Genomic DNA, 108280 nt, shown 5'->3' with positions numbered 1-108280 from the left:
AGCCAGTTGGCGTCCGGGCCGCTGCCTGAGGGTGGGTGCGAGATGGTTCAGGAGGCGGTGCGCACCTCGGGGCTCGCGGTGACCGGGGTGACCTCGACCAGACCGGTCTCGCCGAAGGTCAGCTTGCAGGTGTCCGCGCGGTAGGTGGAGACGGCGAGCGCCACCAGGCGGCCGGCCGAGGCGTACTGGGTGGTCATGACCAGCACCGGGGTGCCCGGGGGGCGCTCCAGCAGGACGGCCTCGTCGGCCTCGGCGACACCGAGCTCGACGGCGCGGGACTCGCCGTCCACCTCCAGGCGCTCCAGCTGGCGCAGCACCGAGCGGGCGCGGTCGCTCTCGGCCCGGAAGCCGGGCAGGTGCGGCAGGGCGGACGCGGGGACGTGCAGCGACTCGGTGGCCATCGCGCGACCCTCGACCAGGCGGACCCGGCGGACGGTGTGCACGGTGGCCCCCTCGGCGATGCCGAGGTCCTTGGCCAGCTGCGCGGAGGCCGGGGCGGTGGTGCAGTCCACCGTGCGCCAGGCCTGGCTGCGGCCGGCGCCGGGCCAGCCCTCCTCCTGCCGGTTGACCGGGACGCCGACCCGCGGGGCGGCGATCAGCGTGCCGATCCCCCGGCGGCGGACCAGCCGGCCCTCCAGCTCCAACTGGTCCAGGGCCTGCCGCAGCGTCGCCCGGGCGACCCCGAAGCGGGCGGAGAGCTCACGCTCGTTGGGCAGGATCTCACCGGTGGAGAACTCCGAGTCGATGGCCCGCAGCAGCACCGTGCGCAGGTGCCAGTACTTCGGTTCCGGCACCGCCGAAAGCTGTCCTGTCGTCCCGACCGTGCCCACCGTGTCCTCCACCTGGTCCTGTCCGCCCTACGACAAGGAGGGCGGATCCCGGGCCCGCTGCCCGCTGTTGCGGCAGGTGGGAGAGCGAGCCTTTATCCGTCCTTCTTTATTAAAGGTCCTTGCAGTAAGCGACCCTAGGTGCTGCGTCCGGAGATGGTCAAGACCAATGGCACGGCTTGACGCGACCGTCGCGAAGATTCATGCCGCGTTCACGACGGCCCGCGCCGGCGCCCTGCCACGGCCCCTGCCGCGCGTCACGGTGCGGGGCGGACACGGCCAATGGGTAGGCTGCCCGGGTGATCGTGGTGACGAGTGTGAACGTGAACGGAATCCGGGCCGCCGCCAAGAAGGGCTTCGTCGAGTGGCTGGCCGGAACGGAGGCGGACGTGATCTGCCTCCAGGAGGTGCGTTCCGAGCCCGGGCAGCTGCCCGTCGAACTGCGCGACCTGGACGGCTGGCACGCGGTCTGGGCCCCGTCCGCCGCCAAGGGCCGGGCCGGCGTCGCGATTCTCTCCCGCGGGGAACCGCAGCGCACCGCGATCGGATTCGGATCGGAGGAATTCGACGGTTCCGGCCGCTACGTCGAAATCGACCTCCCGGGCCTGACCGTCGCCAGCCTGTACCTGCCCTCCGGCGAGGTCGGAACCGAGCGCCAGGACGAGAAGGAACGCTTCATGGCGGAATTCCTCGTCCACCTCACCGCCCTGCGCGCCCGCGCCGCCGCCGACGGCCGCGAGGTCGTGGTCTGCGGCGACTGGAACATCGCCCACCGCCCCGAGGACCTCAAGAACTGGAAGGCCAACCAGAAGTCCGCCGGCTTCCTCCCCGAGGAACGCGCCTGGCTCTCCCGCGTCTACGACGAGGCCGGCTACGTCGACGTCGTCCGGGCCCTCCACCCCGACCGCACCGGCCCCTACTCCTGGTGGTCCTACCGCGGCCGCGCCTTCGACAACGACTCCGGCTGGCGGATCGACCTCATCGTGACGACTCCGGGCATTGCGGACAGGTGCATTGCGGCCTACGTCGAGCGAGCTGCTTCCCACACCGAGCGCTGGAGCGACCACGCGCCCGTCACGGCCGAGTTCGACTTCGGCGACAACTGACCTACGGTCGGTCACCGGGACGTCCGGCCCTTCAGCGGCACCGCCCGACCCGAGCGCCACGCCGACGTGCTCGTCGTGATCGGGCCCAACGGCTTCACCCGGGACGCCGAGAACCCTTCACCGCCCGCCACGTCCTCATCCTGGCCAGCCGGCAGATCCTCCTGAGCCGGGCCCACGGCTTCCACCTCCACGACGCGATCGACGAAGAAGAGGAGCGCGTAGCCGCCTGCCCGACCTCCTCCCCGAGAACCTGCCCGGTCCACCACTCACCCGCCCAGGCGCGCGCCCGTCAGCACATCGTCGAAGACGGCTTTGTTGCGCGCCCGGTCGGAGCTCGACATCGAGAGACAGGTCAGGTACCCGGCGCAGGGACCTCCGACGGCCATCGCGGAGGCGTGGTACTCGCGAGCCCTGTGTCCGAGGGCGAAGTCCCGGGCGGCCGCCGGCGTCTCCTGCCAGGTCGTGCTCTGTATCCGGACGGTGCCGGAACGGCGCCGTCCGGGATCGCCCGCGGCGGGCCGCGCAGCCTCAACCCGGGAGTGGGGGCCGAGGGCGGCGGCGATCTCCCGGGCGACTTCTGCCATCGCGCCATCCGGGACAAGTCCACTCACTCGGACATGCCACAGCTACGCAGTGACCCTTGCTTTCCGGCACTGAAGGCGTATGGTCACTCGTCATCAGGCGTAAACAGACATGAAACGGACTTGATCCCACATGCATGCTCCCGAGCGACAGCAAGAGATCCTGCGCCTCACCCAGTTCCACGGGCGGGTGGACGTGCCCTCGCTCGCCGAGGAGTTCGGTGTCACGCAGGAGACCATCCGACGGGACCTGTCCGCCCTCGACCGGGCCGGGCTCGTGCGCCGGGTGCACGGCGGCGCGCTGCCGGCCGGAGCCCTGCACCTCGAACCGGCCATCGCGGAGCGGGACTCCGCAGCCGCCCACGAGAAGGACCGGATCGCCCGCGCCGCCCTGGCACTGCTCCCTACCGAGGGCACCGTGCTCCTGGACGCCGGGACCACCGTCTCACGGCTCGCCGCCCTGCTGCCGCTGGACAGCACCCTCGCGATCGTCACCAACGCGCTGCCGATCGCCGCCCGGCTGGCCGACCACCCGGGCCTCGGCCTCCACCTGGTCGGTGGCCGCCTGCGGCACCGGACCCAGGCGGCCGTGGACGCCTGGGCGCTGCGCGACCTCGCCGACGTCCACGCCGATGTCGCGGTCATCGCGACCAACGGCTTCTCCCGCGAGGTCGGGCTCTCCACGCCCGACCTCGCGGAAGCGGCCGTGAAGCGCGCCATGGTGGCCGGTGCCCGCCGGGTGATGCTGGTCGCCGACTCCTCCAAGTACTGCGCCAGACACTTCGCCCGCTTCGGCGTGCTCGACGACGTCGACATCCTGGTCACCGACACCGGGCTGACCGACCGGCAGGCAGCCGAGATCGAGACCCACGGCCCGGAGGTCCTCCGCGTCTGACCACCGGCACCGGAGATCCGGCGACTCCCGCCGGGCTCGCGACGGGAGTCGCCGGACACTCCCTACCCCCGCCAGGAAGACCTCAGGTGGCGGACCGCCAGCGACTCGGCCCGTGCGGCGCCCCCGTCGGCGTAGAAGGCGACGCCGGTGTCGGACGGGTCGGGGAAGACCTGGTCGGTGAGCACGAGCGTGCCGTCGCCCGCGTAGACCTCGACCGAGGAGGCGTCGACCAGGACGCGCAGGGTGAGCCGCCCGTTCGGGTCCAGGTGCAGCTTCGCCCGGTGCACGGCCGCGAAGGACTCGTGGAAGGCGGTGGTCCCGGACGCGGTGCGGTCGACGTACAGCTCACCGGCCGCGGTGTCGTAGCCGATCCTGGTCCGGTGCCCGCCTCCGGCGTGCACCGCGAGGCCGAACTCCCGGGCGGTGCCGGCCCGCAGCCGAGCGTTGATCTCCAGGGCGGCGCCGCTCACCGGGAGCGGAAGGCGGGTGTCGCGCACCGGCAGGTCGGAGCCGCGCCAGGGCCGCCCCTCACGCAGCTCCTCCAGCTCCCCGACGGGGCGCTGGACGAGCACGGTACGGCCGTCGACGGTGGAGAGCGCGAGCTCGCGCGGGAAGGTGTCGGCGCCGCGCCAGGGCGAGGTGGGGATCCTGTCGGCGTAGGCCCAGTTGTTCATCCAGCCGATCACCACTCGACGGCCGTGCGGCTCGTCGTTGACACTGGTGGCGGCGTAGAAGTCGGCGCCGTGGTCGAGCCAGTGCGCGCGCTGCGCCATGCCGGGGGCCGGGGCGTCGGCGAGCGTGAACTGGTCGGCGAGCACGTGGCCCCAGCCACCGGTGGCGTGGTCGGCGACCCGCACTTGGACCTGCCGGCCGATCAGGTCGCCGAGGTCCCAGGAGGTCCAGTCCGGGGTTTCGCTGTCGCTGCCGGTGGCGCTGCGGACGACCTGGCCGTCAAGCAGCAGGTTGACGGCGGTCTGCCGGTCCTTGGGTCGGGCCTGTCGGTCGGACAGCCGGAGGTCGCCGACCATCAGGTGCCCCCAGCCGCCGGTGGCGTTGTCGACGATCCGGACGGTCGCCCGGCGGCCGGCGAACTCGCCGATGTCCCAGCTGCTCCAGTCGAGTTCGCCGCTGTCACGGCCGGTGGCGGTGCGGACCACCCGGCCGTCCACCACGAGGTTGACGATGGTCTCGCCGCCGGTGCCGGCCGGGTGGTTGCCACCGCCGATCAGGAGGTTGAGGTAGCGGTGGTCGATGGTGAACTCGGGTGAGGTCACCGTGCCGGTGGCCGCGTCCCCGGCGCCGGGGGTGAAGGTGTCGAGCACGCTGTCGCCGAGGCTGCCGTCCAGGTGCTCCTTCGTGGGCGTGATCCCGGCGAGGTCGCCGGTGGCGGTCCAGCCGGGAGGGAGGGCTGCGCCCTGGAAGTCGGCGAGGGCGGCGCCCGGAGGTGCCGAGCCGTCGCCGGAGCCCGGGACGTACGGGTGGTTTCCGCCGCCCACCTGGAAGTCGAGATAGCGGCGGGTGACGGTGAAGGGCGGTGAGAGGAGGTCGCCGGTAGCGGCGTCGCCGCCGAGGAAGGTGTTGACCAGGCCGGGGCCGGTGAACCCGGAGACGGGCTGCTGGCCGGGCAGGATGCCGGTCGCGGGCGCGGTGCCGAAGGCCGTGCCGGTGGCCGTCCAGCTGCCGTAGGTGCCGTCGTCGAAGCCGTTCACCAGGGTGCCGGCGGGCGGGGTGTAGCTGCCGGCCGGGTCGTCGGCGACGAAGCTGGTGCCGTCGAAGTCGCCGATGAAGTACTGGACGGCGGTGGAGTGCTGGGGGCCGCCGTTGGTGGAGACGGTCAGCACCCACTTGGTGCGCGCCGGGTCGCCGTCCACGGCGAGGGGGAAGAGGTCCGGGCACTCCCAGACCCCGCTGGTGGCTCCGGCCGGGCCGAACTCGCTCAGTCCGGTCCAGGACTTGAGGTCGTGGGAGGAGTAGAAGCGGATCTGGTGCCGGTCGGAGAGGGCGACGGCCATCAGCCAGCTGCCGGTCCGGTCGTTCCAGAACACCTTGGGGTCGCGGAAGTCCGAGGATCCGATGTCCAGGACGGGGTTGCCCCGGTACTTGGTCCAGCTGGTGCCGCCGTCGAGGGAGTAGGCGAGCGACTGCGTCTGGCGGCCGTCGGGGGTCCTGGCCGCGCTGGTGTAGACCGCGACCAGCGGTGGGTTGTCGGTGGTGCCCAGGCCACTGGAGTCGGTGCGGTCGTCGACCACCGCGCCGGAGAAGATCATCGCACTGTCGTCCTGCGGGATGGCGAGCGGCTGTTCGGTCCAGTGCACCAGGTCGGGGCTGGTGGCGTGGCCCCAGGACATGTTGCCCCAGGTGGTGCCGGCCGGGTTGTACTGGAAGAACAGGTGGTAGGCGCCGTGGTGGTAGATCGGGCCGTTGGGGTCGTTCATCCAATTCCGGGCCGGCGAGAAGTGGAACTGCGGGCGGTAGGGCTCCTGGTAGGCGGCCCCATGGTGGGTGGCGGCCGAGGCCGGGGTCAGCGGCAGAGCGGTGAGGGCGGCGGCGAGCGCGGCGAGCAGCCGGCGGGCACGGGGAACGGGCACAGGGGGAACAGGCATGGCGGGGTGCTCCTCCGAAACTGTGTCATCGTTGACTCATGTCATCGATGACAGCGGCTGCGGAGGATGATGGGCGTGCGCCGACGCTCCGTCAAGAGCCCTGGCGCTGACGGGGTATGCCGAGCTGCTCCGCCCACGGCGGATTGGGGCCGGCGACCGAGCAGGTCAGGGCCGCGACCTCGGCGGCGAACCGGCAAGCAGCGGCGGCCTCGGCGAGGCTCAACCCAGCCAGCCGCCCGCCAAGCCGGCCGAGCCGCGCGAGGCGGTGCAGCAGCCCGGCGGTGAACGAGTCGCCCGCACCGACGGTGTCCACCACCGCGACCTCGGGCGCCGGCACCCGGACCCGCTCGCCGTCCAGCGAGAGCAGCGCCCCCGCGCCGCCAAGGGTGATCACCACCAGCCGGGCACCGGCGGCGTGCCAGCCGTCGCAGGCCCGTTCGGGCGAGACGCCGGGCAGCAGCAGCTCCAGGTCGTCCGAGCTGAGCCGCAGGATGTCCGCCAGCGCGCACCACCGGTCGAGCCGGGCCCGGTAGACCTCCGGATCCACCAACTGCGGGCGGACGTTGGGATCGATCGACACGGTGAGTCCGGCCCGGGTCCGGTCCAGGAGCCGCTCGACCAGCACGCCGCCGGGCTCGCGGACCAGCGCGAGCGAGCCGGTGTGCAGGCAGACCGCGTCGGCGAGCGGCACGGCGCCCAACTCGGCCGCGCTCCACTGCCAGTCGGCGGCCCGATCGGCGTGGAACGCGTAGCGTGCCTGACCGAGGCCGTCCACGGTGGCGATGGCGAGCGTGCTCGGCTCGGGGGCCGCCACCACCGCGCCGATATCGACCCCGGCGGAGCCGAGGTGAGCGCGGAACAGGCCGCCGAAGACATCGGTGGAGATCCGGCCGAGGAAGCGCGTGGGCGTGCCGAGCCGGGCCAGCGCGACGGCGGTGTTGGCCGGCCCGCCGCCGGGCAGCACACGCAGGGCCAGCTCTCCCGGACGGGCGCCGGCCGGGTCGGCGAAAGTGTCGGCGACGCACTCGCCGAGGACCGCGACGCATTGCTGTGACACGAAGGACCGCCTCTCAGGGATCGGTGAGGGAACGCCGCCGCGGCGGTCCGTCAACTTTGGCTTTCAGCAGCGAATTTCGACCGCGTTACTCACTCGTTACGCCCGGGGGGCTTGCCCGCCGCGCGGGGCCGACTTCATCATCCTCGGCAAGCGATGTCAACGTTGACATGGTCGCCAGGCCTGACTCCGCCTCGGACCTCGCACACGCAGATCAGGGAGCCCACGCATGCCCCGTACCACCGCCCTCGCCCGCCTCGCCGCCTGCGCCACTGTCGCAGCACTCGCCCTCACCGCCTGCGGCTCCGGCTCCAAGGGCTCCTCCGGCTCGTCCGGTTCCGGCGCCGGCTCCGCGGGCGGCACCGTCAAGGTCGGCCTGATCACCAAGACCGACACCAACCCGTTCTTCGTCAAGATGAAGCAGGGCGCCGAGAAGTCCGCCAAGGAGAACGGCGCCACCCTGGTCACCGCGGCCGGCAAGTTCGACGGCGACAACGCCGGCCAGATCGCCGCCCTGGAGAACATGGTCGCCACCGGCGTCAAGGGCGTCCTGATCACCCCCAGCGACTCCAAGGCGATCCTGCCCGCGATCAAGAAGGCCCGGGACAAGGGCGTCCTGGTGATCGCCCTGGACAGCCCGACCGATCCGCAGGACGGCACCGACGCCTTGTTCGCCACCGACAACAAGCAGGCCGGCGTGCTGATCGGCCAGTACGCCAAGGCCGCCATGGCGGGCAAGACCGCGAAGATCGCCACCCTGGACCTCGCCCCCGGCGTCGCCGTCGGCCAGCTGCGCCACGACGGCTTCCTGCAGGGCTTCGGCGTCTCCGCCGGCGACCCGTCGATCGCCTGTTCCCAGGACACCGGCGGCGACCAGGCCAAGGCCCAGACCGCGATGGAGAACTGCCTGCAGAAGGCGCCCGACCTCAACCTCGTCTACACCATCAACGAGCCCGCTGCGCTGGGCGCGTACACCGCGCTCAAGGCCAAGGGCCGCGAGAAGGAGGTGCTCATCGTCTCGGTCGACGGCGGCTGCACCGGCACCCAGGCCGTCAAGGACGGGAAGATCGCCGCCACTTCGCAGCAGTACCCGCTGGTCATGGCCGCCAAGGGCGTCAAGGCGGTGGCCGACTACGCCAAGGGCGGCGCCAAGCCCACCGGCTACACCGACACCGGCGTCACCCTGATCACTGACCAGCCGCAGACCGGTGTGGACGCCAAGGACACCGGTTACGGCCTCGAGAACTGCTGGGGCTGACCGGCTTCCACACCACCACCGCCCCACTCCCCCAAGGACCGTCCGATGACCACGACCACCGCCCCGTACGCGGAACTCCAGGCGCCGCCACTCGCACGCCGACTGCTCACCGCTCCGACCGCCGGACCGCTGGCCGCGCTGCTGCTGGCCTGCGCGTTCTTCACCTTCACCACCGACACCTTCCTCTCCGGCGGCAACTTCTCGCTGATCATCCAGCAGGTGATGGTGGTCGGCGCGCTGGCGGTCGGGCAGACCCTGATCATCCTGACCGCCGGCATCGACCTCTCCTGCGGCGCGGTGATGGCCTTCGGCTCGATCACCATGGCCCGGCTCGCCGCCGAGGGTACCGTGCCGCCGCTGGCCGCCATCGCCCTCGGCCTGGCGGTCTGCGCGGCCTTCGGCCTGGTCAACGGCCTGCTGGTGCAGCTGATCCCGCTGCCGCCGTTCATCGTCACCCTGGGCATGCTGAACGTCGCCTTCGCGCTCACCCACATCTACTCCGACGAGCAGACCGTCACCGACCTACCCGGCCCGCTGACCTTCCTGGGCGGCACCTTCCCGCTCGGCGACACCGACGTGACGTACGGTTCGGTGCTCGCGCTGGCGCTGTTCGCGCTCTTCGCCTACCTGCTCTCCCGCACCGCCTGGGGCCGCCACGTCTACGCCCTCGGCAACGGCCGGGACGCCGCCCGCCTCAACGGCATCCGCACCGGCCGCCTCACCGTCGGCCTCTACGCCCTGGCCGGCCTGGTCTACGGCATCGCCGCCCTGCTACTGGTCTCCCGCACCGGAGTCGGCGACCCCCAAGCCGGACAGACCGACAACCTGGACTCCATCACCGCCGTGGTGCTCGGCGGCACCAGCCTCTTCGGCGGCCGGGGCAGCGTGTTCGGCTCGCTGATCGGCGCGCTGATCGTCGGCGTCTTCCGCAACGGCCTCCAGCTGATGGGCGTCGCCTCGATCTACCAGACCCTGATTACCGGCGTCCTGGTGATCCTCGCCGTGACCGTCGACCAGATCTCCCGGAAGCGAGCCAGCCGATGACCACCACACCCGTCCTCCAGGCCCGCGGCCTGGTCAAGCGGTACGGCCACGTCACCGCGATCGACGGCGCCGACTTCGACCTGATGCCCGGCGAGGTGCTGGCCGTCATCGGCGACAACGGCGCCGGCAAGTCCAGCCTGATCAAGGCACTCACCGGCGCCATCGCCCCGGACGAGGGCGAGATCCGGCTGAACGGCGAGCCGGTCCGCTTCGCCGGCCCGCAGGACGCCCGGGCGGCCGGCATCGAGACCGTCTACCAGGACCTCGCCGTCGCCCCCTCCATGGACATCGCCGCCAACATGTTCCTCGGTCGCGAGCTGCGCCGCCCGGGCGTCCTCGGCACGGTGTTCCGCTCGCTCGACCGCAAGCGGATGCGCGACGAGGCCGCGGCCCACATGGCCGAGCTGAAGATCGGTCTGCGCTCGCTCACCCAGCCCGTGGAGACCCTCTCCGGCGGCCAGCGGCAGGCCGTCGCGGTGGCCCGCGCGGTGGCCTGGGCGCGCAGCGTGGTGGTGATGGACGAGCCGACCGCGGCGCTCGGGGTGAAGGAGTCCGGTCAGGTGCTCGACCTCATCCGCCGGGTCCGCGACCGCGGCCTGCCGGTCGTGCTGATCAGCCACAACATGCCGCACGTCTTCGAGATCGCCGACCGGATCCACGTCCACCGGCTCGGGCGGCGGGCCGCGCTGATCAAGCCGGGCGACCACTCGATGTCCGAGGTGGTGGCCATCATGACCGGTGCGCTCACCGTCGCCGAGGACGGCAGCGGTACTGTCGTGGCGGACGCCGGCGCCGCCAGGGCCGCCGGGGTCCGTACGAGCTGAGCAGTCCTGGGCGGCCCGGGCCGGGGGGCCGGGCCGCCGCCCGACAGAAACGGTGGTCCATGGCCGCGACCCGTCGTCCGACGCTGCACGACGTCGCCCAGGAGGTCGGCGTGAGCGCCAAGACGGTCTCCCGGGTGCTCAACAACGACGGGCCGACCTCCGCCGCGACCCGGGAGAAGGTGCTCGCCGCCGTCGAACGGCTCGGTTTCCAGCCCAACCTGATGGCCCGCAACATCCGGACCGGCGGCCCGGACACCACCATCGGCCTGGTCGTCCCGGACATGGGCAACCCCTTCTTCGGCACGGTGGCCGGCGGGATCGAGTCCGCCGTCCGCGAACGCGGACTGACCCTGCTGCTCGGCTCCTCCGGCGACGACCCGGCTCGCGAGCGCGACCTGATCGCCGCCTTCCTCGCCCGGCGGGTCAGCGCGCTCATGGTCGTCCCGGCCGACGGGTCGGACCACGCCCATCTCAGGTCCGCCCGGATCACCGGGCTGCCGGTCGTCTTCCTGGACCGCCCCGGCAGCGGCCTGGCCGCCGACTGCGTGGTCTCCTCCAACCGGGACGGCGCCCGCACCGGCGTCGCCCACCTCGTCGCCCACGGCCACCGCCGGATAGGCTTCATCGGCGACCTTCCGGCCACCCTCTACACCCGCCGCGAACGCCTGGCCGGCTACAAGGACGCCCTGGCCGCCGCCGGCCTCCCGTACGACCGAACGCTGGTGGTCGGCGCCCACGGCCAGCCGGACGCGGCCGCCGCCACCGACCGGCTGCTCTCCCTCCCGGAACCGCCGACCGCACTGTTCGCCGCCAACAACTTCGCCGCCATGGGGACGGTCTCCGCCCTCGCCCACGCGCGGCGCCGCGAGGTCGCCCTGGTCGCCTTCGACGACATCCCCCTGGCCGACATCCTGGAGCCGGCCCTCACTGTCGTCGCCCAGGACCCCGCCGCGCTCGGCGCCGCCGCCGCCCGCACCGCCCTGGCCCGCCTCGACGGCGACCGCGGCCGGGCCCGTACCACAGTGGTCGATACCCGCCTCATCGCCCGCGGCTCGGGCGAACAGCGCCCGCCCCACCGCTGACCGGCCTCATTCCGCCGGTTGACCTGCGTCATCCGGCCTTCGGCACGCCACACCCTCAGACGGTGAGGACGAGCTTGCCCTGGAGGTGGCCGCCGTCAAGCATCCGGTGCGCGTCGGCGACGCGCTCGAACGGGAACGTCTCCTGCACGTGGACCCGGAGCCTGCCCTGGTCGACGAGTTCGACGAGACCGCGCAGGGCGACCGGATCGGGGTCGACCGCAATGCCGCTGAAGCGCATGCCGGCCGCCTCGTACCTGGCGATGAGCTCCGATTCCTCCTCAGCGACCGCCGTCACCAGGTGACCGCCCGGGCGGAGCACTTCGAGCGACCGCTCGACGGTGTCGCCGCCGATCGTGTCGAGCACGACGTCGATGTCGCGGACGGCCTCGGTGAAGTCGACCGCCGTGTAGTCGATCACCTCGTCGGCGCCGAACCCCTCGACGAACTTCCGCTTCCTCCCGCTGGCAGTCGTGATCACGTGCGCGCCGAACGCTTTCGCGATCTGGATCGCGACGTGGCCGACCCCGCCACCACCGCCGTGGACCAGGACGCGGTCGCCCTCGGTCACGCCGCCGAGGTCGACGAGGCCCTGCCACGCCGTCAGCCCGACGAGCGGCAGCGCCGCCGCCTCGACGTGCGAGAGCGACGCCGGCTTGCGCACCAGGTGCACCGCCGGCGCCGACACCATCTCGGCGTACGCGCCGGCCGCCCGCGGGAACAGCGGCATCCCGAACACCTCGTCGCCAGGCCTCAACCGCCACGTCTGCGGCCCCTCCTCGACCACGCCGCTGATGTCCCAGCCGAGGACGAACGGCGGCCGGCCGATCAGCGGGAACTCGCCGGCACGCAGACGCGCCTCCAGCGGGTTCAGCCCGATCGCCTTGACGCGGACGAGAACCTCGGTCGGGAGGGGCAAGGGCTCGGGCACATCCACGATGGTGAGCACCTCGGGACCGCCGAGCCTCTCCTGGGTAATGACTCGCATGACTCTCCTGGCTTCGTTCGGAGGGGAGCAGAGAACCCAGGCTATGAATTCGACAGGAACCAGCAGGTACCGTAGGCGCCATGAGCGGTTTCGGTCCCGGTGATCCCTTTCTCGCCGACTGTCCGGCGCGTCTGGCGGTCGAGCTCATCGCCGACAAGTGGACGGTGGTCGTGCTCTACGGCCTCAGCAGGGGCCCGGTGCGCCATGGCGAACTGGTCGAGCTGATCGGCGGCATCTCCCGCAAGATGCTCACCCAGACGCTCCGACGGCTCGAGGCACACGGACTCGTCCGCCGCCACGCCTACGCCGAGGTGCCGCCCCGCGTCGAGTACGAGCTCACCCCGCTCGGGCAGACGCTGATCGATCCGATCCACGTGCTGACCGAGTGGGCGAGGGCGAACGGCGGCGCGGTGCTCGATGCCCTCGACGCCGGTCCCGAGCCGGTCACCCCTGGCGGCTGAGGCGCCCGCCGGGGCAGCGGGTATCCCCCCGGCCGCCGCCAGCTCGCCCGACCGGGTGGGCGGACGCCTCGCGCGCGGTGAGGCCCGGGCCTCCACAGCAATCGATCCCGCCGCCGCTGACCGGGCGTGTCCTTCCGCTTCGCCTCACGGCACCGGCAGTTCCCGTCGGGTGCGCAGGGGGCCGCTGAGGAGGAGCAGGGCGCAGAGCGCGTTGCCGGTGTACAGGAGCCACAGGGCGCCCCGGTCGCCGAGGACGGTGCCCAGGGTTCCGCCGAGGAGGCTGCCGATCGGAATCGTCCCGTACATCACGAAGCGGATGCTGGAGCTGACCCTGCCGAGCATGTCCGGGGGGCAGTAGGCCTGGCGGAAGCTCACGATGATCACGTTTCCGGCGACGACCCCGGTCATCAGGCAGAAGTCTCCGACCAGGAAGGCCAGCAGGCCCGTGCCGTCCGTGGTGAGCGGGATCAGCAGTCCGAACGGGCCGCTGCAGAAGGCGCAGAGGATGACCGCCCGGGCGGTGCCGAACCGGCGGGCCAGGCGGGGCGAGATCACTGCGCCCAGGACGCCGCCGAGGCCGGTCAGGGCGATCAGGACGCCGATGACGCCGCCGCCGGCGCCGACCGTTCGGCTGAGGAAGACGATCGCCAGGCACTGGGCACCGGCCAGGAACAGGTTCATCGCCGCGTCGCACGCCAGGATCGTCCGCAGGAACGGGTCCCGGGCGAGGAACACGATGCCCTCGCGGATCTCGGCGGCCAGGGACCGGTCGGCTCCCGCCCGCTCCTCGCCGCCGGGCGGGTTCTCGCGGGCGCGGATCCGGGCGAGGAGCACGGCCGACATCAGGAAGCTCAGGCCGTCGGCGAGGAAGCCCAGGGCCGCGTTCGCCGTCTGGGCGAGCACGCCGCCCGCTCCCGGGGCCGCGACCTCGGCGGCGGACTCACTGGTCTGGAGCCTGGCGTTGCCGTCCGCCAGTTCCTCCTGCGGCAGGAGGGCGGGGACGTACGCGCTGTAGGCCGCGCGGAAGAACACGTCGGCGGTGCCGGACAGGAGGGCGACGAGGAGGAGTTGACCGGTCGTGAGGAGGCCCAGCCAGTCCGCCGCCGTCAGGGAGAACATCAGCACCGCCGACACCGTGTTGCACACGATCATCACCGGTCGGCGTCTCATCCGGTCGGTCCAGGCTCCCACGGGCAGGCCGAGCAGAAGCCACGGCACCCAGGCCGCGGCGCCCAGCAGGCCCATGGTGAAGGAGTCGGCGTCCAGTGCGTTCACCGCGATCAGCGGGAGGAGCACGCGGGTGGTCGCACTGCCGAACTGGCTGACGGACTCGCCGGCCCACAGGAGGCGGAAGTCGCGGCGGCGCAGGGCGCGGGGTGTCGTGCTCGTCGGCGTGCTCGTCGTCGTGCTCATCGGCGGACCGCGCCTTCGCACAGGAGCGCGGCGATCTGCGAGGCCGGCTTCGCGGCCATCATCTCGCCGTGCGTGCACGGTGCCTCGTGGTGGTCGATGCGGCCCGAAGCGTAGGGCTGCCAGGTCCCGGGGCCCGGCGCGTCGGCCTCGTGCGCGGCGCCGACGAGCGTGAGGTCGCCCCGGAAGACGCCCGGACGGTGGGCCGCGGCCAACGTGTCGTGATGGACGTACGCCTCCCCCAGCGCGGCGATGGCCCCCTCGTCGAAGGCCGCCAGCGGGCCGTCCGCCGTCCGGGCCGCGCGGACGAGGTCGGCGAGGGACATCGGGGCGAACCCCGTTGCGCGGGACGGCTCCTGTGCCGGGTAGCCGAGCGAGTCCAGCAGGTCCCGCAGCGGGTCCGCTGCGGCCGTCCCGGTCCGTGGCTGCTTCTCGGTGGCCGGGTAGCCGTCCAGGAGCACGAGGTGCGCCACGTCCGCGCCGTCCGCCTGGAGCCGCACCGCCACGGCGTGGGCGACCAGCGCGCCGAACGACCAGCCCAGGAGGTGGTAGGGGCCGCTCGGCTGGACCGTGCGGATAAGGGCGGCGTAGTCGTCGGCCATCTCCGCGACGCTCGCGGGCCGCGCCCCCGGCTCGCCGAGACCACGGGCCTGCAGCGCGTGGACCGGCCGGGCCGGGTCGAGGTGCTCGAGGAGGGCCCGGTACACCCAGCCGGTGCCGGCGCCCGGGTGGACACAGAACAGGGCGGGCTCGCCGGCGGCGCCGGACCGCAGGGTGACCAGGGGGGCGAGCGCGTCGTCCGTACCGCCGGGCTCCGTGGTGCCACGCTCCGGTACGCGGGCGGCGAGGCCCGCGACGGTGGGGGCCGCGAAGAGGTCCTGGACACCCAGGTCCTCGCCGAGGGCCTCCCGGACACGGGACATCAGCCGGGCGGCCAGCAGGGAGTGTCCGCCGAGGTCGAAGAAGCCGTCGTCGGCGCCGACGGAGTCGTGGGGCAGGCCCAGCGCTTCGGCGAACAGGCCCGCGAGGACCTCCTCCCGACAGGTCAGGGGTGCCCGTCGCGCAGCTCCCGCCGTGTGGGCCGGATCCGGTGCGGGCAGCGCCGTCCGGTCGAGCTTGTCGTTGGGCGTGCGCGGGAACGCGTCGAGCACGACGACCGCGGACGGGACCATGTGGGCCGGCAGGGCCTCGGCCACGTGGGCGCGCAGCGCGGAGGGCTCCACCGCGGCGCCGTCCTGGGCCGGGACCACGTACCCGACCAGCCGCTTGCCGCCGCCCGGACCGTCGGACCGTAGGGTCACGGCGGCCTGGGCGATGCCCGGGGCGGCTGCGAGCACCGCTTCGACCTCACCGAGTTCGACGCGGAAGCCACGGATCTTCACCTGGTCGTCGGTGCGGCCGAGGTACTCCAGCCGCCCTTCGCGGTCCCAGCGCACCAGGTCGCCCGTACGGTACATCCGGGCGCCCTCCTCGAACGGGCACGCCACGAACCGCTGGGCCGTCAGCCCCGGCCTGCGGTGGTAGCCCCGCGCCAGTCCGGCGCCCGCGAGGTACAGCTCGCCCCGCACGCCCGGCGCCACCGGGCGCAGCGCCGCGTCGAGGACGTACGCGCGGGTGTTGGCGACGGGGCCGCCCACCAGGGGGCGTTCGCTGCGGGCGGTGTCCCACCACAGGGCGTCGACCGTGCACTCGGTGGGGCCGTAGAGGTTGTGGCAGAGCATTCCCGGCGTGGCGCGCAGGCGGCTCCAGAGCTGTTCGTCGGCTGCTTCGCCGCCGATGAGCAGCATGCGTGGCGGGGCGTCGAGCAGGCCTTCCGCCACGAGTTGGGCGGCGTGGGTGGGGGTCACGTCGACGACGTCGAGGGCTGCGTCGCCGATGTGCCGGACGAAGGCTGCGGCGTCGCGTCGGAGGTCGTCGCCGATGAGGTGCAGTTCGTGCCCGGCGACCATCCACATCAGGGCGTCCCAGGAGGCGTCGAACGACAGGGAGGCGGTGAGTGCCACACGCAACCTCCTCGTGGCGTCGGCTCGTTCGGCGGCGGGGATGGTGTGGGCGCGGTGGAAGGCGTGGAGGTTGCGCAGGGCCGCGTGGTCGACGACGACGCCCTTGGGGCGGCCGGTCGAGCCGGAGGTGTACACCAGGTACGCGGCGTCGGCGGGACGGGGCGCGCGGGCCGGGCTCTCGCAGGGCTCGGCCGCGGTCGCGTTCCGGTCGTCGGTGAGGAGGAGGGGGATGTGCGGGGCCGCGGCCGGCGGGAGCCGGTGGGCGGTCTCTCGGTCGGTGACGAGGAGCGCCGGGGCGCAGTCCGTCAGGATGTGGGCGATCCGCTCGGCGGGGTGGTCCGTGTCGACGAACACGAACGCGGCGCCCGCCTTGAGGACGGCCAGCATGGCGCACACGGCTGCGGGCGAGCGGGGCAGGGCGAGCGCGACCACCTGCTCGGGGCCCGCACCGGCCCGGGCGAAGCGGTGGGCCAGGCGGTTCGACCGGGCGTCGAGGTCGGCGAAGGTGATCTCCGTGGCGCCGTGCACGAGGGCGACGGCCTGCGGGGTGCGGGCGCACTGGGCCTCGAACAGTTCGGGGAGGGTGGCGGGCGGCACCGGCAGCGCGGTGTGGTTCCACTCCGTCAGCAGGCGCTGCCGGTCGGCCCGCGTCAGGGGGTCGGCAGCGCCGACGGGCCGGTCCGGGTGCGTCGTGAGCAGGCGGAGCACCCGTTCCAGGGCGGCGGCGATGTCCTGGGCCGTGGTGTGGTCGAACAGTTCGGCCGCGTACTCCAGGAAGCCGGCGATCCCGGCGGGGGTGCCGTCGGCGGCGCGGCGCTCCTGGACGTCGACGGTCAGGTCGAACTGCGCGACGTCGAAGCGGAAGGGTTCACTGCGGACGTCGAGTCCGGCGAGTTCGAGCGTGGCGTCGGCGCCGTCCTGCACCTGGAGCAGGACCTGGAAGAGGGGGTGGCGGGCGAGGGAGCGTTCGGGGTTGAGCGCCTCGACGACCCGCTCGAAGGGGACGTCCTGGTTCTCGTAGGCGGCGAGGTCGGCCTCGCGCACGCGGTCGAGGAGTTCGCCGAACGCGGGATCGCCGGAGACGTCGGTGCGCAGGACCAGGGTGTTGACGAAGAAGCCGACCAGGTCGTCCAGTGCCTCGTCCGGGCGGCCGGCGACGGGGGTGCCGATCGGGATGTCGGTGCCCGCACCGAGCCGGGACAGGAGGACGGCCAGACCCGCCTGGAGCACCATGAACAGCGTGCAGCCGTGCTCCCGGGCCAGGCCCAGCAGGCGGGCGTGGAGGTCGGCGTCCAGTTCCACCGGCACCGAGCCGCCCGCGAAGGTCGCCGTCGCCGGGCGGGGCCGGTCGCGGGGCAGGGCGAGTTCCGCCGGTGATGCGGCCAGCTCCTCGCGCCAGTAGGCGAGCTGACGCGAGGCCAGGCTCTCGGGGTCGCCCTCCTCCCCCAGGACCTGCCGCTGCCACAGGGTGTAGTCCGCGTACTGCACCGGGAGCGGCGGCCAGTCGGGGCCGTGCCCCTCGGTCCGGGCCCGGTAGGCGTCGGCCACGTCACGGAAGAGGGGCCCCCAGGACCAGCCGTCGAGTGCGATGTGGTGGACCACCAGCACCAGCACCCACTCGTCCGCGCCGACGGCCAGGAGCGCCGCGCGCACGGGCGGGCGCCCGGCCAGGTCGAAGGGACGGGCCACCAGGGCGTCGAGGGCCTCGGCAACGCCTTCGGGGCCGCACGGCACGACGTCGAGGGGCACCGCGACGTCGGCCGCCAGCACCTGCTGGTAGGGCTCGCCGTCCTGTTCCGGGAACACCGTCCGCAGTCCTTCGTGGCGGGCGACGACGTCGGCGAGGGCTCGGGACAGCGCGTCGGTGTCCAGCCGGCCGCGCAGCCGCAGGGCGAACGGGCAGTGGTAGCCGGTGCCCTGGCCCGCACGGTTCAGGAACCACAGGCGGCGCTGGGCGGGCGACAGGGGCAGGATGTCCGGGCGGTCCGGGGCCGGGGTCAGGGCCGGGCGGGCGTGGCCCGGGCCGTCGAAATCGCCGAGGCGGGCGGCGAGCCCGGCCACGGTGGGGTGCTGGAAGAGGTCCCGGATGCCGAGGTCGCCGCCGAGGGTCGCGCGGATGCGGGAGAGCAGGCGGGTGGCCAGCAGGGAGTGTCCGCCGAGGTCGAAGAAGCCGTCGTCGGCGCCGACGGCGGACAGGCCGAGCACCTGCGCGAAGAGTTCCGCCAGGATCTCCTCGCGGGGGCCGCGCGGCGCCCGCGAGGAGGTCTGCGCGGTGAAGTCCGGTGCGGGCAGCGCGGCGCGGTCCAGCTTCCCGTTGCGGTTCATCGGAAGCGTCTCCAGGGCCACGATGGCCGAGGGGACCAGGTGGCCGGGCAGGCCGGCGGCGAGCCGCTCGCGCAGCGCGCCGGCCTCCACGGTACGGCCCGCGGCCGCCGTCACGTACGCCACCAGGCGCTTGCCGCCGGGGCCGGTGTCCCGGGCGATCACCGCGGCCTGGGCCACCTCGGGGCAGCCGCGCAGCGCGGCCTCCACCTCACCGGGTTCGATCCGGAAGCCCCGGATCTTGACCTGGTCGTCCGCGCGTCCCAGGTATTCGAGGCGGCCCTCGCGGTCCCAGCGGACCAGGTCACCCGTGCGGTACATGCGGCCGCCGGCCTCGAAGGGACAGGCGACGAAGCGTTGCGCAGTGAGCGAGGGGCGGTTGAGGTAGCCGCGGGCCAGGCTCGGGCCGGCCAGGTACAGCTCGCCGGGGACGCCGGGGGCGACGGGGCGCAGCCGGTCGTCGAGCACATAGGCGCGGGTGTTGGCGATCGGGCGCCCCACCAGCGGCTGCTCGCTGTGGGCCGCGTCCCACCAGAGGGTGTCGACGCTGCACTCGGTGGGGCCGTAGAGGTTGTGGCACAGCATCCCGTCGGCCTCGCGGACCCGGGTCCACAGGGCTGCGCCCGCCGCTTCACCACCGAGCAGCAGCACCCGGGGGCGGTGCGCGGGGTCGTCCAGCAGTCCCTCCTCGACCAGTTGCTCGGCGTAGGTCGGGGTGACGTCGAGGGCGTCGATGCCTGCGCGGGCGATGTGCCGGACCAGGGCGGCGGCGTCGCGGCGGGTGTCGTCGTCGATCAGGTGGAGTTCGTGGCCCGCGACCATCCAGAGCAGGCCCTCCCAGGAGGTGTCGAAGGAGAGCGCGGCGGTGAGTGCCATGCGCATCCTGCGGCCGTTGCCGATCTCCTGTGCGCGGGAGATGACGCCGGCCCGGTGGAAGGCGTACAGGTTGCGCAGTCCGGCGTGGTCGATCACCACGCCCTTGGGTTCGCCGGTGGATCCGGAGGTGTGGATGACGTAGGCGGCGCTGCGGGGGTGGATCTCGCGGCCGAGGGGGGTGTCCGGGAAGTGGCCGGGGGCGTCGGCGAGGACGCGGGTGGCGCCGGTGTCGGGGAGGGTCGCCGTGGTGGCGAGGTCCGTGACGACGGTGGTCGTGGTGCGCAGCAGGCGGGCGATGCGCTCGGGCGGGTAGTCGGTGTCGACCGGGACGAACGCGGCGCCGGCCTTGAGCACGGCGAGGAGTGCGATCACCGAGGCGGCGGAGCGGGGCAGGGCCAGGGCGACGAGGTGCTCGGGGCCGACCCCGTGGTCGGCGAGGCGGTGCGCCAGGGTGTTGGCGCGTGCGTCGAGTTCGGCGAAGCTCAGGGCCGCGTCCCGGAAGACCAGGGCGGTTGCGTCGGGGGTGCGGGCGGCCTGCGCCTCGAACAGCTCCGGGAGGGTCTGCGGCGGGACGGGGGCCGCGGTGTCGTTCCAGTGGGTCAGGAGCTGCTCGCGCTGTTCGGCGGAGAGGGGGTCGACGTGGGAGAGCGGCACGCCGGGGTCGGCGGCCAGGCGCTCCAGGACGCGGGCGATGCCGGCCGCCAGGTCCGTGGCCGTCTCGCGGTCGAAGAGGTCCGTCGCGTACTCCAGTGCCCCGGTGACCCCGGCCGGGGTGCCGTCGCTGCCCGTCTGCTCGTGGAAGTCCACCGTCAGGTCGAACTTGGCGATGTCCCAGCCGACCGGTTGCTCGGCGCAGCGCGTGCCGGGCAGGGTGAACGCCGGGCCGTGTCCGCTCTCCAGCGTCATCATCACCTGGAAGAGGGGATGGCGGGCGAGGGAGCGTTCGGGGTTGACGGCACCGACGACCCGCTCGAAGGGGACGTCCTGGTTCTCGTAGACGGCGAGGTCGGCCTCGCGTACGCGGTGGAGGAGTTCGGTGAAGGTGGGGTCGCCGGACATGTCGGTGCGCAGGACCAGGGTGTTGACGAAGAAGCCGACCAGGTCGTCCAGCGCCTCGTCCGAGCGGCCCGCGACGACCGTGCCGACGGGGATGTCGGTGCCCGCGCCGAGGCGGGACAGGAGGACGGCCAGGCCCGCCTGGAGCACCATGAACAGGGTGCAGCCGTGTTCCCGGGCCAGGCCCAGCAGCCGGGCGTGCAGGTCGGCGTGCAGGGTGACGGGGACCGAGCCTCCGGTGAAGCTCGGCGCGGCCGGCCGGGGCCGGTCGTGGGGCAGGGCCAGCTCGGCCGGGGCGTCGGCCAGTTCCTTCCTCCAGAAGTCCAGTTGGCGACGGATCAGGCTGTCCGGGTCGTCCTCCTCCCCCAGGACCTGACGCTGCCAGAGGGTGTAGTCGGTGTACTGCACCGGCAGCGGCTCGAAGTCGGGCTCCCGGCTCTCGCGCCGGGCCGCGTAGGCGGCCGTCAGGTCGCCGAGCAGCGGCCCCCACGACCAGCCGTCCGTCGCGATGTGGTGCACCACCAGCAGCAGCACCCACTGGTCGCCACCCAGGTCGAACAGCCTTGCTCGAAGGGGGAGTTCGACGGTGAGGTCGAAGACGTGCCCGGCCTCTTCGGCGAGGGCGGCCGCGAGGCCGGCCTCCGCCGTCGGGGTGACCCGGAGCTGCGGGAGGCGGTCCGACACCTGCTGCACGGGCTCTCCGTCGGCCTCGGGGAACACGGTTCGCAGCACGTGGTGGCGGGCGGCGAGGTCGCCGAGCGCCGCGCCGAGGGCGGCCACGTCGAGCGGGCCGTGCAGCCGGGTGGCCAGCGGGCAGTTGTAGGCCGAGCCGGTCTCGCCCATCTGGTTGAGGAACCACAGCCGCCGCTGGGCGAACGAAACGGGAAACACAGGACCTCCTGGGACGTGCGGGGGTGCGACGGGCGGGTTCAGGACTTCGTGGGGCGCAGTGCGGGGCGCGCCAGGGGTGCGGTGTCCAGTCGGGCGGCGGTGGTGGCCGGCGTGGGGTTCTGGAACAGGTCGCGGATCTTCAGCTCGCGGCCCAGCTCCGCCCGGATCCGGCTGATGAGGCGGGTCACCAGCAGCGAGTGGCCGCCGAGGGCGAAGAAGTTGTCGTCGGGGCCGACCGACTCCTTGCCGAGCACCTGCGCGTACAGCTCGCGGACCCGCTGTTCGGTCCCGCCGCCGGTGTCCGGTGCGGCCGCGTTCTCGGAGGGGCGGTCCTGGGCGGGGTACGGCGGTCGCGCGAGCGTGCCCACCGGCTGCCCGGGGTCGGCCGCGAGGTGCCGCAGCACGGCGGCCAGGTCCTGCGCCATCCGATCGGCGGTCCGGTGGTCGAACAGTTCCGTGGCGTAGGTGAGTTCGCCCACGAGGCCGAGCGGGCTGCCGTCCGCCGCGCGCTGTTCGCCGAGGTCGACGCCCAGGTCGAACTTCGACACCTGCCACTCGACGGGGTGTGCCTGTGCGTCGAGGCCTGCCAGGCGGGGCAGGGCCGGGGGTTCGTTCTGCACCTGGAGCAGCACCTGGAAGAGGGGGTGGCGGGCCAGGGAGCGTTCGGGGTTGAGGTCGACCACGACCCGTTCGAAGGGCACGTCCTGGTGCTCGTACGCGGCGAGGTCGGTCTCCCGGACCCGGTGCAGGAGGTCGGTGAAGGTGGGATCTCCGGAGACGTCGGTGCGCAGCACGAGGGTGTTGACGAAGAAGCCGACGAGGTCGTCGAGTGCTTCGTCCGAGCGGCCCGCGACCACGGTGCCGATGGGGATGTCGGTGCCCGCGCCCAGGCGCGACAGCAGCACCGCGAGGCCGGCCTGGAGCACCATGAACAGGGTGCAGCCGTGCTGCCGGGCCAGGTCCAGCAGGCGGGCGTGGAGGTCCGCGTCGAGCTCCACCGGGACGGAGCCGCCCGCGAGGCTCGCCACGGCCGGCCGGGGCCGGTCGTGGGGCAGGGCCAGCTCGGCCGGGGCGTCGGCCAGTTCCTTCCTCCAGAAGTCCAGTTGGCGACGGATCAGGCTGCTCGGGTCGTGCTCGTCCCCGAGCAGCTCGCGCTGCCACAGGGTGTAGTCGGTGTACTGCGCCGGGAGCGGCTCGAAGTCGGGCGCGCGGCCTTCCCGCCGGGCCGCGTAGGCGGCCGCCAGGTCGCCCAGCAGGGGCGCCCAGGACCAGCCGTCGGTGGCGATGTGGTGCACCACCAGCACCAGTACCCATGAGTCGCCGCCCAGGTCGAACAGCCGGGCGTGCAGGGGCAGGTCCTGTGCGAGGTCGAAGTGGTGGCCCGCCGCCTCGCGTACGGCTCCGGGCAGGTCCGCCTCGGTGAGGCGCTCGCACCGCAGCGTCACCGGTGCCTGTGCCGCGGTGCGCAGCCGGATCCGGGGTTCCCCGTCGATCTCGTCGAACAGGGTCCGCAGCACCTCGTGGCGGGCGGTGAGATCGCCGAGTGCCGCGTTCAGGGCGGCCACGTCCAGCGGGCCGTGCAACCGGTAGGCGAAGGGGACGTTGTGGTCCGCGGACTGCTCCTGCGCCTGCTGGGCGAACCACAGCCGGTGCTGGGCGAAGGACAGCGGGGGCTCCTGCGCGCACGGTGTCCGGCGCAGTGGCGGCCTGGCCTGCCCGGCGCGGCCCGCCAGCTCGGCCAGCGCGGCGACGGTCTGCGCCCGGAAGACGTCCCGCAGTGACAGTTCGACGCCCAGGGCCGTGCGGACGCGGCTGACCAGCCTGGTCGCGAGCAGGGAGTGGCCGCCCAGGTCGAAGAAGCCTGCGTCGGCGGCGACGGTGTCGAGGTCCAGGAGCTCGGCGAAGAGACCCGCCAGGATCTCCTCCCGGGGGGTGCGCGGCGGGCGGCCGGCTGCGGTGGACGGCGCGGGTTCGGGCAGGGCGCGGTAGTCCACCTTGCCGTTGGCGGTCAGCGGCAGGTCGTCCAGGACGACGATGTGCGCGGGGATCATGTAGTCCGGCAGCAGGCCGGCGAGCCGGGCGCGCACGTCGGACCGGGAGAGCGCGCCGACCGCGTAGCCGACCAGCCGCTTCTCGCCGTCCCCGGCCGCCCTGGCGGTGACCACGGCCTGGCGTACGCCCGGGCAGGCGGCGAGCGCGGCCTCGACCTCGCCCGGCTCGACCCGGAAGCCGCGGACCTTCACCTGCTCGTCGGCCCGGCCGAGGAACTCCAGCAGGCCGTCCGTCCGCAGGCGGGCCAGGTCTCCGGTGCGGTACATGCGGGTCCCGGGTGCGCCGAAGGGGTCGGCGACGAAGCGCTGTGCGGTCGTCGCCGGCCGTCGGTGGTAGCCGCGCGCCACTCCGGCACCGGCGACGTACAGCTCGCCGGGGGTGCCGGGCGGCACCGGGCGCAGCCGGGCGTCGAGCACGTAGACGCGGGTGTCGTCCAGCGGCCGGCCGATCGGCACCGGGCCGTCGGCGTGGCCGGTGACGAGGTGGGAGGTCGCGCAGAGGGTCACCTCGGTCGGGCCGTACAGGTGGCGGACGGCCGTGGCCGGGCAGGCGGCCTGCACCGCCCGTACCGCGGCGGGGCTGACCACGTCGCCGCCGGTCAGCACCTCGCGCACGGTGGCCAGGATGCCGGGCTGCTCCTCGGCGACCACCCGGAACAGTCCGGCGGTGAGGTGGACGGCCGTGATCCGCTCGTCGCGGATGAGTGCACCGAGTGCGGCGACGGTGAGTTCGCCCTCGGGGGCGACGACCACCTGCCAGCCGGACAGGAGGGCCACCCACAGCTCGTAGTCGGCGATGTCGAAGGCGTGCGGGGCGTGGAACAGCACGCGCTGGCGTCCGCCGGTGTGCCAGCCGCGGTCCGCCACCAGGTCCAGGACGCCCCGGTGGGTGACGGCGACGCCCTTGGGTTCGCCGGTGGAGCCCGAGGTGTGCATGAGGTAGGCCAGCTGGTCGGGTCGGCACCGCGCCGGCGGGGCGGCGGGGTCGCTGTCGCCGGTTCCGGCCGGGCCGTCGGCTTCGGCGCCGCTCACGAGGACGGTCTGCCCGCAGTCGAGTCCCAGTCGGTGGAACCGCTCGTCCACCAGCAGGACCGGGCAGCCGGCGTCGTCGAGGATCCGCTGGATGCGCGCGGTGGGGTGACCGGTGTGCAGAGGTACGTAGGCGCCGCCGGCCTTGAGGACGGCCAGCATCGCCACGACCACGTCGGGGGAACGCCCCATCAGCACGGCGACCGGGGTCTCGGTGCCGACACCGATCCGGGTCAGCCGGTGTGCGAGCCGCGTCGCGCGCTCGTCGAGCTCGCGGTACGTCAGCTCGACCGGTCCGGCCTTGAGCGCGACGTCGTCAGGGGTGCGGGCCGCCTGGCGGGTGAACGCCAGGTGGACTCCCCCGGGGGTGTCCGGGCGCGACGGCGTGGCGGCCGGCCGCTCCCCGACCAGCCGGGTGTGCTCCCCGGGCAGCAGCAGCTCCAGCTCCGACACCCGTGCACGCGGCCGGGAGACCACCGACTCCAGGACCGTGCGCAGCCGTGCGCCGAGTGTGCGGACGGTGTCGCGGTCGAAGAGCTCGGTGCGGTACTTGGCCACGGCGCGCAGCCCGCCCGCCGGGCCGCTCTCCTCGGTGAACTGGAACGCGAGGTCGAACTCGGCCTCGGTGACGTCGACTTCCGCGGTGTCGGCGGTGAGCCCGGCCAGCTCCACGGCGGGCGTGGACGCCGCGCGCCGCAGGGTCAGCGCCACCTGGAAGAGGGGGTGGCGGGCCAGCGAACGGCGCGGGTTGACCGCCTCGACGACCTGTTCGAAGGGCACGTCCTGGTGGGCGAACGCGGCCAGGTCGGTCTCCCGCACCCGGCGCAGCAGCTCGCCGAAGACGGGGTCGCCCGAGACGTCGGTGCGCAGGACCAGGGTGTTGACGAAGAAGCCGACCAGGGCGTCCAGCGCCTCGTCCGAGCGGCCCGCGGCCACCGTTCCCACCGGGATGTCCGTGCCCGCGCCGAGGCGGGACAGCAGCACCGCGAGCGCCGCCTGGAGCACCATGAACAGGGTGCAGCCGTGTTCCCGTGCCAGCGCTTCGAGCTCGCCGGTGAGTGCGGCGTCCAGGTCGAAGGCGACCGCGTCGCCCGCCGGGCCGGCCACCGCCGGGCGGGGGCGGTCGGTGGGCAGTGCCAGCTCCTCGGGCAGCCCGGAGAGCGCCTCGCGCCAGTGGGCGAGCTGCTCCTCCCCCACGCCCTCCAGCAGGTCCCGCTGCCAGAGCGTGTAGTCGGCGTACTGCGCCGGCAGCGGTGCGCGGTCCGGCTCCCGGCCCTCCCGCCGGGCCGCGTACGCCGCCGCGAGGTCGCCGAGCAGCGGCCCCCAGGACTCGCCGTCGGTGGCGATGTGGTGGAGCGCCAGGACCAGGGTGTGCTCGTCGGGCCCGGCCGTCAGCAGGGCGGCGCGGACCGGGGCGGCCGCGGCCAGGTCGAAGGCGCGGCCCGCGACCTCGGCGACGTCGGCCCGGGCGGCGTCGAGGACCTCCAGCTCCAGCGGGGCCGCGGGCAGCACGTGCTGGCAGGGCTCGCCGCCCACCTCCGGGTAGACGGTGCGCAGGATCTCGTGCCGTTCGGCGAGGTCGGCCAGCGCCGCGCGCAGCGCGGACACGTCGACCGGGCCGCGGAGCCGGGCGGCCACCGCGCTGTGGTAGGCGGGGTTCGGCCCGTCGAGGCGGTCGAGGAACCACAGCCTCCGCTGGGCGGCGGACAGCGGCACCCGGGCGGGGCGCTGCGCGGGCCGCAGCGCCGGGCGGGCTCCGCCCGCGCCGTCGAGGCGGGCGGCGAGGGTCGCGACCGTGGGGGTGTTGAAGACCTCGCGGACCCCCAGTTCCACGCCGAGGGCGGCGCGCACCTGGGTCACCAGGCGCATGGCCAGCAGGGAGTGGCCGCCCAGGTCGAAGAAGTCGTCGTCCACGCCGACTTCGGGCAGGCCCAGCACCGCGGCGAACAGGCCTGCCAGGACCTCCTCGTGGGCGGTGCGCCCGGTACGGCCGCCCGTACGGTGGCCGGGTGCGGGCAGGGCCCGCCGGTCGAGCTTGCCGTTCGGCGTCACCGGCAGGGCGTCGAGGACGACCACCGCCGGCACCATGTGCTCCGGCAGCACGGCGGCCAGGGCGCGGCGCAGCGCGGCGGGCGTCGGGCCGGCGCCCGTGGCGGGCACCGCGTAGGCGACCAGCCGCGGATCGCCCGGCCGGTCCTCGCGGACGACGACGGCCGCGTGGGCGACACCGTCGCAGCCCGCGGCGGCGTTCTGCACCTCGCCGAGCTCGATCCGGAAGCCGCGGATCTTCACCTGGTCGTCGGTGCGTCCCAGGTATTCCAGGACGCCGTCCGGGCGCCAGCGCACCAGGTCACCGGTGCGGTACATGCGCTCGCCCGGCGCGAAGGGGCAGGCCACGAACCGCTCGGCGGTCAGGCCGGGCCGGCCGAGGTAGCCGCGTGCCAGCTGCACGCCGGCCAGGTAGAGCTCCCCGGCCGTACCGGGCGCGGCCGGTTCGAGCCTGCCGTCGAGCACGTACGCGCGGGTGTTGGCGGCGGGGCGTCCGATCGGGACGGGGCCGGGGCCGGGCCGGCAGGCCCAGAGGGTGACGTCGACGGCGGCCTCGGTCGGGCCGTAGAGGTTGTGGAGCTCGGTGTCCGGGAGGGTGCGGAAGAACGTCTCCTGGGTGCGGGGGGAGAGCGCTTCGCCGCTGCTGATCACCCGGCGCAGCGAGCGGGCCCGCGACGCGTCCGGCCCGCTCAGGAACGCGTCCAGCATGGACGGCACGAAGTGCGCGGTGGTGACGGACTCGCGTTCGATCAGCTCGGCCAGGTAGGAAGGGTCCTGGTGACCGTCGGGCCGGGCCACCACCAGGGTGGCGCCGGTCAGCAGCGGCCAGAAGAACTCCCACACCGACACGTCGAAGCCGCACGGCGTCTTCTGCAGCACGCGGTCGTCGGGACCGAGCCGGTAGGTGCGCTGCATCCACTCCAGCCGGTTGACGATGGCCTCGTGGGAGACGAGGGCCCCCTTGGGGCGGCCGGTGGAGCCCGAGGTGAAGATGGCGTAGGCGGGGTGGCGGGGGTCGAGGGCGGGCCGGGGAGCGGGCTCGGCCTCGGGGAGCGGGGCGTCCAGGCGCAGGGTCGGTGTCCCCGGCGCCTGCCAGCCGGAACTCAGCAGCAGGGCCGGAGCGGCGTCCGCCATGATGCCGAGGTTGCGGGCCGCGGGCTGGCCGAGGTCGACGGGCAGGTACGCGGCGCCGGCCTTGAGCACGGCGCACAGGGCGACGATCAGGTCCGGGGAGCGCGGCAGCGCGACCGCGACCAGGCTCTCGGGCCCGATGCCGCGGGCGGTCAGCACGGACGCCAGGCGGCCGGCGCGCTCGTCCAGCGCGCGGTAGCTCAGGTGCTGCCCCTCGAAGACGACGGCGGTGGCCTCGGGGGTGCGGGCGACCTGGGCCTCGATCAGTTCGGGCAGGGCTTGGGCGGGGAAGTCGGCGGCGGTGTCGTTCCAGTCCACGAGGACGCGGTCCCGCTCCTGGTCGGTGAGGGCGTCGAGGGCACTGACCGGGGCTTCGGGGTCGGCCGCCCACCGCTCCAGCAGCCGCACCAGCCGGGCGCCGAGCTCCGCCGCCCGCTCCCGGTCGAGCAGTTCGGGGTGGTGGCTGAGCCTGAGCCCGAGTGAGGCGCCCGGCTCGACCACCAGGGTGAGCGGGAAGTGCGTCGTGTCCCGGAACCGGATCCGCGCGTCCAGGTCGACGCCCGGCAGGTCGAGCGCGTAGTCGCTCATCGGGAAGTTCTCGAAGACCAGGTTCGTGTCGAAGAGGGCGACCGGGGAGCCCGCCAGGCGCTGGAGCTCGGTCAGTCCGAGGTGGTCGTGGTCGGCCAGGTCGGCGCGCTGGTGCTGCAGCGCCCGGCACGTCTCGCGCAGCGGGGCGGATCCGTCGATCCGGGCGCGGACCGGCACGGTGTTGATGAGCATGCCGATCATCCGGTCGGAGCCGGCCAGTTCCGCGGGCCGGCCGCTGACCGTGCAGCCGAACACGACGTCGTCGTGGCCGGTGCTGCGCGCGAGCAGCACGGCCCAGGCGCCCTGGATCACGCTGGTGAGCAGTAGGCCGCACTCCCGGGCCCGGGCGGTCAGGGCCGCCGTCCGCTGCTCGTCCAGGTGCAGGACCACGTCCTCGGGGGTGGCCCCGGGCGACACCTGGCCGCCCGGAGCGAGCCGGGTGGGCTGGTCGAGACCGGCCAGTACGGTGCGCCAGGCCTGCTCGGCCGCCGGTCGGTCGCGCTGCGCCAGGTGGGTCAGGTAGGTGCGGTACGGCCGGACGGGCGGCAGTTCGCCGTTCCCGTAGAGGGTGAACAGCTCGCGGAAGAGCAGGCCGAACGACCAGCCGTCCAGGAGCAGGTGGTGGGCGGTCACCAGGAGCCGGTGCCGGGTGGCGCCGAGCCTGACGAGGGTGAAGCGCAGCAGCGGCGGGCGGCGGCTGTCCACGCCCAGGGCCCAGTCCTGGTCGGTCAGTTCGGCGGCGCGGGCCTCGGCGGCCGGCGCGTCGAGGCCGCCGAGGTCGTACTCCTGCCAGGCCAGCGGCATGTCGCGGCGGACCACCTGGACGGGGTCGCCGTTCCTGCGGTGCGTGAAGGCGACCCGGAGGTTGGCGTGACGGCGCAGCAGGACGTCGGCGGCCTCCTTGAGCCGGTCCGGGTCGAGCGCGCCGTCCAGGTCGACCGTGAACTGCGCGATGTAGAGGTGCTTCGACTCCGGGTCGTATCCGGAGTGGAAGAGCATGCCCTCCTGCAGCGGGGAGAGCGGCAGGACGTCCTCGATCGCCGGCTGGCTGGTGTTCATGGGCTGGGTTCGCTTTCTGGAGTGCGTCAGAGGACGTCGAGGGCGGCTGCGAGATCGTCCAGCTCGTCCTGGTCGATCGTGGAGAGCGTGAGATCGGCGGCGACCGCGGCGCCGGCGTCCGGACGGGCGGCGTACGCGACGAGGGCGGTGAGCATCCGGAACCAGGACTCGGCGAGTGCGCGTACCTGTGTCTCGTCGAGCACGCCCGGCGCCCAGGCCCAGTCGGCGTGCAGGACGGGCCCGTCCGCCGAGTCGAGGACGAACGCGTTGACCTCGACGGGGTGCGCCATGGGCATGCCGGGGCCGGGGGCGTCCAGCCGGGCACCGTACTCGGGCAGCAGCTGCCAGTCGGCGTCGCCCGCCCCGCCGAAACGGCCGAGGTAGTTGAAGCCGAGCTGCGCCGGGTCCGTGGCGGCCAGCACCCGGCGGGCGTGCGGGTCGAGGTGGCGCAGCAGGCCGTAGCCGAGCCCCTTGCGGGGGATCGCGCGCAGCTGTTCCTTCACCCGCCGCAGGGCGAGGGCGACGGTGGGGCCGCCGTGCTCGGCGTCGGGTGCGTCCAGTCCGTCCAGCGCGAAGCGGGTGGGGAAGAGGGTGGTGAACCAGCCGACCGTGCGGGAGAGATCGGCCTCGGCGGGGATCTCCTCGCGGCCGTGTCCCTCCAGGTCCACCAGGAGGCTCGGCCCGCAGACGGGCCACCGGGCGAGGGCGAGGGCGAGGCCGGTCAGCAGCAGCTCGTTGGTGTCCGCGCCCAGTCGCTCGGGCACCGACGTCAGCAGCGGTCCGACCGTGGCGGCGGGGAGGCTCAGGACGAGGTGTGCGGCCAGATCCTCGTGGTCGCGGGCCGGGTCGAGGGGGCGGCGGCCCATGGTGCCGGCTCCCGGGCGCAGCACGTCGTTCCAGTACGGGAGTTCGGCGGCGCTCCGGTCGTCGGCGGCTTCCGCCGCGAGCAGTTCGGACCAGCGGCGGAAGGAGGTGGGCACGGGGTCGAGGCGTGGCGCGCGGCCGGCCGTGACCGCCGCCCATGCCTGCGCCAGGTCGCCGGTCAGCACCCGCCAGGAGATTCCGTCGACGACCAGGTGGTTGACGACGAGGGCGAGGCGGCCGGGCCGGGCCGGGCCCGCGTCGAACCAGACGGCCCGGACGAGCACGCCGTCCTCGGTCGACAGGCGGTCCCGTGCCGCGTGCACCTCCCGTTCGACGTCGCGGGCGGTTTCCGCGCCGTCGGTTCGGATCCGGACGAGACAGTCCTCGGCCCTGACGGTCCCGACCGCCCGGGTGTGCGGCACTCCGTCGACCGTGTGCAGCCGGAGCATGTCGTGGCGGTCGAGGACGGCCTGCAGCACCGAGTGCGCGGCCACCTCGGTCAGTTCCGCCGGGGTGCGCACCACCAGGAACTGGTAGTAGCTGTCGGCCGGTCCGCCGCGCTCACGCAGCCAGTGCATGATCGGCGTCGGCCGGATAGCCCCGATGCCGTCGTCCTCGCCGGCCCGGCGGGCGGGCGCCAGCGGTCGGGCGGTGGCGGCCAGGGCCGCCACGTCCGGCTGGGTCAGCACGTCGCGGACGGTGACGGCCAGTCCGGCCCGGCGGGCGGCGCCGACGACCTGGACGGCGATGATGCTGTCGCCGCCCAGCCGGACGAAGCCGTCCCGCGGCCCGACCTGCCGTATCGCGAACAGGTCCGCCAGTACGCCGCAGAGGATCTGCTCCGGCGTCGTCACGTCGTTCTCCATCGTTGTCTGCCCTGTTCTCGCTCGTTCTCGTTCTGTCGCGGGCTTCTCAGGCGGTGCGGACCGTGCCGAACAGCGTGCGCAGCCGTGCCCGGTCGACCTTTCCGTTCGCGGTCACCGGCAGTTCCTCCAGCGCGTGGAAGTGCCTGGGCACCATGTACGCGGGCAGGTGCGCGGCGCAGTGCGCGGCGAGCAGTTCGGCCTGCGTGCCGTCGGTTGCCGTCGGGGTGTAGGCGGCGGCGAGCCGGCGGGAGCCGGCGACCTCCACGGCCACCACCACGGCCCGGCGCACGCCCGGCAGCGCGTTGAGGACCGCTTCGACCTCGCCGGGCTCGACGCGGTAGCCGTTCACCTTGAGCTGGTCGTCGGCCCGTGCCACGAAGTGGAAGTCGGTGCCGTCGAAGCGGACCAGGTCGCCGGTGGCGTAGCAGCGGCGCGCCGTGCCGTCGTCGTGCGGCAGGGTGCGGAACCTGGCGTCGGTGAGCTGCTGGTCGCCGAGGTAGCCGAGGCCGACGCTGTCGCCGGCGACCATCAGTTCGGCCTCCTCGCCCGGGGCGAAGGGCCGCAGCACGCCGTCCGCGTGGCGGAGCAGTTCCGCTCCGGCGACCGCGCGTCCGATCGGCGGGTGGTCCGGCCAGTCGGCGGCCTGGTGGGGCGTCAGCCGGTGCTGGGTGACGACGTGGGTCTCGCTGGGCCCGTACTCGTTGACCAGGGTGATGCCGCCCGACGCGCAGAAGCTGCGCACCTCGGCGTTGACGACCAGGCGCTCGCCCGCCACGGCGATCTCCCGCAGGTCGGGCATCGCGTCCGGTTCGAACGCGGCGGCCGTGGCCAGCGCGTGCAGGCCGACCACCGGCAGGAAGAGCCGGGCCACCCGGTGCTCGCGGATCACGTCCATCAGCGTGAAGGGGTCCTGGCGCTGGTGGTCGTCCACGACGACCAGCCGGGCTCCGGCGAGCCAGGTGGCGACGAGTTCCTCGTAGCCCACGTCGAAGCCGATGGACGCCGCCTGCAGGGTGTGCGGCGGGCGGTCGTAGGACCAGTGCCGGACGTGCCAGTCGCCGAGGGCGGCCAGGACTCCCGGCGGCACGGCCACCGACTTGGGCTCGCCGGTGGATCCCGAGGTGGGGATGACGTAGCCGACCGGTCCTTCGCGGGGTGCCTCCAGCGGGGTGCCGCGCACCTCGTCGACGGTGTGCCCGCCGCTGTCCGGGCCGGCCGGACCGGCGTCGTCGGCGCGCAGCACGAGGTCGCTGAACCGGGTGATCTTCGCGGCCCGGGGCGCGGGCATGCCGGGGTCGACGCACACCACGCCGGCTCCGGCCCGCCAGGCGCCGAGCACGGCGGCGCAGCGTGTCCAGGACCGGTGGCCGTGGACGGCGACGACGTTGCCCGGTCCCAGGCCTCGGGCGGCGAGGCCGCCGGCGATCTCGGCGGACAGCTGGTCGAGTTCGGCGTAGGTGTGCCGGACACCGCGGTCGACGACTGCCACCGAGGCGTGGTGGCGGCGGACGGCGGCGAGCAGGGGGTGGATGAGCGACCGCCGTGAACCGCTCGCTTCGGTGTACATGGAAGTCCCTTCTCGGGTCGTGTCCGTCGCGGGGTCAGGCACCCGGCGTCGAGGTGCGCTCGGCGATCAGGGCGGCCAGCCGGTCCAGCCCCGCCTCGATCTGGTCAGGGGTCAGGGAGCTGCAGGAAAGCCGCAGTTGGCGGAGGGTCCGGTCGTTGTCGCTGAAGTGGCGCATCGGGGTGAAGAGCACGCCGTGCCGTACGGCGGCGTGTTCGAGCAGTTCGTCGGTGACGGGGAACGGCACGGTGAGCACCACGAAGAAGCCGCCCGCGGGGGTGTTCCAGCGCACCCCGGGCAGTTCGGCGAAGCGCCGGTGCAGGCCCTGGAGGAGACAGCGGAGGTTGCGCCGGTAGACGCCGATCTGGCGCCGGTTGGCGTGCAGCAGACTGCCGCCGTTTTCCAGCAGCATGCCTCCCACCAGGGCCTGGCTCACCGGTGAGGTGTTGACGGTGACCATGCTCTTGGCCCGCGACAGCTCGTCGGCGAGCAGGGTCTCCTCCGGACCCGCCACGCGCTGGTCCGCCACGGCGAATCCCACCCGGGCGCCGGGGAAGCAGGTCTTCGCCAGCGACCCGAGGTAGACCACGCGCTGCCCGGTGTCGAGCGCCTTCAGCGTCGGGGGCCTGCCGCTCTCGGCTGCCTGGAAGTAGCCGTAGGGGTTGTCCTCCAGGAGGAGGATGTCCTCCTGGGCGGCGATCTCCAGCAGCCGGCGACGGGTGGGCACGTCCATGGAGTGGCCGCTGGGGTTGGAGAAGTCGGGCACCAGGTAGAGCGCCCGGGGCCGCTCCCCCGCCGCGCGGACCTCCCGGATCCGGTCCAGCACGTCCTCGGGGCGAACACCCCGGGGGCCTTCGTGGACCGGCCGCACGGGCAGGTCCACCAGCCGGGCGGCGCCGGTCAGACCGACGTAGGTGGGGTCCACCGCGAGCACGACGTCACGTTCGCTCGCCCGCAGGGCTCGCAGCACCAGCCACAGTGCCTCCTGGGCGCCCACGGTGACCACGATGGCCGCCGGGTCCACGGTGATGCCCTCGTCCTGTTCGAGCTGCCGGGCGATGAGTTCGTGGACGATTCCCTTGGTGCGGCCGTACTGGAACAGCTCCCGCCGTACCCGGGCCTCGTCGTAGCCCTTGTGCTCGGTCAGGTGGCGGCGGTAGGTGTCGAGGTAGCGGTGCAGATCGGCAGGGTCGAAGAGGTCCTCGGTGGGCCGGCCGGGGGCGAAGGAGACCGCCTCGGGGAAGCGCCCGGCCACCTCGTTGAGGAAGTTCATCGACAGCAGGGCGGGGTCGGCGAGCGAGGCGTGCAGATCCGCGCGGTCCAGTACCGCGGGTGCGGTCATCGGGCCGCCCCCCGGACCGAGAGCCACGGTGCGTCGGCCGGGCCGGTGCAGCCGGACAGCTCCAGGGCGGAGCGCAGCTCGGTGCGCAGCAGGCGCAGGACCCGGCTCACCCCCTGCTCGCCGTCGGCGGCCAGGCCCCACAGGACGGGTCGGCCCAGCAGGACGCCGCTCGCGCCGAGTGCCAGGGTCTTGAGGACGTCGGTGCCGCTGCGGATCCCGCTGTCCAGCAGCACCTGGCAGCGGGTGGGGACGGCTTCGCGTACGGCGGGCAGCATGTCCGCGCTGGCCACCGCGCCGTCCAGTTGGCGGCCGCCGTGGTTGGAGACGACGATGGCGTCGGCGCCGACGGAGGCGGCGGTGGCGGCGTCGCCCGGATCGAGGATCCCCTTGACGATCAGGGGCAGCCGCGTCTCGCCGCGGAGCCGGGCGAGGTCGTCCCAGCCCAGGGAGCGGGCGAAGGTCTCGGCCGTGTGCTGCGCCACCGCCGAGACACCGGGCTGCCGGGCCCGGGCCCGGCGGGTACCGGCCGGGTCGAAGTGGACGGCCGCCACGTCGGCGGGCAGCGCGAAGCCGTTGCGCAGGTCGCGCAGCCGGCGGCCCATCGAGGGCACGTCCACCGTGACCATCAGCGCCGCGCAGCCGGCTTCCTCGGCGCGCCGGACCAGTTCCGTCGTGGCCGCCCGGTCCTGCTGGCAGTAGAGCTGGAACCAGGTGGTGCCGCCCAGCGCGGCGACGGCCTCGACCGGTTGGCTGCTCAGCGTGCTCACGGTGAACGGCACGCCCGCGGCCGCGGCCGCGCGGGCGGTGGCGAGTTCGCCCTCGGGGTGGACCAGCCGCTGGTAGGCCATCGGTGCGACGGCGACCGGAAGGGCCGCGCGGGCGCCGAGGAGTTCGGTTGCGGTGCCGCACTCCGTCCCGCCGACGAGGACCCGGGGTACGATCCCGATCCGGTCCAGTGCGGCGCGGTTGGCGGCCAGGGTCAGTTCCTCGCCGCTGCCGCCCTCGATGAAGTCCCAGACCTCCCGGGGAAGTGTCCGGCAGGCGAGTTCGGCGAACTCCTCCAGCCGTACGGGGTCGCGGCCCGTGCCGTGAGCGCTCACCGCGGCACCGCCCCGGCGCTCAGGCGCTCCGCCTCGACGGCTTCGTACAGCGCCTTGATGTTGCCGTTGCCGAAGGTGCGGGCGCCGAAGCGCTCGATCACCTCGTGGAACAGCGTGCGCCTCGGATGGGTGGAGCGGGTGAAGATCTGGAACAGCTGGCCGTCGTGGTCCTCGTCGACCAGGACGCTGATCCCGTGCAGCTCGGCGGTGCTGTGCCGGGTCAGTTCGAGGCGGTCGGCGAGCATCGTGTAGTAGGCGTCGGGAACGCTCAGGAACTCGACGCCGCGCTCGCGCAGCGTGCCGACGGCCCGGACGATGTCGCGGGAGGCGAAGGCCACGTGCTGGACGCCGGCGCCGCCGTGTTCGGCCAGGAAGCGGTCGATCTGGCCGGGCTCGGCGCTCGTGTCGGGCTCTATCAGGGTCAGGGTGACCTCGCCGGAGGCGCTCTGCACCACCTTGGAGTCCATGGCCTGGGCACCGACCCTGATCAGCTCCTGGAAGACCATGCGGAAGCCGAGCACCCGCGTGTAGAAGTCCACCGTGCGCTCCAGTTCCCCGGACGGCAGGCAGACGGCGAAGTGGTCGATCTCCTCCAGGAGTTCGTCGCCGCGGTCCTGCGCGGCGTCCGGCAGCGCGGTGAAGCCCGGCGGGAGTGCGGTGGGCCCGGGATCGACGAGCGTGTGCACCACGTCGCCGAAGCCGGCCAGCACCGCCGTGGTCCGGCCGTCGGGGTGGCGGCGCGGCACGGCGAGCGGCACCGCCCCGCGGGAGACCGCCTCGTCGAAGACGGCGGGTACGTCGGCCACGGTCAGCGCGATGTCGGCCACGCCGTCGCCGTGGGCCAGGACGTAGCCGGCGCCCGGGTGGTGCGGCGAGCGGGCCTCGGTGAGGACGAGGACGATGCGGCCCTGGCGCAGTGCGAGGGACTGCGCGTGCGCGGAGGAGGCGCGGGCCACCGGGCGGAAGCCGTAGCGGTCGGTCAGCTCGGCCGCGGCCGAGTCGACGTCGGCGACGTGGAACTCGACATGGCTGATGCCGAATGCGGGAGAGAAGGTCATGGTTGGCCGTTCGTCAGAGGGCGGCGGTGGCGGGAGGCGTGAGCGAGGCGATCCGGGTCGGGAGGTCGCGCCAGGTCTCGGGCGTGTAGAAGTGGCCTCCCGGGAGGACGTCGTGGCGGAACGCTCCGCTGGTCAGACCCGCCCAGCGGGAGGCGACGTCGTCCCCGATCACCGGGTCCCGGTCGCCGGAGAACACCTGGAGCGGCACGTCGATCCGGGCCCCCGGGGTGTAGCGGAAGGTGTCCCGCGCGCACAGGTCGGCACGCATCAACTCCACGGCCATCTCGGTGAGTTCGGGTTCTTCGAGGACGTGATCGGGCAGCAGGCCGTGGGTGCGCATCCAGTCCAGCAGTTCGTCGTCGCGCTGCCCCTGGGCCAGGAAGCGGTCCCGGTCGGTCACCCCCCGGTCCGGGGCGTTGCATGCGGAGACGACCAGCGCCTGCGGCGCGGGGACGCCCGCCGCCGCGAGCCGGGCGGTGACGTCGAAGGCCATCCAGCCGCCCATGCTGTGGCCGAACAGGACGTACGGTCCCTGCTCCGCGACCGAGGCGACGCCCCGCGCGGCGTCCGCGGCGAGCTCGGTCCAGGTCTGCGCGTACTCCTCGGCGAAGCGCCCTTCACGCCCCGGGTAGCAGATCGCCACCAGGTCGACGTCGTGCGGCAGCGCCGGGATCCAGGAGTGGTAGGTCGCGGTGCCGCCGCCGCAGAAGCCGAGGCACACCAGGGTGCGGGCCGGGTCACGGCTGTGCTTCAGGCGCACCACGGTGGTGTCCGGGGCGCTCACGAGGCCGCTCCCGCACGGACCGACTCCGCGTGGCGGGCCAGGTCCCTCAGCCGGGGGAACCGGTAGACGTCCTTGGTCCGCAGCACGATCCCGGCGTCCCGCTTGAGGCGGGAGACCACCCGCAGCGCCACCAGCGAGTGGCCGCCGAGGGCGAAGAAGTTCTCGTCCGCGTGGACGGTTTCGCGGCCCAGCACATCGGCCCAGACGTCGGCGATCAGCCGTTCGAGTTCGGTCCGGAGGGGCTGTGCGGCGGTGGTCGGCACCGACGTGACGGCGGGCAGCGCGGCGGTGTCCACCTTGCCGTTGGGAGTCAGGGGCAGCGCGTCCATCTGCACGAGGGCGGACGGTACGAGGTGCCCGGGCAGCGTGGCGGCACAGTGCGCACGCAGTTCGTCGCCGCTCACCGTCCCTCCCGGTGCCGGGACGTAGTAGGCCGCGAGGAAGGTGTCCCCGTCCGGGCCCGAGCGCGGCACGGCGACGGCGGCGGTGACATGGGGGTGTGCGCGCAGCCGGTCCTCCAACTCGCCGGGCTCCACGCGGAACCCGCGAATCTTGGTCTGGCGGTCGGTGCGGCCGAGGAACTCCAGTGCGCCGTCCGGCCGGCGCCGGACCTCGTCCCCGGTGCGGTACATCCGGGTGCCGTCGGCGGCGAACGGATCCGCGACGAACCGCTCGGCGGTCAGTCCCGGCCGCCCGACGTACCCGACGGCCACGGCCGGACCGGCCAGGTACAGCTCTCCCCTGGTGGCGGGCCTGAGCGTGCCGTCGAGTACATGGGCGCGCACGTGGGCCAGGCCGTCGCCGAGGCGTGGGGCGTCCCCGGTGATGCGGGTCGCGGTGGCATCGACGGTGCATTCGGTCGGACCGTAGAGGTTCCACGCCTCCAGCGACTCCGCCCGGGCCAGCGACCGCCACAGCTGCTCGGGCACCGGCTCGCCGCCGAGCAGCAGCCGCAGGGCCCGGCCGGGCCGCAGCCGCGGACCGATCAGCTGCCAGTGGGACGGGGTGGAGTCGAGGTCCGTCACGGCGTGCTCGTCGAGCAGCGCGTCCAGCCGGCCGGGGTCGGTGCGGTCCTCGTCGGTCAGGACGACCAGGGTGTCGCCCCGGCAGACCCTGACCCACTGCTGCACGGACGCGTCGAAGGACAGGCTGGCGTTCCATCCGACCACCCGGTGCCCGGCCGGGTAGACGCCGCGCTCCTCCAGGGCCGCCACCAGTGCGGCGACGCTGGCGTGCGCGACCTCCACCCCCTTGGGACGTCCGGTCGACCCTGAGGTGTAGATGACGTACGCCGGGGCGGGCGAGCCGCCCACGACGTCGGCCGGTTCCTCGTCGGGCCCGGCCGGCTGGTGGGGGCTCAGCACCGGCAGGCCGTCAGCCCACGAGGGCCGGCCGGTGTCCGAGATCACCGCGCGCAGTCCGGCGTCGGCGGCCACGAAGGCGAGCCGGTCGTCGGGGTACGCCGGATCGAGCGGCACGTAGGCGGCGCCCGCCCGCCATACGGCCAGGGGTGCCACGACCCAGTCCGTTCCCCTGGGCACGCTCACCCCCACCCGGTCGCCGCGGCCGATGCCGAGCGCGCGCAGCGCCCCGGCCAGCCGGGCCGTGCGCTCGCCCAGTTCGGCGAAGGTGAGGGTCCCGTCGGCGCCGTGCACCGCGGCCCGGTCCGGGAACGACCGGGTGCTCTGCACGAACCGGCGCACCAGGGCCTGCGGGTCAGCCATGGGACACCGCCGTGGCGGCGGTCGCGCTCGGGGCGACGGTCGGTTCGCAGTCGTACACCGAGACCGGCTCGCCCATGGCGACCACGACCCGGCGCTCGCCCCGGAAGGGGTCGCGGGCGTGCGCGGTCAGGACGTTGTCGACCAGCAGGAGGTCGCCCGGCTGCCAGGCGCGGCGCACGGTGGCGTTGTCGTACGCGGTGTTGATGATCTCCAGGTCCGCCGCCGTCAGCGGGATGCCGTCGCCGAGACCGGTGTTGAACGGGAGGCCGTTCGGCCCGAGTTCGTCCAGCATGACGTCGCGGATCTCGTCGTCCAGGGAGAACTGGCTCCAGAACGCCAGGTGGTTGAACCACACCTCCTCTCGGGTGTGCGGGTGCCGGACGATCCCGGGCCGCACCTGGCTGGTGCGCAGACGCCCGTCCGCGTCCCAGGCGCAGGAGATGTGGTTCTCGGCACAGTACGTCTCGACCTGCTCGGGGGACTCCGTCCCGAACGCGGACTGCCAGGCGACCGAGAGGCTTTCCGAGTAGGTGCGGGTCAGGATCCAGCCGGATGCGCGCATCCGCCCGACCAGCTCGGCCGGGAGGGCGCGCAGCACCTCGCGGCAGTCGGCGACCGGGGTGGCGCCGCCCTCCTCGGGCGCGGTCAGGCAGCCGAAGAGCAGCAGCCCCGGGAAGGTCAGGGTGTAGCTGTTCTCGTTGTGCGGCCTGATCGCCTGCCCGGCGGGCAGGTCCGTGGAGGAGAAGACCCCGCCGCCGAAGTCGCTGCGCGGAGTGGCCTTCTCCCGGTACGGGGTCGCCCGGGGGATCAGCTCGTCGCGGACCAGGGCGAAGTCCTCCACGCTGCGGACCGGCAGCCCGCGCAGGTACACCGCCCCGTAACGGTGCAGTCCGGCCCGCAGGGCGTCGTGGTGGTCCGCGAGCCAGGCGCGGGCTTCGGCCGCGTCGGCCAGTTCGGGTGCCTGGACGGTGGCGGGGGCACCCGGTTCCGTGCGCCAGTCGAGGGCGCTGCTCACCGGTGAGCTGTCCGTCGGTGCGCCGGTCACTGCACACCGCCCGGGGCCGGTGCGGCGTGGCGCAGCTCCAGGGTGCAGCACTTGACGCTGCCGCCGCCCTTGAACAGCTCGGAGAGGTCGACGCCGATCGGCTCGAACCCGCGCTCGGCCAGCCGGTCCATGAGGTCGCGCGCGGTCTGGGACAGCAGCACGTGGCGCCCGTCGGAGATCGCGTTCAGCCCGAAGGCCTCGGCGTCGGCCTCGGTGGCGAGGAGCGCGTCGGGGTACAGCTCGCGCAGGATCTCGCGGGACTCCGGCGAGAAGGCGCCCGGGAAGTACATGATCTCGTCGTCGTCGAGCACGGCGAGCGCGGTGTCCAGGTGGTAGAAGCGCGGGTCCACCAGGGTCAGGCTCACCACCGGGAGGCCCAGCACCTGCTCGGCCTCGGCGTGCGCGTCCGGGTCGGTGCGGAAGCCGGTGCCGGCCAGGATCCGGTCGCCGGCGACCAGGTAGTCGCCCTCGCCCTCGTTGACGTGGCGGGCGGTGTGCACCTCGGTGTAGCCGTGCCGCTCGAACCACGCCTGGTAGGCGGGCGCCTCGGCGGCGCGTTCGGCGTGCCGGAACCTGGCCACCAGCACACGGCCGTCCAGGACCGTGGCGCCGTTGGCGGAGTAGACCATGTCGGGCAGGCCGGGTACGGGCTCCACCAGTTCGACGGTGTGACCGAGCTCCTGGTAGAGGGCGTACAGCCGTTCCCACTGCAGGACGGCCAGCGCCGTGTCGGTCGGCTTGGCCGGATCCATCCACGGGTTGATGCGGTAGTCGACGGTGAAGTGGGAGGGGCGGCACATCAGGTAGTGCCGGGGGCGGGCGGTGCGCTGGATCGGCATCGGGTCACGCCTCCTTGAGGGCGGCGATCAGGCTCGCCGGGCGCAGGTCGGTCCACGTGTTCTCGATGTGGTCCAGGCAGTCCTGGCGTCCGGCCGGGCCGTGGGTGGCCGTCCAGCCCGGGGGGACCGCGAGGGAGGCGGGCCACAGGGAGTGCTGGTTCTCCTCGTTGACCAGGACGAGGTAGGTGGCGTCCTCGTCCTCGAAGGGATTGGTCACGGATGCTCCTGTTGCGTCTTGTGACGGATGGCGTCTTGTCGAAGGGACGGTTCGCCGGCGATGTGCCAGCCGCTGAGCGGAGGTGAGCTCGCGAGCGCGCGGCGGCAGATGGCCAGCGCGGCGGCGCCGGCAGTCTGTCCGGGCGTCGCCACGGTGAACAGCCCCAGGCGGATGCCGTGCGGGCGGACCTGCACGCTGACGTGCTCCAGGCGTTCCCCGGGGGCTGCCGCGGCCCAGAGCAGGTCGATGATGCGGCGGCGGTCCGGCGGGCGGACCGCGACCGGGCCGGCAGGGGTGAGGGCGATGAGGGTCAGCTCCACGCCGGGCTGCGTCAGTCCCAGATGAGGCCGTCGGCGGCCGCGGCCGGTCCTGCCGTGTGGAGCGCCCCCGCGGCACGCGCCTGCGGGTGCCCCTGCCCACCGGACTGCCCACCGGACTGCCCGGCGGCGGCGGTCGCCAGGACGATGGCAGCGGCGCAGGCCGCACGGACGACGTGGATGCGAGAAGTCATGGCGGTGCCCTCATCGGAAGTGGGAGAGAGGTGGCCGGGTGAGCCCCCGGCGGGCGCCCGGCACCGGCCGGAGCGACGTGTCCATCCTCGCCGCCCGGATTCCTCCGGGGGAACGGGTTCAGGACCGGCAAAACCGTCCAGGCCGCTTTGTGACACCCGCTCATCCGCGTAGACCCGGGCGTGTATCGCTCGTAGATGCCCGGCGTGCAGGCTGGACGCCGATCCACCGGGTGACCACAGGAGGGAAGGCGGTGTCCGTGACGCTCTGCCTGGAGACGCTGGACCGGACGGTGTACGAAGAGATGCTCAGCCACACGGCGCTGGGCGTGGACGAGCTCGCGGCCAAGCTGGACGTCGGGCCCGACCGCATCCGCGACTGCCTCGACCGGCTGTTCGCGCTGCAGTTGGTCCAGGCGTCCTTCGACGGTCCCAGCAGGTTCACCGTCGTGGACCCGGTCCTCGGAATGAAGCGGCTGCTGGAGCAGCAGCACGAGGAACTGGTCCGGAGCCACCGCCAGGCGGCGGGCAGCCAGCAGGCCCTGATCAGGATCCTGGCCGGCGCGGGCGGCGGCGCCCAGCAGGCGGACGGTGTCGAGCGGCTGGCCGGACTCGACGCGGTGCAGCGGCGGCTGGAGCGTCTGGCCCTGGAGGCCGGGAACGAGATCCTGACCTTCATGCCCGGCGGGCCCCAGTCCCCCGCCGCGCTGGAGGCCGCCCTGCGCAACGACGCCCTCGTCCTGCAGCGCGGCGTGGCGATCCGCACCATCGGCCTGGACGCCGTCCGCGGCGACGCCGCGACCCTGCGCTACACCCGCGCGCTGGTCCGGCGGGGCGGTGAGTTCCGTACGGCCGCCGCGCTGCCGACCCGCATGGTGGTGGTCGACCGGACGTACGCCCTGGTGCCGATCGATCCCGGGGACAGCCGCAAGGGCGCGCTCTTCCTCTCCGCACCGGGCATGATCGCCCCGCTGCTCGCCCTGTTCGAGCGGGAGTGGGGAGCGGCCGTACCACTCGGCAGCGACGCCTCCGACGCCTCCTACGTGCCGAACGAGCAGGAACGTTGTCTGCTGGCCCTGCTCGCCCAGGGCCACACCGACGAGTCCGCCGCGGGCCAACTGCACATCTCGGCCCGCACCGCCCGGCGGATCATGGCGTCGATCATCGAGCGGCTCGGCGCCCGCAGCCGCTTCGAGGCCGGCCTGCGCGCGGCCCGGCTCGGCTGGGTCTGACCGTTCCCGGCCGTGAGCAGGACCCGCCCGACGGGTGACGTGCCAATGTCATGATCTCGACCCTTAGGATGACGCCCGTACACCGGCGCGCACCCAGGACTGGAGACCAGCCGCCGGTGAGAGCTGTGCGGCCTCTCGGGGGGACTGTGGAATTCTTCGTGCTCGGACCTGTGGGCATACGCGTCAGCGGGCCCGTCGTGTCCGGTGGCCCGCCCCAGCAGCAGGCGACCCTGGCCGCGCTGGCTCTCCGTTCGGGCAACGTCGTTCCCCTCCACGAACTGATCACCGCCGTGTGGGGCGAGGCGGCACCGGAATCCGCGGTGATGATCCTGCGGACGTACGTGTGGCGGCTGCGCAAGCTCCTGGAGGGCGGTGGCGGCGATCCGCAGGTGCTGGCGTCCGCGAACGACGGCTATCGGCTCGCGGTGCCGCCGGCGTCGGTCGACGCCTTCCGGGTCGAACAGCTGGCCGCCGACGCGGCGCGGGCTCGCGAGGCGGGCCGCTACGACGCGTCCGCCGAGTCGCTGGCCGAGGCCGTCTCGCTGTGGCGGGGAGAGCCGCTGGCGGGGGTTCCGGGGCCGTTCGCGCAGAACCAGCGCTCCCGCTTGTCCGAGCTGCGCCTCCACCTGCTGGAGGAGCGCTTCGACCTCGACGTCCTGCTGGGGCGGCACGCCCAGGCGGTCCCTGAACTGACCGGCTTCATCCACGAGGAGCCGCTGCGCGAGCGGCCGTACGGGCTCCTGATGCGCGCGCTGTACGCTGCCGGGCGTCAGGGCGACGCCCTGGCCGTGTTCGCCAGGGCGCGCGAGGTGCTGGCGGACCAGCTCGGGCTGGACCCGGGCCCCGAACTCCGCGCGCTGCACGGCCGGATCCTGGCCTGCGACCCCGAACTGGCCGCCCCGGTACCGGCGCCCGTCGGCACCGGGGCGGCGCCGGCGCCGGCGGAGGCCGGCGACGCCGGGGAGCCGGGTCCGGCCCCCTTCGTCCGCCCTGCCCAACTCCCTGCCGGAATCGCCGACTTCACCGGCAGGACCGCCGAACTCGCCGCCCTGTCGGACGCCCTCGCCGACCGGGACCGCACCGCCCTGGCCGTCGCCACCATCAGCGGGATGGGCGGCATCGGCAAGAGCGCGCTGGCCCTGCGGGCGGCGCATCAGGTCAAGGAGGAGTTCCCCGACGGCCAGCTCTACGCCGACCTGCGCGGCACCGGCACGGACCCGGCCGATCCGGGAACGGTCCTGGCCAGTCTCCTGTCCGCCCTGGGGGTGCCTCGGCGGGAGATACCCGGCTCGTTGGAGGACCGGGCCCGGCTGTTCCGGACGGTCCTCGACGGACGCCGGGTGCTCCTCCTGCTCGACGACGCGCGCGACGCCGCCCAGGTCAAACCCCTGCTCCCGGGGTCCGCCCGGTGCGCGGTGATGGTGACCAGCCGGGCCCGCCTCGCCGGCCTGCTGTCGGGCAGCCACGTCCAGCTGACGGAGTTCAGCCCGGCGGAAGCCCTGGGCCTGCTGAGGCAGATCGTGGGCCCGGAGCGGGTCGACCGGGAAGGGGCCGCCGCGGCCGCGCTCGTCGGCGCGTGCGCCCAGCTGCCGCTGGCGGTGCGCATCGTGGCCGCACGGCTGGCGGCCCGGCCGGGCTGGACGGTGGCACACCTCGTGGTCCGGCTGGCCGACCAACGGCGGCGACTGGCCGAGCTGCGGGCCGACGACCTGGCAGTCGCCGCCGTCTTCGAACTCGGCTACCGCCAGCTGACGGACCGGCAGGCGGCGGTGTTCCGCCGACTGGCCCCCGTGGCCCGGCCGAGCATCGGCCTGGCCGCCGCGGCCGCGGCGCTGGACCTGGCGGAGGCGGACGCCGAGACGCTGCTGGAAGCGCTGGTCGACGCCGCGCTGCTGGAATCGCCGGAACCCGGCCGGTACCGGCACCACGAACTCGGCCGGGACTTCGCGCTGAACCTGACCGGACCGCACACCGATCCCCCGGCGGAGGACGACGGCGCGGTGCGGCGTCGTCTGCTCCACCACCTGATGGGAATGGCCGCCGAGGCTTTCCAGCGGATCGTGCCCGGGGACCCGGTGCACAGCACGATCACCGCCACGACCGCGGAGCCGGGCGCCGAACGGCTCGGGGACCTGGCCGAGGCCCGCGCCTGGGTCGTCGCGGAGTTCGACTTCGCGCTCCATGCCGTACAGCTCGTGCTCCGACGGCAGGACGGCGCCGAAGCGGAGCTGCTGACGGTGGCCGCCGACCTCCTGGTGGCCCTCAGCTCGTTCGGCCAGGACATCCCGTACGCACGCATAGCCGTCACCGCCGAGGCGCTCGCCCGGGCCGCGGAGCTGAGCGGGAACCACCGCGCGGCCGGACGCGCCCGTTTCATCTGCGGCAACGCGGCCCTCCAGGCCACCCGGTTGACCCACGCGCGCGCCAACTCCCACCTGGCGGTGGAGGCGTGCCTCCAGGCCGGCGACCGCGCCATCCTCCAGCAGGCGTACAACGACCTGGGCGTCATCGCCCAGTTCGAGCAGCGCTACGACGACGCGGCCGAGTGCTTCGACCGGGCGTTCGCCCTGGCCCGGGAGCAGGGGCACCGCTCGGGCGCGCTGACCATCACGCTCAACGCCGCGCTGGCCAGGATCCGCGGCGGTCGCGCAGCCGAGGCGCTGCCCGCCTGCGAGGAGGCACTGGACGCGCTGCGCGCGCTGGCGGACCACCACGGTGTCGCACACGCGCTGTGCGTCCGCGGCCAGGCCCTGCACGAACTGGGCCGCCTGCACGAGGCGCTGGCCAGTTACGAGGAGTGCCTCGACCTCTGCGAAACCGTACGGATACCGGGCCAGCAGGCCCAGGCACGCTACCGGTACGCGGACACCCTGAACGGTCTCGGCCGCACCGGGCCCGCGCTGGACGCGGCGGCCAGAGCGGTGGCCCACTTTCGCACCGTGCCCGACCGCTACCGGGACCAGGGCTACGCCCTGCTGATCCACGCCCGCATCTCGCTCGACGCCGGCCACCGTGACGACGCGCTGGCACATTCCCGCGAGGCGCTGGAGATCTTCACCCGGGCCGGACTGCCCGAGGCCGCGCAGGCGCGCCTGATCGTGGACACCACCGCTGCCCCGCTTCCGGCGGCCTGAGCCGGAGATCGCAGCGGGCGGCCCTTCGGGATCGCGTCGGCGCTCGTCGGCGGTCTCGTGGAACGGCGACCGGGTCGTCGTCCCGGTCGGCGAGCGGGCCACCGACGGGGGACGACCCGATCCCACCGCCCGCCCGTGCCCGGACGCCGTCAGGCCTTGGTGTTGAACTCCGTCGTCCCCTTGTCGGACCGGTCGGCCCACGAAGCCGGTCGCGTGTCACCGGAGTGGCCCGCGTCGGCCACGGTTCCCAGGACGGCCAGGACGGCGGCCAGGGCGGCGGGAACGAGGAAGACCAGACGGTGCGTGACGGACTTCTGGATGCGCTGCACGGGAGACCCCTGTCTGTTCGTCCAGGAGCCCGTGGGTGACACCTGGCCTGCGAGTTGTTCTGCGACCGACTATCGCAGGGCTCCATCTACATCTCATATACGCCGAGCGCGGGGCCGTCGCACGGCCGGGAGCGACCCGGTTTGACGCAGGATCGCCAGCCCCGCCCCACGCTGGTGGGATTCCAGTGGTTCGACGGCGGCGTCCTGCGCGTGCTCGCGTACGACTCGCCCTGGTTCCTGTCCGCGCGGGTCTCCGGGCCCCGGGCGTCAGCCGTCCGCGACGGCCTTCGGCCAGCCCAGGGCGACCGTCTCCCTCGCCTTCTCCACCTGCGCATCCGTCGGGAACTCGGGCGTTCCCTCAACCGTCGGCAATTTGGCGGCGGCGGCCTCGTCGAGGGTGCCGTCCTTCTTCATGACGTCGAGCAGCACAGGGCGGGCATAGCCTTTGAGCCGGAGGTTCTGGCCCTCGACGCCGAAGAGGTACTCCTGCCACAGGCGGGCGGCCGCCGGGTGCGGGGCGTGCTTGTTGATCGCCAGCGCGTAGTACTGCGCGAAGCTGCCGTCGAAGGGGATCGAGACCTGCCAGTTGACGCCCTTGCTGCGGAGCTGATCGGTGTAGTTGAGATTGACGAAGTCCCAGTTGATGCTGATGGGCGTCTGGCCGCTCGCGACCGTGTCCGAGGTGGCACCGACCGGATTGAGGTTGCCCGCCTGCTTGAGCTTGGCGAAGAAGTCGAGGCCGGGCTGGATGTTGTCGAACGATCCGCCGTTCGCCAGGGCCGCCGCGTACACGCTGGCGAATCCGGTCTCGGAGCGGGTGGGGTCGCCCTCAAGCGCGACCTTGCCGTGGTAAGCGGGTTTCAGCAGATCGGCGAAGGTCTGGGGACAGACCTCGACGCGGTTCGCGTCGCAGCCGATGGAGATGTAGCCCCCGTAGTTGTTGGACCAACGGGCGTGCGGGTCCTTCTGGTTGCTCGGGATCGAGTCGTACGCGGCGACCTTGTACGGCGCGAGCAGGTTCTGCGGGCCCGCTGCCCGGGCGAACGTGTCCCCCACGTCGATGACGTCGGGGGCGCTCTGCTGTGTCCCGCTCTTCTTGATGGCGTCGATCTCGTCCTGGCTGTGCCCCAGGGGATCGTCGACCGTGACCGTGATCCCGTACTTCTTCTCGAAGCCGTCGATCAGGCCGCCGTAGTCGGCCCAGTCGCGGGGGATCGCGATGGCTCTGAGCGTGCCCTCCTTCTGCGCCGCGGCGGTCAGTGCGTCCATGCCGCCCACGTCCTTCGCGGAGGTGGCCACCGACGGGTCCTTGGGTGCGGCGGGCGGTGTGCGGCCGCACGCGCCCAGGCCCACGGCCAGGAGGACCAGGCAGCCGGAGACGGTCGCCACTCGGGCACGGGATGCGGTCACGATGACTCCAGACGTCCTTCGGTGGTCACGAGCGTGGTCTCGCCGGGACCTTCCACTGCCGGGGTGGCGCTCTCATGGAGGTGCTGTTCGGCCCAGATGACTTTGCCGTTGGGGGTGTAGCGGGTGCCCCAGCGCTCGGAGAGCTGGGCGACCAGGAACAACCCCCGCCCGCCCTCGTCGGTGCTGGCCGCATACCGCAGGTGCGGGGAGGTGCTGCTGCCGTCGGAGACCTCGCAGATGAGTGCGCGGTCACGGAGCAGCCGGAGCTGGATGGGACCGACGGCGTACCGGATGGCGTTGGTGACCAGCTCGCTGACGATCAGCTCGGTGGCGAAGGCCATCTCGTCCAGCCCCCACTCGGTGAGCCTTTCCGCGACGCCGGCCCGGACCCGAGCGACGGCGGCCGGGTCGGCCGGGACGTGCCAGGTGGCGACCCGGTCGGCCGGCAGCGCCCTGGTCCGGGCGACCAACAGGGCGATGTCGTCGGTCGGGTTGGCCGGCAGCAGGGCGTTCAGCACCGCCTCGCAGGTGTCGTCGGGGCTGCGGTCGCCCTGGCCGAGGGTGGTGCGCAGCAGTTCGAGGCCGACGTCGATGTCCCGGGAGCGGTCCTCGACCAGCCCGTCGGTGTAGAGGACCAGCCGGGTGCCCTCCCGCAGCTGTAGTTCGGCGTTCTCGAACGGCAGGTCGACCAGACCGAGCGGCGGCCCGGCGGGCAGCTCGGGGAACTCCACCGAGCCGTCCGGGTGGACCAGGGCCGGCAGCAGGTGCCCGGCCCGGGCCATGGCACAGCGCAGGGTGACCGGGTCGTAGATGGCGTACAGGCAGGTCGCGCCGGTGATGGCGTCGCTGTCCTTGGCCGCCCGGTCCTGGTCGATCTGGTTGACCAGGTCGTCCAGGTGGCCGAGCAGCTCGTCCGGGGGAAGGTCGAGGGAGGAGAAGTTGTGCACGGCGGTGCGCAGCTGGCCCATGGTGGCGGCAGCGTGCAGGCCGTGGCCGACCACGTCGCCCACCACCAGGGCGACCCGGGCTCCGGGCAGCGGAATCACGTCGAACCAGTCGCCGCCCACGCCGGCCTCGGCGGGCAGGTAGCGGTAGGCGACGTCCAGGGCGCTCTGCTCGGGCAGTCCGCCGGGTAGCAGGCTGTGCTGGAGGGTGACGGCCATCCGGTGCTCGCGGGTGTAGCGGCGGGCGTTGTCGATGCAGACGGCGGCCCGGGCGACCAGTTCCTCGGCCAGCGAGAGGTCGTCCTGGTCGAACGGCGCCGGCGAGGCCGCGCGCCAGAAGGCGGCCACGCCGAGGACCCGGCCTCGGGCGAGCAGCGGCACGCTCAGCACCGAGTGGATGCCGTGGTCGACCGTGCGCTGGGCCCGGTCCGGGGCGTCGTCCGGCCGGACGACGGCGCTGGCCGGATCGGCCTCGATCACGGACCGGCCGTGGTGAAGGCTGCGGCCGAGCGGGGCGGTGGGATCGATCGGAATGGCCGCACCGACGGGATGGAACGGCGTGTCCGGGTGGACGCCGCTCAGCCCGGCGCGCCGCAGTCGGAGGATCCGGGTGCCAGTGGGCTCGTCGCCCTGCAGGACGGACTCCGCGAGGTCGACGGTGGCGTGGTCGGCGAAGTTCGGGACGGCCGCCTCGGCGAGTTCCTGGGCGGTGCGCACCACGTCGAGCGTGGTGCCGATCGTGCTGCTGGCTTCGTACAGCACCTTGAGGCGCTCGTGGGCCGCCTCGGCCTTGTCGGACAGGGCTCGCAGCTCGGTGGAGTCGCGCAGGGTCGCGACGCGCCCGGGCGGTCCCCCGTTGCGGTCGGTGGCCCGGACGTTCACCGAGAGCAGGCGGTCGCCGGAGCCGACCACGCCGTCGGTGACCACTCGCCCCGAGGCCAGCAGCTCGGCGACCGGGTCGCCCAGGCCCAGCTCGGTGATCGGACGGCCCTCGCAGTCGACGGGCAGGCCGAGCATCCGGGAGGCCTCGTCGTTGGCCAGCAGCAGGCGGCCGTCCTCGCCGAGGATCAGCACGCCCTCCCGGACGGCGTGCAACACGGCGTCGTGGTGCTCGTACATCCTGGTCATCTCGGCTGGGCCCAGGCCGTGGGTCTGCCGCTGCAGCCGGCGGCTCACCAGGCTCGTCCCGCCCGCACCGATGGCAAGAGCCACCGCGGCACCGCCGAACAGGACCGGCAGCTGCCGGTTCACCCTCTGCTGCACCTTCTCGACCGTGACCGGGGAGGAGACGATGGCGACGACGGAGCCGTCGGCGGCCTTGACGGGTACCGCCGAGATCACGGAGAGGCCCAGCGATCCGTGGAAGGTGCTGGTGAAGGGCTTGCCGGTCGCCGCCTGCGCGTAGGGACCGATGACGTGCTTCCCGATCTGGTTCGGGTCACTGTGGGTGAGCGTGATCCCGTCCAACCGGTAGACGATGATGGCGTCCACGCCGGCGGCCTTCCGGGCCGCCTCGGCGTACGGCTGCAGGGCCGCGGTCGGGTCGGGGCCACTCAGTGCCGTCAGGATCCCCGGAGAGTTCGCGAACGCCTGCGCCGCGGCGAGCGTCCGGCTCTGGGCGTCCGCCGTGGCGTCGCGCCGAGCCCCGACCACGAGAGCCCCCAGCGCGGCGAGGACGATCAGCAGCATCACCGCCAGCTGCAGGAGGAACACCGGGCCGGCGAGGCTGTGCGGGCTCAGCAGGCCCTTGAGCCACCGCCTGAGCCTTCCCGCGTGCGGCCGACCGTGTTCTTGGCGCCCTTGCCCGCTGCGCCTCGGACGAGCAGACCGCCCGGGCACATCAGGATTTCGCTGCAAGTCGACCAAGCCAGGCCCAGCCTTGTTCCAGGACAGTGGGGACAAATCCCATTGTCGACGCCAAACGCACCGAGCTCGACCGTCGGCCCGCGTTCCGAACGGATCAGCGGCGGAACGCACGGGCGCCGGGTGACCGAACGGGGGTTGTCCTGGTCGTCGTGTGCCGACTCCGGCCGTCAGGCGACGCCCGAACCGGATGGACCAGGACCTTCGTGCTCCGGGTGTTCGCGCAGACGTACGGCGAGGACCGCGATGTCGTCGTCGAGTCCTCCGTTGCTGTGGTCGAGGAGGTCCCGGTGAAGCCTGTCGAGGAGCTCGCGGGGCACGGCCGGGCTCTGCCGCCGCAGCCAGTCCGGCAGCGGGAAGAACTCTCCGGTGCGATTGCGGGTCTCGATCACACCGTCCGTGTAGAGAAGCAGCAGGTCGCCGGGGGTGAAGCGGACGGATTCGACGCTGTACTCCCCGCCGATCAGCTCCGCGAGGTTGAGAAGCGGCGAGGGAGCCGTGGGCTGCAGGATGCCCAGCTGCCCGGCGTGCAGGAGCAGCGGCGGGGGATGCCCGCAGTTGAGAAGTCCGATGCGGCTGTCGTTGTCCGGGATCTCGGCGAGAATGGCGGTGGCGAAGCTCTCCGACGGGTCCTGAGTGGCGAACGCAACGCTGTGCCGGGTACTGCTGGTCTCCAGGCGCCGGGCGACGTCGCGCAGGTCCGGCTCGTCGTAGGCGGCCTCCCTGAATGAGTTGACCACCGCCGCAGCCGCCCCCACCGCCGCCAGGCCCTTGCCCCGCACATCGCCGATGAGCAGTCGAACCCCGTACGGTGTGTCGACGGCTTCGTAGAAGTCGCCGCCGATGCGGGCCTGCGCCGCCGCCGCGAGATACAGCGACTCGATCTCGACGCGCCCGACGAAGCGCGGCAAAGGGCGCATGACCACTTCCTGCGCCGCGTCGGCGACGAGTCTGACGTGGCCGAGGGTCTTCTCCCGCTGGAGCCGGATATGGCTCGCGTACGCGGCCGCCACGGTGACGGCGAAGATCGCCGCCACCGTGTACCACGTCCCCAGGTCCGGATAGATGAGACTGAGGCCGATCATGATCAGAAGGCAGAGCAGCCCCAGCAGGACGGTGGGAAGCACGGGCCACATGGACGCGGCCAGGGCCGGCGCGGCGGTCAGGATACGGCTGAAGGCGACCTTCCTGGGCGTGGCGAACGCCAGGCCCGCGACGACGACGGTCAGGATCAGCGGCGCCAGGAGAGCCGGCTCCCATCGGCCGTTGAGAGGACGGCGGCGCCGCAGCCGATCACTGATGATCACAATCCATATTTTATCGACCTCAATCACCACAACCAGTCGCCGACACCGCTGGAACAGGCCTCCGGTCTTCGGGTCCGCCGGCAGCCGGCCGTGATCGGATCGCCGGCGAGGAGGGCGCCGCCGTCGGTGAGACCGGAGACGGATCCTGCGGTGTGGCCGGGGTGGGCATGATGCGCGCCGCGAGGCCGGAGGACGCGCGGAGGGGCGTGGGCCCGTCGCCCCCGGTGCGGGAAGTCCGGGGCGACGCGTCCGGTCCTGTCGTCAACCCCGAGCGATCCGCGTGGCCCGGGCCTCTCGCGGGTCACCCCGGAATCTCCGGTTCCACCGGCCCACCGTTGTCCGGTGGTGCCCAGGCGCAGGCCAGCGAGCCGCCGATGAGCCCGGGCAGCAGGCCCAGGAAGAAGCCGCCGAAGTTGGCGACCGGTACGGAGAGCAGTGCGAGCAGGATCGCGGCGACCCCGGCGAAGATCCGCACCTGCTGCTGGAGCCAGAGCGTGACACCCAGCGTGATCAGCAGGCACCCGATGAGGAGTGAGCCCGCACCCGCGGTGGTGGAGAGCGCCAGGCCGAGACCGCCCAGGCTGAGGTGGGCGTAGGGGAAGGGGAAGTAGAGGATCGGCAGGCCGCCGCTGAACGTCAGCAGACCGGCCCAGAAGGGCCGGGTACCGCGCCAGACGCGGAACTCCCGTCGGGCCGTGGCGATCGCCTCGCGCGGCTGGGACCACGAGGCCGTGGTTCGGTTCCACACGTGGCAACTCCCTGTGCGGTCGGTGGGATTGAGACGGGCTATCGGGACTCCGGGTCGGCGGGTCAGAAGCACTCGTCCCGGCCGTGCACCAGCGAAACGCCCAAACCGGGAACATCGAAGCTGCCTGCCGCTACCGCCACCGCGGCCACCCGCACGTCGGTCAGGTTGATCGAACTTGCCTGCTGAGCCGGGCTGTTGGGGTTGAAGAAGCGCGAGTCCCGATCGCCCGGGCTGATTTCGCCCTTGGTGAGCGCTCCGGCGGCGACACCGATGTCGAGGTGACGGGCGCTCGACTGGTCGGCCGCCAAGTGCTTCGCGTCGATGAAGAACCCCTTCACGGTGGCCGCTCGTTTGTCACCGGTGAGCCGCAGCGTGAACGTGCCGAGCACCGGGATCGGGAAGACGGCCGACTGGCAGAGCCCGTGGATCGTGGCGGACTCGAACCCCGTCACCATGACCGGCACCGGGTCGTGCTCGCGGGTGAAGTCCACCGTGCCGTACAGGCTGAAGCCTTCGCCGTGGAGCTCCTCGGCGGAGAGCTTGAACTCCTCGCCGGAGATGAGGAAGGACGCGGCGAGCGCGTTCTGGGCCGCCCCGGCCACGAGGGCCGCGGCGGCCGCGAGAGACGGCAGAAGGATGACGGCGAAACGCCTCCAGCGAGTCCTGCCGAAGCGTTGCGACATGCCGTCCCTCTCTGACCTGGATCGTGACTTCCGTGCGCCCGGCCGGAAGCGGGTGCACGGGAGACCGCACCGACCGCCCGAGATCGAGAAGACCGAACACGGCCGATCATGCGGTGCAGGAAATGGCTCCGCAAACTCTTCACGACCACATTGACGACCATGTCGCCGCACATCACTCCAGCGGCCCATCGGCCACGGTGCCGGGGCTCGCCGATCAGTGGGGTGACCGGCACCGGGCGGCCAGCGGCGGGAAGATTCGATGCGGATCCTTAGCCGGAAAAGCGTCCATCCGCCGGCGCCCCCCGCGACCGGGCCTGGCGCCCACTCCGTCCGCCGCGCCGGCGGCGCCGGGGTCACAACAGCATCGCCTCGAACTGGTCCTCGGGTGCGGTCAGTGGCTGCTCCGCCCAGATGACCTTGCCACGTGCCGTGTACCTGGTACCCCATCGTTCGGCCAGCTGGGCCACCAGGAACAGGCCCCGGCCACCCTCGTCCGTGGTGGCCGCGTAGCGCAGGTGGGGGGCTGTGCTGCTGGCGTCGGAGACCTCGCAGACCAGGCTGGTGTCGCGCAGCATGCGGACGCGGACGGGCTCGGAGCCGTAGCGGAGGGCGTTGGTGATCAGTTCGCTGAGGATCAGCTCGGTGGTGAAGCTCAGTTCCTCCAGGCCCCAGGCGGTGAGCTGGTCGTTGCACGCGTTGCGGATGCGGGAGACGGCGGCGAAGTCGTCGGGTACGTCCCAGATGGCCACCTGGTCGGGCGCGAGCATTTGCGTCCGTGCGACGAGGAGTGCGATGTCGTCGCTCGGACGCGGTGGGGCCAGCGCGTCGAACACGCCCCGGCAGATCTCCTCCGAGGAGGCTCCCGCACGGACGTTCACCAGGGAGCCGTGCAGCGCGGCGAGTCCGTTCTCCAGGTCGCGGTCGCGGCTGGTGACGAGTCCGTCGGTGTAGAGGACCAGGACGGCGCCGGGTTCCAGCCGGAGTTCGGTGGCTTCGAAGGGCAGGCCGCCCACGCCGAGTGGTGGCCCGGCGGGCAGGTCGACGAACTCCACGCTGCCGTCGACACGGACCAGTGAGGGCGGTGGGTGACCCGCCCGTGCCATGGTGCACTGTCCGGAGACCGGGTCGTAGATCGCGTACAGGCAGGTGGCACCCGTGACCCGCTCGTCCTCGTCCTCGTCCTGGCCCGAGCCGTCGCCTTCTCCCGCCCTCGCCTCGTCCTGGTCGAGCCGGGCGACCAGTTCGTCGAGACGGGCGAGCAGCTCGTCCGGGGGCAGGTCGAGGGCGGCGAAGTTGAGGACGGCTGTGCGCAGTCGGCCCATGGTGGCGGAGGCGTGCAGGCCGTGACCGACGACGTCACCGACGACCAGTGCCACCCGGAAACCGGGCAGCGGGATGACGTCGAACCAGTCCCCGCCGACCCTGTGCAGTGCCGGCAAGTAGCGGTAGGCCGCCTCCAGGGCGCTCTGCTCGGGCAGTCCCCGGGGCAGCAGGCTGCGCTGCAGTGCCTCGGCCATCCGGCGCTCGCGGGTGTAGCGGCGGGCGTTGTCGACGCAGATCACCGCGCGGGCGATCAGCTCCTCGGCGAAGGCGACGTCCTCCGGGCCGAACGGCTCCGACTGCCCCGCGCGCCAGAAACTGACCGTGCCCAGGGCCCGGCCGCGCGCTTTCAGCGGCGTGGAGATCAGCGAGTGGACCCCGTACGCCAGGACCCGGTCGACGGTCTGCGGGTCGCGTGCCCGCCAGGCGTGCGCCTGATGCAGGTCGGCCACCAGCGTGACACGCCCGCTCCCCAGGGCAAGGGCCTCCGGCGTGCCGGGCAGCGGGCTGATCTGCGAGCCCACCGGGTAGAACGGCCGGTCCTCGCGGATGCCGCCGGCCGCCACCCGGCGGATCCGCGGGCCTCCCGCGTCGCCCGTACCGGGGAGCGGCTCGTCACCGCGCAGCACCGCCTCGGCCAGCTCGACGGTGGCGAAGTCCGCGAACCGGGGAACCGCCACATCCGCCAGCTCCTGGGCGGTCCGCACGATGTCCAGGGTGGTGCCGACCCGCAGCCCGGCGTCGTAGAGCAGCTGCAGCCGACCCCGGGCCGCCTCGGCCTGCCCGGCCAGTGCCCGCAGTTCAGTGGTGTCCCGGATCGTCGCGACGCTGCCGGGCCCGCCGCCGAACGGCGCCGTCGGACGGTTGTTGACGGCGAGCAGCCGGTCCTCGGCCGGATGCACCTCGTCGGTGACGGCCTGCCCGGACGCCAGCAGCTCGGCCAGCCCCGGATCGAGCCCGAGCTCGGCGACCGGCTGCCCCTCCACCTCGGGCGGCAGCTTCAGCAGCCGTCGGGCCTCGTCGTTCACCAGCGACACGCGCCCGTCCCCGCCGACGATCAGCACGCCCTCGCGCACCGCGTGCAGCACCGCGTCGTGGTGGTCGTACATCCGCGTCATCTCCGTCGGGCCCAGGCCGTGCGTCTGGCGCCGCAGCCGCCGACGCACCAGCACCGCCCCTCCGGCGCCCACGGCGAGCGCGGCCGCCGCACCGCCGAACAGGACCGGCAACTGCCGGCTCACCGCGCTGCTCGCGTGCGCGACGGTGTAGCCGACCTGGACCAGGCCCGCGGCCGAGCCGTCCGGCCTGGTGACCGGCGCGCTGCTTTCCACGGCCCGCCCGATGGGCACGGTGAAGCTGATGGTGATCGGCCCCTTGAGGGCCTGCTGGTACGGGCCGATGAGGTGCTTCCCGATCAGCTCGGGCTGGGCGGTCTGCGCGTAGCGCGTCCCGTCGGGGCCGGCGATCACGACGTAGTCGAAGCCGCCCTTCTCCGCGACGTCCAGGGCCAGCGGCTGCAGCACCGCGGTCGGGTCGGCGCTGTTCAGGGCGTCCCCCACCGTGGGGACCTGCGCCAAGGTGACGGCCGCGGCGCGCGTGCGGTGCGCGGCATCCTGCGTGGCGTAGCTGCGGGCCTGCAGGATGAGCGCCGTCAGCCCGGCACCGACCAGCAGCACCACGACGACCAGCAGCCACAGGAACACCTGCCCGGCGACACTGCGGACCCGCAGCCCGGCGCGCGGCCGCCCCCTGGCGTACCGGTACTCCCCTGGTCCGCCAGGTTCCGGGCCCCCAGTGGCGTTGCTGTCCACTCTGTGCATGCAGGCCGTCCCCGCATTTCCGGGTCTCTCCTCCAGTGTGGGTCAGCCTGCCGTCGCAGTGGGCTCCAGGACTGCCTCGACATCGACCGTGACGTCGACCATGTCGCCTACGACGACACCGCCCCGGTCGACCACGTCATTCCAACTCACGCCGAAGTCATGCCGGTTGATGCGTGACCTGGCGACGAATCCGGCCCGGCGCCGTGGACCGAGATCCCGGCCGTCCTCCCACCAGGGGGTGTCCCACTGCCCCAGGTACGTCACATCGAATGTCACGGAGCGTGTCACTCCGCGAATGGTGAGTTCGCCCGTCACCTCGAAGTCGTTCGCGCTCACCTGCCGGATGCGGGACCCGGTGAACGTCCACGTCGGAAAGCGCTCGACATCGAAGAAGTCGGCGCTGCGCAGGTGGGTGTCGCGCTCGGGCTGCCCGGTGTACACCTGCGTCGCGTCGATCGTCGCCTCCACCTGGGCCTTCTCCGGGTCGTCCGGGTCGATCACCAGGAAGCCGTGCACGTTCTTGAACTGTCCGCGCACGTAGGTGACCATCATGTGTCTGGCGCTGAACTCCGCCGCAGTGTGACCTGGCTCGAAGAACCATCTCGCCGTAGCCATGGCAGCTCCTCGGCATGCGTGCCCCTCCGAACACGATAGGACGGCGCCGCACCACAGGCGCGCCCGGTACCGCCGGGCAGCGCCGGCCGTCGTCCGCGCCGAGCTCACCGCGGCGCTCGTCGAGGGGCGTGTGACGCGGGTCTCGTTCCAGGGCGATCGTCGGCACACAGAGCATGGGTGACAACTCGCTCAGCAACGGATAAATCGCTCAAAACACGACATAAACAGTGAGCCCGCTCACACTCGAACAGGTCGACGACCGGCGATAGTGGCCGATCCCGGCTCCGCCCGCGGCCTCCGACCGGCGGCATTTTCCCAGCTCAACGCATGTGCGACGGTGTGCTCCGCCTCGCGAACCCAGGCCGGCCCACCCCGTGGAATACGACGGCGTGTCGTAACAAAGGGGTCTTGTCGACAACCGATCCCATCTGGCAACAATTGCCGCACCCAGCCACACCGGCTCCTGTCCCGCCGGTGAACGGCTCACTGCCAAGTCGCGCCACGCGACCGTCACGGCCCCTGTCCGGCCACGGTCCAGCGCGGGGCGTGACTCGGCCCAACCCGATTGAGGTCTTGCCCTACATGCCCAGTTTCAAGCTCCGCATGCGCACCTCTGCCGCGATCCTGGCCGGCGCCGCCGGTCTGACCGCCCTGGGTGCCGCCGTGGTCCCCGCCACCGCGAACGCCGCCACCGCCTCCCCGCAGGCCATCGCCGCCCAGATCGTCCCGGCGAACCAGCTGGCCTCGTTCAGCCAGATCATCTCCCACGAGTCCGGCTGGAACGTGACCGCGACCAACCCCAGCTCCGGCTCCTACGGCCTCGGCCAGGCCCTGCCGGCCTCCAAGATGGCCTCCGCCGGCGCGGACTGGAAGACCAACCCCGCCACCCAGATCAAGTGGGCGCTGGACTACATGAACACCCGCTACGGCAGCCCCAACGCCGCCTGGGCCTTCTGGCAGAACCACCACTGGTACTGAGCCGGCCATCCGGCCCGGCAGCACACCCACGGTCCTGACCGCCATCCCCCTCACCCGGGGGGCCGGACAGGGACCACTGGGACGACCCGAGAGGGCCCGCGCCCGCGCGAACCGCGTGGCCGGGCCCTCTCGCGGTTGGCCGTGGTTCCGGCCCACACGCGGCAACTCCCTCACCGGTCACCAGGATCGCGGCGGGCCACCAGGTGTCGGGCCGGGCGGCGACCTCGGAAGCCGTGCCGAAGCGATCGGCTAGAAGAACACTCCGCACCGCAGCAGCACGTTCGCGTACGGCCGGGCTTCCCCGGTCCGCACCACCAGGCGCGCCCCCGCACTCAGCTCCTTGAGCCTTTCGTGCGGTACGTACGCCAGTTCCGCGAAGGAACCGGCCAGCAACCCGTCCGCGGCGGGGTTCGCCTCGCGCACCTCCCGCGCCGCGAGCGCCCCCTCGATCACCAACTCGTCGAGGAGCCCGGCCAGGACCTCCTCGAACGACGGAACCCCCGCCCGGAAGGCGAGGTCGACCAGCCGGGGCCCGTCCGGAACCGGCATTCCCGCGTCACACACGAGCACCCGGTCACCGTGCCCCAACTCGGCGATGGCCCCGGCGAGATGGCGATTCAGAATCCCGCCCTTCCTCACAGCGCCTCGACCTCCCCGGCGGTGGGGAACGACTCCTGGGCCCCCCGCCGCGTCACGGCCACGGCGCCCACCCGAGCGGCGTACGCGGCGGCCTCCACGAGCGAGGCCCCCGCACCCGCCTTCCAGGCCAGTGCGGCCGTGAAGGAATCACCGGCACCCGTCGTGTCGACGGCGTCGACCTTCACCGACGCGACCCGCACGACCCCCTCCTCGGCGGACGCGACCAACGCACCCTCCGAACCGAGCGTCACCACGACCGACTTGGGCCCGCTCGCGAGCAACTCCCGCACCCATTCGGCGGGATCGTCGCCGATGGTCCCGCCGCCCAGGATCACCCGGGCCTCGTGCTCGTTGACGATCAGCGGATCGCAGGCCGCCAGGACCTCGACCGGCAGCGCCTGCGGCGGAGAGGGGTTCAACACGAACCTGGTGCCGGAGGGCAGTTGCCGCACGACCTCGACGACCGACTCCAACGGGATCTCCAACTGCGCCGAGACCACCCGCGACGCGTGGAACAGCGGCCCGGCGGCCCGGACGTCCTCCGGCGTGAGCCGCCCGTTCGCGCCGGGCGACACCACGATGCTGTTGTCCCCCGACGGGTCGACCGTGATCAGCGCGACGCCGGTCGGGGCCCCGCCCACCAGGACGCCCCCCGTGTCGACCCCCGCGTTCTGCTGCGACTCCAGCAGCAGCCGCCCGTTCGCGTCGTCGCCGACCCTGGCGAGCAGCGCGGTGCGCGCCCCGAGCCGCGCGGCGGCGACCGCCTGGTTGGCCCCCTTGCCACCGGGATGGACGGCGAGGTCCGACCCGAGCACCGTCTCCCCGGCCCCGGGCCTGCGCTCGACCCCGATCACGAGATCGACGTTGGCCGACCCGACGACCAGCACGTCGTAGTCGTACATGAAACTCCCCAATCAGGAAATCCGGAACGGGGCGGCCGGAGCCCCGCTTCCGCGGGCACCCCGGCCACCCCCTTCCCGTCTCAGCCGCTGAACCCGGCCACGGTCTCCTTCGTGACCACCTTCACCGGCACCTTGATGGTCTCCTCGACCTTCTCCCCCTTGATCGCCTTGACCGCGTTGTCCACGGCGATCTTCCCGAGCTGCGACGGCTGCTGGGCCACGGACGCGTACAGCGTCCCCTGCTCGACGGCCTTCAGCCCGTCGGGGGTTCCGTCGAAGCCGACGACCTGCACGGATTCACCGGCCTTGGACCCGAGGGCCTTCACCGCACCGAGCGCCATCTCGTCGTTCGCAGCGATGACACCCTGTACGTCCGGGTGCGCCTGGAGCAGGTTCGACATGACGTCGAGCCCCTTGGTCCGGTCGAAGTCCGCCGGCTGCTGCGCGACGACCTCGATCCCCGGGTACGCCTCAAGCCCCTTGGCGAAGCCCTCGGCCCGCTCGCGCGCGGCGGAGGTGCCGGCCTGCCCCTGAAGGATCACGATCTTCCCGCTGCCACCGAGCTTCTCGGCGATGGTCTTCGCCGCCTGCTCACCGCCGGCGACGTTGTCGGAGGCGACCAGTGCGTTCACCCCGGCCTTGTTGACGCCGCGGTCGACGGCGATGACCGGGATCCTCGCCTTGGCCGCGGCGTCCACGGAGTTGCTCGCCGCGTCGGAGTCCACCGGATTGACGACGATCGCCCCGAGCCTCGAACTGGTGAAGTTCTGCAGCTGGTTGGCCTGCTGCGAGGCGTCGTTCTGCGCGTCGGTGACCGTCAGGTCCACCCCCAGCCTCTTCGCCTCGTCCTGCGCACCCGAGCGGATCTGCACGAAGAACGGGTTGTTGAGCGTGGAGAGCGAGAGGCCGACCTTCTGGGTGCCGGACTTCGGACCGTCGTGCAGGAACGACGTCGCACCCACGGTCGCCACCGTCACGACAGCCGCGAGCCCGTACGTGGCGACCTGCTTCCCCCTTCCGCCACCGGGCGCGCCGATCGCCGTCGGAGTGGCCCCGGCCTTGCGCCGCACCGTGTCGAGCAGCACCGCCAGTGCGATGACGACACCGATGACGACCTGCTGCCAGAACGCGGAGACGTCCAGCAGGTTCAGCCCGTTGCGCAGCACCGCGAGGATGAGCGCGCCGATCAGCGTCCCCGACGCCCTGCCCGTACCCCCCGCGAGGGAGGCGCCGCCGATGACGACGGAGGCGATGGCGTCCAGCTCGTACCCGTCGGCGGCCTGCGGCTGCGCGGAGGAGAGCCGGGAGGCCAGGACGACACCGGCGACCGCGGCGAACACACCGGAGAGCGCATAGATCGCGAGCTTCTGCTTCGGCACCCGCAGACCCGAGAGCCGGGCCGCTTCCTCGTTGCCGCCGATGGCGTACATCGAGCGGCCGATGTACGTACGGCCGAGGACGAACGCCGCGACGAGCCCCATGGCGACCATGACGAGCACCGGCACCGGCAGCCACCCGCCGAGCGTGTCACCCAGGTGGGAGATCGAACCCGGGAACGCGATCGGCGATCCGTCCGAGATCACCAGTGCCAGACCGCGCCCCACCGACAGCATCGCGAGCGTCGCGATGAACGGCGGCAGCTTGCCGTACGAGATCAGAAAGCCGTTCACCAGGCCGGCGGCCACACCCGTCGCCAGCGCCAGCAGCACCGCGACGGGCACCGGCACTCCGTGCGACGTGGCGCTCCACGCCAGTACGGTCGCCGACAGCGCGGCCACCGAACCGACCGACAGATCGATGCCCGCCGAGACGATCACGAAGGTGACGCCGAAGGCGAGGACGGCGGTCACGGCCGCCTGGACGCCGACGTTGAGCAGGTTGTCGGTGGTGAGGAAGTCCCCCGACAGCGCCGACATGGCGATGACGAGGAAGATCAGCGCGGTCAGCGCGCCGTTGTCGAGCAGCAGACGGCGCAACGCCGCGGCGCCACCGGCGCCCGTACCGCCCTTGAGCGTTTCAGCGGCCACGGGAGGCCTCCAGTTCGGTAGTGGGATTGCTCACGGCCAGCGACATGATCGCGTCCTGCGTGGCCTCGTCGGCGGACAACTCGCCCGCGATCCGGCCCTGGGCCATCACCAGCACCCGGTCGCTCATCCCGAGCACCTCGGGCAGATCGCTGGAGACCATGAGTACGGCGGCCCCCGTCGCCGTCAGTTCGTTGATGAGTCGGTAGATCTCGACCTTGGCGCCGACGTCGATGCCGCGCGTGGGCTCGTCGAGGATCAGCACCTTGGTGTCGGCCAGGAGCCACTTGCCGATGACGACCTTCTGCTGGTTGCCGCCGGACAGCGTGCGCACCCGCTGACCGAGCCCGGCCATCCGCACGCCGAGTTGCCCGGCGATCCGCGCGGCGGCGTCGCGCCGGCCCTTGAGGTCGACGATTCCGGCTCTGCTGGCGGACTTGAGAGTGACGAGTCCGAGGTTCTCCTCGACCGACTGGTCGAGCACCAGCCCCTGGCCCTTGCGGTCCTCGGGCACCAGCCCGATCCCCGCGGTCATGGCGGCGCCGATGTCGTACCGCTTCAGGGAGGCCCCGGAGACGCGGACCGTACCGCGGTCGTACGGGTCGGCCCCGAAGACGGCCCGGACCACCTCGGTACGACCCGCCCCGACCAGCCCCGCGACGCCGACGACCTCGCCGGCCCGGACCTCGAAGCTGACGTCGTGGAAGGCACCGTCCCGGGACAGTCCCTCCACGGACAGCAGCGCGGTGCCCGTGACCGCCCGCTCGCGCGGGTACTGCTGCTCGATGGACCGGCCCACCATCAGCCGTACGAGCTCCTCCTCCGGCGTGGACGCGGGCACCCGTCCGACCGACTTGCCGTCCCGGATGACCGTGACCCGGTCCCCGAGGGCGGCGATCTCCTCCAGGTGGTGCGTGATGAAGACGATCCCGACGCCGTCCTCGCGCAGCTTGCGCGCGATCACGAACAGCTTCTCGACCTCCTCGGAGGTCAGCACGGCCGTCGGCTCGTCCATGATCAGCACCCGCGCGTCCAGGCTCAGCGCCTTCGCGATCTCGACCATCTGCAGGCGCGCGATGCCGAGTTCACGCACCCGCGCGCGGGGCGACACGCCGAGGCCGACGCGCTCCAGGAGCTCCGAGGCGTCCGCCTCCATCCTCTTCCGGTCGATCACCCCGAACCGGCGCGGCTGGCGCCCCAGGAAGATGTTCTCGGCGACCGTCAGATCGGGGACGAGGTTGAACTCCTGGTAGATGGTCGCGATCCCGAGTCGCTCGGAGTCCTGCGCACCGCGGATGCGGACCTCCTCGCCACCGACCAGGACGCGGCCCTCGTCGGGTGTGTGGGCACCGGAGAGCACCTTGATCAGGGTGCTCTTGCCCGCGCCGTTCTCACCGAGCAGCACATGGACCTCGCCCCGCCTCAGGTCGAAGTCGACGCCGTCCAGCGCGACCACCCCGGGGAAGGTCTTCCGTATGCCCTCGATGCGCAGCAACTCGTCCGCGTTGCTCACGACTGGCTCCTGTTCGTTACGGGGTTCTCGCCGCACGAGCGGCGAACGACGAGGCGGGCGGGGAGCGTCACGGATCGCGGCGCCCGCCCCTCGATGCGGTCCACGAGCGCGCGCACGGCGGCCCGGCCCAGCTCGCCCGTGGGCTGGGCGATCGCGGTGATCGGCGGGTCCGTGTGCACGAACCAGCGGATGTCGTCGAACGCGGCGAGCGCGATGTCGTCCGGCACCCGCAGACCACGGGCGCGTACGGCGTCCAGGGCGCCCAGCGCCATCAGGTTGTCCGCCGCGAACACGACCTGCGGGGGCTCGGCGAGGTCGAGGAACCGCTCGGTCGCCCGCCGGCCGCTGGCGGCCTGGAAGTCACCTTGGCCGATGTACCGGTCCGGCAGGTCGAGGCCGCACTCCTCCAGCGCCTCGCGGAACGCCTCCACGCGCTCCCGCCCGGTCGTGGTGGCCGCCGGCCCGGCGATGATCGCCAGCCTCCGGTGCCCCAGCCGGTGCAGGTGCACGACGAGATCCCGTACGGCACCCCGCCCGTCCGCCCGCACCACCGGCACGTCGACGCCGGGGATCCACCGGTCCACGAACACCATCGGCGTCCCGGCCCGGGCGGCGTCCAGCATGAGCGGCGACCCGCCGTCGGTGGGCGAGACCAGCAGCCCGTCGATGCGGCGGTCCAGCAGCGTCCGTACGTGGTGGTCCTGCAGTTCCGGCCGCTCGTCGGCGTTGCCGATGATCACGCTGTAGCCCAGCGCCCGCGCCTCCTCCTCCACGGACCGCGCGAGCTCGGTGAAGTACGGATTCAGCACGTCGCTGATCACGAGGCCCAGGGTGCGGGTCTGGTCCGTACGCAGTGACCGCGCCACGGCGTTGGGCCGGTACCCGAGCGACGCGACGGCGGCCAGCACCCGCGCCCGCGCCTCCTCGCTCACCGAAGGGTGCTCGTTCAGGACACGCGAGACAGTGGCGACGGACACGCCTGCCTCGGCGGCGACGTCCTTGATGCTCGTCACAGCCGCCCCACCTCCTCGTGGAATCGATTACATCGACGCGTTCCGACGATTGGAATCGATTACATACCCACGGGGCAAGCCTTGAGCCGGTGGCTGAAACCCGATCGTGATGAACGCGGCGCCGATGTCTCCGCCCCGTGTGCCGCCGCAGCCGTCCGCGTCCGGCCCGGGGCCCCTCGCGGCCGGAACCGATCCGGTGGGGCCCGCAGGCGCCGCTCCACCCTGGCAACCGCCCACCGCCCGCGGCCCCGCCGTACCGGCCTGCGGGTCGCGCTGGTGGCGTGGTCGGGGCGCTCCTCGTGGGCGGCGGAGCCAGGGGTCCCGGCCTTCTCGGCGACAGTGCCGGGCGGTCCTCGGCCGCACCTGCCGTGGTCGGCGGCGCGGCAGGCGGCGGCGCGGAAGTGAGGCCTCGCCAGCGACCGGCGGGAGCCCGGGCGGACGGCCGCCCGCCGCCGGGAGCCGGCCGTTGTCGCTACTGCACCCGCCGGACTCGTTCATGGCCACGCCCCGCAGCGACGGCAGCGGCGTGGCGAAGCCGGTACGGCACCAGGAAGCCGGTACGGCACCAGAGTCAGGCCAGGCGGGGCGGACAGGTTCCTTCGGGCGTCCGGCGCCCGGTCGACGTACCGGGCGTGACGCCGGTGCACGGGCGGATCGGCACCGCCGATCCCGGCCCGCTCGGTGGGACCGCGACCGACGGGCCGGCCGCGCCCCACGTGTCCCCGCAGGTCGCGGGCCGGCCCGGTGAAGCGTGCGGGCCGTCCGCTCGTGCGCTTCCGTCAGGCGGGGCGGATGTGCTCCGCCTGGGGGCCCTTCTGGCCCTGCACGACGTCGAAGGTCACCTTCTGGCCCTCGACGAGTTCACGGAAGCCCTGGGCGTCGATGTTCGAGTAGTGGGCGAACACGTCGGGGCCGCCGCCGTCCTGCTCGATGAAGCCGAAGCCCTTCTCGGCGTTGAACCATTTCACGGTACCGGTAGCCATGCGCTTCTCCTTCGTGGAGGACGGATCGGGTCCCGCTTGTGCGGCCCGGAGGTGATCGCCTTGGTCCGGAGAGGCGTCGAACAGCAGGAACGCCCACGGCAAGTGACCGCGGGCGAGAACTTCGGAACCACGACTGCGTGATCGAGACGTTACACCGCCGGGCACCCCGCGGCCAGGAAGCCGAACCGGACACGAAGCGGAGCGGCTGTGGCGCCGTACGCACTTCGGTCGGGCCGCGCCGCCGGGTCGCGAACACACGACGAGGGGAGTTCGCGGGGCCGGTCGACCCGTCCGGCACTCGGCCGGCAAGCCGCTCGGACCAGCGCGGCTCGGCCTGGCTCCCCTCCGCGTCCCACTGGGCGCAGCGAGAGCGGCCCTGAACGGAGGGGAGTCCCCCGGTGCCGGAGCGCCTGTCACTCGCGGTAGAGCAGGAGGGTCCCGCCGGCCAGGACAGCGCTGGCCACCAGGGCCCAGGCGGTCCGTCCGTGCAGCACGAGGACGGCGCCCGGGGCCGCGCCGGCGAGCATGGTGGCGACGGAGAGGATCTTCCTGCGCTGGCGGAGGGCGGTGCCGCCGGCGAGGCGGGAGTCGGCGGCCAGGCCGGTCAGGGTGAGGGTGAGCACGGTGGTGGTGAGGTCCGGCACGCCCAGACCGCGCACGGTGCCGTTGCGGATGCCCATCGCCAGGGCGAGCAGGGCGATCACGGCGTGCTGCGCGGGCCCGTCCGTGCCCCGGACGAAGACGACGGCGGCGGCCGCTCCGTACAGCGCGACCTCCAGGAGGAAGACCGTGCGCAGTTGCGCGGGGCGCCGGATTCCGGCGTCCCGGGTGGCGATCCTGCCGGCCAGGAGCGCGCCGAGGAGGAAGGCCACGAGGGAGGTCGATGAGCCGGTGACGGAGAATCCGGGTGCTCCGGCGAGCGCGAAGGCGATGACGACGACGTTGCCGGTCATGTTCGCGGTGAAGACGTGGCCGAGGCCGAGGTAGCTGACGGCGTCGATCAGACCGCTGACCAGGGTGAGACCGAACAGTGCCAGTGCGAGCGGGTGGCGGTCGTGGATCTTCGGTCCGGGCACCGGCGGCGGGGGTGCGGTGGGGAAATCGGCTGCGGGTGTGGTCACGACGGTTCCTCCGGCGGTAGGGGATGTGGCCAGGGGCACCGCCGCGGTCCAGCGGCGCCCCCGGCCGGATCGGCTTCCGGTCAGAAGAAACAGGGGTCCGACGGCACCTGCGACTGCCCGGGCAGGGCGAGGCCACGCGCCGTGCGCCAGGCGTGCTCCTCGCCGGAGGCCGCCACGGCCTCCAGCACGCCCTCCGCCTGGCGGACGCCGGTCAGGCTCGGGGCGGGGGTGGCGCGGTAGCCGCCGAACCGGGTGACCGGACTCCAGGACGGCGACACCCCGGGCAGTTCGGGGGCCAGCCCCTGGTGCTCCGCCGCGGCATGGACGATGCGTCCGCCGACGACGGTCAGGACGGACTCGATGTGGGCGATGTCGGCCTCGGGCACGGTGAAGTAGTCGGCGCTGAGCAGCGCGAGGTCCGCGTAACTGCCGACCGTCAGACGGCCCTTGACCTCCTCCTCGCCGGTGAGTCGGGCGCCGCCGAGGGTGTACAGCTCCAGGGCCTGCTCGCGGCTGAGCCGGTTGTGCTCGGCCGCGAGGCGCCGGCCGCTGACCGCCCGGCCGGAGACCAGCCAGTGCAGGGCGACCCAGGGGTTGTAGGAGGAGACCCGGGTGGCGTCGGTGCCCGCCGCGACGGTCAGGCCGCGGTCCAGCATCGCACGCAGCGGCGGTGCCTCGGCGGCGGCCGGAGCGCCGTAGCGCGAGACGAAGGCCTCTCCTTGGAAGGAGAGTCGGTTCTGCACGGAGACCGCGCCGCCCAGGGCGGCGATGCGGTCGAGGCTGTCCGGGCTGACGGTCTCGGCGTGGTCGAAGAGCCAGCGGTTGCCCTGCGGGAACAGGCCCTCGGCGGCGAGCTTCTCGAAGACGGCGAGATCCCGGCGGATCGTCTCGTCGTAGGTGGCGTGCAGCCGGAAGCCCCAGCCGTTCTCCGCCAGAAGACGGACGGCCTTCTCGAACTCGGTTTCGTAGGCGCCGAGTTGCGGCCGGGGCTCGGTGAAGTTCTCGAAGTCGGCGGCGGCCCAGGTGAGGTTCTCGCCCGCGCCGTTGAGGCGCAGCCACTCGTCACCCTCCCCGGGGCGCACGGTGTCGACCCAGCGGGTGAGGTCGTCCAGCTCCTGCCCCGCGGTCTGCGGGAAGAGGTGGTAGGCGATGCGCAGGGTCAGCTCGCCCTTGCGGGCGAGTTCCATGACGGTGCCGTAGTTCTCGGGAAAGCTCTGGAAACCGCCGGCGGCGTCGATGGCGGAGGTCAGGCCGAAGCGGTTCAGCTCGCGCAGGAAGTGCCGGGTGGAGCCGATGCGGTCGGCCTCGTCCAGGGTCGGCGCCTTGGCCAGGGTGGAGTAGAGCAGCAGCGCGCCGGGGGCGGCGATCAGCAGGCCGGTGGGCTCACCCCCGTGTCCGCGGACGATCTGGCCGCCCGCCGGGTCGGGGGTGTCCCGGGTGAAGCCGGCGGCGCGCAGCGCGGCCCGGTTGAGCAGCGCCGACTGGTAGAGGTGCAGCACGAAGACGGGGGTGTCGGGCGCCGCGGCGTTGAGTTCCTCCAGGGTGGGCAGGCGCCGCTCGGCGAACTGGTCCGCGGACCAGCCCCCGACCACCCGCACCCACTGGCCGGGCGGGGTGCGCTCGGCCTGGAGCCGGAGCATCGCCAGGGCCTCGCGAAGCGTCGGGACGCCGTCCCAGCGCAGCTCCAGCACGTAGTTGAGGCCGCCGCGGATGACGTGCAGGTGCGCGTCGTTGAGTCCGGGAACGGCCCGGCGGCCGAGCGCGTCGACCACCCGGGTGTCGGGCCCGACCAGCGGCACGACGTCCGCGTCGTCGCCGACCACCCGGATCAGTCCGTCCCGGACGGCCACCGCGGTGGCCCGGGGGCGGCGCGGGTCGTTGGTGTGCACCTTGGCGTTGCGCACGACGAGGTCGGCGGGCTGTTCGGGGGCGCCGGGACGGATTCCGGCGACGGGCATGGCGGACAAGGGAGGTCCCTTCGTTCAGTCCTCGGCGATCTTCACCAGGTCGTTGGAACCTAGACAGCCGACGACGCGCGAAGGACTTCCGCAGCGCATGACCGATTGCCCGGCAGCGCACTGAGGCCGCCGGCCGGCCCGGTTCGTCCGGTCGTGCGTTGTCAGGACAATCGCGGGCGCACAGCGGGCAGCACACCCGCACCGCCGCGCACTAACGTCGCTGGACGAGGCGCCCCGCCGCTGCGGGCACGCCTGACGAGACGTCAACTTCTTTTACTCACAAGGGAAGAGAACGAACGATGGTCGACTTCGCCAACGTCCACGCCGCCCCGAGCCCCGATCTGCTCACCCCTGACAACGCGATGATGCTGTTCGTCGACCACCAGCCGCAGATGTTCTTCGGCACCGGCAGCGGCGACCGCACCGCGATCATCAACGCCACCGTCGGCCTGGCGAAGGCCGCGAAGATCTTCGGCGTGCCGACGGTGCTGTCCACCGTCGCCGCCGAGTCCTTCTCCGGCCCGCTCCTCCCGCAGCTGAAGGCCGTCTTCCCCGGCCAGGAGGTCATCGACCGCACCAGCATGAACGCCTGGGAGGACGAGGCCCTGGTCGAGGCGGTCAAGGCGACCGGCCGCAAGAAGATCATCCTCTCCGGCCTGTGGACCGAGGTCTGCCTCGTCCTGCCGGCCCTCTCCGCGCTGGACCAGGGCTACGAGGTCTACGTCGTCGCGGACGCCTCCGGCGGGGTCAGCCCGCTGGCCCACGAGCACGCCCTGCAGCGGATGACCGCCGCCGGTGCCGTGCCCGTCACCTGGATCCAGGTCCTGCTGGAGCTCCAGCGGGACTGGGCCCGCGCCGAGACCTACGTCCCGGTGACCGAGCTGGTCAAGGAGCACGGCGGCGCCTACGGCCTGGGCCTGGTCTACGCCCACTCCATGATCGACCCGCACGCCGCCGGCTGACGGGCCGCACACAACCGACGGAGTCCGACATGAACACCGGCCTTCTCCTGCTGCGCCTGGTCTCCGGTCTGCTGATCGCGGGCCACGGCGTCCAGAAGATCAGCTTCCACCTCGGTGGCGGCGGCCTGGAGGGCGGCAGCGCCGAGTTCCGGGGCGACGGCTTCCGCGGCGGCAAGCTCACCGCGCTGGCCGCCGGCGGCACCCAGATCGGCGCCGGACTGATGCTGGCCGCCGGACTGCTCACCCCGCTGGCCGGCGCCGGCCTCATGGGCGTGATGACGGTCGCCCTGACGGTCAAGTGGCCCCACGGGCTGTGGGTGCAGCACGACGGGTACGAGTTCCCGTTCGTCCTGATCGTCATGGGCGCGGCGCTGACCGCCACCGGCCCCGGCCAGTGGTCGGTCGACGGCGCCCTCGGCTTGGCGCACTGGCCGCTGTGGTGGCTGCCCGCGGCCGTGGTCGCCGGGGTGGGCGGCGGCCTGGCCACTCGGCTCGCCCTGCACCGCGCCTGAGACGGCTGCGGCCGAACGGTCCCGGGCCCCTGGGCGGCGGAACCGCCCAGGGGCCCGGGACCACCGGAACGCGGGAACACCGCCGACGGGCTCATCGGGCTTGCGAACGATCGAAGCCGCAGCGCAGGCGGACGGCGGCCCTGCCGGCGGTCGCCCGAGGAAACGAAGCACCTGGAGCGAGGAGAGAACCTGATGGCGGCGGCAACGAGAGAGGGCGAGCGGGTGCGCGAGCCGGATCCGACGGTGAGCGGGATCGGCACACCCACGGGCACGGATCCGGTGGCCGGCGGCGGAGCCGAGCCGGCCCTGCACGCGATGACACGGATCACCCTGCGGCCCATCGCTTCGCCGATGCCCCTGGGCTTCTTCACGGTGGCCATCTCGTCCGTCGTGACCAGCAGCCTGCAGCTCGGCCTGATCGACGGTGCGCACCGGCAGGCCGTGGCGCTCACGGTCTTCTCCGCCTTCGTGCTCCAACTGCTGGTCAGCGTCCTGGCGTTCGGCGCCCGTGACGTCATCGCGGCGACGCTGATGGGCGGATTCGCCGGCGCCTGGCTGGCCAACGGCCTGGTCACGGCGACGGGCGCCCAGGGCGGGGCGCAGGTACTCGGTGTGATGAACCTGGCGTTCACGGTCTTCGCCGCGCTGATGGCCTCGGTGGCCAAGCCGAAGAAGGTGCTGTGGCTGCTCCTGCTGATCGCCGTACCGCGCTACTTCGTCGCCGGCGTCCACGGCCTCTCGGGCGCGGCCTGGCTGGGCCACACCGCCGGGGCACTCGGCATGCTCCTCGCGGCGGTCGCGATGTACGCCGCCCACGCCCTGATGCTGGAGGAGCTCCGGGGCAGGGAGGCCCTCTGGATCGGACGCAGCGGTCCGGTGCGGGACGCCATGCACGCGGGACTGGCCGGCCAGCTGAACCGGCTGGAACAGCAGGCGGGTGTGCGCCGGACCCTGTAGTCGGTGAGCCGTGCAGTCGGTGGACCGTGCAGTCGGTGGACGTCCGCCCCCGGATCCGACGGCCGGACGTCCACGGCCTGCGGAGTCCGCGCCCCGAACCGCTGGACGGCGCGAGCAGGGGCCGGGCCCGCCGACGAACGGACCCGGCCCGCGGTCACGCCCCGGTCCCGGGGGTGACGACCAGGTGCTCGGCGAGGAACCAGACCTGCGTCTCGCCGGTGCGGACGATCTGGGACACCAGGAGGTCCTGGGTCCCGTCGTCGCCGAGCCCCGCCGTACGGGTGGCGGCGTCGCGGACGTCGGCGAGGATGGTCTCGTGGGCGTCGAGCAGGCGCGAGAGCATCGAGTGCGCGTCCTCCACGCCGTCCGGTGGGCGCGGCACCCCGGTGATCAGCGCGGCGTGCCGGGGGTCGCCCACGGCGACGCCGCCGAGCGTCTGCACCCGCTCGGCAAGCGCGTCGACCAACTCCAGCTGCTCCTGGGCGTGCTTATCGAAGAGCAGGTGCAGCTGGTAGGCGGTCGGCCCGCGCATGCCCCAGTGGCACTTCTTGTACAGCGAGTACAGGAACTGGGTGTCCGCGAGGACGCGGTTGAGCCGCTGGCACGAGTACTGCCGGACGTCGTGGGAGAGCGCGATCGGCAACTGGGTGACGGTGCCGAACTCTTGGATCTCCGGGGCGTGTTGGTGGAGGTGCGGCTGGCTGGACATGGTACTCCTGGGGATGGCCGGGCTGTTCGGGGACCAGGCTAGGAACGCGCGGGCCCACGGCCTGTTCCGACGGCGCACCGCCTGCGGTCCTTCCGCGCACCCGCACGGGAGGCGGGCCCGTCCGGCTCGCCGGGCGCACCCGGAGCACTCTCGGGCGACACCGGGTGCTCTCCGGGGCAACAAGCCGGCGGCGGCCGCCCCTAGCGTGAGCCGCATCGCAGCCACTCGCTGACCGAGAGACAGGAAAACCCATGCCGTTCATCACCGTTGGCCAGGAGAACTCCACCTCCATCGACCTCTACTACGAGGACCACGGCACCGGGCAGCCGGTCGTGCTGATCCACGGATTCCCGCTGAGCGGGCACTCCTGGGAGCGGCAGAGCGCCGCGCTGCTCGACGCCGGCTACCGGGTGATCACCTACGACCGCCGCGGCTTCGGCCAGTCCTCGCAGCCGACCACCGGCTACGACTACGACACCTTCGCCGCGGACCTCAACACCGTGCTGGAGACCCTCGACCTCCGGGACGCCGTGCTGGTCGGCTTCTCGATGGGCACCGGTGAGGTCGCCCGGTACGTCTCCCGGTTCGGCTCCGCCCGGATCGCCAAGGTCGCCTTCCTGGCCTCCCTGGAGCCGTTCCTGCTGAAGACCGAGGACAACCCGGACGGGGTCGCCCCGAAGGACTTCTTCGACGGCATCGTCGCCGCCGTGAAGGCCGACCGGTACGCCTACTACACCGCCTTCTACCAGGACTTCTACAACCTGGACGAGAACCTCGGCAGCCGGATCAGCGAGGAGGCCGTCCGAAACAGCTGGGACGTCGCCGCCAGCGGCGGCTCCTTCGCCGCCTCGGCCGCCCCGACCACCTGGTACACGGACTTCCGCGCCGACATCCCGCGCATCGACGTCCCCGCCCTCATCCTGCACGGCACCGGCGACCGCGTCCTGCCCGTGGAGAACACCGCCCGGCCGTTCCACAGGGCGCTGCCCTCCGCCGAGTACGTGGAGATCGAGGGTGCGCCGCACGGCCTGCTGTGGACCCACGCCGAGGAAGTGAACACCGCGCTGCTCGCCTTCCTCGCGAAGTGACCCGGACGGCCGCGCTCCCCGGACCGCGGCCGTCCGTCCCGTCGCCGGTGCCGCCGTCGCCGTCCGCGCCCTGGGGCGGCGACGGCGGCACCGGCCACACACCCGCGCCCCGCGCCCGTTCCCCCCGGGCGCCGGGCGCGCACCACGACCAGGAGGTCCCCGTGAAGCTTCGATTCGCCCGACGCGTGGTCCCGTTGGCGGCAGCGGTCGCCGCACTGGCAGCGGTCCCCACCGCCTCGGCCACCCAGAGCAGTCCGGCTCAGCCGTCGGGCGCGCACCGGCACTTCGCCGTCGGCCCGCAGTACGACACCACCCACGTGTACGTGTCGCCGGGCACCGAGCAGGCCTTCGTGACCAGTTGGACGGCCACCTTCGGCGGAACCACGATCGGCCCGGTCTCCACCCAGGTGACCCCGACTCCCAGCCGGACGCTGTCCGAGCTGATCGTGTCGCCGGTCGGCACGCTGTCGGTGTTCGACTACACCACGCCCGTCCCGTACCCGTTCGGCACGGAGCGCACCGGCTGGCTGGTGACCGACCTCGACCAGGCGGTCCGGGCCGCCCGCGCCGACGGCGCGGCCGTCACCGTGGCGCCGTTCGCCGACCCGATCGGCCGGGACGCCGTCGTCCAGTTCCCCGGCGGTGTCAACACCCAGCTCTACGTCCACACGACCGCTCCGTCCTACCCCGCCCCGGCGAGCGTGCCGGAGAACCGGCTCTACCTGTCGCCGGACTCCGTCGGCGCCTTCCTGGACAGCTACCTCGCCTTCACCCGGGGCCGCGTCGTCTCCGACGACCGGCGGGCCGACGGCGCCGCCATCGGGCTGCCGGGGACGGCATACCGGCTGGTCCGGCTCACCTCCGGCTTCGGCACCACCACCGTCGCGGTGACGGACGGCCACCTGCCCCACCCCTTCGGTCTGGAGACCACCGGCTACGGCGTGCCGGACCTCGGCGCGACCCTGGACCGGGCCAGGGCGGCCGGCGCCACGGTGCTGTCGGGGCCGGTGCGCGCGGGCGGCCGGGAGAGCGCGATGGTCCGGTTCCCGGGCGGCTACGTCGCGGAGATCCACGCCGACCGGTGACCGGCCCTCAGCCGCCCCCGCGCCCCCTGCGCCGCACCGCCCGTCCTGTCAGGACGGGCGGTGATGACACCGGCTGGGGGATCAGGAAGCGGTACCGCGGCCCTCGGTCCGGGTGGCGTAGGCCTGCCACTCGCGGGGAGAGACGCCGAAGGCGTCGCGGAACGCCCGGCTGAAGTGCGAGTGGCTGACGAAGCCCCAGCGGTGCGCGACGGCGGACACACTGGTCTGCCGACGGGACGGGCGTTCCAGCTCCCGGCGACAGGCGTCCAGCCGACGCCTCCGCACCCACTGGCCCACGGTCATCCCGTCCTGCTGGAAGAGCTTGTGGAGGTAGCGCACCGAGATGTGCTGCGAGCGGGCGATCGACTCGGGCGAGAGGCCCGGGTCGGCGAGGTTCTCCTCGATGTGGGACCGGATCCGGGACAACAACTCGGCCGTGCCGGTCGGATGTTCCGGATTCTCCCGGTCGAGCAGCTCGTCCACCAGGACGGCGACGATGTCGGAGGCGCTGCGCGCGAGGTGGTTCCCCGGCCTGGCCCGGTGGGCCCGTGCCTGGGCGGCCAGGGTGCGGAGGAACTGGGACGCGAGCGAGCCGGTCCCCTCGTTCCCCCGCGCCATGAGCCCGCCCGCGCGCCGGACGTCGCTCTGCCGCACGCCCAGGTAGAAGCAGGGGACGCGGAAGCGGACCATCCGGCACTCGGAGCCCCGCATCAGGCCCGCCGGGTGCGGGCTGGCGCTGATCAGCAGGTCCCCCGGGGCCAGCACGGTGCTCGCACCGCCGCGTCGGACGGAGGCCGCACCGTGGAGGTGCAGGGCGACGTAGAGGCAGTCCTCGGGATCGGTCCCGGGCGGCGGGGAGAGGATGTCGACGCAGGTGTCGCCGCCGTCGCGGGAGGCCGGGTCGAGCTGGTGGACTTCGGCTTCGGGCGCGGGCGTTTCGGGCGTGGGCGAGGGACCCGACTGGTTCACGGGAGACTCCGACCGGTTGGGAGTGGTGCTGTGCGGATGCCGGCGAGGGTGGCGCCGCAGCACGGCCGCGCGGCGGCGCCACCGGCAACGGGGCGTTCAGGAGGGGAAGTCCTTCCGGCGCCATTCATACAAGGAGCGGAACGGCTGGACAAACATTCAACAAACCGAGGTTCCGGCGGCGCCGCCCGCCCCGGGCGGCGCTCACCGGTAGTGGCACCCACCCCTCGGAGAGGGCCCCGCAGGAAGACTTCCTGCAAGGTCAAAGGCCTTGCAGAGCAAGGGAGTTCGTAAGGCTGACACCGAGGCGGCGACAACCTGCGGGGCCACCCGACCGCACCGCTTCCCGACCGCGGGCACAGCCGGGGCGGGCCCGTTTCCCGGCCGGCCCGGCGGCCGGGAAGGTGCACGGACCGTCACGTCGCCGTGCACCACCGGAACATCCCCGCCGTCACCTCCCCAGTCTGGACGGTGGATCCGCCGCCACCGGTCCACGGCAGCTCCGGGTTCCGCGGCGGGACGACCGCGCCGCCCGCTCGGCCCCGCCCCACTCCGCGCCCACCGGCACGCCGAACTGCCCGGCCGCACCGGCCGCACCGGCCGAGGACCCTGGCCGCCGCCACCTGCGCTGCAGCAGCCGACCACCCACCGCGTACCCTCTGGAAGCCGGGAACAGTGACACGGCCGGACCCCGACTCCGGCCGACGTGGGCGGACGGGGAAGAAGCTCGAATGGCAGGGTCAGGCGGTCCGCTGTCCCATCGTGGCCTGCGCGGCCGGGAGGCCGAACTCGCACGGCTCCAGGCGCTGATCGCCTCGGTGGCCGGAACCGGGAGTGGCGGACTGGCCCTGATCCAGGGGGAGCCGGGCATCGGCAAGACCACCCTGCTCGCCGAGGCCGCCGACCGGGCCGCCGCGGCTGGGTTCTCGGTGGGCCTGGGCAAGGCCGATGAGCTGCACCACATCGTGCCGCTCTCGTCGTTGGCCGCCAGCGTCCTGCACGGCGACCGGCCGCTGCTGTCCTGCAACGACCTCGCCGATCTCGCCCGCAACCACGACCAGCGGATCTGGCTGGTGGAGCGTTTGGCGGAGGCGATCGAAGCCAGGGCCGCCGACGCGCCGGTGCTGATCGGCCTGGACGACGTGCAGTGGGCCGACGCGCTGAGCCGGTTCGCCCTGCAGCAGTTGCCGACCCGCCTGCGGACCTCGCCGGTCCTCTGGATGCTGACCGGGCGCCGGGAGCCCGCCGGCCCGGCCGAGGAGATCGTGGCGGCCGCCAGCGGCCTTCCGACGGTCACGGTGTCGCTGGGCCCCCTGTCCGGAGCGGCCATCGGTCAACTGGCCGACGACACGCTCGGTCCGGCGGTCGACGGATGGGTGCGGGACCTGCTCGACGGCGCCGGGGGGAACCCGTTCCTGGCGGTCGAGATGCTGTCCGGACTGCGGACCGCCGACGCCTCCGAGGACGTCATGCCCTCCCGGCTCGTGGTGGGCGTGCGCGGCAGGCTCCGGTCCCTGCAGCCCGGCACGCTGCGCTTCCTCCAGATGGGCGCGGTGCTGGGCCGCCGGTTCGGCTTCGAGGACGCCGCCGCGCTCTGCGACCGCCCGGCTTCCACGCTGCTCCCCGCGCTCGAAGAGGCGGTGTGCGCCGGGCTCCTGAACGACGACGGCGACCACCTGGTCTTCCGGCACGATCTGCTGCGCCAGGCGGTCTACGCCGACATCCCGCCGTCGGCCCGGAAGGCCCTGCACCGCGAGGCCGCCCGCCGCCTGGTCAGCGTCGGCCGGAAGCCGATCGACGCGGTGCCGCACATCCTCCGGGGCGCCGTGCCCGGGGACGAGGAGGCCGTGGCGCTGCTGCGGCGAGCGGCCGACGACCTGCTGGCGGTCACCCCCGGCCCGGCAGCCGACCTGATGCTGCGGGCCCTCGAACTGTCGCCGGCATCCGGCAGGTTGAGGTTCGAGGTGGGCGAGCAGACGATCCTCTGCCTGACCCGGGCCGGCCGCAACCGCGAGGCGCTGGAGACCGGCGACCGGCTGTTGGCCGACCGCCCGCCGCTGGAGGTCTTCGGCCGGCTCCAGTCCGCCCTGGGCGGCGCATTGTGGACCATGGATCTCGCCGAGGAACTGCGCCGCCGGACCGAGGCCGCGCTCGCCGCCGGCGGCTCCGCCCCGGAGATCTGCGCCCGGCTGGCCGCCCTGCGCGCCCTGGCCCTGTCCCGGGGAGGTGACCTGGCCTCGGCGCGGGAGGCTGGCGAGGCCGCGCTGCGGACCGCCACCGCGATCGGTGACCGGGAGGCCCACGTGCTGGCCCTGTCCGGGCTGGGCGAGACCGCGCTGAACGCGGGGGAGAACGCGGTCGCGCTGCGGCGCTTCGCCGCGCTCAGCACCATCGACTCCGCCTTCCTCCCCGAGGAGGTCGTCGCGCACGTGCACGTGGACGACTTCACCTCGGGTGGGCGCCTGCTCCTCCGGGCGGCTGACCGGGGCGGTGCGGTGCGTCAGGCCATGCTGCAGTGGGCCCAGGGTCAGCACGACCTCGGGCTCGGCCGGCTCGACGACGCCGAGGCCGACTTCGTGACCATGGAACGCCTGGAGGACGAGGTGCGGGTGCCCGTCCAGCAGGTGAACGGCCGGGTGATCCGCTCCCGGATCGCCCTGCTGCGCGGCGACCGGGAGGCGGCCCGGGAGCACCTGCTCGCCGCCCGGGAGGGACTGGCCGTCAAACCCAACCCGGGCAACACGGCCGCGGTGCGCTTCCTGGAGGCCGTCCACGCCGAGGCCGACGGGGACGTCGGACTCGCCGTCGACCGGATCCGCCAGGTGCAGCGGCAAGGGCCCTTCATGCGGTGGCGGCTGCTGCGCGACTGGGTCGACGCGGCGGTCCGGATGTCCCTGCGCGGCGGGGACCAGCGGCTCGCCGAGGACCTGGCCGCGCAGGCCGAGGCCCATGCCGGACGCAACCCGTCCGTGCCGACCGCCGCCGGCATCGCGGCGCAGGCCCGCGGGCTCGTACGGAACGACCCCGCCGTGCTCGAACACGCCGTGGAACTGCTCGGAGCGAGCCCCCGCCCGCTGACCCGGGCCGCCGCCCACGCCGATCTCGGCCTGGCCCTGCTGGCCGCTGGGCGGCGGAGCCCGGCGGTGGCCGCGCTGACGCACGCGCGGGACACGTTCGCCGAGTCGGGCGCCCACGCCGCGGCGGCGCAGGTCCAGCGCGCCGTGGTGGGTGCCGGAGGCGAAGGCCGCAGGGCGGCCACCGTACGGCGACCTGTCCAGGGCTGGGGCGCCCTCACCACCTCGGAGGAGAAGGTCGCCCGCCTCATCGCCCAGGGCCACACCAACCGGTCGGCCGCCGACGTGCTCGTGGTGTCCCCGCACACCGTCAACACCCATCTGACGTCCGTGTTCCGCAAGCTGTCGATAGGATCCCGGGTCCAACTCGCCAACCTGGTCGCCGCCCTTCCCGAGGCCCGGGAGGGCGGCGGGTGACCGATCGGCTCCGGAGCCACGTGCCCGGTGGTGCTGCGGACAGCAGGGGCGGCCCACCGGTGGGCGCGGGCGGGCCGCCTCGCGCTGATTCAGGACCTGCTGTGCAGGATGCCGCCGTTGGCCTCGATGAACCCGATGCAGTAGAGCACTGCGGCGATGGTGGTCACGTTGTGGCCCATGACGTTGACGCTCTGGCCGGACGGGTTGGCGCGCGCGTTGATGAACCGGCTGATGGCCCCCCACTGGTTCTCCACGTTGGCGGCCAGGCGATGGTCGGTCAGGCCGCTTGCGGCACGAGGGTAGGAGCCGCCGTGCCGCCCGGCTTGCCCGACGGCGCACCCCCGTGTGCCCGGGAGTGCACAGGCCGTCCCGGTCATCGCCCGGTGCCGTCGGGCAGCTCGTGCTCGGCCGCCCGACGGCCCGCCGGCGCTCGGCGCGCCCTTTGGTACGTTCACGCGATGCCCCGCCACGGCCGGACCCGCATGGTGGGGACCTCGCCCCGTCCCGCTCCGCCGTCCAGTCAGAGGACACCGGCATGCACAGCGCCACCCCCGCTTCACCGACCGTCGTCCTGGTGCACGGGGCGTTCACCGACGCCTCGTCCTGGTCGGCGGTCATCGGCCCGCTGCGCGCCGCCGGTTTGACGGTGCACGCCCCCTCGAACCCGTTGCGCGGCCTGGAGCACGACGCCGCGTGCGTCCGCGGCCTGGTGCGCGGGCTCGGCTCCCCCGTCGTCCTGGTCGGCCACGGCTACGGCGGCGCGGTGATCACCCAGGTGGCCGAGGACGCCGACCAGGTGGCGGCCCTGTGCTACGTCGCCGCGTTCGGCCTCGACGCCGGAGAGTGCGTGCTGGACATCACCGACCGCTTCGCCCCCTCCCCGCTGGCCGACGCCACCGCCACCACGGCCCTCTCCTCCGGCCCCGACGTCGAGGTGTACATCCGCGCGGAGCGGTTCCGGCAGCTGTACGCCGACGACCTGTCGCCCGCGGCCGGACAGGCGCTGGCCGCGGCACAACGCCCCGTGGCCCGCGGCGCGCTGACCGACAGATCGGGCTCGCCGGCCTGGGCGGACAAGCCGTCCTGGTACGCCATCGCGACCGCCGACCGGATGCTCAACCCCGCCGCCCAGCGCTTCATGGCCCAACGCATGGCGGCCACCGAGTACGTGCTGGACGCCTCGCACGCCGTCCCGCTGTCGCGGCCGGAAGCCGTGGTGGCGATGATCCGGGAGGCCACCGGGCACGCCCTGGGTACTCCGGGGGGTGTTTAATGTGCGTTCGAACGGAAGAGTCCAACAGGACCCGACCTCCAGACACCCGGCAAAGGCACCTGCATGATCTCACCGGCCAGATCGTCGGCTCGGCGGATCGCCGCCCTCCTGACCGGGCTCCTCCTGCTGGTGCCGGCCGCCACCGGGTGCGGCCACCGCACCGGTTCCGGGCGGGCCGAGGGCGAAGTCACCGCCATCACCGCGCTCGACTACTACACCGACCGGGCCGAACACACCCAGTGGGGCGACCTGCTCACCGCGTGCGGCCGGACGGTCGGGGTACGGGTGGAGCAGACGAGCGTCCCGGGGGCCTCCCTGATCCCCAAGGTCCTGCAGCAGGCGTCCTCGCGGACCCTCCCCGATCTGCTGATGCTCGACAACCCCGACCTGCAGCAGATCGCCCGGACCGGCGCCCTGACCCCGCTGGACGGCTACGGCATCGACGCCGACGGCTTCGCCCCGGGCATCGTGTCGGCGGGCACCTACCAGGGCAGGCTGTACGGGCTGGCCCCCAACGTCAGCACCGTCGCCCTGGTCTACAACAAGGACATGCTCGCCGAGGCCGGCGTCGCCGTCCCGAGGACCTGGGACGAACTGAAGGCGGCCTCGGCCGCGTTGACCCGCCCCGGGCGCTACGGCATGGCGGTCGACGCGACCGCCACCTTCGAGGGCACCTGGCAGTTCCTGCCCTTCCTCTGGTCCAACGGCGGGGACGAACGGCAGTTGGACACCCCCCGGGCCGCGGAGGCGCTCCGGCTCTGGGTCGACCTGGTGAACAGCGGCTCCATGTCGAAGTCGGTGCTGAACTGGACCCAGGCCGATGTCCACGACCAGTTCGTCGCCGGGCGGACGGCCATGATGATCAACGGCCCCTGGCGCATCCCGGCCCTGGAGCAGGACGCGAACCTGTACTGGGGAGTGGCGCCGGTGCCCGTGCCCCGGCTGGGACAGACCCCCGTCACCCCGCTCGGCGGCGAGGTGTGGACCGTCCCGCAGAGCCCTTCCGAAGCCCGGCGGCAGAAGGCCGCCCAGGTCCTCGCCTGCCTGAACTCCCCCGCGAACATGCTCACCCTGGCCCGGGAGCACCGCACCGTGCCCTCCCGCACCGCGGTGGCCGCCCAGCAGGCCGAGGAGAACCCGTCGACGGCCGCCTTCGCCCGGAGCGTGACGGTGGCGCGCGCCCGTACCGCCGAGCTCGGCGTCGAGTGGCCGGCAGCGGCGACGGGGATCTACACCGCGATCCAGTCCGCGCTGACGGGTGAGCAGACGCCGGAGGAAGCCCTCAGCCATGCGCAGCAGACCGCCACAGGCCACTGACCCGTCGCCGGTCCGGCAGTGGGAGCGATGGGCCCGGTGGCTGTTCGTCGCGCCCGCCGCGGCGTACCTGCTGCTGTTCTTCGGCTACCCGGTCGTCGACAACGTCGTGACGAGCTTCCGGCAGTACACCGTCACGTCCTTCTACACCGGTGACGCCCCGTTCGTGGGCCTGCGGAACTACGCGGCGGTCCTCTCGTCCTCCGCCTTCCCCCGGACCCTGCTGACCACGGCCGTGTTCACGTTCGGCTCGGTCCTGGGGCAGTTCGTCCTCGGCCTGGCCTTCGCCCTGTTCTTCCGACGCCGGTTCCCGCTCAGCGGCGTGCTGCGGTCACTCCTGCTGGTGCCGTGGCTGCTGCCACTGGTCGCCACCGGGACCACCTGGAGGTGGATGCTCGACCCCGACACCGGCGTCGTCAACACGGTGCTGCGCGGCCTCCACCTCACGTCGTCCGGCGTTCCCTGGCTCACCGGCACGTCCCAGGCTCTGCTGTCGGTGGTCCTGGTCAACGTCTGGGTCGGCGTTCCGTTCAACACCGCGGTCCTGTACGGCGGTCTGCAGGACATCCCCCCGCAGCTGTACGAGGCGGCGGAGCTGGACGGCGCCGGCCCGCTGGCCTCGTTCCGCCACATCACCTGGCCGCTGCTGCGGCCGGCGGTGCGCGTGGTGCTCGTGCTGGGGGCCGTCTACACCGTCAAGGTGCTGGACGTCATCCTGGTGGTCACGGGCGGCGGACCGGCCGGCGCGACCGAGACCATGGCCACCCAGTCCTACGAACTGTCCTTCCGACAGTTCGACTTCGGGCGCGGCGCCGCGATGGGCAATCTGCTCATCGTCCTGTCGCTGGTGTTCGCCGTCCTCCACCTGCGCGTCGACCGACGCGGCCGGACCGTCTGACCGTCCGTCTTTCCGCCCACGTTGTGCCCGCCCACCCGTGTACCCGCCGTCTGAGAGGCGATCCCGTGAAACGCCCGCCCGGCCGCGGTGGCCGGCTGTCCACCCTCGTCGGAATCGTCCTGCTCGCGCTGATGCTCTTCCCCGTCTACTGGATGGTGAACGCCTCCCTCCAGCCGGCCGGCAACACCCTGCGCGGAGAGTGGTTCCCGTTCCACCCGGACCTCAGCGGATACGCCACCGCCCTGCGCGACCAGGGGTGCAACCTCGTCACCAGCCTCGTGGTGGCCCTCGGCAGCGCGCTGCTCAGCCTGGCACTCGCCGCACCGGCGGCCCACGCGCTGGCCCGGTTCCACCTGCGCGGCACGAAGGTCGTGCTCCTCGGCATCCTGGCCACCCAGACCGTGCCGAGCATCGTGGTGGCCAACGCGCTCTACGGCGCCTACAACGACCTGGGGCTGCTCGACTCCCACCTCGGGCTGGTCCTCGCCGACTCCACCGCCGGCGTCCCCTTCGCGATCCTCATCCTGCACTCGTCCGTGCGGGGCATCCCCGAGGAGATCATCGAGGCCGCGCGGGTGGACGGCGCGGGCCGACTGCGCGTCCTCCGTTCCGTGGTGCTCCCGCTGAGCCGGAACGCATTGATCACGGCCGGCGTCTTCACCTTCCTCTTCGCCTGGAGCGACTTCCTCTTCGCCCTCACCCTGACCACCACGGACACCGTCCGGCCGGTCACCCTGGGCGTCTACCGGTACCTGGGCGCCTACACCACCCAGTGGAACGCCGTGATGGCCGCCGCCGTCCTGACGTCCGTGCCCGCCGCCGTCCTGCTCGTCGTCGCCCAGCGCCACGTCACCACCGCCGCCGCCGGTGCGGCCGTCAAGTGAGGGGTCACCTTCGATCTAGTAGGTTCACGCGATGTCCCGCCCCGGGCCCGTTGGCATGGTGGTTCGAAGGCACAGCGGTGGACGGGACCACCGCCGGCCGACCGACCCGAGAGGAACCCGGTGCGCGCATCTCTCTCCACCGCACGACTCTCCGCCTCCGACCGGGCGGAGAGCTGGCACGAGGCGGTGTCCCACGCCTTCGTACCGATGGCCGTGGACCTCCTGGAGGAGGTGCCGTCGCCCGGGGCGATCATCGGCCACCAGCTCGGCTCCGTGCGGATATCAAGGGTCCAGGCAGGGCCGCAGGTGGTGACGCGCAGCCGACGCATGATCGCCGCCGGCGGCCCCCCGTCGCTGATCCTCAGCCTGCAGGAACGCGGCACCGCGCTCAAGGAGCAGGACGGCAGGGAGTCGGTCATCCGGCCGGGCGAGTTCTCCATCACCGACACCTCCCGGGTCTTCCGGAAGAAGATCGAGGAGGGGTTCGTCTTCACGTCCTTCCACTTCCCCCGCGCGGAGTTGGACGTCTCGGAGCGGGACCTGCGGGCGCTGACCGCGACCTCGTTCAGCGGGACCGAGGGCAGCGCCGCACTGGTGGCGACCTACCTCTCGCGGATGGCGCGCGAGGCGGAGGTCCTGGACGAGGCCGTCGGCCGTCGCGCCGCAGCCACCGCGCTCGATCTGCTGGCGCTGCTGGTCGACGACCGGTCCGGACACTCCCGGCCGCAGGCCTCGCGGAGCGCGGCCTCGCTGGAGCGGGTCAAGGAGCACATCCTGCGCAACCTCCGCGATCCGGACCTGTCGCCCTCGACGATCGCGGAGGCGAACTTCATGTCCGTCCGCTTCCTCCACAAGCTCTTCCAGCTGGAGGGCACCACGGTCGGCGGGTGGATCCGGACCCAGCGGCTGGATCGGTGCAGCCGGGACCTCCTCCGCCCGGTCGCCTCGGAACTCGGGGTGGCGGGCATCGCCCGCCGCTGGGGCTTCGCCAACTCCAGCCACTTCAGCCGAGCCTTCCGTGCGGCCTACGGCATGACACCGAGGGACTGGCAGGTCGGCGGTAGTCCGGCGCGGTGACCCCCCGCCGCCCCGCGACACCTCCGGGACGCAGTAGCAGGAGGCCGCCTGGGTGAAGGTGGCGATGCCGAGGAGCCGCCGACCGCACCGGTGAGGGCGGCCGACGGGCGGCCGGCCCGAGGGGACGTACCGCCGTTCGGGCGGCGACGGCGCCCCCGGTCACGTTCGGCCATCCTCCGTGCGGGTGAGTGAGGCTCATCACTGGTTCGCGCCATCGGTTCTCGGACTGGGTAGGAGTACGTTCCTTCGACCAACGGTCGGGGATCCTCCCCCGACCGCGCACCCCCCGGTCAGCAGATGCTTCCGACGGGAGAGACACCAGACATGTCTGCACTTGTCCCGACCCAGTCCCCACCCCAGTCCGTCGGCGTGGTCGCCGAGTCGTCCGGCGGGGAGACCCGCGTCGCGGCGACACCGGCGACCGTGCGGCAGTTGCTCGGCCTCGGCTACGACGTCGTCGTCGAGCCGGAGGCCGGTGCCGCCTCCGGCTTCACCGACGCCGCCTACGCCGAGGCCGGAGCGCGCATCGGCGACGCCTGGGCGGCGGAGCTGGTCCTGAAGGTCAACGCCCCGACGGACGACGAGGTCGCCCGGCTGCGCGAGGGCGCCGCCCTGGTCGGCCTGCTCGCCCCCGCACAGCACCCCGAGCTGCTCAAGGCGCTCTCCGCCCGCGGCGTCACCGCGCTGGCGCTGGACGCCGTCCCGCGGATCTCCCGCGCGCAGTCGATGGACGTGCTCAGCTCGATGGCCAACATCGCCGGGTACCGGGCGGTCATCGAGGCGGCCCACGTGTTCGGGCGCTTCTTCACCGGCCAGGTCACCGCCGCGGGCAAGGTCCCGCCGGCGAAGGTCCTCGTGGCGGGTGCCGGCGTGGCCGGCCTGGCCGCCATCGGTGCCGCGTCCAGCCTGGGCGCGATCGTCCGAGCGACCGACCCGCGTCCCGAAGTGGCCGACCAGGTGAAGTCGTTGGGCGGTGAGTACCTGGCCGTGGAGGTCGCCCAGGAGGCGAGCACCGACGGGTACGCCAAGGCGACCTCCGCCGAGTACGACCGCGCCGCCGCGGCGCTGTACCACGAGCAGGCGCAGGACGTGGACATCATCGTCACGACCGCGCTGATCCCCGGCCGCCCGGCCCCGCGGCTGGTCACGGCCGGGGACGTGGCGGCGATGCGGCCCGGCAGCGTCATCGTCGACATGGCCGCCGCGCAGGGCGGGAACGTCGAGGGCACCGTGGCGGGCCGGGCGGTGGTCACCGACAACGGCGTCACCATCATCGGGTACACCGACCTGGCGGCCCGGCTGCCCGCACAGGCCTCGCAGTTGTTCGGCACCAACCTGGTCAACCTGTTGAAGCTGCTGACGCCCGAGCGGGACGGCCGGTTGGCCCTCGACTTCGACGACGTGATCCAGCGGGCCGTGACGGTCGTCCGCGACGGCGAGATCACCTGGCCGCCGCCGCCGGTGGCGGTGTCGGCCGCTCCGGCCGCGCAGCCCGCCGCACCGGCGTCCGGCGCCGTGGAACCGGGACGGCCCCGCCTCGGGCCCGCGGCGCGCTTCGGCCTGATCGGCGCGGGAATGCTCGCGGCCTTCCTGGTGACCGCCTTCGCTCCGGCCCAACTCGCCCAGAACCTCACGGTGTTCGCGCTCGCCGTGGTCATCGGGTACTACGTCATCGGCAAGGTGCACCACGCCCTGCACACCCCGCTGATGTCGGTGACCAACGCGATCTCCGGGATCGTGGTGATCGGGGCCCTGCTGCAGATCGGCCACGAGAACCGCGTCGTCACCGTGCTGTCCTTCATCGCCGTGATGTTGACCAGCGTGAACATCCTCGGCGGCTTCGCCGTCACCCGCCGCATGCTGTCGATGTTCTCGACCTCCCCCGAAAGGCGTTGAGCCCGATGACTTCCACGACGGCCTCGCACGCCGCGGACCTGGTCGCCGCGCTGCTGTTCATCCTCAGCCTCGCCGGGCTCTCCCAGCACCGGACCTCGCGGGCCGGTGTCGTGTACGGCATCGCCGGCATGGCCCTCGCGCTGGTCGCCACCGTCGTGGCGGCGGCGCAGAGCATCACCGCCGGCGCGGTCGCACTGATCGTGGTCGCGATGGCGCTGGGCGGTGCGGCCGGACTGTGGCGGGCGCGACGGGTCGAGATGACGCAGATGCCCGAACTGATCGCCGTGCTGCACAGCTTCGTCGGTCTCGCCGCCGTCCTGGTCGGCTGGAACAGCTACCTGGAGGTCGAGGCCCACGGGTCCGGCCGGACCCGGATCGCCGGTGAGCTGCTCGGCATCCACCACGCCGAGGTCTTCATCGGCGTGTTCATCGGAGCGGTCACCTTCACCGGCTCCGTCGTGGCCTTCCTGAAGCTCTCCGCCCGGATCGCCTCGCGGCCGCTGACGCTGCCCGGGAAGAACGCCCTCAACCTGGGCGCGCTGGCCGCCTTCGCGGTCCTGACGGTCTGGTTCACCGCCAGCCCGGGCCCGGCCCTGATGGTCGCGGTCACCGTGCTGGCGCTCGCCCTGGGCTGGCACCTGGTCGCCTCGATCGGCGGCGGCGACATGCCCGTGGTCGTCTCCATGCTGAACAGCTACTCGGGCTGGGCCGCGGCCGCCTCGGGGTTCCTGCTCGACAACAACCTGCTCATCGTCACCGGGGCGCTGGTCGGCTCCTCCGGTGCCTACCTCTCGTACATCATGTGCAAGGCCATGAACCGCTCCTTCCTGTCCGTGATCGCCGGAGGCTTCGGCATCGAGGCGCCGTCCGGCGGGGACGAGGAGCAGGGCGAGCACCGCGAGGTCCACGCCGAGGAGGTCGCAGGGCTGCTCGACCAGGCGCGATCGGTGGTGATCACTCCCGGCTACGGCATGGCCGTGGCCCAGGCCCAGCACCCGGTGGCCGAGTTGACGCAGCGGCTGCGCGAGCGCGGGGTCGAGGTCCGCTTCGGGGTGCATCCCGTCGCCGGGCGCCTGCCCGGGCACATGAACGTGCTGCTGGCCGAGGCGAAGGTGCCCTACGACATCGTCCTGGAGATGGACGAGATCAACGACGACTTCGCCGCGACCTCGGTCGTCCTGGTCATAGGCGCCAACGACACCGTCAACCCGGCCGCCACCGAGGACCCGGGCAGCCCGATCGCCGGGATGCCGGTCCTGCGGGTGTGGGAGGCCGAGCAGGTGGTCGTCTTCAAGCGCTCGATGGCCTCCGGCTACGCGGGGGTTCAGAACCCGCTGTTCTTCCGGGACAACACCGGCATGCTCTTCGGCGACGCCAAGCAGAGCGTCGAGGCGATCCTGCGGGCCCTGCCCGGCCGGGACCGCGAGGGTGCGGTCCCGGCCGCCGGGCGCACGGCGGCGGCTCGGTAGTACCGCCGTGCCCGGGGCGGCGCGGGCCGTCGGACCGGTTCGGGGGCGTCCACCCACCGCTGGTCCGACAGCCCGCCCCGCCCCCGCGTCAGACCCGGTAGCGCTCGGAGGCGAACAGGTGCAGGTGCTCGGCGACCCGCTCGGAGGTGCGGCGCAGGCCGCGCTCGGTCCCCGCGAACGAGATCACCACTCGCGGATCGGCTCTGCGCAGGGCCTCGGCCAGCGCCAGGCCCGGGTAGATGTGCCAGGCAGCCTGGCGAGCCGATGTAAGAGAGTTCTCAGAGTCGGTTTGAGAGGGTTGTCCGCATGAGCAACGGGCAGAGGGTACTGGTCGTGGACGACGACCCGGAGGTGCGCGCCGCCGTCGAGGACGGGCTGGCGGTCGAGGGTTACCAGGTGCGCGGCGCCGCCGACGGGCTGGCGGCTCTCGGCGAGGTGACCCGCTGGCAGCCCGACGCCATGGTGCTCGACCTGATGATGCCCGCGCTCGACGGCCTGGCGGTCTGCCGTCGGCTGCGGGCCCTGGGTGACCGCATCCCGATCCTGGTGCTGACCGCCCGCGACTCGGTGAGCGAGCGGGTCGACGGCCTGGACGCGGGCGCCGACGACTACCTGGTGAAGCCCTTCGCGCTGGACGAGCTGACCGCCCGGCTGCGCGCGCTGCTGCGCCGAAGTGCGCCGGCCGTCGAGGAGACCGAGTACCGGTACGCCGACCTCGTGGTCGACCCGATCACCCGCACCGGCAGCCGTGACGGCCGCCCACTGGACTTCTCCCGCACCGAGTTCGCGCTGCTGGAGGTCCTGCTGCGCCATCCCGGCCAGGTGCTGCCGCGCGAAATGATCATGGAACGGGTATGGGGATCGGACTTCGGCCCCGACTCCAACTCGCTGGCGGTGTACATCGGTTACCTGCGCCGAAAGCTGGAGGCCGGCGGCGAACCGCGGCTGCTGCACACCGTGCACGGGGTGGGCTACCGGCTGGAGGAGCGGTGAAGGAGCACGCCCGCTGGCGCCGGCGCCGTCCGCTGCGCACCCGGCTGGCGCTGGCCTGCACGGCCGCGGTCGCGCTGGTCGCCGTCGGCGTCAGCGCGGCGGCCTTCACCGTCGTCCGCTACGAGCTCGAACACCAGCTCGATCTGCACCTCACCCAGCAGGCCACCCTGCTCCAGCAGCAGCACCGCGGACAGGGCCCCCAGGTCGTCTACGGCGAGTGCGGCTACCTGGCCGCCCCCGCGTGCGCCCAGATCGTGCCCGCCGACCCGGCCAGGGACCCGGCCCAGCCGTACCTGCTGCCGGTCACCCCGACCACCCGCCAGGTCGCGGCCCGCCAACGCGACGGCTACTTCACCGACGTCGCCATCGGCGGACACCCGGCCCGGATGCTCACCACCCCGATGACCGCCACCCCCGCCGGCACCCGCCAGGCCGTCCAGGTGGCGCTACGCGCCGACACCGTGCAGGAGGGCGTACGGCAGGCCGGCGAGCTGATGGCGGCCGTCGCCGCGGTCGGGGTCCTGCTGGCCGCCGTGCTCGGCCACACCGTCGCCCGCACCGGACTGGCCCCGGTCACCCGGCTGACCAGGACCGCCGAACGGATCGCCGACACCCGCGACGCCGGCCTGCGCATCGAGCTGCCGCCCGGCCGCCGGGAGGACGAACTGACCAGACTGGCCGCCAGCTTCAACACCATGCTGGGCGAGCTGGAACAGTCCGTGTCCGCCCAGCGCCGGCTGGTCGCGGACGCCTCGCACGAGCTGCGCACCCCTCTGACGGCGCTGCGCACCAACGCCGAACTCCTCACCCGGGCGGACCGGTTGACCGACGAACAGCGTGCTCGGGCGGCCGCCGCGCTGGGCCGCCAGCTGCGGGAGGTGACCGGCATGGTCAACGACCTGATCGAGCTGGCCCGCGACGAGGAGCCGCAGCCGCTGCTCGAAGAGGTCCGGATGGGCCCGCTGGTCGCGCGCTGCGTGAACGCCGCCCGCGAGCACTGGCCCGCGATCGGCTTCACCCTGGTGGACACCGCCGGGGAGCGCACCGTCCCGGGCGTGCCGGCCCGGCTCGCCCGGCTGCTGTCCAACCTGCTGGACAACGCGGCCAAGTTCAGCCCGGCTGGCGGCACGGTCGAGGTGCGGCTCACGGCCGGCCTGGAGCTGACCGTGCGCGACCACGGCCCCGGCATCGCACCGGAGGACCTGCCGTACGTCTTCGACCGCTTCTACCGCGCCTCTGCCGCGCGAGCGCTACCGGGCTCCGGCCTCGGACTCGCGATGGCCCGGCAGATCGCCCGCGCCCACGGCGCCACCCTCACCGCCGAGAACGCGCCGGACGGCGGCGCGCTGTTCCGGCTCGCACTGCCGGCTGAACCCGTTCCGCCGGGTGGTCGACGCGCTGTCGGAGGCTCGTGGCACCGCTCCGCTGACGCTTCATAAGAGGTGTTCTTATGACCCGCCGACACCCTTTCACGGCATGACGACCGTGAGCTCGACCCCGCCGCCCCTCCCGCCCTCTCCGCAGCGCCCTCGACGCACCCGCCGCCGCAGCGCGACGGTGGCAGCACTCGCGCTGATGAGCGCCGCCACTCTCGTCAGCGCGAGCTGGTCGGCCGCCCACGGGGCGACCACCCACCCGGTCGGCCCAGCGCCCGCCGACCTCTCGGTCCGACTGCACGGCAACGTCCTGGACATCCCGGTGGAGGGCGGCGTCGCGCAGCTTCAGACCGACTCGCTGGCCGTCACCGCGCGAGGCCGCGACCGTCGGACCCTGACCCTATCCGCGCCCGCGGCGCAGCCGCTGGGCGCGCCCGGCCCGGTCACCGTCAAGGGCAGCGCCGCGAGTTGGACGCTGCCGGCACACGGCCTGAGCGTCACGGCGGCCGCGGTGCGCGGTCGGCTGCAGGTCACCGTGCACAGCGAGCAGGACGGCGCCGCGCTGTCCTGGCCGGTCACCGGCACCGAGCCGTCCGCCACTCAGATACAGCTGCCGCGCGGCGAGGGGCTGGGCATCCCGGTCTCCGACCCGTTCTGGAACTCGACCGGGAACGGCGTGGCCGGCGCCCGCTACGACCTCGAAGCCGACCTGAGCATGCCGCTGTGGGGCTACACGCTGGCCGGAGCGGGCGTCAGCTACCTGGTGCCGCAGCCGATCGGCACCTCACTCGGCCTCAGCTCCCAGGACGGCCGCCTGCACGGCACCGCCGTGCACACGTTCTCCCAGCGGGCGGGCACCCGGGACTACACGGTCACCTTCGCCCTCACCACTCCCTCTCCCGTCGCGCCGGCGCAGGACTACCGCCGCTGGCTCGGCGACAACGGCCAACTGGTCACGCTGGCCAGCAAGATCGCCGCCAACCCCGAGGTGGGCAAGCTGCTCGGCGCCTTCCACGCCTACACCTGGGGCAGCGCCCGCACCGCGCAGGGCGTCCATCAGATGCAGGCGCTCGGCCTGTCCCGGCTCTGGCTCGGCTACGACGCGGACGACCACCCGATGGACGCACAGGCGGTGACCGCCGCGAAGCAGGCGGGCTACCTGGTCGGCCCGTACGACTCGTTCGCCAACGGGCAGGACCCGGCCACCGCCGATGCCCCCACCTCCGCCTGGCCGGCCCCGGTCTACCCGGACTACTGCGTCCACCAGCAGGACGGCTCCGTACTCGCGGGCTTCCACGACCGCGGCTGCTACCTCAGTTCGCAGGCATTCGCGCGGCACGACGAGTTCCTCGCCCAGCGCACCAGGCAGATGACCGCCAACGGGTCGAACAGCTACTTCCTGGACGTGGACGCGGCCGGCGAGCTGTACGACGACTTCAGCGCCGACCACCCGATGAACCAGCAGCAGGACAAGGCCAACCGGATCGCTCGGATGCGCCGGCTGTCCGGCCCCGACAAGCTGGTGCTCGGATCCGAGTCCGCACACGGCTGGGCCGGCCCGGTCATCGACTTCAGCCACGGTTCGCTGACCCCGCCGGCGGACGGGCTGTGGCCGCTGGAGAGGAACAAGGAGGTCTGGGGCGGCTACGCGCCGGCCACCGCACCGGGCGTCTTCTTCAAGCCGGTCACCCTTCCGGATGACCTGACCAAGGCCATGTTCGACCCGGCGTACCGGATCCCGTTGCTGGAGACCGCGTTGCACGACTCCCAGGTCAACCTCGACCGCTGGGAGCTGTCCTACACCAAGCTCCCGGCACTGGAGACCACCCGGGCGTTGCAGGCGATCCTCCAGAACACCCCGCTGAACCTGGCCCTCAACGGCCCGACCCTCGACACTGACGGCAAGCAACTCGCCGCGCTCCAGAAGTACTTCGCGCCGCTGCACGAGGCCGCCGGCACCCAGCCGATGACCGGCTTCAGCTACCTGAGCGCGGACCACCAGGTGCAGCGGACCAGCTTCGGCGACGGCGTCCTCCAGGTCACCGCCAACTTCGGCACCAGCACCTACGGCCCCGGTGCCCTGCCGGGCGGCTGCGTGGACGCGAAGCTCAAGGGCGACGGGCAGCCGCGCCGCCTCTGCCCCGGCACGCTGCCGCAGGCGCCCCTCAAGTAGCCGGCTGCACTTCGCCGGGTGGGGCGGGTGCCGGGGCCTCCTCAGCCCGCCGGCCGACCACCCGGCGGTGCGTGCGCCCCTGCGGCCGCTGCCGGTGGCGGCGCGGGCCGCCCCCCGGCAGCCCGCCGGGTCGGTGCCGCCCCCGGTCGGGGTCACTGCCGCGCCAGGTGCCGCAGGGCCGACTGCGCCGCGTGGAAGCCGGCCATCCCGTGCACCCCGGCACCCGGTGGGGTGGCGGCGGAGCACAGGTAGACGCCGGGCACGCCGGTGGCGTAGGGGTCGAGGGCGGGGCGGGGGCGCAGGACGAGCTGGCGGGCGGTGTTGGCTCCGCCGGTGATGTCGCCGCCGACGTGGTTGGGGTTGTCCGAGCGCAGCCGGGCCACGGTACGGACGTGCCGGGCGCGGATCCGCGGCCGGAAGCCGGGGGCGAACCGCTCGATCTGGTCCAGGACCGGCTCGGTCGCGTCGCCCCGGTAGCCGTGCGGGACGTGGGCGTAGGCGTAGACCGGATGGAGGTCCCCGGCCGAGCGGGACGGGTCGGCCAGGTACTGCTGGCCGACCAGCACGAAGGGGCGGCGGGGCATCCGGCCGCGGGAGGTCGCCTCCTCGGCGGCGACGACCTCCTCGAAGGTGCCGCCGAGGTGGACGGTGCCGGCCGCCCGGCAGTGCTCGTCGGTCCACGGGATGCCGCCCTCGACCGCCAGGTCCACCTTGAAGGCCGCGGGGCCGTACCGGTAGCGCCGGTAGGCCCGGGCCGTCCGGGGCGGGAGGCGGTCGCCCAGGATCCGGGCGGCGGCGTGCGGGCCGGTGTCCAGCAGGACGAGATCGGGCCGGTCCAGCTGGTCGAGGTCGAGGACCTCCACCCCGGTCTCGACGGCGCCGCCGAGCCGCTCCAGCAGTCGCGCCATCGCGGTGGTGACCGCCTGCGAGCCGCCCTCCGCCACGGGCCACCCGTGGGCGTGGCCGACGGCGACCAGCATCAGGCCGATGGCGCTGCCGAACGGTGCGCGGAGCGAGCCGAACGCGTGGGCCGCCGCCCCGCCGAACAGTGCCCGGGCCTGCTCGCCGCTCCACTGCCTCGCGGTCCACGGGGCGGGCAGCAGGGCCCGGGCGCCGAACTCGGCCAGGGCGAGCGGCGCGGCGGGCACGTGCAGGAGGGGGCCGAGGACGTCGTCCGCGAGCCGGTCGAAGCGGCTCGCCAGCCGGCCGAACACCCGCCGCCACCTCCTGCCGTCCGCCGACGGCAGCTGATCGGCCGTCCGGTCCACGTCGCGCCACAACACCCCGGCGGCGCCCGAGTCAAGGGGGTGGGCCAGCTCCGCCTCGGCCCAGAGCCAGCGCAGCCCGTACTCCTCCAGGCCCAGCGAGCGCAGGAACGGCGAGGCGACGCCGGTGGGGTGGAAGGCGGAGCAGTCGTCGTGGATCAGCCCGGGCAGCGTCCGCTCGCCGGACCGGGTGCCGCCGCCGATCGTCCCCCGCGCCTCGAGCACCCGTACCCGCACGCCCTCCTGGGCGAGGCGGATCGCGGCGGCGAGCCCGTTCGGCCCGCTGCCCACCACTACGGCCGTCGTCATGGTTCCGGTCCCACCTCTCGCCGGGGCCACCGAGCGGCGGACGGGTCGCATGCCGGCCGGTGCACCGGGCCAGCTTAGGGAGCGAAGGCCCCGGATCCGTGCACCGGTCCGCCGCGTCAGGGCAGCGGTCGCCCGGTCAGGGGCGGCCCAGCGAGCGGTAGGTCCAGCCGGCCGCGCGCCACGCCGCCGGGTCCCGCTCGCCGGGCTTCGCCCTGGACGGGGCGCAGCGCGTGCCCGGCTCAGAAGGCGCCGTCGGGGATCTCCACGGCGGTGCGGTCCAGGCTCTCCAGCAGGTCGAACTGGGCCCCGGTCCTCGGGAGTTCGTGGCGGAAGAAGAAGCGGCAGGCGTGCCGCTTGCCCTCGTGGACGGGCTCGCGGCCGTTCTCGGCGGCGAGGAGCTGTTCCAGCCACAGCCAGGCGACCACGGTGTGGCCGACCGCTTCGAGGTAGACGCTGGCGTTGGCCAGCGCCGTTTCCGGGTCTCCCGTCGCCCAGAGACGGCCGGTGACCGAAACGGCGCGCCGGACGGCTTCGTCGAGCCGCGCCGCGTACTCGGCGGCGTCACCGCCGGCGGCCCCGGCGCGGGCGACGGTCGCCGAGACGGTCTCGACGAGCAGTCGAAGGCCCGCGCCGCCGTCCATGACGACCTTGCGGCCGAGCAGGTCCAGGCCGTGGATGCCGTGGGTGCCCTCGTGGATGGGGTTGAGCCGGTTGTCGCGGTAGAACTGCTCGACGTTGTACTCACGGGTGTAGCCGTAGCCGCCGTGCACCTGGATGGCGAGGCTGTTGGCCTCCAGGCACCACTGGGACGGCCAGCTCTTGGCGATCGGGGTGAGGACGTCCAGCAGCAGCTTGGCGCGGGACCGGTCCTCGGGCGAGGCGCCGGTGCGCTCCTCGTCGAGGAGCCGGCCGCAGTACAGCACCAGGGCCAACGCCCCTTCCGCGTAGGACTTCTGGGCGAGCAGCATGCGGCGGACGTCGGCGTGGGCGATGATCGGCACCTGCGGGCCGCCCGCCGGCTTCGCGGCGACCGGGCGGCCCTGGGGGCGGCTGCGGGCGTAGTCGAGGGCGTGCAGGTAACCGGTGTAGCCGAGCGCGGTGGCGCCGAGGCCGACGCCGATCCGGGCCTCGTTCATCATGTGGAACATGTACGCCAGGCCGCGGTGCGGTTCGCCGACCAGGTGCCCGACCGCTCCGGGCTCGCCGCCCGGCGTGTGCCTGCCCTCGCCGAAGTTGAGCAGGGTGTTGGTGGTGCCGCGGAAGCCCATCTTGTGGTTGAGGCCGGCCAGCACCACGTCGTTGCGCTCGCCGAGCGAGCCGTCGGCGCCGACCAGCACCTTGGGCACGATGAACAGCGACAGGCCCTTCACCCCGGGCGGCCCGCCGGGTATCCGGGCCAGCACCAGGTGGACGATGTTCTCGGACAGCTCGTGCTCGCCGCCGGAGATCCACATCTTGTTGCCGAACAGCCGGTACGTGCCGTCGTCCTGCGGTTCGGCCCGGGTGCGGAGGTCGGCGAGCGAGGATCCGGCCTGCGGCTCGGACAGGCACATGGTGCCGAAGAACCGGCCCTCCACCATCGGCCGGACGTAGGTGTCGATCTGCTCGGGGCTGCCGTGCGCCAGCAGCAGGCTGGCGTTGCCCGCGGTCAGGAAGGGGTACGCCGCGGTGCCGGGGTTGGCGGCCTGGAACCAGGCGAAGCAGGCGTTGGCCACGACCGTGGGCAGCTGGGCGCCGCCGACCTCGTGATCCATGGCGCTGCCCAGCAGGCCCGTTCCGGCGAAGACGGTGAGCGCCTCCCCGACCTCCGGGATCAGGTGGACCCGCTCGCCGTCGAAGCGCGGCTCCTCGGCGTCGTTTCGCTTGTTGTGCGGCGCGAAGTGCCGGGTGGCGACCTGCTCGCTGAGGTCCAGGGCGGCGTCGAAGGTCTCCCGCGAGTGGTCGGCGTACCGCGGCCGCCCGGTGAGGGCCGTCACGTCCAGCCATTCGTACAGCAGGAAGTCGAGGTCGCGGCGGGAGAGCAGCAGGGAGGTCATGGAACCCGGCCTTTCAACTCGGTCCGGTCGACTCAGTCCTGGCGCCCGAGTGCGATGACCGCGGCGCCGAGGACGCACGCGACGGCGGCGGTGACGTAGGCCAGATGGTAGCCCCCGAGCCGGTCCTCACGGGTCCCGGCGACCAGGACCATCAGCGCCACGCCGACGCTCGCGCCGATCTGCTGGGTCACCACGTTCACCGCGCCGGCCACGCCCTGCTGCTCGGCCGGGACGCCGCCCAGCGCGGCGGAGGTCATCGAGGGGAAGTTCAGGCCCTGGCCGATTCCGCTGAGCACCAGGCCGGGCAGCACGTACGTGACGTAGCCCCCGGAGTGCGGGGTGGCCAGCCACAGGCCGGTGCCCACGCCGATCAGCACCAGGCCCACGGCCATCAGGACGCGCGGGGTGTACCGGGCCAGCAGGCGGCCGGTGGCGAAGTTGGCGGTGAGGAACACGGCCAGGGACATCGGCACCAGCGCGAGGCCGGACTCGAACGGCGAGTAGTCCAGCATTCCCTGGAGGTACAGCGGCGCGAAGAACAGCATCCCGACCGAGCCCGTGTACTGGAGGAACGCCGCCAGGCTCGCGGACCGCACCGGGGCCAGCCGGAAGAGGCGAAGCGGCAGCACCGGGTCGGCGGTGCGGTGCTCGCGCACGACGAACAGCACCAGGCAGAGCGCCGCGGCGCAGAGCACGGTCCAGGCGGTCGCGCCGCCACTGCTCACCCCGACGACGAGCAGGGTGAGGCCGAGGGTTCCGGAGACCGCGCCGGGCAGGTCCAGCCGGCCGCTGTGCCCGGCACCGTCGGGCAGTCCGATGCGGGTCACGGCCAGGACTGCCAGCCCCAGCAGCACCGAGAACCACAGCACCGAGCGCCAACCGAAGAACTGGGTCAGGACGCCGCCGAGCAGCACCCCGCCGCTGAAGCTCGCGGCGCCGACGGCCGCGTAGACGCTGAACGCCCGGTTGCGCGCCGGGCCGGCCGGGAACGCCTCGGAGAGCAGGGCCAGCGCGGCCGGTCCGGACAGGGCGGCGCCGACGCCCTGGACGGCGCGCGCGCCCAGCAGGACGCCGATGTCCGGGGCCACCGCCCCGACCAGCGCGGAGGCGGTGAAGACCGCGACGCCCACCTCGAAGACCCGGCGCCGGCCGAGCGCGTCGGCCAGTCGGCCGCCCACCAGCAGGAAGCCGGCGAAGGTGACGGCGTAGGCGGTCATCACCCACTGGAGCGTGGTGTCGCTCAGGTCGAAGCGCGTGCCGACGGACGGCAGGGCGGCGTTGAGCACGCCCAGGCCGCTCACGTCCAGGGCGAGCGCCCCGGCCAGCACTCCGAGGGCCAGTCCCGGGCGGGTCAGCGGCATGACCGCGGTGTCGGTCATGCGGGCCCGCCGTCGCGCGTCCCAGGGCGTGCGCCGCGTGGCGCACCGGCGGGTGCGGCGCCCCGGGGCCGCGGGTGGTGCCGACCGGCTAAGGAGCGGTCGACATGGACCGATGCCGTCTCAAGGCTCGCAAGTGGCATGTGGATCAGCTTGCCCGGGCGGATCCACCGCTGTCCAGCCCGCCCCACAGTGACTCCAACCAGCACCAACTCGGCTCTGCGGCAAGGCCGTTCATCAGGCCACTCCCCCGAGCAGATCGAATCGGACACTTTGGCGATCGAATCTCGCCAGTGGCCCGACCAGTCTCCGACGACACTTGTCTCACCCATTCACCAAGTGGCACGCTCATACCCGCTGGTCGGTGAATGCCCGGTGATCCGAAGCACACCCGTTCGCACATCCCGTTGCGTTCGACACTTTTCATTTGCGCTCGACACCATCGACTTCGACACCCGCCCCGGTCGGGGTTTCCCGTGTTTTCCCCGGTTATCCGCGCTCAGGGCGGACCGGGACAGCAGCGCCGCGGAAATCCTCGGCAGCGAACGCGCCGCAGGACCGATCGGCAGGAGCCGCACGCGTCGGCGAGAACTTCACAGTGGGCCGCTGATCCGCGATCGCCCGAGCTGTCGTGACACTCGTGATTCGGGATTCCGGAAGCGGCTGCATCCGCCTCCGCAGCCCGGCTGTCCATGCGCCGGCGACCGACCGGATCTGCACCTCCCCCCTCCATTCCACCCGCCCTGCCCATGGAGTCGCCATGCCCCGAGAACGCGCAGCGCGAGACCTGTCCGCCGTCACGGAGTTCCTGCTCTCCCGGGTTTCCGAGCTGTTGGCCGTGCCCTCGAACGCGGTGGACCGCCGGGCGCCGATGCACCGGTACGGACTGGATTCCGCGAAGTCGGTGGCCCTGGCCGCGGCCCTGTCGGAGTTCGTCGGCCGGCCCGTTCCGGCCACCTGGCCCTGGCAGTACCCGAGCGTGGAGGAACTGGCCCGCGCGGTGGTCGACGGCCCGCGCGCCGCCGAGCCCGCGCCGGACACCGACCGCCGCGGCGGACGCCGTACGACCGCGCACGAGCCCGTCGCGGTCGTGGGCATCGGCTGCCGGTTCCCCGGCGGGCCGGACCCGGCCTCGTTCTGGCGGCTGCTGGTCGAGGGCGGTGACGCCGTCGGACCGGTACCGGCCGCGCGGCGGGAACTGCTCAACAGCCGGGTCCGCTGGGGCGGGTTCATCGACGGCATCGACCGCTTCGACCCGCTGTTCTTCGGCATCTCGCCCCGCGAGGCCGTCCAGATGGACCCCCAGCAACGGCTGATCCTGGAGCTGGCCTGGGAGGCGCTGGAGGACGCGGGCATCGCGCCGCACAGCCTGGTCGGCAGCGACACCGGCGTGTTCATGGCCTCCTGCTGGGGCGACTACGCCGCCCTGGCCCACTACCGCGGGCCCGACAGCCAGATCACCCCGCACACCGCGACCGGCATGCACGACGGCATCATCGCCAACCGGGTCTCCTACCTGCTCGGCCTCCAGGGCCCCAGCATGGCCATCGACGCGGCCTGCGCCGGATCGCTGGTCTCGGTGCACGTGGGGTGCCAGTCGATCCAGCTGGGCGAGAGCGACCTGGTGCTCGCCGGCGGCGTCAACCTGAGCTTCGTCTCCGACTACTACACGGCCATGGACCAGATGGGCGCCCTCGCCCCGGACGGCCGCTGCAAGTCCTTCGACGCCCGCGCCAACGGCTACGTCCGCGGCGAGGGCGCCGGTGTCGTCGTGCTCGCCCCGCTGAGCACCGCACTGGAGCGCGACCTGCCGGTCTACTGCCTGATCAAGGGCAGTTCCTCCAACAACGACGGCCTGAGCAACGGCATGACGGCGCCCAACCCCCAGGCGCAGGAGAAGATGCTGCGCACCGCGTACCGGCGGGCCGGCATCGCACCGCACCTGGTGGACTACGTCGAGTGCCACGGTTCCGCGACTCCCCTCGGCGACCCGATCGAGGCCAACGCCATCGGCGCGGTGCTGGGCGGCGACCGGACGGAGCCGCTGCGGCTCGGCTCGGTCAAGTCCAACGTCGGCCACCTGGAGGCGGCCGCCGGGATCGTCGGCCTGGTCAAGCTGGCGATGTCGATGCGCAACGGCGTGCTGCCGCCGAGCCTGCACTACAGCGCGCCGAACCCGCAGATCATGTTCGACGAGTACAACCTCACCGTCCAGGACCGGCTGACACCCTGGCCGCGGCGCTCCGACGCCCGCCGGGGAGGCGTCAGCTCCTTCGGCTTCGGCGGCGCGATCTGTCACGTCGCGGTCGAGGAACTACCGCGCCCGGAAGCCTCGTTGCTGCTGCTCGCCGCGGACTCCCGGGAGGCGCTGGCCGAACGGGCCCGGGCGCTGCGCGACGAGAGCGACCTGCGCGCGCTGTGCGCCCGCACGCCCGGCGAGGGCGACTTCCGGCTCGCCGCCACCGCCCGTGACATGGCCGAACTCCGGGCCTCCCTCGACGCCTTCGGCAGCGGCGCGACGGCCGACGGGCTGAGCGTGGGGCAGCGGACCGGCCCCGGCCCCCGGGTCGCCTTCCTGTTCTCCGGCAACGGCTCCCAGTGGGTGGGCATGGGTCGGCAGCTGCTCGCCGGCCTGCCCGTGTTCCGGCGGTCCATGATGCGGTCGGACCGGCGGATGCGCGAGCTGCTGGGCTTCTCGCCGGTCGACCAACTGCTCTCCTCCGAGGGCCGGCTGGACGACATGGACGTCTTCCAGCCGCTGCTGTTCTCGCTCCAGGTCGCCCTGGCCGAGGCCTGGCGCTCGCTGGGGGTGGAGCCGGACGTCGTGGTGGGGCAGAGCGTCGGCGAGTTCGCCGCCGCCCACGTCGCCGGTGCGCTCGACTTCGACGACGCCTCCCGGCTGGCCGCCCACCACGGCCGGCTGCTCCAGCAACTGGCCGTGGGGCGCGGCGAGGGCATCGTGGTGATGACCGCCGCCGAGGAGGTCGCCCCGCACCTGACCGGCGGGCTCACCCTCTCCGGCCGCAACGGCCTGAACTCCACGCTGGTCACCGGCACGCCGCAGGAGATCGACGACCTGGTCGGGCGGCTGTCCGAGGCGGGCGTCACCAGCCACCGGGTGCGGATGGGCCACGCCCCGCACTCCCCGCTGGTCGACCACGTCCTCGCCCCGCTCAAGGTCGAACTCGACGGCATCCGGCCCCGGACCGCCCGCATCCCGATGATCTCGACCGTCACCGGCGAGCTCGTCGACGGCGCCGAACTCGGGCCGGACTACTGGGCGGACAACCTGCGCCGGGAGATCCGGATGGTCGACGCGCTGACCGCGCTGCGCGACCACGACATCGACGCGGTGGTCGAACTCAGCCCGCACCCGCTGCTGTTGAAGTCGGTGTCGGAGATCCTGCCCGCGACCACCCTGCCCTCGATGCGCCGCGGCGCCGACGAGGCCGCGACCCTGCTCGGCTCGCTCGGCGCGCTGTACACCGCCGGACTGCCCGTCGCCGCCCACCCGTTCCTGGCCGGCGACCGGGGTCGGCACACCGCCCCGAGCCGCGGGGCCGAGGCGGCCGACGAGCGGCTGCACCTGGTGCCGGTCACGGCCCGTACGGCCGAGGCGCTGGCCGACACCTGCCGGGAGCTGTCCAACCACGTCGAACGCGACCCGGGCCTGCGGGTCTCCGACCTCGCCTACACCCTCGCCGCCCGGCGCAGCCACCACGGCCACCGGATCGCGCTGTTCGCCCGCAACCGGCAGGACGTCCTGGACGGCCTCGCCCGGGTCGCCGCCGGAACGCCGCACCCCGACGTCCTCACGGGCACGGTCTCCGGCAACGTCGACCGCCGGGTGGCCCTGGTGTTCTCCGGCGGCGGCACCCAGTGGGTCGGCATGGGTCGCGAACTGCTGCGCTCCCACACCGGCTTCCGCGGCTGGATGCAGGCCTGCGACGAGGCCGTGCGGGCGGCCGGCGGCTGCTCGGTCCTGGAGCAGCTGGCCGCCCCGGCCGACGGGGCCCGGTACGAGGAGATGGACTTCCAGCAGCCGGTGCTGTTCGCCCTCCAGGTCTCGCTGGCGAAGGTCTGGCTCGGCCTCGGCATCGAGCCGACCGCCGTGGTCGGGCACAGCCTGGGCGAGGTCGCGGCCGCCTGCGTCGCCGGGGCGCTGTCCCTGGAGGACGCCGCCCGGGTCGTGGTCGCCCGCTCCCACCTGCTGGAACGCGAGGCCGCCGTGGGCGCGATGATCTCGGTCGACCTGCCGGAGGCGGAACTGCTGCCGCGGCTCGCGCCGTACGCCGAACACGCCGCCGTCGCCGTGGTCAACAGCCCCACCAGCGCGGCGGTCTCCGGCTCCCCCGCGGCGGTCGACGCCCTGGAGGCAGAACTCAAGCGGGACGGGGTACCGGTCCGGCGGATCCGGGTCGAACGGCCGGTGCACGGCCCCGGCATGGACCCGCTGATCCCGCCGCTGCGCGCGGCCCTGGACGGCATCACCCCGCTGTCGCCCGGCGTCGACTTCCACTCCACCGCGGTGTCCGGCGCGGTGAACCCGGTCGCCGACGTCGACTACTGGGTGCACAACCTGCGCAACCAGGTCCGCTTCGCCGAGACCATCGGCGCACTGGTCGACCGGGGCGTCGGCACCTTCGTCGAGATCGGCCCGCACGAGACGCTGCGCGGCGCGGTCGAGGAGATCGCCCTGACCCGCGGCGCCCGGGTGCACGCGGTCAACTCCCTGCGGCGCGGTGAGAGCGACCTCCGCTGCCTGCTGGGCGCCGTCGCCTCGCTGTTCGTCCGGGGCCTGCCGCTGACCTTCGACGGGCTGTTCGCCGACGACGTCGAGGCGGTGGAGACCCCGCTCGTCCAGTGGCAGCGGGAGCGCTACTGGATCGACACCGAGCCGCGCACCCCGGCCGTGGAGACGGTGGCCGCGCCGGCGCCCGCCGCCGTGGCCGTGGCCGGGGCCCGGCCGGCGGAGCAGCGGCCGACGCAGAGCCGTCCGGTGGCGGAGGTCGTCCTCGCCGAGCTCGCCGACGCACTGGGCGTCCCGGTGGGCCGGTTCGACCCGAACGCCAGCCTGCTCGACTTCGGCCTGGACTCGATGCTGGCGATCCGGCTGGTCAACAAGCTGCAGTCGCTGTTCGGGCACCGGGTGTCGCCGGTGGTGTTCCTGGACGGCCGGGCGATCTCCGAGGTCGTCGGCCACTTCGTCGAGCTCACCGCCGGACCGGCCGCCGCGGCGGAGCCGGTGGGGCCCGCCGCGGCTCCGGTTCCGGCTCCGGTGCCGGTGCCGGTGCCGGTCGCGGCCGTCGGGGCGGCGTCGCCCCCGGTGCTCCCGGACGGCCTGTCCGAGCTGTCCGAACTGGACGCCGAGGAGCTGCTCGACGAACTGGACGCCCGCGGCCTGCTGGAGGCCACCGCCGCCCCCGCCCTGGACCAGCTGCGCGCCGAGGGCCTCGGCCTCGAACTGGCACCCGCCTCGCACGGCCAGGCCTCGCTGTGGTTCATGCAGATGGTCTCCCCGGACGCCGTGCCCTACAACTTCATGGTGACGGCCAGGATCCGGGCCGCGGTCGACGAGAAGGCCCTGGAGCGGGCGCTACGGGCCGTCATGATGCGCCACCCCGCGCTGCGCACCCTCTTCGTGGAGGCCGGCGGCAGGCCGTACCAGGTGATCCTGGACGAGCCGGTGTACGAGTTCCTGGTGGTGGACAGCTCCGACCTGGACGACGAGCAGGCCCGTGAGGAGCTGGCCCGGCACGGGCACCGGCCGCTGGACCTGGACAACGGGCCGCTGGTGAGGGTCGTCCTGATGACGCGCGGGCCGGCCGACCACTACCTGCTGGTGCTCGTCCACCACATCGCCTCGGACGCGGCCTCGGCCGACGTCATGATCCGCGAACTCCAGGAGTACTACGAGGGCGCCGACCCCGACGCCGCCCCGCCCGTCGCCCCGTACACCGAGTTCGTCGCCTGGGAGCGGAACTGGCTGGCGGCTCCGGCGGCCGACGCGGCGCTGGACTGGTGGTCGGAGAAGCTCGCCGACCCGCCGGCCCACCTCGACCTGTCCGCCAGGGAGCGGCCGCCGGGCGTCACCTACGAGGGCCGCGACCTGGCGTTCCGCTGGAGCGCCGAAGAGACCCGTCTGCTGCGGGAGTTCGCGGTGCGCGAGGGCGTGTCGGTCAGCACCGTCGTCCTCGCCGGGTTCTTCGCCACGCTCAACCGGGCGGTCGGGACGGAGGACTCGGTGCTGGCCACCGCCATCGCCCAACGGGCCGAGCCCGGTTGGGAGTCCGCGATCGGCTACTACCTCAACACCGTGCTGGTCCGGGCGAACCCCGCCGCCGACCGCAGCTTCCGCGAACTGCTGCGCGAGGTCCACGCGTTCTCGCTGGGCCTGCTGGAGCACATGAACTACCCGCTCGACCTGCTGGCCTCCCAGCTGAAGCCGCCGCGCGCCGAGGGCCGCTCCCCGTGGTTCGACGTGGTGGTGAACTGGCTGTCCTCGGACGCCTTCCCCCGCTCCGTCAAGCTCTTCCACGGCGTCGGCGGGACCCTCACACCCGACGGCGCCCTGCCCCTGGAGCCGCTCCAGGTGCGCAGGCACCTCGCCAAGTTCGACCTGGAGATCTCGATGGCCGACATCGACGGCGAGGTGGCCGGCCACGTGCAGTTCAAACCGAGCTACCTGGAAAGGCACACCGTGACCGCACTGCTCGCGCTGTACCGCAGCGTGCTCTTCGACTCGATCGCCCGACCCGACCTGCCCCTCGGCGACCTCGCACCCGCCGGCCTGCCCGAGGGACCGCTGCCCGAGGGGACGGACCGGTGACCGCGACCCTGCACTCGGAGTTCCTGGAGCAGGCGGCCAAGAGCCCCGACGCGACCGCGGTCTACTCCGACGCCGGAATCCTGACCTACGGCGAACTCGACGACCGCTCGCGCGAGCTGGCCGAACAGCTGGCCGCCGCCGGCGCGGCACCCGGCGTCCCGGTCGGCATCTGCGTCGAGCGCACCCCCGACCTGCTGGTCGGCATCCTGGCGGCCCTGCGCACCGGCGCCTGCTACCTGCCGCTGGACCCCAACTACCCTGCCGACCGGCTGACCTTCACGGTCCGGGACAGCGGCACCCGCCTGCTGCTCACCACACCCGCATCCCGGGCGGCCTGCCCGCCCGGCCCGACCGTGGTGGTGCTGGGCGAGACGGTGACCACCGAGCCCGGCGCCCGGCCCGCACCGGTGGTGCCCGAGGACACCGCGTACGTCATCTACACCTCCGGATCCACCGGCCGGCCCAAGGGCGTGGCCGTCCGGCACAGCGGCTGCACGGCGATGCTCGCCGAGCTGGACCGGGTCCTGGCGGGCTGCGACCTGAGCGGGGTCTCGGCGGCGAGCTCGGTCTGCTTCGACATGTCCGTGATGGAGATCTTCAACGCGCTGTGCCGCGGCGGCGCCGTCGTACTGGTCGAGAGCGCGGTGCACCTGGCGGAGAGCCGGTACGCCGACCGGATCACCCACCTGAACGTCGTCCCGTCCGTCATGAACGGCCTGCTGGACGCCGGGGCCCTGCCGCCCAACGTGCGCTCGGTGGTGTTCGGCGGCGAGGCGCTGCGCCGCAAGCTGGTGGACCGGACGTACCGGGAGACCGGCGCCGAGCGGGTGTTCAACGCCTACGGTCCCACCGAGGGGACCGTGTTCTGCTCCTTCGGGCCCGTCCCCGCGGACGGCGTCGGCGAGCCGACCATCGGCCCGCCGACGACCAGGGTCTACGTGCTGGACGAGCAGCTGCGGCAGGTGCCGGCCGGTGCGTCCGGCGAGCTCCACCTCGGCGGCCCCGGCCTCGCCCACGGCTACGTCAACCGGCCGGGCACCACGGCCGAACGCTTCCTCCCCGACCCCTTCCGCAGCGGCGAGCGGATGTACCGCACCGGGGACGTCGTCGAGTTCACCGACGGCGGCGAGCTGCGCTTCCTCGGCCGCACCGACCACCAGGTCAAACTGCGCGGCTACCGCATCGAGCTGGAGGAGGTCGAGGCCCGGCTGACCGCCTGCCCCGAGGTCCGGGAGGCCGCCGCCGCCGTCCGGGGCAACCGGCTGGTCGGTTACGTCGTGCCCGCGGGGGAGGGCGCCGCACCGGACGGCCCCCGGCTGGACGCCGCGCTGCAGGGCGCCGTCACGGGCCGCCTCGGCGTCGAACTGCCCGACTACATGGTGCCCGCGACGCTCGTGCTGCTCCCCGCACTGCCGCTCGGGCCCGGCGGGAAGCTCGACCGCAACGCACTGCCCGAACCGCCGGCCGCCGGGACGGGCGCGCCACTGGCGGCCGCGAGCACGCCGACCGAGGTGGCCCTGTCGGAGATCTGGGGCCAGCTGCTGGGCCTCGAACCGTCGGCCATCGACGTGCAGTCGGCCTTCTACGACCTCGGCGGCGACTCTCTGCTGCTGGTCCGCCTCGCCCGGCTGATGACCCGGCGCTTCGAGCGCCGCGTCCGGGTGCCCGACCTGTTCAGCTTCCGCGACATCTCCTCCCTCGCCCGATGGCTCGACGACGAGAGCGGTGCCACCCCCGAGGTGGTCCGCTCGGCCCGCGAGCGCGCCGGCGCCCGTCGTGCCGCGCTGCGCGGCCGCGGCGGCGCGGGCCGCTGAGCCGCTGAGCCGCTGAGCCACCTCACTCGACACCGGAGCAGGAGCACCTCATGACCGACAGCCCCCGACAGGACTACGACCCGGGCGACGTGGCCGTCATCGGCATGTCCCTAAGGGCGCCCGGAGCGCGCACCAAGGAACAGTTCTGGGACAACCTCGTCCACGGCCGGGAGTCCATCTCCTTCCTGGCCAAGGACGACATCCACGTCGACGAGACGCTGATCCACAGCCCGTTCTACGTCCGGGCCTGCGGCGTGCTCGACACCTACGACAAGTTCGACCCGTCGGTGTTCGGCATCAGCGACCGGATGGCGGCCGCGATGACCCCGGAGAACCGGCTGTTCCTGGAGAGCGCCTGGGAGTCGCTGGAGGACGGCGGCTACGACCCGGACCGGCTCGGCGCCGAGATCGGCATGTACGGCGCCAACAACCCGCAGACCGCCGCGCTCTACGGCTCCCCGCCGGACCGGGTGTCGGTCGGCCCCGAGGCGATCGAGGCCAGCCTGGCGTGGTCGCCGGACACCATGACCTCCAACGCGCTCTACTACATGGGCCTCACCGGCGAGGCCGTCACCGTCGCCGCGGTGTGCACGGGCTTCCACTACGCAGTGCACCTGGCCTGCCAGTCGCTGCTGCTCGGCCAGACCGACATGGCGATCGCCGGCGGTGCCATGATCCGGCTGCCGCACCCCCGCGGACACCTGTGGGAGGAGAACCGCATCCTGTCGAAGGACGGCCACTGTCGCCCGTTCGACGCCAACGGCACCGGCACCGCGCTGTCCAGCGGGGTCGTCACCGTGCTGCTGAAGCCGCTGAACCACGCCGTCGCCGACCGCGACCACATCTACGCCGTGGTCAAGGGCTCGGCCGTCAACAACAACGGCGTCAGCGCGATGGCGTACGGCCTGGCCCAGCCCGAGCGGCTGAGCGCCTGCATCGCGAGCGCCATGGAGGTCGGCGGCGTCGCCCCCGAGACCGTGTCCATGTACGAGGCGAACGGGCTCGGCCTGCCGATCACCGACGAGCTGGAAGTGCACGCGGCGAGCATGGCGTTCGGGAAGCAGACCGCGACCACCTCGATCGGCGGGGTCAAGGGCAACGTCGGCCACGGCGGCGTGGTCTCGGGCGGCTTCGGCGCGATCAAGGCCGCACTCGCCCTGTACCACCGGAAGCTCCCGGCGACGATCAACCTGACCGAGGTCAACCCGGACCTCGACTTCCCCGGTACCCCCTTCGTGCCGCAGCTCGAAGGGGCCGACTGGGAGCCGGAGGCGGGCATCCGCCGGGCCGGCATCACCTCCATCGGCGGCGGCGGCTACAACGCCCACCTGCTGCTGGAGGAGGCCCCGACGCCCGCCGGGCGCGCCCCCGAGGTCGAGGGCAGGCCCCGGCTGGCCACCCTGTCCGCCCTGGACGACGACGCCCTGGCCCGGCAGCGCACGCGGCTGCGGGACTGGCTGGAGGCGAACCCCGGACTCCGGCTGGACGACGTCTGCTTCAGCCTCAACCTCGGCCGCAAGGTGATGCCCCGCCGCTGGGCGGCCGTGGTCCGCAGCCGCGCCGAGCTCATCGCGGCGCTGTCCGAGGACGTCCCCCGCGGCTCGGCCGTCACGACCGCCGCCGCCCCGCGGACCGACGCCGAGGACTTCTCCCGCAGCGACCACGGGATCGTGCCCTCCGGCCGGGACGAGCGGGCGCTGTCCGAGCTGGGCGCCGCCTGGGTCACCGGGAGCCAGGTGGACTTCGACGCCCTGCACGTGGGCGAGGCCAGCCACCGGGTGCCGCTGCCCGCCTATCCGTTCCGGCCCCGCCGGTTCTGGCGCACGGACTGGTGTGCATGAGCGCACCGGCTCCGGCACCGGCCACCGTGGACCTGGGCGACCCGGCCACCTTCGCCGGCCACGACCTCGACGCGTTCTGGCGCAGCCTGCGGGACACCGCCCCCGTGCACTGGAACCCGCCGGTCGACGGCCGTCGCGGCTTCTGGGTGCTCTCCCGCCACGACGACATCATGACCACCTACCGGGACGACCGGAACTTCACCTCCGAACGCGGCAACGTCCTCGTCACCCTGCTGGGCGGCGGCGACGCCGGGGCGGGCCGGATGCTCGCCGTCACCGACGGGCACCGCCACCACGAGCTGCGCAAGATCCTCCAGCGGGTGCTCTCCCCCAGGGTGCTGGACGAGGTCGCCCGGACCGTCCGGACCAACACCCGGCGGTGGATCCGCGAGGCCGTCGAGTCCGGCGGCTGCGACTTCGCGCAGCGGATCGCCGCCCGGATCCCGATGACCACCGTCTCCAACCTGCTCGGCGTGCCCGAACAGGACCAGGACCACCTGCTCGGCCTGACGAGGACGGCGCTGTCCGCGGACGACGAGGACGGGGACGAGGTCGACTCCGAGATGGCCCGCAACGAGATCCTGATGTACTTCATGGACCTCGTCGAGGAACGGCGCGAGGCCCCCGGCGACGACGTGATCAGCATGCTGATCGCCAGCGAGATCGACGGCGTGCCGCTGACCGACGAGGACGTGGTGCTCAACTGCTACAGCCTGATCATCGGGGGCGACGAGACCAGCCGGCTGACTATGATCGACTGCGTCCGCACCCTGGCCGCCCGGCCCGGGGAGTGGCGGCGCCTCAAGCGCCACGAGGTCGCCGTCGACACCGCCGTGGACGAGGTGCTGCGCTGGGCCTCGCCCACCATGCACTTCGGGCGCAGCGTCGTGCGGGAGACCGAACTGCACGGTGTACGGCTGCGGCCCGGCGAGATCGTCACCCTCTGGCACGCCTCCGGCAACCGGGACGAACGGGTCTTCGACCGGCCCGGGGTGTTCGACCTGGGCCGGACCCCCAACCGGCACCTGGCCTTCGGCTACGGCCCGCACTTCTGCGTCGGCTCGTACCTGGCCAAGGTGGAGATCGCCGAACTGCTCACCGCCCTGCGGGACTTCACCACCGGGTTCGAGCAGACCGGCGAGGCGCTGCCGATCCGGTCCAACTTCCTGACCGGCTTCTCCACGCTGCCGGTGCGGTTCGAACCCGATCCCGCCGCGTTGAAGGAGTGAGGATGCACATCTACCTGTCAGGGCAGGGCGCGTTCGCGGTGCAGGTCGCGGAGGCGCTGCTGGACGAAGGACACAAGATCGTCGGTGCGGCCGCCCCACGGCTGCGCAAGGGGCAGTCCGACGAGGGCAACGCGATGTGCTGGGACCGTCTGCGCTCCTGGGCGTACCCCCGGGACATCCCCTGGACCGATTCGGCCGAACTGCGCGCCCGGCACGTCCCGGACGGGGTTGACGTCATCCTCGCCGCGCACTCCCACGCCTTCCTCGGCCGCCAGACCCGCGCCCGGGCCGCCGTCGCGGCCATCGGCTACCACCCCAGCCTGCTGCCGCTGCACCGCGGCCGGGACGCGGTCCGGTGGACGATCCGCGACGGCGACAAGGTGACCGGCGGGAGCGTCTACCACCTCACCGAGCGCACCGACGGCGGCCCGATCGCCGCCCAGGAGCACCTGTTCGTGCCCCCGGGCTCGACGGCCCGGAGCCTGTGGCGCGACCACCTGGCGCCGCTCGGCGTGCGGCTGCTGCTGAAGGTGGTCAACGACCTCGCCGCGGGCCGGCGGATCGAGGTCCCCCAGGACGAGGAGCTGGCCACCTGGGAGCCCGCGATGGGCGCGCCGCCGCTGTTCAAGCCCGAGTTGGTCGCCCTGCCCGGGACGGCGCGGGTCGACGGCAGCCGGTGGGCGCTGCACGAGGGCTGAGGCCCCCTCCGGGGCGTGGGGGCCGGCCGCCCCCCCCCCCCCCCCCCCCCCCCGGGGCCGCGCGGGGGCGACGCCGCGCCCGGCCCCGCCGCGGACTTATAATAAAAAAAAAAACAACCACACACAAA

At 73.2% G+C, this 108280-nt stretch carries 73 protein-coding genes; 31 read left to right on the top strand and 42 right to left on the bottom strand.

Annotated elements, in window-relative coordinates; translation table 11 throughout:
- Nucleotides 1-47: 47 nt before the first annotated feature.
- On the bottom strand, nucleotides 48-794 hold the full coding sequence (locus ACFV1W_RS16305) for a GntR family transcriptional regulator (RefSeq protein WP_380417055.1): 747 nt from the start codon (nucleotides 792-794) through the stop codon (nucleotides 48-50).
- A gap of 332 nt (nucleotides 795-1126) precedes the next feature.
- Here ACFV1W_RS16305 and ACFV1W_RS16300 point away from each other — a divergent pair, with 332 nt between their 5' ends.
- Nucleotides 1127-1933, top strand: coding sequence for an exodeoxyribonuclease III (locus ACFV1W_RS16300; protein WP_380417053.1), 807 nt, complete (start codon nucleotides 1127-1129; stop codon nucleotides 1931-1933).
- A gap of 266 nt (nucleotides 1934-2199) precedes the next feature.
- Here ACFV1W_RS16300 and ACFV1W_RS16295 read toward each other — a convergent pair whose 3' ends face one another.
- Nucleotides 2200-2517 (bottom strand): hypothetical protein, encoded by a 318-nt coding sequence (locus ACFV1W_RS16295; protein ID WP_380417050.1) that lies wholly within the window; start codon nucleotides 2515-2517, stop codon nucleotides 2200-2202.
- 130 nt (nucleotides 2518-2647) lie between these two features.
- Between ACFV1W_RS16295 and ACFV1W_RS16290 the strand changes: the two genes are divergently transcribed.
- A complete protein-coding gene (locus ACFV1W_RS16290) occupies nucleotides 2648-3409 on the top strand; it encodes a DeoR/GlpR family DNA-binding transcription regulator (RefSeq protein WP_380417047.1) in 762 nt (253 codons plus the stop codon).
- Between the two features lie 62 nt (nucleotides 3410-3471).
- On the opposite strand, the gene ACFV1W_RS16285 is transcribed toward ACFV1W_RS16290, so the two are convergent.
- Nucleotides 3472-6012, bottom strand: coding sequence for a GH32 C-terminal domain-containing protein (locus ACFV1W_RS16285; protein ID WP_380417045.1), 2541 nt, complete (start codon nucleotides 6010-6012; stop codon nucleotides 3472-3474).
- Between the two features lie 91 nt (nucleotides 6013-6103).
- Complete coding sequence (locus ACFV1W_RS16280; RefSeq protein ID WP_380417042.1) at nucleotides 6104-7069, bottom strand: carbohydrate kinase; 966 nt, start codon at nucleotides 7067-7069, stop codon at nucleotides 6104-6106.
- 226 nt (nucleotides 7070-7295) lie between these two features.
- Here ACFV1W_RS16280 and ACFV1W_RS16275 point away from each other — a divergent pair, with 226 nt between their 5' ends.
- Genes ACFV1W_RS16275 through ACFV1W_RS16260 form a run of 4 tightly spaced genes read left to right on the top strand, consistent with a single transcriptional unit; the run spans nucleotide 7296 to nucleotide 11274 of the window.
- A complete protein-coding gene (locus ACFV1W_RS16275) occupies nucleotides 7296-8324 on the top strand; it encodes a sugar ABC transporter substrate-binding protein (RefSeq protein WP_380417040.1) in 1029 nt (342 codons plus the stop codon).
- A 45-nt stretch (nucleotides 8325-8369) separates the two neighbouring features.
- Nucleotides 8370-9368 carry an ABC transporter permease gene (locus ACFV1W_RS16270; protein WP_380417037.1) on the top strand — a complete coding sequence of 333 codons (999 nt, stop codon included), beginning with the start codon at nucleotides 8370-8372 and terminating at the stop codon, nucleotides 9366-9368.
- Nucleotides 9365-10192: an ATP-binding cassette domain-containing protein gene (locus ACFV1W_RS16265; RefSeq protein ID WP_380417034.1), complete on the top strand. Its 828-nt coding sequence runs from the start codon at nucleotides 9365-9367 to the stop codon at nucleotides 10190-10192. The genes ACFV1W_RS16270 and ACFV1W_RS16265 overlap by 4 nt, the downstream gene beginning before the upstream one ends.
- 59 nt (nucleotides 10193-10251) lie before the next feature.
- On the top strand, nucleotides 10252-11274 hold the full coding sequence (locus ACFV1W_RS16260; RefSeq protein WP_380417032.1) for a LacI family DNA-binding transcriptional regulator: 1023 nt from the start codon (nucleotides 10252-10254) through the stop codon (nucleotides 11272-11274).
- Between the two features lie 55 nt (nucleotides 11275-11329).
- Here ACFV1W_RS16260 and ACFV1W_RS16255 read toward each other — a convergent pair whose 3' ends face one another.
- Nucleotides 11330-12259 (bottom strand): NADP-dependent oxidoreductase, encoded by a 930-nt coding sequence (locus ACFV1W_RS16255; RefSeq protein WP_380417029.1) that lies wholly within the window; start codon nucleotides 12257-12259, stop codon nucleotides 11330-11332.
- A gap of 80 nt (nucleotides 12260-12339) precedes the next feature.
- Here ACFV1W_RS16255 and ACFV1W_RS16250 point away from each other — a divergent pair, with 80 nt between their 5' ends.
- Nucleotides 12340-12720 (top strand): winged helix-turn-helix transcriptional regulator, encoded by a 381-nt coding sequence (locus ACFV1W_RS16250; RefSeq protein ID WP_380417026.1) that lies wholly within the window; start codon nucleotides 12340-12342, stop codon nucleotides 12718-12720.
- A gap of 144 nt (nucleotides 12721-12864) precedes the next feature.
- On the opposite strand, the gene ACFV1W_RS16245 is transcribed toward ACFV1W_RS16250, so the two are convergent.
- Genes ACFV1W_RS16245 through ACFV1W_RS16175 form a run of 15 tightly spaced genes read right to left on the bottom strand, consistent with a single transcriptional unit; the run spans nucleotide 12865 to nucleotide 41099 of the window.
- Nucleotides 12865-14133 carry an MFS transporter gene (locus ACFV1W_RS16245; RefSeq protein WP_380417024.1) on the bottom strand — a complete coding sequence of 423 codons (1269 nt, stop codon included), beginning with the start codon at nucleotides 14131-14133 and terminating at the stop codon, nucleotides 12865-12867.
- The gene (locus ACFV1W_RS16240; RefSeq protein ID WP_380417021.1) at nucleotides 14130-21278 is read right to left on the bottom strand and encodes an amino acid adenylation domain-containing protein; all 7149 of its coding nucleotides are present in this window, start codon (nucleotides 21276-21278) and stop codon (nucleotides 14130-14132) included. The genes ACFV1W_RS16245 and ACFV1W_RS16240 overlap by 4 nt, the downstream gene beginning before the upstream one ends.
- Nucleotides 21279-21316: 38 nt before the next feature.
- On the bottom strand, nucleotides 21317-29185 hold the full coding sequence (locus ACFV1W_RS16235) for an amino acid adenylation domain-containing protein (protein ID WP_380417018.1): 7869 nt from the start codon (nucleotides 29183-29185) through the stop codon (nucleotides 21317-21319).
- 26 nt (nucleotides 29186-29211) lie between these two features.
- Nucleotides 29212-30903 carry a condensation domain-containing protein gene (locus ACFV1W_RS16230; RefSeq protein WP_380417016.1) on the bottom strand — a complete coding sequence of 564 codons (1692 nt, stop codon included), beginning with the start codon at nucleotides 30901-30903 and terminating at the stop codon, nucleotides 29212-29214.
- Between the two features lie 58 nt (nucleotides 30904-30961).
- Nucleotides 30962-32482, bottom strand: coding sequence for an AMP-binding protein (locus tag ACFV1W_RS16225; RefSeq protein WP_380417014.1), 1521 nt, complete (start codon nucleotides 32480-32482; stop codon nucleotides 30962-30964).
- Between the two features lie 34 nt (nucleotides 32483-32516).
- Entirely contained in the window at nucleotides 32517-33821 is a 1305-nt protein-coding gene (locus ACFV1W_RS16220; RefSeq protein WP_380417012.1) for a PLP-dependent aminotransferase family protein, read from the bottom strand.
- Nucleotides 33818-34921: an alpha-hydroxy acid oxidase gene (locus ACFV1W_RS16215; RefSeq protein WP_380417010.1), complete on the bottom strand. Its 1104-nt coding sequence runs from the start codon at nucleotides 34919-34921 to the stop codon at nucleotides 33818-33820. Before ACFV1W_RS16215 ends, ACFV1W_RS16220 begins: the two co-directional genes overlap by 4 nt.
- Nucleotides 34918-35979: a 4-hydroxyphenylpyruvate dioxygenase gene (hppD, locus tag ACFV1W_RS16210; RefSeq protein ID WP_380417007.1), complete on the bottom strand. Its 1062-nt coding sequence runs from the start codon at nucleotides 35977-35979 to the stop codon at nucleotides 34918-34920. The genes ACFV1W_RS16215 and hppD overlap by 4 nt, the downstream gene beginning before the upstream one ends.
- A 13-nt stretch (nucleotides 35980-35992) precedes the next feature.
- Nucleotides 35993-36763, bottom strand: coding sequence for a thioesterase II family protein (locus ACFV1W_RS16205; RefSeq protein WP_380417005.1), 771 nt, complete (start codon nucleotides 36761-36763; stop codon nucleotides 35993-35995).
- Nucleotides 36760-38487, bottom strand: a complete 1728-nt coding sequence (locus ACFV1W_RS16200) for an amino acid adenylation domain-containing protein (RefSeq protein WP_380417004.1) — start codon at nucleotides 38485-38487, stop codon at nucleotides 36760-36762. The genes ACFV1W_RS16205 and ACFV1W_RS16200 overlap by 4 nt, the downstream gene beginning before the upstream one ends.
- Complete coding sequence (locus tag ACFV1W_RS16195; RefSeq protein ID WP_380417001.1) at nucleotides 38480-39502, bottom strand: TauD/TfdA family dioxygenase; 1023 nt, start codon at nucleotides 39500-39502, stop codon at nucleotides 38480-38482. Before ACFV1W_RS16195 ends, ACFV1W_RS16200 begins: the two co-directional genes overlap by 8 nt.
- Before the next feature lie 26 nt (nucleotides 39503-39528).
- Entirely contained in the window at nucleotides 39529-40371 is an 843-nt protein-coding gene (gene ddaH / locus ACFV1W_RS16190; protein WP_380416999.1) for a dimethylargininase, read from the bottom strand.
- 4 nt (nucleotides 40372-40375) lie between these two features.
- Nucleotides 40376-40588, bottom strand: coding sequence for an MbtH family protein (locus tag ACFV1W_RS16185; RefSeq protein ID WP_097239155.1), 213 nt, complete (start codon nucleotides 40586-40588; stop codon nucleotides 40376-40378).
- Complete coding sequence (locus ACFV1W_RS16180) at nucleotides 40585-40908, bottom strand: hypothetical protein (RefSeq protein WP_380416998.1); 324 nt, start codon at nucleotides 40906-40908, stop codon at nucleotides 40585-40587. Before ACFV1W_RS16180 ends, ACFV1W_RS16185 begins: the two co-directional genes overlap by 4 nt.
- Nucleotides 40909-40919: 11 nt before the next feature.
- Entirely contained in the window at nucleotides 40920-41099 is a 180-nt protein-coding gene (locus tag ACFV1W_RS16175; protein WP_380416996.1) for a hypothetical protein, read from the bottom strand.
- Between the two features lie 251 nt (nucleotides 41100-41350).
- Here ACFV1W_RS16175 and ACFV1W_RS16170 point away from each other — a divergent pair, with 251 nt between their 5' ends.
- Together ACFV1W_RS16170 and ACFV1W_RS16165 are read left to right on the top strand one after the other, a co-directional pair.
- Nucleotides 41351-42328 carry a LuxR C-terminal-related transcriptional regulator gene (locus tag ACFV1W_RS16170; protein WP_380416993.1) on the top strand — a complete coding sequence of 326 codons (978 nt, stop codon included), beginning with the start codon at nucleotides 41351-41353 and terminating at the stop codon, nucleotides 42326-42328.
- Nucleotides 42329-42486: 158 nt separating this feature from the next.
- Nucleotides 42487-45462 carry a BTAD domain-containing putative transcriptional regulator gene (locus ACFV1W_RS16165; RefSeq protein ID WP_380416991.1) on the top strand — a complete coding sequence of 992 codons (2976 nt, stop codon included), beginning with the start codon at nucleotides 42487-42489 and terminating at the stop codon, nucleotides 45460-45462.
- Between the two features lie 149 nt (nucleotides 45463-45611).
- Here the strand turns inward: ACFV1W_RS16165 and ACFV1W_RS16160 are convergent, their stop codons facing one another.
- The 8 genes from ACFV1W_RS16160 to ACFV1W_RS16125 form a co-directional block, all read right to left on the bottom strand.
- Nucleotides 45612-45791: a hypothetical protein gene (locus ACFV1W_RS16160; RefSeq protein WP_380416989.1), complete on the bottom strand. Its 180-nt coding sequence runs from the start codon at nucleotides 45789-45791 to the stop codon at nucleotides 45612-45614.
- A 267-nt stretch (nucleotides 45792-46058) separates the two neighbouring features.
- Nucleotides 46059-47201, bottom strand: coding sequence for an ABC transporter substrate-binding protein (locus ACFV1W_RS16155; RefSeq protein ID WP_380416987.1), 1143 nt, complete (start codon nucleotides 47199-47201; stop codon nucleotides 46059-46061).
- A complete protein-coding gene (locus ACFV1W_RS16150) occupies nucleotides 47198-49834 on the bottom strand; it encodes a SpoIIE family protein phosphatase (RefSeq protein ID WP_380417057.1) in 2637 nt (878 codons plus the stop codon). The genes ACFV1W_RS16155 and ACFV1W_RS16150 overlap by 4 nt, the downstream gene beginning before the upstream one ends.
- A gap of 344 nt (nucleotides 49835-50178) precedes the next feature.
- Nucleotides 50179-51342 carry a PP2C family protein-serine/threonine phosphatase gene (locus tag ACFV1W_RS16145; RefSeq protein WP_380416986.1) on the bottom strand — a complete coding sequence of 388 codons (1164 nt, stop codon included), beginning with the start codon at nucleotides 51340-51342 and terminating at the stop codon, nucleotides 50179-50181.
- Between the two features lie 274 nt (nucleotides 51343-51616).
- Nucleotides 51617-52063: a DUF6114 domain-containing protein gene (locus ACFV1W_RS16140; RefSeq protein WP_380416983.1), complete on the bottom strand. Its 447-nt coding sequence runs from the start codon at nucleotides 52061-52063 to the stop codon at nucleotides 51617-51619.
- A 62-nt stretch (nucleotides 52064-52125) separates the two neighbouring features.
- Complete coding sequence (locus tag ACFV1W_RS16135; protein WP_380416980.1) at nucleotides 52126-52746, bottom strand: DUF6230 family protein; 621 nt, start codon at nucleotides 52744-52746, stop codon at nucleotides 52126-52128.
- Nucleotides 52747-53099: 353 nt separating this feature from the next.
- Nucleotides 53100-55886 (bottom strand): SpoIIE family protein phosphatase, encoded by a 2787-nt coding sequence (locus tag ACFV1W_RS16130; protein WP_380416977.1) that lies wholly within the window; start codon nucleotides 55884-55886, stop codon nucleotides 53100-53102.
- Nucleotides 55887-55928: 42 nt separating this feature from the next.
- Nucleotides 55929-56501 carry a YceI family protein gene (locus tag ACFV1W_RS16125; protein ID WP_380416974.1) on the bottom strand — a complete coding sequence of 191 codons (573 nt, stop codon included), beginning with the start codon at nucleotides 56499-56501 and terminating at the stop codon, nucleotides 55929-55931.
- 603 nt (nucleotides 56502-57104) lie between these two features.
- Between ACFV1W_RS16125 and ACFV1W_RS16120 the strand changes: the two genes are divergently transcribed.
- Nucleotides 57105-57479, top strand: coding sequence for a transglycosylase SLT domain-containing protein (locus ACFV1W_RS16120; RefSeq protein ID WP_380416972.1), 375 nt, complete (start codon nucleotides 57105-57107; stop codon nucleotides 57477-57479).
- Nucleotides 57480-57728: 249 nt separating this feature from the next.
- On the opposite strand, the gene rbsD is transcribed toward ACFV1W_RS16120, so the two are convergent.
- The 8 genes from rbsD to ACFV1W_RS16080 all read right to left on the bottom strand — a co-directional run bounded on the left by rbsD (nucleotide 57729) and on the right by ACFV1W_RS16080 (nucleotide 67632).
- Nucleotides 57729-58118 carry a D-ribose pyranase gene (rbsD, locus tag ACFV1W_RS16115; RefSeq protein WP_380416970.1) on the bottom strand — a complete coding sequence of 130 codons (390 nt, stop codon included), beginning with the start codon at nucleotides 58116-58118 and terminating at the stop codon, nucleotides 57729-57731.
- Nucleotides 58115-59020, bottom strand: coding sequence for a ribokinase (locus ACFV1W_RS16110; protein ID WP_380416967.1), 906 nt, complete (start codon nucleotides 59018-59020; stop codon nucleotides 58115-58117). The genes rbsD and ACFV1W_RS16110 overlap by 4 nt, the downstream gene beginning before the upstream one ends.
- Before the next feature lie 80 nt (nucleotides 59021-59100).
- On the bottom strand, nucleotides 59101-61047 hold the full coding sequence (locus tag ACFV1W_RS16105) for a substrate-binding domain-containing protein (RefSeq protein ID WP_380416965.1): 1947 nt from the start codon (nucleotides 61045-61047) through the stop codon (nucleotides 59101-59103).
- The gene (locus ACFV1W_RS16100; RefSeq protein ID WP_380416963.1) at nucleotides 61037-62557 is read right to left on the bottom strand and encodes a sugar ABC transporter ATP-binding protein; all 1521 of its coding nucleotides are present in this window, start codon (nucleotides 62555-62557) and stop codon (nucleotides 61037-61039) included. Before ACFV1W_RS16100 ends, ACFV1W_RS16105 begins: the two co-directional genes overlap by 11 nt.
- Entirely contained in the window at nucleotides 62554-63570 is a 1017-nt protein-coding gene (locus ACFV1W_RS16095; protein ID WP_380416961.1) for a LacI family DNA-binding transcriptional regulator, read from the bottom strand. The genes ACFV1W_RS16100 and ACFV1W_RS16095 overlap by 4 nt, the downstream gene beginning before the upstream one ends.
- A gap of 779 nt (nucleotides 63571-64349) precedes the next feature.
- Complete coding sequence (locus ACFV1W_RS16090; protein ID WP_380416960.1) at nucleotides 64350-64553, bottom strand: cold-shock protein; 204 nt, start codon at nucleotides 64551-64553, stop codon at nucleotides 64350-64352.
- Nucleotides 64554-64966: 413 nt separating this feature from the next.
- Nucleotides 64967-65674, bottom strand: coding sequence for a YoaK family protein (locus ACFV1W_RS16085; RefSeq protein WP_380416959.1), 708 nt, complete (start codon nucleotides 65672-65674; stop codon nucleotides 64967-64969).
- An 80-nt stretch (nucleotides 65675-65754) separates the two neighbouring features.
- On the bottom strand, nucleotides 65755-67632 hold the full coding sequence (locus tag ACFV1W_RS16080; RefSeq protein ID WP_380416957.1) for an amidohydrolase: 1878 nt from the start codon (nucleotides 67630-67632) through the stop codon (nucleotides 65755-65757).
- A 299-nt stretch (nucleotides 67633-67931) separates the two neighbouring features.
- Between ACFV1W_RS16080 and ACFV1W_RS16075 the strand changes: the two genes are divergently transcribed.
- From ACFV1W_RS16075 to ACFV1W_RS16065, 3 genes are all read left to right on the top strand, one after another.
- Nucleotides 67932-68594, top strand: a complete 663-nt coding sequence (locus ACFV1W_RS16075; protein ID WP_380416956.1) for a hydrolase — start codon at nucleotides 67932-67934, stop codon at nucleotides 68592-68594.
- 29 nt (nucleotides 68595-68623) lie between these two features.
- Complete coding sequence (locus tag ACFV1W_RS16070; RefSeq protein ID WP_380416954.1) at nucleotides 68624-69106, top strand: DoxX family protein; 483 nt, start codon at nucleotides 68624-68626, stop codon at nucleotides 69104-69106.
- A 192-nt stretch (nucleotides 69107-69298) separates the two neighbouring features.
- Entirely contained in the window at nucleotides 69299-70063 is a 765-nt protein-coding gene (locus tag ACFV1W_RS16065; protein ID WP_380416952.1) for a GPR1/FUN34/YaaH family transporter, read from the top strand.
- Between the two features lie 154 nt (nucleotides 70064-70217).
- On the opposite strand, the gene ACFV1W_RS16060 is transcribed toward ACFV1W_RS16065, so the two are convergent.
- Nucleotides 70218-70772, bottom strand: a complete 555-nt coding sequence (locus ACFV1W_RS16060) for a Dps family protein (protein ID WP_380416951.1) — start codon at nucleotides 70770-70772, stop codon at nucleotides 70218-70220.
- A gap of 251 nt (nucleotides 70773-71023) precedes the next feature.
- Between ACFV1W_RS16060 and ACFV1W_RS16055 the strand changes: the two genes are divergently transcribed.
- Both ACFV1W_RS16055 and ACFV1W_RS16050 read left to right on the top strand, forming a co-directional pair.
- Nucleotides 71024-71860: an alpha/beta fold hydrolase gene (locus tag ACFV1W_RS16055; RefSeq protein WP_380416949.1), complete on the top strand. Its 837-nt coding sequence runs from the start codon at nucleotides 71024-71026 to the stop codon at nucleotides 71858-71860.
- 161 nt (nucleotides 71861-72021) lie between these two features.
- Nucleotides 72022-72945 carry a VOC family protein gene (locus ACFV1W_RS16050; RefSeq protein WP_380416948.1) on the top strand — a complete coding sequence of 308 codons (924 nt, stop codon included), beginning with the start codon at nucleotides 72022-72024 and terminating at the stop codon, nucleotides 72943-72945.
- 81 nt (nucleotides 72946-73026) lie between these two features.
- Here the strand turns inward: ACFV1W_RS16050 and ACFV1W_RS16045 are convergent, their stop codons facing one another.
- Nucleotides 73027-73914: a helix-turn-helix domain-containing protein gene (locus ACFV1W_RS16045; protein ID WP_380416945.1), complete on the bottom strand. Its 888-nt coding sequence runs from the start codon at nucleotides 73912-73914 to the stop codon at nucleotides 73027-73029.
- 728 nt (nucleotides 73915-74642) lie between these two features.
- Between ACFV1W_RS16045 and ACFV1W_RS16040 the strand changes: the two genes are divergently transcribed.
- Nucleotides 74643-77402 carry an AAA family ATPase gene (locus ACFV1W_RS16040; protein ID WP_380416943.1) on the top strand — a complete coding sequence of 920 codons (2760 nt, stop codon included), beginning with the start codon at nucleotides 74643-74645 and terminating at the stop codon, nucleotides 77400-77402.
- An 89-nt stretch (nucleotides 77403-77491) separates the two neighbouring features.
- Here the strand turns inward: ACFV1W_RS16040 and ACFV1W_RS16035 are convergent, their stop codons facing one another.
- Entirely contained in the window at nucleotides 77492-77656 is a 165-nt protein-coding gene (locus tag ACFV1W_RS16035) for a hypothetical protein (protein ID WP_380416940.1), read from the bottom strand.
- A gap of 281 nt (nucleotides 77657-77937) precedes the next feature.
- Between ACFV1W_RS16035 and ACFV1W_RS16030 the strand changes: the two genes are divergently transcribed.
- From ACFV1W_RS16030 to ACFV1W_RS15985, 10 genes are all read left to right on the top strand, one after another.
- Complete coding sequence (locus tag ACFV1W_RS16030; RefSeq protein WP_380416937.1) at nucleotides 77938-78675, top strand: alpha/beta fold hydrolase; 738 nt, start codon at nucleotides 77938-77940, stop codon at nucleotides 78673-78675.
- A gap of 63 nt (nucleotides 78676-78738) precedes the next feature.
- A complete protein-coding gene (locus tag ACFV1W_RS16025; RefSeq protein ID WP_380416935.1) occupies nucleotides 78739-79992 on the top strand; it encodes an ABC transporter substrate-binding protein in 1254 nt (417 codons plus the stop codon).
- Nucleotides 79964-80887 carry a carbohydrate ABC transporter permease gene (locus tag ACFV1W_RS16020; protein WP_380416932.1) on the top strand — a complete coding sequence of 308 codons (924 nt, stop codon included), beginning with the start codon at nucleotides 79964-79966 and terminating at the stop codon, nucleotides 80885-80887. The genes ACFV1W_RS16025 and ACFV1W_RS16020 overlap by 29 nt, the downstream gene beginning before the upstream one ends.
- A 65-nt stretch (nucleotides 80888-80952) precedes the next feature.
- On the top strand, nucleotides 80953-81771 hold the full coding sequence (locus tag ACFV1W_RS16015) for a carbohydrate ABC transporter permease (RefSeq protein WP_380416930.1): 819 nt from the start codon (nucleotides 80953-80955) through the stop codon (nucleotides 81769-81771).
- A 120-nt stretch (nucleotides 81772-81891) separates the two neighbouring features.
- Nucleotides 81892-82848: a helix-turn-helix domain-containing protein gene (locus tag ACFV1W_RS16010; RefSeq protein WP_380416927.1), complete on the top strand. Its 957-nt coding sequence runs from the start codon at nucleotides 81892-81894 to the stop codon at nucleotides 82846-82848.
- 324 nt (nucleotides 82849-83172) lie between these two features.
- The gene (locus ACFV1W_RS16005) at nucleotides 83173-84744 is read left to right on the top strand and encodes a Re/Si-specific NAD(P)(+) transhydrogenase subunit alpha (RefSeq protein ID WP_380416925.1); all 1572 of its coding nucleotides are present in this window, start codon (nucleotides 83173-83175) and stop codon (nucleotides 84742-84744) included.
- Nucleotides 84745-84749: 5 nt separating this feature from the next.
- Nucleotides 84750-86213: a Re/Si-specific NAD(P)(+) transhydrogenase subunit beta gene (gene pntB / locus ACFV1W_RS16000; protein ID WP_380416922.1), complete on the top strand. Its 1464-nt coding sequence runs from the start codon at nucleotides 84750-84752 to the stop codon at nucleotides 86211-86213.
- A gap of 306 nt (nucleotides 86214-86519) precedes the next feature.
- Nucleotides 86520-87206, top strand: a complete 687-nt coding sequence (locus tag ACFV1W_RS15995) for a response regulator transcription factor (protein ID WP_380416920.1) — start codon at nucleotides 86520-86522, stop codon at nucleotides 87204-87206.
- On the top strand, nucleotides 87203-88645 hold the full coding sequence (locus ACFV1W_RS15990) for a sensor histidine kinase (RefSeq protein ID WP_380416919.1): 1443 nt from the start codon (nucleotides 87203-87205) through the stop codon (nucleotides 88643-88645). Before ACFV1W_RS15995 ends, ACFV1W_RS15990 begins: the two co-directional genes overlap by 4 nt.
- Before the next feature lie 37 nt (nucleotides 88646-88682).
- Nucleotides 88683-90755: a glycoside hydrolase gene (locus ACFV1W_RS15985; protein ID WP_380416916.1), complete on the top strand. Its 2073-nt coding sequence runs from the start codon at nucleotides 88683-88685 to the stop codon at nucleotides 90753-90755.
- Between the two features lie 152 nt (nucleotides 90756-90907).
- On the opposite strand, the gene ACFV1W_RS15980 is transcribed toward ACFV1W_RS15985, so the two are convergent.
- The 3 genes from ACFV1W_RS15980 to ACFV1W_RS15970 all read right to left on the bottom strand — a co-directional run bounded on the left by ACFV1W_RS15980 (nucleotide 90908) and on the right by ACFV1W_RS15970 (nucleotide 95744).
- The gene (locus ACFV1W_RS15980; protein ID WP_380416913.1) at nucleotides 90908-92329 is read right to left on the bottom strand and encodes a phytoene desaturase family protein; all 1422 of its coding nucleotides are present in this window, start codon (nucleotides 92327-92329) and stop codon (nucleotides 90908-90910) included.
- Between the two features lie 239 nt (nucleotides 92330-92568).
- A complete protein-coding gene (locus ACFV1W_RS15975) occupies nucleotides 92569-94365 on the bottom strand; it encodes an acyl-CoA dehydrogenase (protein ID WP_380416911.1) in 1797 nt (598 codons plus the stop codon).
- A gap of 32 nt (nucleotides 94366-94397) precedes the next feature.
- Nucleotides 94398-95744, bottom strand: a complete 1347-nt coding sequence (locus tag ACFV1W_RS15970; protein WP_380416908.1) for an MFS transporter — start codon at nucleotides 95742-95744, stop codon at nucleotides 94398-94400.
- Between the two features lie 757 nt (nucleotides 95745-96501).
- On the opposite strand from ACFV1W_RS15970, the gene ACFV1W_RS15965 reads away from it, so the two are divergent.
- The 5 genes from ACFV1W_RS15965 to ACFV1W_RS15945 are packed head-to-tail and all read left to right on the top strand — an operon-like array spanning nucleotide 96502 to nucleotide 108152.
- Nucleotides 96502-102570, top strand: a complete 6069-nt coding sequence (locus tag ACFV1W_RS15965; protein ID WP_380416906.1) for an acyltransferase domain-containing protein — start codon at nucleotides 96502-96504, stop codon at nucleotides 102568-102570.
- Complete coding sequence (locus ACFV1W_RS15960; RefSeq protein WP_380416904.1) at nucleotides 102567-104384, top strand: amino acid adenylation domain-containing protein; 1818 nt, start codon at nucleotides 102567-102569, stop codon at nucleotides 104382-104384. Before ACFV1W_RS15965 ends, ACFV1W_RS15960 begins: the two co-directional genes overlap by 4 nt.
- 50 nt (nucleotides 104385-104434) lie before the next feature.
- A complete protein-coding gene (locus tag ACFV1W_RS15955) occupies nucleotides 104435-106225 on the top strand; it encodes a beta-ketoacyl synthase N-terminal-like domain-containing protein (RefSeq protein ID WP_380416901.1) in 1791 nt (596 codons plus the stop codon).
- Complete coding sequence (locus ACFV1W_RS15950) at nucleotides 106222-107454, top strand: cytochrome P450 (RefSeq protein ID WP_380416899.1); 1233 nt, start codon at nucleotides 106222-106224, stop codon at nucleotides 107452-107454. Before ACFV1W_RS15955 ends, ACFV1W_RS15950 begins: the two co-directional genes overlap by 4 nt.
- 2 nt (nucleotides 107455-107456) lie before the next feature.
- Entirely contained in the window at nucleotides 107457-108152 is a 696-nt protein-coding gene (locus ACFV1W_RS15945; protein WP_380416897.1) for a formyltransferase family protein, read from the top strand.
- The last annotated feature ends 128 nt before the right edge of the window (nucleotides 108153-108280 follow it).

Source organism: Kitasatospora sp. NPDC059648 (genome assembly GCF_042734825.1).
Classification (GTDB): domain Bacteria; phylum Actinomycetota; class Actinomycetes; order Streptomycetales; family Streptomycetaceae; genus Kitasatospora.
This window is presented reverse-complemented; position numbering and strand designations above follow the sequence as displayed.

Excerpts from the sequence above, each read along its gene's own strand:
- ACFV1W_RS16295 (WP_380417050.1), bottom strand. The coding sequence starts at position 2,517 with ATGGCAGAAGTCGCCCGGGAGATCGCCGCCGCCCTCGGCCCCCACTCC.
- ACFV1W_RS16290 (WP_380417047.1), top strand. The coding sequence starts at position 2,648 with ATGCATGCTCCCGAGCGACAGCAAGAGATCCTGCGCCTCACCCAGTTC.
- ACFV1W_RS16285 (WP_380417045.1), bottom strand. The coding sequence starts at position 6,012 with ATGCCTGTTCCCCCTGTGCCCGTTCCCCGTGCCCGCCGGCTGCTCGCC.
- ACFV1W_RS16275 (WP_380417040.1), top strand. The coding sequence starts at position 7,296 with ATGCCCCGTACCACCGCCCTCGCCCGCCTCGCCGCCTGCGCCACTGTC.
- ACFV1W_RS16270 (WP_380417037.1), top strand. The coding sequence starts at position 8,370 with ATGACCACGACCACCGCCCCGTACGCGGAACTCCAGGCGCCGCCACTC.
- ACFV1W_RS16265 (WP_380417034.1), top strand. The coding sequence starts at position 9,365 with ATGACCACCACACCCGTCCTCCAGGCCCGCGGCCTGGTCAAGCGGTAC.
- ACFV1W_RS16260 (WP_380417032.1), top strand. The coding sequence starts at position 10,252 with ATGGCCGCGACCCGTCGTCCGACGCTGCACGACGTCGCCCAGGAGGTC.
- ACFV1W_RS16255 (WP_380417029.1), bottom strand. The coding sequence starts at position 12,259 with ATGCGAGTCATTACCCAGGAGAGGCTCGGCGGTCCCGAGGTGCTCACC.
- ACFV1W_RS16250 (WP_380417026.1), top strand. The coding sequence starts at position 12,340 with ATGAGCGGTTTCGGTCCCGGTGATCCCTTTCTCGCCGACTGTCCGGCG.
- ACFV1W_RS16245 (WP_380417024.1), bottom strand. The coding sequence starts at position 14,133 with ATGAGCACGACGACGAGCACGCCGACGAGCACGACACCCCGCGCCCTG.
- ACFV1W_RS16235 (WP_380417018.1), bottom strand. The coding sequence starts at position 29,185 with ATGAACACCAGCCAGCCGGCGATCGAGGACGTCCTGCCGCTCTCCCCG.
- ACFV1W_RS16225 (WP_380417014.1), bottom strand. The coding sequence starts at position 32,482 with ATGTACACCGAAGCGAGCGGTTCACGGCGGTCGCTCATCCACCCCCTG.
- ACFV1W_RS16220 (WP_380417012.1), bottom strand. The coding sequence starts at position 33,821 with ATGACCGCACCCGCGGTACTGGACCGCGCGGATCTGCACGCCTCGCTC.
- hppD (WP_380417007.1), bottom strand. The coding sequence starts at position 35,979 with ATGACCTTCTCTCCCGCATTCGGCATCAGCCATGTCGAGTTCCACGTC.
- ACFV1W_RS16200 (WP_380417004.1), bottom strand. The coding sequence starts at position 38,487 with ATGGCTGACCCGCAGGCCCTGGTGCGCCGGTTCGTGCAGAGCACCCGG.
- ddaH (WP_380416999.1), bottom strand. The coding sequence starts at position 40,371 with ATGCCGATCCAGCGCACCGCCCGCCCCCGGCACTACCTGATGTGCCGC.
- ACFV1W_RS16175 (WP_380416996.1), bottom strand. The coding sequence starts at position 41,099 with ATGACTTCTCGCATCCACGTCGTCCGTGCGGCCTGCGCCGCTGCCATC.
- ACFV1W_RS16150 (WP_380417057.1), bottom strand. The coding sequence starts at position 49,834 with ATGCTGCTGATCGTCCTCGCCGCGCTGGGGGCTCTCGTGGTCGGGGCT.
- ACFV1W_RS16135 (WP_380416980.1), bottom strand. The coding sequence starts at position 52,746 with ATGTCGCAACGCTTCGGCAGGACTCGCTGGAGGCGTTTCGCCGTCATC.
- ACFV1W_RS16130 (WP_380416977.1), bottom strand. The coding sequence starts at position 55,886 with ATGCACAGAGTGGACAGCAACGCCACTGGGGGCCCGGAACCTGGCGGA.
- ACFV1W_RS16125 (WP_380416974.1), bottom strand. The coding sequence starts at position 56,501 with ATGGCTACGGCGAGATGGTTCTTCGAGCCAGGTCACACTGCGGCGGAG.
- ACFV1W_RS16120 (WP_380416972.1), top strand. The coding sequence starts at position 57,105 with ATGCGCACCTCTGCCGCGATCCTGGCCGGCGCCGCCGGTCTGACCGCC.
- ACFV1W_RS16110 (WP_380416967.1), bottom strand. The coding sequence starts at position 59,020 with ATGTACGACTACGACGTGCTGGTCGTCGGGTCGGCCAACGTCGATCTC.
- ACFV1W_RS16090 (WP_380416960.1), bottom strand. The coding sequence starts at position 64,553 with ATGGCTACCGGTACCGTGAAATGGTTCAACGCCGAGAAGGGCTTCGGC.
- ACFV1W_RS16080 (WP_380416957.1), bottom strand. The coding sequence starts at position 67,632 with ATGCCCGTCGCCGGAATCCGTCCCGGCGCCCCCGAACAGCCCGCCGAC.
- ACFV1W_RS16075 (WP_380416956.1), top strand. The coding sequence starts at position 67,932 with ATGGTCGACTTCGCCAACGTCCACGCCGCCCCGAGCCCCGATCTGCTC.
- ACFV1W_RS16070 (WP_380416954.1), top strand. The coding sequence starts at position 68,624 with ATGAACACCGGCCTTCTCCTGCTGCGCCTGGTCTCCGGTCTGCTGATC.
- ACFV1W_RS16065 (WP_380416952.1), top strand. The coding sequence starts at position 69,299 with ATGGCGGCGGCAACGAGAGAGGGCGAGCGGGTGCGCGAGCCGGATCCG.
- ACFV1W_RS16060 (WP_380416951.1), bottom strand. The coding sequence starts at position 70,772 with ATGTCCAGCCAGCCGCACCTCCACCAACACGCCCCGGAGATCCAAGAG.
- ACFV1W_RS16055 (WP_380416949.1), top strand. The coding sequence starts at position 71,024 with ATGCCGTTCATCACCGTTGGCCAGGAGAACTCCACCTCCATCGACCTC.
- ACFV1W_RS16040 (WP_380416943.1), top strand. The coding sequence starts at position 74,643 with ATGGCAGGGTCAGGCGGTCCGCTGTCCCATCGTGGCCTGCGCGGCCGG.
- ACFV1W_RS16030 (WP_380416937.1), top strand. The coding sequence starts at position 77,938 with ATGCACAGCGCCACCCCCGCTTCACCGACCGTCGTCCTGGTGCACGGG.
- ACFV1W_RS16025 (WP_380416935.1), top strand. The coding sequence starts at position 78,739 with ATGATCTCACCGGCCAGATCGTCGGCTCGGCGGATCGCCGCCCTCCTG.
- ACFV1W_RS16020 (WP_380416932.1), top strand. The coding sequence starts at position 79,964 with ATGCGCAGCAGACCGCCACAGGCCACTGACCCGTCGCCGGTCCGGCAG.
- ACFV1W_RS16005 (WP_380416925.1), top strand. The coding sequence starts at position 83,173 with ATGTCTGCACTTGTCCCGACCCAGTCCCCACCCCAGTCCGTCGGCGTG.
- pntB (WP_380416922.1), top strand. The coding sequence starts at position 84,750 with ATGACTTCCACGACGGCCTCGCACGCCGCGGACCTGGTCGCCGCGCTG.
- ACFV1W_RS15995 (WP_380416920.1), top strand. The coding sequence starts at position 86,520 with ATGAGCAACGGGCAGAGGGTACTGGTCGTGGACGACGACCCGGAGGTG.
- ACFV1W_RS15985 (WP_380416916.1), top strand. The coding sequence starts at position 88,683 with ATGACGACCGTGAGCTCGACCCCGCCGCCCCTCCCGCCCTCTCCGCAG.
- ACFV1W_RS15980 (WP_380416913.1), bottom strand. The coding sequence starts at position 92,329 with ATGACGACGGCCGTAGTGGTGGGCAGCGGGCCGAACGGGCTCGCCGCC.
- ACFV1W_RS15975 (WP_380416911.1), bottom strand. The coding sequence starts at position 94,365 with ATGACCTCCCTGCTGCTCTCCCGCCGCGACCTCGACTTCCTGCTGTAC.
- ACFV1W_RS15970 (WP_380416908.1), bottom strand. The coding sequence starts at position 95,744 with ATGACCGACACCGCGGTCATGCCGCTGACCCGCCCGGGACTGGCCCTC.
- ACFV1W_RS15965 (WP_380416906.1), top strand. The coding sequence starts at position 96,502 with ATGCCCCGAGAACGCGCAGCGCGAGACCTGTCCGCCGTCACGGAGTTC.
- ACFV1W_RS15955 (WP_380416901.1), top strand. The coding sequence starts at position 104,435 with ATGACCGACAGCCCCCGACAGGACTACGACCCGGGCGACGTGGCCGTC.
- ACFV1W_RS15950 (WP_380416899.1), top strand. The coding sequence starts at position 106,222 with ATGAGCGCACCGGCTCCGGCACCGGCCACCGTGGACCTGGGCGACCCG.
- ACFV1W_RS15945 (WP_380416897.1), top strand. The coding sequence starts at position 107,457 with ATGCACATCTACCTGTCAGGGCAGGGCGCGTTCGCGGTGCAGGTCGCG.